87 protein-coding genes and 2 tRNA genes (2 of these 89 only partly in view) are annotated in these 115,343 nt (G+C 40.5%); 55 read left to right on the top strand and 34 right to left on the bottom strand.

Annotated features, from left to right (window positions below; all coding sequences use genetic code 11):
- The 13 genes from OQE68_RS02060 to OQE68_RS02000 all read left to right on the top strand — a co-directional run.
- Positions 1-1,275: the 3' portion of an XrtA system polysaccharide chain length determinant gene (locus OQE68_RS02060; protein ID WP_180569705.1), read on the top strand. It extends 264 nt beyond the left edge of the window; the window shows 1,275 of its 1,539 coding nt (coding positions 265-1,539); its start codon lies off the left edge, out of view; the stop codon is at positions 1,273-1,275.
- A gap of 10 nt (positions 1,276-1,285) precedes the next feature.
- Complete coding sequence (locus OQE68_RS02055; protein WP_180569704.1) at positions 1,286-2,200, top strand: XrtA-associated tyrosine autokinase; 915 nt, start codon at positions 1,286-1,288, stop codon at positions 2,198-2,200.
- Positions 2,172-3,680, top strand: coding sequence for a TIGR03016 family PEP-CTERM system-associated outer membrane protein (locus OQE68_RS02050; protein WP_180569703.1), 1,509 nt, complete (start codon positions 2,172-2,174; stop codon positions 3,678-3,680). Before OQE68_RS02055 ends, OQE68_RS02050 begins: the two co-directional genes overlap by 29 nt.
- 15 nt (positions 3,681-3,695) lie before the next feature.
- On the top strand, positions 3,696-4,766 hold the full coding sequence (locus OQE68_RS02045; protein ID WP_180569702.1) for an XrtA/PEP-CTERM system-associated ATPase: 1,071 nt from the start codon (positions 3,696-3,698) through the stop codon (positions 4,764-4,766).
- Positions 4,767-4,773: 7 nt separating this feature from the next.
- Complete coding sequence (gene wecB / locus OQE68_RS02040; protein ID WP_180569701.1) at positions 4,774-5,889, top strand: non-hydrolyzing UDP-N-acetylglucosamine 2-epimerase; 1,116 nt, start codon at positions 4,774-4,776, stop codon at positions 5,887-5,889.
- A gap of 19 nt (positions 5,890-5,908) precedes the next feature.
- Entirely contained in the window at positions 5,909-6,766 is an 858-nt protein-coding gene (locus tag OQE68_RS02035; RefSeq protein WP_180569700.1) for an XrtA system polysaccharide deacetylase, read from the top strand.
- Positions 6,759-7,799, top strand: a complete 1,041-nt coding sequence (locus tag OQE68_RS02030) for a FemAB family XrtA/PEP-CTERM system-associated protein (protein WP_219340105.1) — start codon at positions 6,759-6,761, stop codon at positions 7,797-7,799. The genes OQE68_RS02035 and OQE68_RS02030 overlap by 8 nt, the downstream gene beginning before the upstream one ends.
- 3 nt (positions 7,800-7,802) lie before the next feature.
- Positions 7,803-8,999 (top strand): TIGR03087 family PEP-CTERM/XrtA system glycosyltransferase, encoded by a 1,197-nt coding sequence (locus tag OQE68_RS02025; RefSeq protein ID WP_180569699.1) that lies wholly within the window; start codon positions 7,803-7,805, stop codon positions 8,997-8,999.
- A gap of 15 nt (positions 9,000-9,014) precedes the next feature.
- The gene (gene xrtA, locus OQE68_RS02020; RefSeq protein ID WP_180569698.1) at positions 9,015-10,520 is read left to right on the top strand and encodes an exosortase A; all 1,506 of its coding nucleotides are present in this window, start codon (positions 9,015-9,017) and stop codon (positions 10,518-10,520) included.
- A gap of 23 nt (positions 10,521-10,543) precedes the next feature.
- Positions 10,544-11,683 carry a TIGR03088 family PEP-CTERM/XrtA system glycosyltransferase gene (locus OQE68_RS02015; RefSeq protein WP_180569697.1) on the top strand — a complete coding sequence of 380 codons (1,140 nt, stop codon included), beginning with the start codon at positions 10,544-10,546 and terminating at the stop codon, positions 11,681-11,683.
- Between the two features lie 17 nt (positions 11,684-11,700).
- Positions 11,701-13,623: an XrtA/PEP-CTERM system amidotransferase gene (locus tag OQE68_RS02010; RefSeq protein ID WP_180569696.1), complete on the top strand. Its 1,923-nt coding sequence runs from the start codon at positions 11,701-11,703 to the stop codon at positions 13,621-13,623.
- Positions 13,624-13,625: 2 nt separating this feature from the next.
- Positions 13,626-14,840 carry a TIGR04063 family PEP-CTERM/XrtA system glycosyltransferase gene (locus OQE68_RS02005; RefSeq protein WP_180569695.1) on the top strand — a complete coding sequence of 405 codons (1,215 nt, stop codon included), beginning with the start codon at positions 13,626-13,628 and terminating at the stop codon, positions 14,838-14,840.
- 74 nt (positions 14,841-14,914) lie between these two features.
- Complete coding sequence (locus OQE68_RS02000) at positions 14,915-16,111, top strand: glycosyltransferase family 4 protein (RefSeq protein ID WP_180569694.1); 1,197 nt, start codon at positions 14,915-14,917, stop codon at positions 16,109-16,111.
- Between the two features lie 5 nt (positions 16,112-16,116).
- Here OQE68_RS02000 and OQE68_RS01995 read toward each other — a convergent pair whose 3' ends face one another.
- Both OQE68_RS01995 and OQE68_RS01990 read right to left on the bottom strand, forming a co-directional pair.
- Complete coding sequence (locus OQE68_RS01995) at positions 16,117-17,205, bottom strand: polysaccharide deacetylase family protein (RefSeq protein WP_180569693.1); 1,089 nt, start codon at positions 17,203-17,205, stop codon at positions 16,117-16,119.
- Positions 17,202-18,935 (bottom strand): GNAT family N-acetyltransferase, encoded by a 1,734-nt coding sequence (locus OQE68_RS01990; RefSeq protein ID WP_180569692.1) that lies wholly within the window; start codon positions 18,933-18,935, stop codon positions 17,202-17,204. Before OQE68_RS01990 ends, OQE68_RS01995 begins: the two co-directional genes overlap by 4 nt.
- A gap of 545 nt (positions 18,936-19,480) precedes the next feature.
- Between OQE68_RS01990 and OQE68_RS01985 the strand changes: the two genes are divergently transcribed.
- Together OQE68_RS01985 and OQE68_RS01980 are read left to right on the top strand one after the other, a co-directional pair.
- A complete protein-coding gene (locus tag OQE68_RS01985; RefSeq protein WP_180569691.1) occupies positions 19,481-20,830 on the top strand; it encodes a putative O-glycosylation ligase, exosortase A system-associated in 1,350 nt (449 codons plus the stop codon).
- A 4-nt stretch (positions 20,831-20,834) separates the two neighbouring features.
- On the top strand, positions 20,835-21,830 hold the full coding sequence (locus tag OQE68_RS01980; protein WP_219340104.1) for a polysaccharide deacetylase family protein: 996 nt from the start codon (positions 20,835-20,837) through the stop codon (positions 21,828-21,830).
- A gap of 7 nt (positions 21,831-21,837) precedes the next feature.
- Here OQE68_RS01980 and OQE68_RS01975 read toward each other — a convergent pair whose 3' ends face one another.
- The 4 genes from OQE68_RS01975 to OQE68_RS01960 form a co-directional block, all read right to left on the bottom strand.
- Positions 21,838-23,670 carry an asparagine synthetase B family protein gene (locus tag OQE68_RS01975; protein WP_180569690.1) on the bottom strand — a complete coding sequence of 611 codons (1,833 nt, stop codon included), beginning with the start codon at positions 23,668-23,670 and terminating at the stop codon, positions 21,838-21,840.
- 113 nt (positions 23,671-23,783) lie between these two features.
- Positions 23,784-24,392 carry a tetratricopeptide repeat protein gene (locus OQE68_RS01970; protein WP_180569689.1) on the bottom strand — a complete coding sequence of 203 codons (609 nt, stop codon included), beginning with the start codon at positions 24,390-24,392 and terminating at the stop codon, positions 23,784-23,786.
- A 291-nt stretch (positions 24,393-24,683) separates the two neighbouring features.
- Positions 24,684-26,405 carry an asparagine synthetase B family protein gene (locus tag OQE68_RS01965; protein WP_180569688.1) on the bottom strand — a complete coding sequence of 574 codons (1,722 nt, stop codon included), beginning with the start codon at positions 26,403-26,405 and terminating at the stop codon, positions 24,684-24,686.
- 18 nt (positions 26,406-26,423) lie between these two features.
- Positions 26,424-27,149 (bottom strand): GNAT family N-acetyltransferase, encoded by a 726-nt coding sequence (locus tag OQE68_RS01960; protein WP_180569687.1) that lies wholly within the window; start codon positions 27,147-27,149, stop codon positions 26,424-26,426.
- Between the two features lie 148 nt (positions 27,150-27,297).
- Here OQE68_RS01960 and OQE68_RS01955 point away from each other — a divergent pair, with 148 nt between their 5' ends.
- The 4 genes from OQE68_RS01955 (at position 27,298) to OQE68_RS01940 (ending at position 31,926) form a co-directional block, all read left to right on the top strand.
- The gene (locus OQE68_RS01955; RefSeq protein WP_180569731.1) at positions 27,298-27,543 is read left to right on the top strand and encodes an acyl carrier protein; all 246 of its coding nucleotides are present in this window, start codon (positions 27,298-27,300) and stop codon (positions 27,541-27,543) included.
- 9 nt (positions 27,544-27,552) lie between these two features.
- Positions 27,553-28,428 carry a hydrolase 2, exosortase A system-associated gene (locus OQE68_RS01950; protein ID WP_180569686.1) on the top strand — a complete coding sequence of 292 codons (876 nt, stop codon included), beginning with the start codon at positions 27,553-27,555 and terminating at the stop codon, positions 28,426-28,428.
- A gap of 32 nt (positions 28,429-28,460) precedes the next feature.
- Positions 28,461-29,345: a hydrolase 1, exosortase A system-associated gene (locus tag OQE68_RS01945; RefSeq protein WP_180569685.1), complete on the top strand. Its 885-nt coding sequence runs from the start codon at positions 28,461-28,463 to the stop codon at positions 29,343-29,345.
- Between the two features lie 67 nt (positions 29,346-29,412).
- Positions 29,413-31,926, top strand: a complete 2,514-nt coding sequence (locus OQE68_RS01940; protein WP_180569684.1) for a heparinase II/III family protein — start codon at positions 29,413-29,415, stop codon at positions 31,924-31,926.
- A 26-nt stretch (positions 31,927-31,952) separates the two neighbouring features.
- On the opposite strand, the gene OQE68_RS01935 is transcribed toward OQE68_RS01940, so the two are convergent.
- Together OQE68_RS01935 and OQE68_RS01930 are read right to left on the bottom strand one after the other, a co-directional pair.
- A complete protein-coding gene (locus OQE68_RS01935; protein ID WP_180569683.1) occupies positions 31,953-33,185 on the bottom strand; it encodes a pyridoxal-dependent decarboxylase, exosortase A system-associated in 1,233 nt (410 codons plus the stop codon).
- Positions 33,186-33,237: 52 nt separating this feature from the next.
- Complete coding sequence (locus tag OQE68_RS01930; protein WP_180569682.1) at positions 33,238-34,809, bottom strand: acyl-CoA ligase (AMP-forming), exosortase A system-associated; 1,572 nt, start codon at positions 34,807-34,809, stop codon at positions 33,238-33,240.
- Positions 34,810-34,996: 187 nt separating this feature from the next.
- Between OQE68_RS01930 and OQE68_RS01925 the strand changes: the two genes are divergently transcribed.
- Positions 34,997-35,743, top strand: a complete 747-nt coding sequence (locus tag OQE68_RS01925) for a S1C family serine protease (protein ID WP_180569681.1) — start codon at positions 34,997-34,999, stop codon at positions 35,741-35,743.
- Between the two features lie 39 nt (positions 35,744-35,782).
- Here OQE68_RS01925 and OQE68_RS01920 read toward each other — a convergent pair whose 3' ends face one another.
- Positions 35,783-36,031: a hypothetical protein gene (locus tag OQE68_RS01920; protein WP_180569680.1), complete on the bottom strand. Its 249-nt coding sequence runs from the start codon at positions 36,029-36,031 to the stop codon at positions 35,783-35,785.
- Between the two features lie 169 nt (positions 36,032-36,200).
- Between OQE68_RS01920 and OQE68_RS01915 the strand changes: the two genes are divergently transcribed.
- The gene (locus tag OQE68_RS01915; protein ID WP_180569679.1) at positions 36,201-36,536 is read left to right on the top strand and encodes a hypothetical protein; all 336 of its coding nucleotides are present in this window, start codon (positions 36,201-36,203) and stop codon (positions 36,534-36,536) included.
- Between the two features lie 63 nt (positions 36,537-36,599).
- On the opposite strand, the gene OQE68_RS01910 is transcribed toward OQE68_RS01915, so the two are convergent.
- The 4 genes from OQE68_RS01910 to OQE68_RS01895 form a co-directional block, all read right to left on the bottom strand.
- Positions 36,600-38,006, bottom strand: a complete 1,407-nt coding sequence (locus tag OQE68_RS01910; protein ID WP_180569678.1) for a TIGR03013 family XrtA/PEP-CTERM system glycosyltransferase — start codon at positions 38,004-38,006, stop codon at positions 36,600-36,602.
- Between the two features lie 175 nt (positions 38,007-38,181).
- Positions 38,182-39,102: a DMT family transporter gene (locus OQE68_RS01905; protein WP_180569677.1), complete on the bottom strand. Its 921-nt coding sequence runs from the start codon at positions 39,100-39,102 to the stop codon at positions 38,182-38,184.
- Between the two features lie 210 nt (positions 39,103-39,312).
- The gene (gene gspD / locus OQE68_RS01900) at positions 39,313-41,727 is read right to left on the bottom strand and encodes a type II secretion system secretin GspD (protein ID WP_180569676.1); all 2,415 of its coding nucleotides are present in this window, start codon (positions 41,725-41,727) and stop codon (positions 39,313-39,315) included.
- A gap of 6 nt (positions 41,728-41,733) precedes the next feature.
- Positions 41,734-42,384 (bottom strand): type II secretion system protein N, encoded by a 651-nt coding sequence (locus tag OQE68_RS01895; protein ID WP_180569675.1) that lies wholly within the window; start codon positions 42,382-42,384, stop codon positions 41,734-41,736.
- 858 nt (positions 42,385-43,242) lie between these two features.
- Here OQE68_RS01895 and gspE point away from each other — a divergent pair.
- The 13 genes from gspE to OQE68_RS01830 all read left to right on the top strand — a co-directional run bounded on the left by gspE (position 43,243) and on the right by OQE68_RS01830 (position 55,233).
- Positions 43,243-44,793, top strand: a complete 1,551-nt coding sequence (gspE, locus tag OQE68_RS01890) for a type II secretion system ATPase GspE (RefSeq protein WP_219340103.1) — start codon at positions 43,243-43,245, stop codon at positions 44,791-44,793.
- Positions 44,794-44,803: 10 nt separating this feature from the next.
- Entirely contained in the window at positions 44,804-46,027 is a 1,224-nt protein-coding gene (gspF, locus tag OQE68_RS01885) for a type II secretion system inner membrane protein GspF (protein ID WP_180569674.1), read from the top strand.
- Between the two features lie 27 nt (positions 46,028-46,054).
- Entirely contained in the window at positions 46,055-46,492 is a 438-nt protein-coding gene (gspG, locus tag OQE68_RS01880) for a type II secretion system major pseudopilin GspG (protein WP_274691308.1), read from the top strand.
- Positions 46,493-46,495: 3 nt separating this feature from the next.
- Positions 46,496-47,086: a type II secretion system minor pseudopilin GspH gene (gene gspH / locus OQE68_RS01875; protein WP_180569673.1), complete on the top strand. Its 591-nt coding sequence runs from the start codon at positions 46,496-46,498 to the stop codon at positions 47,084-47,086.
- Entirely contained in the window at positions 47,061-47,453 is a 393-nt protein-coding gene (gene gspI / locus OQE68_RS01870) for a type II secretion system minor pseudopilin GspI (RefSeq protein WP_180569672.1), read from the top strand. Before gspH ends, gspI begins: the two co-directional genes overlap by 26 nt.
- A complete protein-coding gene (gene gspJ, locus OQE68_RS01865; RefSeq protein WP_180569671.1) occupies positions 47,453-48,184 on the top strand; it encodes a type II secretion system minor pseudopilin GspJ in 732 nt (243 codons plus the stop codon). Before gspI ends, gspJ begins: the two co-directional genes overlap by 1 nt.
- 39 nt (positions 48,185-48,223) lie before the next feature.
- Positions 48,224-49,321 (top strand): type II secretion system minor pseudopilin GspK, encoded by a 1,098-nt coding sequence (gene gspK, locus OQE68_RS01860; protein WP_180569670.1) that lies wholly within the window; start codon positions 48,224-48,226, stop codon positions 49,319-49,321.
- A 21-nt stretch (positions 49,322-49,342) separates the two neighbouring features.
- Positions 49,343-50,680, top strand: coding sequence for a type II secretion system protein GspL (gene gspL / locus OQE68_RS01855; protein WP_180569669.1), 1,338 nt, complete (start codon positions 49,343-49,345; stop codon positions 50,678-50,680).
- Between the two features lie 6 nt (positions 50,681-50,686).
- The gene (locus OQE68_RS01850) at positions 50,687-51,205 is read left to right on the top strand and encodes a type II secretion system protein M (RefSeq protein ID WP_180569668.1); all 519 of its coding nucleotides are present in this window, start codon (positions 50,687-50,689) and stop codon (positions 51,203-51,205) included.
- 259 nt (positions 51,206-51,464) lie between these two features.
- Positions 51,465-51,540: transfer RNA gene (locus tag OQE68_RS01845), tRNA-Val, on the top strand.
- A gap of 95 nt (positions 51,541-51,635) precedes the next feature.
- Positions 51,636-51,712 (top strand) — tRNA-Asp (locus OQE68_RS01840).
- Between the two features lie 1,011 nt (positions 51,713-52,723).
- Positions 52,724-54,028 carry a hypothetical protein gene (locus OQE68_RS01835; protein WP_180571226.1) on the top strand — a complete coding sequence of 435 codons (1,305 nt, stop codon included), beginning with the start codon at positions 52,724-52,726 and terminating at the stop codon, positions 54,026-54,028.
- 227 nt (positions 54,029-54,255) lie between these two features.
- The gene (locus OQE68_RS01830; protein ID WP_180571227.1) at positions 54,256-55,233 is read left to right on the top strand and encodes a 1-aminocyclopropane-1-carboxylate deaminase/D-cysteine desulfhydrase; all 978 of its coding nucleotides are present in this window, start codon (positions 54,256-54,258) and stop codon (positions 55,231-55,233) included.
- Positions 55,234-55,288: 55 nt separating this feature from the next.
- Here OQE68_RS01830 and OQE68_RS01825 read toward each other — a convergent pair whose 3' ends face one another.
- Complete coding sequence (locus OQE68_RS01825) at positions 55,289-56,242, bottom strand: DUF1853 family protein (protein ID WP_180571228.1); 954 nt, start codon at positions 56,240-56,242, stop codon at positions 55,289-55,291.
- Positions 56,243-56,533: 291 nt separating this feature from the next.
- On the opposite strand from OQE68_RS01825, the gene OQE68_RS01820 reads away from it, so the two are divergent.
- The 4 genes from OQE68_RS01820 (at position 56,534) to OQE68_RS01805 (ending at position 59,647) form a co-directional block, all read left to right on the top strand.
- The gene (locus OQE68_RS01820) at positions 56,534-57,415 is read left to right on the top strand and encodes an NAD(+) kinase (protein ID WP_180571229.1); all 882 of its coding nucleotides are present in this window, start codon (positions 56,534-56,536) and stop codon (positions 57,413-57,415) included.
- A gap of 14 nt (positions 57,416-57,429) precedes the next feature.
- Positions 57,430-58,413 (top strand): metallophosphoesterase, encoded by a 984-nt coding sequence (locus tag OQE68_RS01815; RefSeq protein ID WP_180571239.1) that lies wholly within the window; start codon positions 57,430-57,432, stop codon positions 58,411-58,413.
- Between the two features lie 134 nt (positions 58,414-58,547).
- Complete coding sequence (locus tag OQE68_RS01810; RefSeq protein WP_180571230.1) at positions 58,548-58,793, top strand: YeaC family protein; 246 nt, start codon at positions 58,548-58,550, stop codon at positions 58,791-58,793.
- A gap of 14 nt (positions 58,794-58,807) precedes the next feature.
- Complete coding sequence (locus OQE68_RS01805) at positions 58,808-59,647, top strand: DUF2797 domain-containing protein (RefSeq protein ID WP_255491063.1); 840 nt, start codon at positions 58,808-58,810, stop codon at positions 59,645-59,647.
- Between the two features lie 177 nt (positions 59,648-59,824).
- Here the strand turns inward: OQE68_RS01805 and OQE68_RS01800 are convergent, their stop codons facing one another.
- Complete coding sequence (locus OQE68_RS01800) at positions 59,825-60,553, bottom strand: substrate-binding periplasmic protein (RefSeq protein WP_180571231.1); 729 nt, start codon at positions 60,551-60,553, stop codon at positions 59,825-59,827.
- 220 nt (positions 60,554-60,773) lie between these two features.
- Here OQE68_RS01800 and pepN point away from each other — a divergent pair, with 220 nt between their 5' ends.
- Positions 60,774-63,419 carry an aminopeptidase N gene (gene pepN / locus OQE68_RS01795; protein WP_180571232.1) on the top strand — a complete coding sequence of 882 codons (2,646 nt, stop codon included), beginning with the start codon at positions 60,774-60,776 and terminating at the stop codon, positions 63,417-63,419.
- 67 nt (positions 63,420-63,486) lie between these two features.
- On the opposite strand, the gene OQE68_RS01790 is transcribed toward pepN, so the two are convergent.
- From OQE68_RS01790 to OQE68_RS01755, 8 genes are all read right to left on the bottom strand, one after another.
- The gene (locus OQE68_RS01790; RefSeq protein ID WP_180571233.1) at positions 63,487-64,539 is read right to left on the bottom strand and encodes a hypothetical protein; all 1,053 of its coding nucleotides are present in this window, start codon (positions 64,537-64,539) and stop codon (positions 63,487-63,489) included.
- Between the two features lie 42 nt (positions 64,540-64,581).
- The gene (locus tag OQE68_RS01785; RefSeq protein ID WP_180571234.1) at positions 64,582-66,564 is read right to left on the bottom strand and encodes a hypothetical protein; all 1,983 of its coding nucleotides are present in this window, start codon (positions 66,562-66,564) and stop codon (positions 64,582-64,584) included.
- A 24-nt stretch (positions 66,565-66,588) separates the two neighbouring features.
- The gene (locus OQE68_RS01780) at positions 66,589-67,149 is read right to left on the bottom strand and encodes a hypothetical protein (protein ID WP_180571235.1); all 561 of its coding nucleotides are present in this window, start codon (positions 67,147-67,149) and stop codon (positions 66,589-66,591) included.
- A 93-nt stretch (positions 67,150-67,242) separates the two neighbouring features.
- Positions 67,243-68,226, bottom strand: coding sequence for a hypothetical protein (locus tag OQE68_RS01775; RefSeq protein ID WP_180571236.1), 984 nt, complete (start codon positions 68,224-68,226; stop codon positions 67,243-67,245).
- A gap of 433 nt (positions 68,227-68,659) precedes the next feature.
- Positions 68,660-69,697 (bottom strand): hypothetical protein, encoded by a 1,038-nt coding sequence (locus OQE68_RS01770; protein WP_180571237.1) that lies wholly within the window; start codon positions 69,695-69,697, stop codon positions 68,660-68,662.
- Positions 69,698-70,110: 413 nt separating this feature from the next.
- Positions 70,111-72,447, bottom strand: a complete 2,337-nt coding sequence (locus OQE68_RS01765) for a hypothetical protein (protein ID WP_266195439.1) — start codon at positions 72,445-72,447, stop codon at positions 70,111-70,113.
- Between the two features lie 815 nt (positions 72,448-73,262).
- The gene (locus OQE68_RS01760) at positions 73,263-75,644 is read right to left on the bottom strand and encodes a hypothetical protein (RefSeq protein ID WP_266195438.1); all 2,382 of its coding nucleotides are present in this window, start codon (positions 75,642-75,644) and stop codon (positions 73,263-73,265) included.
- A gap of 334 nt (positions 75,645-75,978) precedes the next feature.
- Positions 75,979-78,387, bottom strand: a complete 2,409-nt coding sequence (locus OQE68_RS01755; protein WP_266195437.1) for a hypothetical protein — start codon at positions 78,385-78,387, stop codon at positions 75,979-75,981.
- A gap of 474 nt (positions 78,388-78,861) precedes the next feature.
- Between OQE68_RS01755 and OQE68_RS01750 the strand changes: the two genes are divergently transcribed.
- Positions 78,862-79,089 (top strand): AbrB/MazE/SpoVT family DNA-binding domain-containing protein, encoded by a 228-nt coding sequence (locus tag OQE68_RS01750; protein WP_163834549.1) that lies wholly within the window; start codon positions 78,862-78,864, stop codon positions 79,087-79,089.
- Positions 79,089-79,496 carry a type II toxin-antitoxin system VapC family toxin gene (locus tag OQE68_RS01745; RefSeq protein ID WP_180571814.1) on the top strand — a complete coding sequence of 136 codons (408 nt, stop codon included), beginning with the start codon at positions 79,089-79,091 and terminating at the stop codon, positions 79,494-79,496. Before OQE68_RS01750 ends, OQE68_RS01745 begins: the two co-directional genes overlap by 1 nt.
- Positions 79,497-79,715: 219 nt before the next feature.
- On the opposite strand, the gene OQE68_RS01740 is transcribed toward OQE68_RS01745, so the two are convergent.
- The 4 genes from OQE68_RS01740 to OQE68_RS01725 form a co-directional block, all read right to left on the bottom strand.
- The gene (locus OQE68_RS01740; RefSeq protein WP_266195436.1) at positions 79,716-81,623 is read right to left on the bottom strand and encodes a hypothetical protein; all 1,908 of its coding nucleotides are present in this window, start codon (positions 81,621-81,623) and stop codon (positions 79,716-79,718) included.
- Positions 81,624-82,429: 806 nt separating this feature from the next.
- Complete coding sequence (locus OQE68_RS01735) at positions 82,430-84,391, bottom strand: hypothetical protein (protein WP_266195435.1); 1,962 nt, start codon at positions 84,389-84,391, stop codon at positions 82,430-82,432.
- Positions 84,392-85,093: 702 nt separating this feature from the next.
- The gene (locus OQE68_RS01730) at positions 85,094-87,439 is read right to left on the bottom strand and encodes a hypothetical protein (protein ID WP_266195434.1); all 2,346 of its coding nucleotides are present in this window, start codon (positions 87,437-87,439) and stop codon (positions 85,094-85,096) included.
- Positions 87,440-87,497: 58 nt separating this feature from the next.
- The gene (locus OQE68_RS01725; protein WP_266195433.1) at positions 87,498-89,870 is read right to left on the bottom strand and encodes a hypothetical protein; all 2,373 of its coding nucleotides are present in this window, start codon (positions 89,868-89,870) and stop codon (positions 87,498-87,500) included.
- Between the two features lie 1,003 nt (positions 89,871-90,873).
- On the opposite strand from OQE68_RS01725, the gene OQE68_RS01720 reads away from it, so the two are divergent.
- From OQE68_RS01720 to OQE68_RS01710, 3 genes are all read left to right on the top strand, one after another.
- A complete protein-coding gene (locus OQE68_RS01720) occupies positions 90,874-93,036 on the top strand; it encodes a DUF1302 domain-containing protein (RefSeq protein WP_219340207.1) in 2,163 nt (720 codons plus the stop codon).
- A 457-nt stretch (positions 93,037-93,493) separates the two neighbouring features.
- Positions 93,494-94,870: a DUF1329 domain-containing protein gene (locus OQE68_RS01715; RefSeq protein WP_180571176.1), complete on the top strand. Its 1,377-nt coding sequence runs from the start codon at positions 93,494-93,496 to the stop codon at positions 94,868-94,870.
- Between the two features lie 200 nt (positions 94,871-95,070).
- A complete protein-coding gene (locus tag OQE68_RS01710) occupies positions 95,071-95,433 on the top strand; it encodes an endonuclease domain-containing protein (protein ID WP_180571177.1) in 363 nt (120 codons plus the stop codon).
- Between the two features lie 351 nt (positions 95,434-95,784).
- On the opposite strand, the gene OQE68_RS01705 is transcribed toward OQE68_RS01710, so the two are convergent.
- From OQE68_RS01705 to OQE68_RS01695, 3 genes are all read right to left on the bottom strand, one after another.
- On the bottom strand, positions 95,785-97,083 hold the full coding sequence (locus OQE68_RS01705) for a type II toxin-antitoxin system HipA family toxin (RefSeq protein WP_180571178.1): 1,299 nt from the start codon (positions 97,081-97,083) through the stop codon (positions 95,785-95,787).
- A complete protein-coding gene (locus tag OQE68_RS01700; protein WP_219340208.1) occupies positions 97,073-97,462 on the bottom strand; it encodes a helix-turn-helix transcriptional regulator in 390 nt (129 codons plus the stop codon). Before OQE68_RS01700 ends, OQE68_RS01705 begins: the two co-directional genes overlap by 11 nt.
- Before the next feature lie 97 nt (positions 97,463-97,559).
- Complete coding sequence (locus OQE68_RS01695) at positions 97,560-97,769, bottom strand: type II toxin-antitoxin system VapC family toxin (protein WP_180571179.1); 210 nt, start codon at positions 97,767-97,769, stop codon at positions 97,560-97,562.
- 103 nt (positions 97,770-97,872) lie between these two features.
- Here OQE68_RS01695 and OQE68_RS01690 point away from each other — a divergent pair, with 103 nt between their 5' ends.
- The 3 genes from OQE68_RS01690 to OQE68_RS01680 all read left to right on the top strand — a co-directional run bounded on the left by OQE68_RS01690 (position 97,873) and on the right by OQE68_RS01680 (position 102,282).
- A complete protein-coding gene (locus tag OQE68_RS01690; RefSeq protein ID WP_180571180.1) occupies positions 97,873-98,913 on the top strand; it encodes a WD40/YVTN/BNR-like repeat-containing protein in 1,041 nt (346 codons plus the stop codon).
- 10 nt (positions 98,914-98,923) lie between these two features.
- Positions 98,924-101,383: an efflux RND transporter permease subunit gene (locus OQE68_RS01685; protein WP_180571181.1), complete on the top strand. Its 2,460-nt coding sequence runs from the start codon at positions 98,924-98,926 to the stop codon at positions 101,381-101,383.
- A 239-nt stretch (positions 101,384-101,622) separates the two neighbouring features.
- Positions 101,623-102,282, top strand: a complete 660-nt coding sequence (locus OQE68_RS01680) for a class I SAM-dependent methyltransferase (RefSeq protein ID WP_180571182.1) — start codon at positions 101,623-101,625, stop codon at positions 102,280-102,282.
- A 209-nt stretch (positions 102,283-102,491) separates the two neighbouring features.
- Here the strand turns inward: OQE68_RS01680 and OQE68_RS01675 are convergent, their stop codons facing one another.
- Positions 102,492-103,073 carry a YceI family protein gene (locus tag OQE68_RS01675; RefSeq protein WP_180571183.1) on the bottom strand — a complete coding sequence of 194 codons (582 nt, stop codon included), beginning with the start codon at positions 103,071-103,073 and terminating at the stop codon, positions 102,492-102,494.
- A 464-nt stretch (positions 103,074-103,537) separates the two neighbouring features.
- On the opposite strand from OQE68_RS01675, the gene OQE68_RS01670 reads away from it, so the two are divergent.
- From OQE68_RS01670 to OQE68_RS01645, 6 genes are all read left to right on the top strand, one after another.
- A complete protein-coding gene (locus tag OQE68_RS01670; protein ID WP_180571184.1) occupies positions 103,538-104,803 on the top strand; it encodes an alanine racemase in 1,266 nt (421 codons plus the stop codon).
- Positions 104,804-104,841: 38 nt separating this feature from the next.
- Positions 104,842-105,318: an acyl-CoA thioesterase gene (locus OQE68_RS01665; RefSeq protein ID WP_180571185.1), complete on the top strand. Its 477-nt coding sequence runs from the start codon at positions 104,842-104,844 to the stop codon at positions 105,316-105,318.
- 8 nt (positions 105,319-105,326) lie between these two features.
- The gene (locus OQE68_RS01660; protein WP_180571186.1) at positions 105,327-106,166 is read left to right on the top strand and encodes a hypothetical protein; all 840 of its coding nucleotides are present in this window, start codon (positions 105,327-105,329) and stop codon (positions 106,164-106,166) included.
- A 55-nt stretch (positions 106,167-106,221) separates the two neighbouring features.
- Positions 106,222-107,703 (top strand): glutamate-cysteine ligase family protein, encoded by a 1,482-nt coding sequence (locus OQE68_RS01655; RefSeq protein ID WP_180571187.1) that lies wholly within the window; start codon positions 106,222-106,224, stop codon positions 107,701-107,703.
- 4 nt (positions 107,704-107,707) lie between these two features.
- Complete coding sequence (locus tag OQE68_RS01650; protein ID WP_180571188.1) at positions 107,708-108,733, top strand: M14 family metallopeptidase; 1,026 nt, start codon at positions 107,708-107,710, stop codon at positions 108,731-108,733.
- Between the two features lie 78 nt (positions 108,734-108,811).
- On the top strand, positions 108,812-109,660 hold the full coding sequence (locus tag OQE68_RS01645) for an LTA synthase family protein (protein WP_180571189.1): 849 nt from the start codon (positions 108,812-108,814) through the stop codon (positions 109,658-109,660).
- Between the two features lie 238 nt (positions 109,661-109,898).
- On the opposite strand, the gene OQE68_RS01640 is transcribed toward OQE68_RS01645, so the two are convergent.
- On the bottom strand, positions 109,899-111,362 hold the full coding sequence (locus tag OQE68_RS01640; protein WP_266195432.1) for an ISNCY family transposase: 1,464 nt from the start codon (positions 111,360-111,362) through the stop codon (positions 109,899-109,901).
- Positions 111,363-111,707: 345 nt separating this feature from the next.
- Between OQE68_RS01640 and OQE68_RS01635 the strand changes: the two genes are divergently transcribed.
- The gene (locus OQE68_RS01635; protein ID WP_180568474.1) at positions 111,708-112,568 is read left to right on the top strand and encodes a hypothetical protein; all 861 of its coding nucleotides are present in this window, start codon (positions 111,708-111,710) and stop codon (positions 112,566-112,568) included.
- A gap of 27 nt (positions 112,569-112,595) precedes the next feature.
- The gene (locus OQE68_RS01630) at positions 112,596-113,033 is read left to right on the top strand and encodes a type III secretion system chaperone (RefSeq protein WP_180568475.1); all 438 of its coding nucleotides are present in this window, start codon (positions 112,596-112,598) and stop codon (positions 113,031-113,033) included.
- 114 nt (positions 113,034-113,147) lie between these two features.
- On the opposite strand, the gene OQE68_RS01625 is transcribed toward OQE68_RS01630, so the two are convergent.
- Positions 113,148-113,555 (bottom strand): hypothetical protein, encoded by a 408-nt coding sequence (locus OQE68_RS01625; protein WP_180568476.1) that lies wholly within the window; start codon positions 113,553-113,555, stop codon positions 113,148-113,150.
- Between the two features lie 104 nt (positions 113,556-113,659).
- Positions 113,660-115,343 carry the 3' portion of a PqiB family protein gene (locus OQE68_RS01620; protein WP_180568477.1) on the bottom strand. The gene runs 659 nt beyond the window's last position, so only the last 1,684 of its 2,343 coding nucleotides appear in the window; the start codon falls outside the window, past its right edge; it ends in the stop codon at positions 113,660-113,662.

Below are 115,343 nucleotides of genomic sequence, written 5' to 3'. Positions count from 1 at the left end.
AAAAAGATTGCCTTAATGGCTGACTTGGATTATGGGGTTGATGAAAGTAACCCTGAAGAGTTTGAAGCGTTGATGACCAGGTTGCGTAAGGACATCAAACTAAAAGGCTCTAAGCGGGAAAATGTCTATACAGTAGAATATACTAATGCAAACTCTGCAACCGCAAAAAATGTAGTGCAGTCAGTATTAACTGTATTAGTTGAAAGCTCGTTAGGCGAAAGTCGTGAAGAGACTGTCAGTGCTCAACGTTTTATCGATCAACAGCTTCGAGAGTATGAAAAGCGCCTTGAAGAAGATGAAAATAAACTCAAGGAATTCAAGCGTAAGCATGCGGGTATTATGCCTTCTTCTGAGGGGGACTATTACCAGAGGCTAGAGGCTGCAAGAGCTAAATATGATTCAGCTAAATTAGAGTTGATGGAGCTTGATAGAAAACACCAAGCATTGCAACGGCAGCTTAAAGGAGAAGAGCCGAGCTTTGGTTTTACTGAAAAGCCTGCTGTATCGTCAATATCAACCAGCTATGATTCACGAATAGCTAGTCTGGAAGAACAGTTGGATAGTTTATTATTGAAATACACAGCTCAACATCCAGATGTAAAAGCCACTCGTGAACAATTGGGGTTATTAAAACGCGCAAGAAATAAAGAATTAGCGCAGCTAAAGCAACAAAGCCCATCAAACTCCAGTAGTTTGGATCAAAATCCTGTCTATCAACAGTTGAAAGTCAACCTGAGTGAGGTGGAAGCTGAGAAGTCTTCAATGCAGGTTCGAGTGCAATCTTTTAAAGAGAAGGTTGATGAGCTTGAAAAAATGGTTAATACCATTCCAGAAATTGAAGCTCAGTTAATTGCATTGAATCGCGGCTATCAAGTGACCAAGCGAAAATATGAAGATTTACTGTCTAGGCGTGAGTCTGCACAAATTTCTCGTAAAGCTTCACAAGCAACTGATGATATTCAATTTAAAGTGATAGACCCTCCCCATGTGCCAAATGAACCTGTTGGTCCACACCGGCCACTGCTAATGTCTGTAGTGTTTATTTTCTCAATTATGTTGGGGTTAGGAGTTGCTTTGCTAATTGCGCTATTAAAACCAAGCTTTACCAGTAAAAAGATTCTTTCTGATGTCACTGGTTTGCCAGTGCTAGGGGCTGTTAATGCGGTAGTAAATGATCATTATCGGCATCGACAACGGTTGTTTAATCTAACTTTTACATTAACTTGTATCGCTTTTATTGCAAGTTATGCATCAGTTATGGTTCTGTTTCATTAAGGTGGCTGGTATGGACACCATAGAAAAAGCTCTGCAAAAACATCAGCAGAAATTTAATGAAGAATTTATTTCTCGTGATAAACAGTCAAGTGATGAATTACCAGCACCCGATCTCTCTGATATTGAAAAAGCACTTGCTGGTGATGTTGCTCCAGGCCAGATAATAGGCCCGGATCATGATGCCTCTTCTGAGGAAGATAGAGAAAGTCGGCGGGTTGAAATTCAGTTTGATCGATTAGCCAAGTTGGGCGTTATTGTTCCAAGTGAAGACCGTTCTTTAACAAAAGAACAGTTTCGCCAAATTAAGCGTCCATTACTGAATAAAGCATTTGGTAAGCATGCTGAAAAGGTGCCTAATGGTAACCTGATCATGGTAACGAGTAGCTCACCTGGTGAAGGTAAAACATATAATGCAGTGAATTTGGCGATGAGCATTGCCTTAGAAAAAGAGCGGAATGTGCTCTTGGTTGATGCTGATGTGCTTAATCCCTCTGTGAATAATTTATTAGGTATTAAAACGGAAGAAGGCTTAATTGATTATTTATCAGACGATATTAATGATGTCACTGATATCCTCTATAAGTCTAACATTGAAAATCTAAGTGTTATTCCCACCGGTAAACGACACCATTTAACCAATGAATTGTTAGCCAGTGATAATATGTCTAATTTAATGCATGAAATGGCTAACAGATATCAGGATAGGATCATTATAGTTGACACACCACCTTTACTTCATACGACAGAAGCTTCTATTCTAGCCAGGCTGGCTGGGCAAATTGTATTGATTGTTGAAGAGGGTAAAACGCATCAACAAACAGTTAAAGATGCTCTGTCGTTACTGGATCCTTCAATGCATATTGGCCTGGTTTTAAATAAGAGTAAGTATAATCAAGATGGCAACTATTATGGGTATTACGGATAATGGCCCCCGTAACCTCTTGCAAAGCAGATGTGTTCTTTCACTTTTTCTTATTAGCTCAGTAACTGCCTATGGAGCACAGTGGACAATTACTCCATCGGTTACTGCCAAAGATACCTACTCAGATAATATTAATTTATCAAATAATAATAAGCAAAGTGATCAAGTACTGGAAATAGTACCTGCAATTAGAATTCAAGGGGAAGGGCGGCGTTTACGATTAAATTTTGATTATAATGCACAGGGTTTACATTATTTTGAAAATACAAATGATGATGAAGTGAATCATCGCTTGCAATCAGGGTTAAGTAGTGAACTTATAGAAGATCATTTATTTTTAAACGCTACCGCAAATATTACACAACAGTTAATTGATGAACGCAGAGGTGGCTCAAATGATAATATTAGTGGCTCAGATAACCTCTCAGATGTTTTTACCTATGAAATAAATCCCTATTGGCAACAAAAGTTAGGTTCGGAAACCGAAACTGTGTTAGGGGTTCGTTATAATGAAGTGAATTATAGCGGTAATAATGGTAGTGGTACTGACAGTAGTGGTCAGTCTCTTTACTGGTCAGTTAATAGTGCCCCAGGGGTCGGGCCTGTTTTTTGGCGTTTTGATTATAATTATGATGAAGTAGACTATGAATCACAAAATGATACAGAGCGCCAATCAGAGTCTATCTTAGTAGGTTATCAATGGACTCCAAAGTTTAACACCTCATTAACAGTCGGTTATGAAAGTCAGGACAATGATATAGATAATATTCGTAATGACACTGATGGTGCCTTTTGGCTTGCAGGAATGGAGTGGGCATTAAGTCGAAAAACCTCTTTATCAGCCCAATATGGTAAGCGTTACTATGGGGATACTTATGGCTTTAACCTAAGCCATCAGCGTAAACGATCTGTTTTTACTTTAAGTTATAGTGAGCAGCAGCAAACTATTAGGGACCAAATATTAATTGGAAATTTTTGGGTATGTCCTGAAGGAGTACTGATTGGGCCAGGTTGTGGACAAGAACAGCTTAGGGTTGGTGACAACCCTGAATCAGGTAAAGAAATTGTTCTCCAGCTTCCAGGTGGAACTACAAGTCAAGTTGATGATTATTTTATTAGTAAAGATACAAACTTAGGTTGGTATCATGTCAGAAAGCGTGACTCGTTTAATGTAAATGCCTACCGACAGGAAAGAGAATTCCAAACCCGTAACAATAATGAGTTAGTTCATGGTATAAATGTGGGCTGGAACCGCCGTTTAAGTCGTAAAGTGACTTCAAATGTTAATTTAGGTTGGTCAACTAATGACTTTGAAGATAATTCCGATAGTAACACCTGGACGGCTACATTTCAGCTGCAACGACAGCTCAGTCGAGACATGAGTGGTGCTTTGGAGTTTGCAACCCAAAAGCGCACAAGTGATATAGAAACTAATGAATATACAGAAAATCGCATTAGTGTCAGTATAAGGAAAACTTTTTAGTAAATTGGTACAACGATGTACGAGACTTTCTATAACCTAACCGGTAAGCCTTTTCAGCTGAGTCCTGATCCACGTTTCTTTTTTAATAGTCGTGGCCATAGTCGGGCGATGTCCTATTTACGTTATGGTCTTGGCCAGTGTGAAGGTTTTATTATTATTACCGGTGATATTGGTACTGGTAAAACCACACTAATTCGCAATCTATTTGCTGAGCTAGATCAAACTCGTATCATCGCGGCTAATATTGTTACGACCCGGCTGGGGGCCGATGACTTAATTAAGATGATATCCTCTGCCTTTAATCTACCCTATGAGGGTATGAGTAAAACAGCTTTATTACGTCAGTTTGAAGAGTTCTTAAGGGAATGTGACCGGCGGGGTAAACGGGTATTACTGGTAGTGGATGAAGTACAGAACTTACCAGCTGCTTCTGTTGAAGAGCTGCGCATGCTTTCAAATTTTCAAATTAACAACCAGCCTTTATTGCAAAGCTTTTTATTAGGGCAACAGGAATTTAGACAAACTATCCAATCTCAAGGAATGGAGCAATTAAGGCAGCGGGTCATTGCTTCCTGTCATTTAAGTGGGCTGGATGAAAGTGAAACTCGGGAATATATTATTCATCGAATGAAGCATGTGGGATGGGATAACGACCCAATTATTCCTGAACAAAGCTTTATTGATATTCACCAGTTAACCGATGGTGTGCCCCGTCGAATTAATGTATTTTGTGACCGCTTGTTATTATTTGGCTATTTAGAAGAAACTCACGAATTAGCACCTGAGGTAGTTAAGTTAGTGGCAGAAGAAATGAAGGAAGAGGTTTCTTCGCCTTTTAACTCGGTGAAAGAAGTGCGTGCTTCAATGGAGCATGATATTGCTCAAGAAGTTCAAAAGTTACAACAAATCGCTCAACAGGTGACAAGCGCTTCGGAACAAAAGTCCACTGAGGTATATTCAGAAGGTTTGGAGGTAGCGGATCCAAACAAAATTCAAAATATTCGCTACACGATCGAGTCCTTAGAAATAGCTATTGCCAGTCGCCTTAATACCCTTAAACAGTTAGTTGATAGTATAGAAAAATAGAGATCCAATGACGGTAACAAAAACTTTAATCTGTGTGGTTGGAGCAAGACCAAATTTTATGAAAATTGCTCCAATTGTTAGGGCACTGAAAGCAAAAGCAACCAAACTGAATTTGGTACTGATTCATACTGGTCAACATTATGACCAAACGATGAAGGCTCAATTTTTTGATCAGCTCGGTATTCCAGAGCCTGATAAAGATTTAGAAGTAGGCGCTGGCTCTTTATCTGTACAAACAGCAGAAATTATGAAGCGATTTGAGCCCGAAGTCGACTACTATAAACCAGATGCTGTACTTGTAGTCGGTGATGTGAACTCAACAATTGCTTGTGCTTTAGTGTCTGCTCAGAAAAAAATTCGTGTCGTTCATGTTGAGGCTGGCTTAAGAAGCCGAGACCGAACCATGCCAGAAGAAATTAATCGAGTTTTAACGGATCAGCTTTCTGATAGGCTTTATACTACAGAAAAACTGGCTGAAGATAACTTGGCTGCAGAGGGTGTTTGCCGAGATAAAGTTGTTTTTGCAGGCAATGTGATGATTGATACATTGAGATATAATCTTGCTCAAGCAAAACATCCTTCTGAGTTATTGGCAGATAACTACTCTATTATTGAAAAAGCAGGGCACTACTCATTGTGGACACTACATCGTCCTTCAAATGTAGATAATCCTGAAATTTTACAGAAGCTGTTAACTTTTATTAAAGAAGCCGCAGATAAAATTCCAGTTGTTTTTCCTGTCCACCCTCGTACACAGAAAAATATTCAAAAATTTAAACTGTCGTCTTTTCTTGAGCATCCACAAATTATCACGTTGTCCCCTGTTGGTTACCTTGAAATGTTGGGCTTAATGAATAATGCAAGGCTAGTGTTAACTGACTCCGGTGGGATCCAAGAAGAAACGACAGCTTTGGGTATTCCCTGTTTGACATTAAGAGAAAATACCGAGCGACCTATTACTATCTCAGAAGGAACTAACACGATAGTGGGTTCTGATATTACGCTAATAAGAAAAGAGTTGGATCAGATTTTACAGACTGGCGGCAAGGCTGGCAGAGTCCCAACGTTATGGGACGGACATGCTGCCGAACGTATTGCTGATGACCTGTTAGCTTGGCTTTAATTAGAATTAGGTGGTCGTTATGCAGTCGATTGTCAATGCTATGAGTGTTGATGTAGAAGATTACTTTCAGGTCTCAGCCTTTGAAAAGACTATTCAACGTGTTGATTGGGATAATCTACCTAAACGAGTTGAGCTAAATACCCAACGTATTCTAGAATTATTTGCCCAACATCAAGTAAAAGCCACTTTTTTTACTTTAGGGTGGGTTGCTGAGCGTTTTCCTCAACTCATTCGTACTATTATTGCTGAAGGCCATGAACTAGCAAGTCATGGCTATGGGCATTTGCGTGCAACTAGCCAAACACCTGAAGAGTTTCGAGAAGATATTCGAAAAGCAAAGCAGCTATTGGAAGATATTGGCGGTAAAGCAGTTGTCGGTTATCGTGCTCCGAGTTACTCCATTAGTAAAGATAATTTATGGGTGCATGATGAGTTATTAGAGTCAGGCCACCAATACAGCTCCAGTATTTATCCAATTAACCATGACCTTTATGGTATACCTGATGCGCCTCGTTTTAAATACCAGTGCGATAATGGTTTATGGGAAATTCCTATTACGACAGTAAAAGTCAATCGAAAAAATTTACCATTTGGTGGTGGTGGGTATTTTCGTTTATATCCTTATTGGCTATCAAGGTGGGGCATAAAACAGTTGAATAAAAAAGAAGGTCAATCGGCTGTTTTTTATTTTCATCCTTGGGAAATTGATGTTAACCAGCCAAGGCAAAGCAATATCAGTTTTAAATCTAGATTTCGCCACTATCTTTGTTTAAATCGAATGGAGTTCAGGTTAACCAGTTTATTAAAAGATTTTAAATGGGATACTGTGCAAAACGTGTTTTTACCTCAAGCGACCACAGGCAATCATCGTGAATGATTTGTTGATTGAAACACTTTCAAATGAGAGTGATATAACAGCATGGAATGCTTATGTTGAGCAATCAGCACAAGCCACTTTTTTTCATCGTGCAGAGTGGCGAGATGTTATCAAGCAGTCATTTGGGCATAACAGTTATTATTTATTTGCCAAGCAAGGTAATCAAGTTGTAGGAATATTACCTCTAGGACATGTGTCAAGTTGGTTATTTGGCCATGCTTTAATTTCAGTGCCTTTTTGTGTTTATGGTGGTGTGGTTGCAGATAGTGAATTCATCCAGCATGCACTGATTAGTAAAGCAGTTGAGCTTGCTAAGCAGTTACAGGTAGATTACTTGGAGTTAAGAAACCAGCAGGCAATTGAGCTAGATGGCTGGGAAGAAAAGTCACTCTATGTCAATTTCTGTAAAATAATTAGTGATAATGAAGACGAAAATTTAAAGTCGATTCCGCGAAAACAACGGGCGATGGTAAGAAAAGGTATTAAGTCTGAGTTGACAACAACAGTTGAGCATTCTGTTGAAGATTTTTTTACAGCTTATTCTACCAGTGTCCGTAATTTAGGAACGCCAGTATTTCCTAAAAAATATTTTAAAGTATTAATGGAAACCTTTGCCGATGAGGCTGATATCATAACAATTAATGATAAAACTGGTAATTTAGTAGCGAGTGTATTGAGTTTTTACTTTAAAGACCAGGTCTTACCTTACTATGGAGGGGGAACTGAACTCGCTAGGCAATCGGCAGGTAACGACTTTATGTACTGGCAGTTAATGTGTCATGCAGTAAAAAAAGGCAAGCGTGTTTTTGATTTTGGCCGTAGCAAGCAGAATACAGGGGCTTATAGCTTTAAGAAAAACTGGGGCTTTACCGCTGAGCCTTTGAGTTATCAGTATTATTTAGTAAAAGCCAAATCATTACCAAATGTCAGCCCAACTAACCCTAAATATCAGCTATTTATCAAGTTATGGCAGAAATTGCCGCTTGCTATAAGTCAATTGTTAGGGCCAATGATTGCAAAGAATTTGGGATAAGTGATGACAGCAGTTTTATATTTAGCCCACCGACTTCCCTATCCTCCCAATAAGGGGGATAAGATCCGTTCATATCATTTATTAAAACATTTAGCTTCTCGTTATCAGGTTTTTCTCGGTACCTTTATTGATGACCCTCATGATTGGCAGTATGTAGAGCAGATTAAACCTTTGTGTACAGAAATTTTTATCAGACCAATCAACCCGCTATGGGCTAAATGTAAGGCATTGTCAGGTCTTGTTGTTGGCCAGCCGTTAACTCTGCCTTATTATAAAGATAGTAAAATGAAAAGCTGGGTAAGGACGGTACTGGCAAACCAAGGAATTAATAATGTATTAGTATTTTCTTCTGCAATGGGGCAATTTGTTGAGGGTAATGGGCACGCAGCTTTTCATAAAGTCATTGATTTTGTTGATGTAGACTCTGACAAGTGGCGTCAATATAGTGAAAAAAAATCTGGGTTAGCTGCTTGGGTTTATCGACGTGAAGCACGACAATTGCAAACCTATGAAAAACAGCTAGCTAGCACAGCTATTGCTTCGCTCTTTGTGTCTGAAGAAGAGGCGAAGTTATTTAGGCAGTTATCCGCTGATCAAACAAGTCAGGTCTATGCCATGCGCAATGGGGTGGACCTAAACTATTTTAACCCCCAAGCAGATTTTAACCCTGTTACTCAACTTTCAAGCTCTAATCGTATTGTTTTTACAGGGGCAATGGATTATTGGGCGAATGTTGAAGCTGTTAGCTGGTTTGCTAAAGAAGTTTTGCCATTATTAACGCAAGTACAACCTAACCTTCATTTTTATATTGTAGGAGGCAACCCTACGAATGAAGTACAACAGTTAGCTTCGCCACATGTGACTGTCACTGGTCGGGTGGAAGATGTCCGCCCTTATATAGATGCAGCCGATTTGGTGGTAGCACCGCTACGAATTGCCAGAGGGATTCAAAATAAAGTGCTTGAAGCAATGGCTATGGCAAAATGGGTAGTTGCTACTGAGCAAGCGATGGAGGGGATTAACCCACCCAATGAAATTGCCGACACTCTGCCTGCAACCCCGCAGCTAATGGCTGATACGATCCTGGCCAGACTCAACGCAACAGATAGGCAAACCAGCCACCAGGCCGCTCGCCAGTGGGTTGCTCAGCATTTCAGCTGGGAGTCTAGTCTACAACAGCTAAATCAATGGTTTGGCTAATCCTAGGGAAAGATCATGCAAGTCTCTGTTATGACAACATCAACAGACAGTAAACGTCCATTATATTGGCTAGTGGTAGCTTTGTTAGTTTGGTTGGCTGCTTATTTTTCTACCCTTCAAGCAATGGTGACCGTTTGGTTGAACTCTGAAACCTACGCCCATGGCTTGTTAATCGTACCTATGTCACTGTTTTTGTTGTGGCAAAAAAGAAAGCAGTTGAATTGGCAACTGATGTGCCCTAGCTGGTTACCGCTACTACCTTTATTGTTTCTTTCGGTTATTTGGTTTATTGCCAATGTTTCAGGTATTAATGTTATTCAACAGCTAGCGGTTGTATTGATGATTCCCTTTTTGGTTTGGACCTGTTTGGGCACAGCAATTACTCGTCAGATTGCATTCCCCTTAGGCTATCTATTATTTGCGGTACCTATGGGGTCTGGGATAGTCCCATATTTACAGGAAATTACAGCCTGGTTCTGTGTGTGGGGGCTAAAGTTAATTGGTATTCCAGTGTTTTGGGAAGGCTTATATATTTCTATTCCTTCAGGCGATTTTTTGGTTGCAGAAGCATGTAGTGGAATTCGGTATTTAATTGCATCAATGGCACTCGGTACTTTTTATGCATACATCAGTTACACCAGTTTAAGTAAACGACTTGCTGTATTTGGACTTAGTATCATTATTCCAATAGTGGCTAACGGCATTAGGGCATTTGGTATAATTTTAATTGCCTATTACTCCAATATGGAATATGCCACAGGTGCTGATCATTTACTTTATGGTTGGCTTTTCTTTGGTATTGTCATGATGTTGCTGTTTTGGTTAGGTTCTAAATTTGCTGATGATATGAGTAATACTAATGTGGCTGATCAGCAAACAGTAAAAAATGATACTGAAGTTGCCACAAAGCCTCTAACTATTTTGACAATATTAGCAGTGATGGCAGTGCTACCATTTTGGGCTGTAATCAAGCCAACACCCATAGCGCAACAAGTCTCATTAAAAGTAGATACCCCGGCTAATTGGCAATCAGTCAAGCCGAGCTCAACATGGACGCCTAGTTTTAGTACTCCTCAACAGTTAAGACAAGCCTGGCAGGAAGGTGAACAACAGGTAGAGCTATTTATTGCTCACTATCCAAAAGAGCAAGAAGGTAATGAACTGGTGAGTTTTGCCAATAAAGTATTTAATGAGGAAGCTTGGAAACTATTGAACACTAACTCAACTCAGCTTCAGCTGGGTGATATAACTATTTATGTCAAAGAATATCGGATGGAGTCTTTCCTGCAACAACGTCTTATTTGGAGTTGGTACTTTGTTAATAACACCACTCAAAGTGACCAATATCGAGCTAAATTTCAACAGACTTTAGAAAAAATATTAAATCGCCCAGCAGGGGGAAGCTTCGTTGCAGTATCTGCTGAGTATGAGTTTAAACCAGATGAAGCAAGAGCTGTTTTAACCAAGTTTTTACAGGCAACTTATCCATCTATTGTTGCAGCTGTTACGCCAAATCAGTGATTTTATATGTGGTTTAAATCAGTATGACCAAATCGTCGTATCAGCAACCTCCATTAATTGCTCACTTAATCTATAAGTTAGATGTAGGTGGATTGGAAAATGGCCTAGTAAACCTTATCAATCATATGCCAGCCCATGGTTTTCGCCATGTAATTATTTGTTTAACTGATTTTACAGATTTTGCTAAGCGGATTTCCAGGTCAGATGTTGAAATTATTGCTTTAAATAAGCAGCCAGGACAGGACTGGCGATGGTTTATTCGGCTATATACAATATTACGACAGTTACGTCCCTGCATATTTCATACTCGTAATTTGGCTACAATTGAAGGTCACTGGGTTGCCTGGTTGGCCGGGGTGCCGGTCAGAATTCATGGTGAACATGGATGGGATATGAGTGATCTGGGGGGCATTAATAAAAAATACCAGTGGCTAAGAAGGCTAACCCGCCCATTTGTGAAATTTTTTATTGCTTTATCTGAAGAAAGTAAAAGCTACTTAATTAATAAAATTAAAGTTAAACCAACAAATATCGCATTATTATGTAATGGTGTTGATACAAATCGATTTACACCGGGTTGTCAGCGATCTCTCTATCCGAAAGCATTTCAGGGGGATGATGCTTTTATTATCGGAACAGTAGGGCGTTTAACCCCAGTAAAAAGTCAGCTATGCCTATTACCTGTGTTAGCTGAACTCATTAAAAAGAATAACCATCATAAAATAAAGCTAGTCATTGTTGGAGATGGCCCAGAACGTGTTGCTCTTGAGCAGCAAGCAGCATTGCTCGGTGTAACTGAGCAACTATGGATTACAGGGGCGAGACAGGATGTACCAGAATTATTAAGTGGTTTTGATGTTTTTGTGTTGCCTTCACTAGCAGAAGGTATTTCTAATACAGTTTTAGAAGCAATGGCAGCTGGCAAGCCAGTGATAGCAACAAACGTTGGCGGTAATGTTGAGCTGGTTGTTGATCAGCAAACAGGTGTCTTAGTTCACCCAAAAAATCAGCAACAATTACAGGCTGCAATGCAGGACTATCTTGATGATCCAATATTATGTCGTCGTCATGGAGAAGCAGCCAGGCAGCGTGTAATGGATAAATTTAGCTTGGCAGTGATGGTGCAGCGGTATTTAGATATATACCAGCGGCTAACTGTCTAGTAATAGGTGATGTAACTATGTGTGGGATTGCAGGAATATTTAATGTTAGGGAGCCTGAGGCTGTTATCAGTGAAGCCTTGCTTCATCAGATGAATGAAACTCAGTTTCACCGAGGTCCTGACGAAGGAGGCCTGCATATTGAGCCTGGCCTTGGGCTTGCCCATCGACGGTTATCGATCATTGATATTTCTACTGGACAGCAGCCGTTGTTTAGCGAAGATGGCAATGTAGCTATTGTATTTAATGGTGAAATTTATAATTTTCAGTCGCTCAGAACAGAACTAATTGCAAAGGGGTATCACTTTAAAACGCATTCTGATACTGAAACGATAGTCTATGCTTGGATGGCTTGGGGGCCTGACTGTGTCAAACACTTGCGAGGTATGTTTGCATTTGCTGTTTGGGATCGCCGCCAGCAAAGCCTATTTTTAGCTCGTGATCGACTAGGCATTAAACCTTTATTTTATAGCACTTTAGCCAATGGTGAATTGATTTTTGGTTCTGAGTTAAAAGTATTACTTGCCCATCCACAGCTATCCCGCGCAATTTATACGCCTGCTCTTGAAGATTACTTTACATTTGGTTATGTACCAGAGCCGGCCACAATTTTTGAAGGTGTCTATAAATTACCTCCAGGACACACTCTGCTAATTAGCCGTAATAAGCCAAATGCAACACCTGTCCAGTATTGGGACGTCTCTTTTGACCCTTCAGCAATTATGTTGCCAGAAGATGTTAATGAACAACTGATTACAACATTGAAAGAAGCTGTCGATATTCGCATGATAGCTGAAGTCCCTTTAGGTGCCTTTTTATCGGGTGGTGTTGACTCCAGTGCAATAGTCGCAATGATGGCAGGGTTGCAAAAGGATCCTGTCCATACCTGTTCAATTGCTTTTAATGAAGCCAGTTATGATGAGTCTGCGTTTGCAAAGGAAGTTGCTAAGCGTTACAACACCGATCATTTTGAAAAAACCGTAGCCGTCGATGACTTTGAGCTGCTGGATGTGCTGGCTACTTTATACGATGAGCCCTATGCAGATAGCTCTGCCATGCCGACTTATCGGGTTTGTCAGCTGGCTAAAGAAAAAGTGACAGTGGTTCTCTCTGGAGATGGTGGTGATGAGGTATTTGCTGGTTATCGCCGTTATCGCTGGCACATGAATGAAGAAAAAGTCAGAAGCCGTTTTCCGTTAGGCTTTCGCAAGCATGTTTTTGGTTTATTAGGTGAGCTTTATCCTAAGGCTGATTGGGCGCCTCGGGTGTTAAGAGCAAAAACCACTTTTCAGTCGTTAGCGCGCACACCGCTAGAGGCGTATTTACACTCTGTTTCTCTGCTTAATCATCAACAACGCAGAGAGCTGTTTAGTAGTCACTTGAAGCGGGAGCTGCAGGGGTATCACTCACTTGAAGTATTTAAACGGCATGCGGCCAATTGCCAAACTGATGACATGCTGTCGTTAATCCAGTACCTGGATATGAAAACTTATTTAGTTGGGGATATATTAACAAAAGTTGACCGAGCCAGTATGGCGCATTCACTAGAGGTGAGGGTGCCTCTTCTTGATCATAAGCTAATTGAATGGTCTAGCCATCTTCCATCGTCTATTAAATTAAAAGGACAGGAAGGTAAATATATTCTGAAAAAAGCATTAGAGCCTCATTTGTCGGATAATATCCTATACCGGGACAAAAAAGGCTTTGCGGTACCCTTAGCCAAGTGGTTTAGAGGGCCTTTAAAAGATAAGCTTAAAAATGCGTTGTTGGGCGAACGAATTTTAGATAGTGGTTATTTTGATCCAGACTATTTAACCCGTTTAGTCAGCCAGCACCAAAGTGGATTACGTGATCATAGTGCATCATTATGGGCGTTACTCATGTTTGAAGCTTTTCTAAGGCAAGTAGTCGATGAGTCTAGGGCTGTGGCTCAGGTGGCATAGTGATGCGTGTATTACATATTCTTGATCATTCAATACCACTGCACAGTGGTTATACTTTCCGAACCCGCTCTATTTTATTACATCAGCGACAGTTAGGCTGGGAAACCTTTCATCTAACCAGCCCCAAGCAGGGGGCAGTGTCATTATTACAGGAGACAGTTGACGGGTTAGATTTTTATCGTACTCCACCATTATCTAGTTGGCTAAGTAAAATGCCTGTGGTCAATCAACTGGCAATTATTCCAATATTAGCTAAACAAATTCAACAGGTAGCGCAGGAAATAAAGCCAGACTTAATTCATGCCCATTCACCAGCGTTAAATGGTGCGGCAGCCTGGTTGGCAGGCAAAAAGTTAAATATTCCTGTCGTGTATGAAGTCAGAGCTTTCTGGGAAGATGCTGCGGTTGATCATGGTACTTCTGTTGAAGGTGGTTTGCGATATAAGTTGACTCGATCATTAGAAACATTTGTGTTAAAGCGGGTACAGGGGCTAACTACCATTTGTGAGGGGTTGAAGTTGGAAATGGCTGGACGAAGCCAGCACTTAGTGCCTGTTACAGTCATTCCCAATGCAGTGGATACCGAACGATTCCAACCATTACTCGAAAAACAGCAAGCTATTTTAACTAAACACCAATTGCAGGATAAGTTGGTATTAGGCTTTATTGGCTCTTTTTATGCTTATGAAGGCTTGGACACACTCATTAACGCTATGCCTGAACTAGTTGCAGCAATACCCAACAGTTGTCTGTTGTTGGTGGGAGGTGGCCCTGAAGAAGCAAAATTAAAGGCAATGGCTGCCAATAGTCCCGTAAAAGATAAAATTATTATGGTTGAACGAGTGCCCCATAGCCAGGTACAAGATTATTATAGTGTAGTGGATTTATTTGTTTACCCTCGTAAGTCAATGCGATTAACGGAGTTGGTGACACCTTTGAAGCCACTTGAAGCAATGGCTCAGCATAAGCTGGTAGTTGCATCTGATGTGGGGGGGCATCGTGAGTTGATTCAGCATGGCCATAATGGACTGTTGTTTAAAAAAGATGACACCAGTGATCTGGTTGCAAAAATTAAAGCGATTCAAACTAATCGAGAGCAATGGCAACAAATATTACAAAATGGGCGCCACTATGTAGAAACGGAGCGTACTTGGGAGCGTAGTGTTAGTCATTATCAGAGTGTTTATCAGCAAGCATTAGCTCAAATGGCTAATTAATATTATAAATGAAAGTATTAAATCAGCTGTTAATTCAACATTTACAAGACCAATAAGTTTTTACATCTGCTTATATGAGAGTACTCGTTTTTACTGCTCTGTATCCTAATGCTTTGCAGCATCGCCATGGGGTTTTTATTGAAAACCGTACTCGACAATATGTCGCTAACACAGGTAATCAAGCAACCGTAGTAGCTCCTGTGCCCTGGTTTCCTTTTTCTCACTCATGTTTTGGTCAGTACGCCGTTTACAACAAGATACCTACTGAAGAAAACCGCTATGGCATCCAGGTTTATCATCCTCGTTATGTCAATATACCGAAAATAGGCATGAATATGCAGCCTAAATTGATGTTTGAGGCAGCTAAGCGATTTATAAAACAATTAATAAGCAATGGTTTGCAGTTTGATGTCATTGATGGCCATTACTTTTATCCTGATGGTGTGGTGGCTGCCTGGCTAGGACAATATTTTAATAAACCGGTTGTTATTTCAGCCCGAGGCCAAGATATCAGTTTTATACCTCAATATGAGAAACCACGGAAGTTGATACAGCAGGCAGCGAAACAAGCTAGTCATTTAATTGCGGTGTGTGATGCACTGAAGCAACAGATGCTGTCGTTAGCAATTGACACACCCATTGATGTATTACTGAATGGTGTGGACTTACAATTATTTCAACTGTTGGAAAACCGCCAGCAGTTACGCCAGCAATTAGGGCTAAGGCAATTTACGTTACTTTCTGTGGGTAATATGATTGAACTGAAAGGTCATCACTTAGTGATAGAAGCTCTATCTCAGTTACCTGGTGTAGAGCTGGTGCTGATTGGTGATGGCCCTGAAAAAACCAAGTATCAAAAACTGGCTGAATCATTAGGGGTATCTGAGCGGATAAAATTCTTAGGTAATTTACAGCAGCGCCAGCTGGTGGATTATTATAATGCAGCTGATGTATTAACCTTAATTTCTCGAAGAGAAGGGTGTCCTAATGTGCTACTGGAATCGATGGCCTGTGGTAACCCTGTTATTGCCAATAATGTAGGGGGGGTGAGTGAGTTAGTAACAAGTTCAGTAGCAGGAACGCTATTAACAGAACGCTCTGTTGCGGCTATTGTTAAAGCAGTAAAAGACCAGCAACTATCCCCTGCGTCACGAGAGTCGGTGAGAGCTTACGCAGAGCAGTATAGCTGGCCTCAAGTGAGTGCAGCTCAACAGGCCATTTTTGAGCAGGTTGTTAATGCATTTGATCATAGCCAGGCACACTCCGTTTAACTTCATTATCTATTACTGATAGCCTCGTGGGCTATTGGTTGACGGCTATTTCTAAAATATTTGATGTTTTGGGTATAACTAGCCAGTTTTTTTATTTTTCTCGCCAGCTCACCGACACCATGTAACTCAGCTTCAAACTGGATTTCTGTTAAATTTTCGCCATCTAAAATACGGTCAAGTGCTAATAGTTGACTGCGGCTATTAACAAAGCCTGATTGGCAAGTTGTAGCGCTGGTAATGCCGGCTTGTTGCAGCCAAGACCAATGTTGCAGGTCCCATTCGCCGCTAGGATAACAAAAATGATTGAGGTGTCCCGATGTAATTCGAGTTAATACTTGTCTGTTCTCGTTTATTTCTTTTATGGTTTCTTCTTCTGACAGAGGGAGCTGGTGACGATGGGTATGTAGTTGTATATCAACTAAATCTTCAAGGGAATCGGAGAGCTGGTCATCGGTCATTAATGTAAATAACTTTTCGTCTCTTATGCTTTGGTAATCTTCTCCCAGCATATGACCAATTGCTTCAGCTAATGCTTCTCTAAACTCATTATGCTTAGCTTCATTACCTAGCTTAATTAGTTGCTGCATTAATTCATAACGGTTATTGCTAAAATTAATGGCGCTATCATTTACTAGACTTTTAATGACACTTAAATCAAGAGTAAGACGCTTGCTTCGCCAAAACATATACTGTATTGCTAATTGAAATACTGGTGTTTGTTTTGTTTGAAAGTAACTGGTGATATAAACAGTTACTGGTAACTTAAAAGTCTTTAATACGGGATAAGCAAGTTGGTAGACACTTTGAAAGCCATCATCAATAGTAATAACGGCATTTAAACCGCTGAGCCGATTAGCTTTTAGCTGGCTAATCGCTTCATCAAGTGGTAATACACGATAACCTGTTGATAGCAACATCTTCAGGCGTTTATGAAAAGTAGCCTGTTTTTGAAAAAGTGATGGGCGAAACTGACATTCATCCCTTAATTCAAAAGCATGGTAGCATAAAATTAACAGTTTATTTTTAGCGAATGGTTTTGTGAGCTGGAATGCACCCATACGCTTTAATGTTTGTAAATAATCTAGCTTGTTCATGAGCTGGCTACTGTTAAATAATCGGGTAGCTGTTGAGATTTTATTTCGTTACTAAAATGATGTTTGTAATGTAAAGAACCAACATACTCAAAGCTGTTTTTTTCAATTAATTGACAAAGAGAAAGGTTGTCTGCTCTTACTACAGCAAATAATTGTTTGGCATTATGTTCGGAAAAAGCATTATTAACCTGTTGTTGGATGCAATTGTGGTATAGGTCTTGAGCTTGAGTTGCAGGGGGAGTGTAGAAGCTATGTAATATAGCGCTATTTGCTGGAAAAGTGATTTTTTGTTTTACTTCATTGAAATAAGCTTGATTAGTATTGGGTGTTAACCATGCGCATGCCAGTAATTTATAGCTATTGACATAGCTATAGGGGATTTCCCCATCCTCTAGTCTTTGACTACATTCAGTTAAAAATTGTTGTCGACTTTGCCAGTCAAACTCTGGACTAAATTTAGTTAAATCGTGTAAGTTAAATGTATTAAAAGTAACTGTTGTATTATTATCAGGGCTTGCAGAGGGGGTTTTAGCGTTAACATTGGACTCATTTTTGAACTGGTAAACTCTTAGTTCTACATCACAATAATACTGTTCTACTATTGCCTTCAAGGCTTTAGTAGAAGTGATCTTATGCGGTAGCGATAAAATACTGTGATAACGTTCTGAAGTTAACCCAATTTGTGTGCTTGAACGTTTAATCGTTTCAGTTGTATGTTGGTTTTTTTCGTGTTTTTGCTTGTGTTTGATATTACTAAAATAAATAAGCTCCACCATATTGTCGTATTCATTAGTGAATTGCTTTTTCCATGGGGCGTTACCCGGGGTTAAATCCAGATATTGATAACCTTCTTGAAGTAATTGTTCTGCTAGCCATAACAGGTGAAGTTCACTGGGTGAGTACCGTGTGTATTGAGGCGCAAAGCATAAAATGCCTAAATGAAGCGTATTTTTACTAATAAAGCCAAGCTGAGCTGAGACTAAGTGTTCATCTAGCCAAAGCCCAGTTAAATGAAGCTGACTGGTTAGTGTTTGACAAAGTGTTGTGAAGAATTGAAATTTAGCTGTATCCTGGCTAAAAGGAAGAAAGTTATTTATTGCTCCTTGATAAAAATCATAAAGAGGGGCTAATTGTTTGAATAAGTGGATTTTTGCTTTAGGCTCAGTTATATGAGTAAATTTAAGTTCACCTAAGCTTTTTAATTGATTAATGTTATTTTTATTACTTTCTTTTGCTAGTGCTTGATCAATGTCACTTGCATTTAGCTTCATGAGAGGGCGTTGAAAATTATTGATGATAAGGTGTTCAGTAAGCCCACTATCTTTTTCTAGCGTGTGAATAAGTAGTGACTTTGGGAGGTATTTTAAATTTAACTGGCTGTCAGGGAATACCTGCTGTATGTCAGTAACCAGTGCAGATAAAAAGTCATACTGTTTTTCTGGGGTTGTTAACCAAGCATGATACTCTGCCTGATGATTGCCTGCTGCGGTAATTTGGTTGCCCCTGATACAAAGAGGCAAACAGGCTACCAGCTGATTGTTATGATACCCTAATGAAAAGGCTAAGTCATAATTATGATGATAAGCTTGCCACCAACTGTTCACATAAGGCTGTGATTGAAAAGAAAAAGCTATAGAGGACTGGTTATATAATTGTTGCCACTGGTTAATGAACTGCTCATTTGTCAGTAGTTGCTCTGCAGCTAGGCCAGTAACGAGCGATGTATCCATGATGATTAATTGCCTGATTTGTTATTTTAAGTGTTTTAATGTTTATATTTAGAGCTGTTTGATTGATGTTCAGTATCGGTTGGTTTTTATTTTCTATTGGTTTGGTTTGGTTTGGTTAGATATTTTAAGGTACTAAATACAGTATACTTCACGGTGAAATAAAAATCATAGTAGTCATCTGTTTTATGGTTTTCTGAAAATAGATTTTTAAGTGATTGCTTGCATTTTATTGTGGTTTTTATAGAGAGCTTTTAGCTGCTTGGTTGTGTGGCTTAGAAATCATAAGGGTAAGTAATCACATTGACCGGGTTTTAGTTTTTGTAATGTTTTTGAAAATAAATATTAATTGCAAAATAATGACTGGAAGCAGATTGGCATACCTAGAGTGAGTTTTTACAACGGCTAAAAGGGTTGATAATTAATGAGTTTAAAATAGCTTTCTACGCTATTATTAATTAGCAACCCCTGAAAGGACTATGAGAAGTAAGCAAGTCTAATGCATTATATTGTGCTTGTGTCAATGACAGTTAAAGATCGATTGTTTTATGCGTGACTTATTGGTTTCAGCTATTATATTTGCTGCCATCCCTTATATTCTCATGAACCCACATGTGGGTATTTATTTTTCAGCCTGGATTGGCTACATGAATCCACACCGGCTAGGGTGGGGCTTTGCTTATAATTTCCCATTTGCATTTGTTGTAGCAATTGTAACCATCCTTGCTTTTTTGTGTTCTAAAGAGAATAAGAAGTTACCATTAACTCCAGTGACAGTCGTATTAATTCTTTTTATTTTGTGGATGGGAGTTAGTACAGCGCTGTCCGTTTACCCTGATTTTGCGTGGAGAAGTTATACTGATGTATTAAAAATTCAATTCTTGATTTGTCTTTCCATGATTCTGATTCAAAGCAAAGAAAGAATTCAGACTCTGGTATGGATTATTGCATTTTCTATCGGTTTTTTTGGTATTAAAGGTGGCTTTTTTTCAATACTTACGGGTATGCAATATCGTGTGTGGGGGCCTCCTGGATCTGTAATTACCGGTAATAATGAATTAGGTGTTGCGCTGTTAATGGTCATCCCATTATTTGTATATCTCTTTTCTACCAGCAGTAATAAATGGGTAAAGCGGCTACTGCTGGGATCCATTCTACTTTGTATCGTATCAGTGATCAGTACTTTCTCCAGAGGTGCTTTCTTAGCCTCTCTATGTATGTTTGCATTCTTATGGACAAAAAGTAAATATAAGTTGCCAATCGCTATGGCTGGCTTGGTTGGATTATTAGTGATGGTACCACTGGTTCCAGATCACTGGGTTGAGCGGATGGGGTCAATTCCTTTCGTAGGGAAATATATTACCCAGTCAGAAGAAGAGGCCGAGATAGATGAGTCTGGCAAAGGGCGGCTCAGTGCTTGGACTATGGCCTATAATATTGCTAAAGCAAGGGTAACGGGAGGAGGTTTTAATTGCTGGACACCAGAGAACTTCCTTCTTTATTCAGACCCTACTCGGGTATTTGATGCCCATAGTATTTATTTTGAAGTGTTGGGAGAGCAAGGATTTCCAGGGCTATTTTTGTTCTTATTATTGTATTTGCTTGCCTGGCGAACAGGAAGTTGGATCATTCGTCACACTAATGATCAAACCAACATGCTATGGGCGAATCAGTTGGCTAAAATGATTCAAGTGAGCTTTGTGGCTTATGCAACGGGTGGTGCATTTTTAGGATTAGGCTATTTTGACTTACCCTACCATTTGGTTTGTTTGTTGGTAGTGACTCAACTGTGGGTTAAGAAAGAGTTGGCTAGGCCAGTTGAGGTGAACCAGGCATCAATAGCAAAGTTTTCCACGGAACCCCCTATATCATCACAAAAATGGCCTTGGGAAAAGTAGTTACATGAAGTTGAAATCGTCTCCAGTCATGCGCCGCTCCCTTCAGTGGGTAGCACAAGGGTTAAGTCAATTTGCCAGCCAGAAGCGGCTAGCGATCTTGATTTACCATCGGGTTTTAGCTGAACCTACAGGAAGAGGTGCAAGCATTATTGATGCGAGCACCTTTCGGTGGCAGATGGACTTAATCAGAGAACACTTTAATGTGCTGCCTTTTAGTGAGGCGTTAGAGCTGTTGCAGAATAATAGCCTACCACCCAGAGCTGTTGCGGTGACCTTTGATGATGGTTATGCAGATAATGCGACAGTAGCACTACCTATCTTGCAGGAGTTACAAATACCAGCCACTTTCTTTATTGCTACCGGTTTTCTGGATGGTGGTTGTATGTGGAATGATCAGGTTTCTGAATCTATTTATCATACAGATCAAAGGGATATCTCATTAACTGATTTAAGGCTGCAAAACCTCTCCCTACACTCAATGGCTGATCGAGATCAAGCCACTCATTATTTATTAAAGCAACTAAAGTATCGATCGTTTGAACAGCGTCAACAATTGGTGGCAGAAGTTGTAAAGCGGTCCGGTGTGTCGTTACCAAAAGACTTGATGATGACTTCAAGCCAGGTCAAACAATTACACCAGGCTGGCATGGAGGTGGGAGCACACACATGTAATCACCCGATACTTCAAAAGGTGAATAAACAACAAGCAGAAAAAGAGATTGCTGATAGTAAGCAACAGTTAGAGGCTATTATTGGTGAGCCTGTTACATTATTTGCCTACCCTAATGGCCGGCCCAAACAAGACTATGGCATTGATCATGTGAAAATGATGCGGCGACTAGGGTTTAAGGCGGCTGTAACGACCGCCTGGGGTGTGGCCACTGCCCACAGTGACATTTACCAGCTGCCTCGTTTTATGCCTTGGGATAAACAGCCTGATAAGTTTATGGCGAGGTTAGTCTTTCAATATCGCAGAACCCATCCAGAGCTAGCAGCTTAGCAGTTGCTTAATTTATATGGGTTTTTAACCAGCTGCCCAAGGTCATTAACAACCAAATCAGCTCACCATAATAAGCACTATGGCCTTGTTGATGCATAGCTTTAGCGTTAACTAAAAAGTCAGGGTTAAAATAGGGCTGATCTACCAGATAGTCGATGGCTTCATAGGCCATTGTTTGTAAGGGCTGATGATCTTTGGTCCACACTCCAAAAGGTAGGCCAAAGCCATGTTTAGATTTGTTGATAATCGCATCGGGTAAAAAGCCTTTAACCGCTTGCTTATAAATACCTCGCAGTTGGGTTAAGTTCACCTTAAGGCTTGAGGGAATAACACACGACAGATCTACCAGCTCGTCATCTAGCATGGGGTAGCGTACGTCGATACCTGCTAAATAGCACATACGATTGACTTTAGGCAAATCGTTATCAGCCAAAGTGCGTTTCCAATCTAAAAACAACATTCGACTGATATAGTCAGCTTTGTCTGGTTGCTGGTAGGTCTGTTGGATTTCGCGTAAAGGCAGCTGAACGTCAACGTCCTGTAAGAACATTGAACTAAATATTTCTACTGGGCTATGGCGGTGCAGAAAATTGTATGTTTCCAAACGGTCTGGTAATGGGGTATTGGCTTGGTCAATATAGCTGTAAGCTTTACCCCCTAGTGGTAGTTTACTAAACCAAGGCTGACGAACCACAGGCTCTAATGCCCGCTGACGAAGCAGGCCAGGAATATGGTGATATAGCTCAAAAATGATTTGTTTCTGGTAGCGAGTGTTACCAGCAAAAAGTTCGTCACCGCCATCACCTGCCAGCATTACATCAACTCCATGTTGCTTAGCCAGCTTGGCGCAAAAATAAGCCGGTAGAGCAGAAGAGTTACCAAATGGCTCATCAAAGCCAGTGATCACTTGTTGGTAATGACTAAGAATATCTTCTGGTTGAATAAAATATTCATGTTGCTCAGTGTTAAAGTGCTTTGCTGCAAGGCGGGCGTATTCAATTTCGTTATATTTTTCGACAGGAAAACCTATGGAAAAGGTTTTTGCAGGCAGGCTGCTTAACTCACTAAGTAAGCCTGATACTGTTGAACTATCCAAACCACCGCTTAGAAAACTGCCGACAGAGCCTTGTTGATTTGCACGGGAAACAGCACTTTTCAGGGTGCTAAGAATAAGCCCTGCAAGCTCGTTGTCGGTTAACTGACTTCTGTCTGTAAATGATGGAGACCAATAGTAACCTTTATTGAATTGCCCTGATTGATAACAAATATATTGCGCTGGCTCTAGCTTATATAAACTGTCGTAAATGGTTCCTGGGCTGGGAATCATATGAAAGTAAAGGTAGTTGTATATTGCCTGGTTACACAGTGCTGTATGGCTATCTGGGTGGTTTTTTATAACTGAAGCAAAACTACCAAAAAAAAGCTGATTGCTGTGTAACTGATAATAAACAGGCTGGGTTGCCATTCGGTCAGTGGCTAAGATAAACGTATCTTGTTGGTGATCATATAAAAACAGACTGAACTGGCCATGTAATTTGCTTAAACAGTTTAAACCAATAGCCTGATAAGCAGTGATTGCGGCAGCCGCTGGATTTTGCTTATTGCTGATGTGGTTGTAAGGTGCTTCCACCCACTGAGGGTAGCCATTAATCAATACGGTAATGCTATCTTGTTGAGCCAGGTGACTGGTGTGGTCAGCCGTGTTAATGAGAGCGAGATTAGTGTTAACAAACGTCTCTAGTGAGTGGTGTTTGGGACAAGGTAGTAAGGTTTTTAGTGTTTCAACAGCACTACCTTCATTAAGTGGATGAGGGGTTAGCCAACCACCAAATGGAATCATGGGACATCCTTTATGACAAGCAATAAGAGCATTAATTTTTTAAGCAAGCAAACCTGTCTAATGGCCAAGCATGTTAACTAGCCAGCATTATTCACTTGCTGACAGAGTAGGAGTTACCATACGCCAGCATCACTCAGTTTTTGCTTAAGTCCAGCAAGCGGGTATCCTTGTTGGTAAGCTTTTTGAGCGTGGTTCTTGGCTTCTTGCAGTTTCTTCATGTCAATATAAAGCAAGCCCAGATTATAATGAAGCTCAGCAAAATTAGGAGAGAGTTGTAGTCCTCTTTGGTATTTTTTTAGTGCTTCATCATGTTTTTGCTTTTTATGTAAGTAAATACCATACAACATGTGAACTACAGCATCATTCGGCTTGAACCGTAAAGCTCTATCAAAAAAGCACTCGGCTGACATATGTTCCTTGCTATATTCAGTATCCGGTCCAGTGTAATATCTGACAACTGCAAATAGGGCTCGATGGTGGTTAGGAAATGCGCGTAAAGTGTAAGTAATGTCGCCCAGTACATGACCAGTCATGCCTTTGTTTAAAGATTCGACGTCTCGGTTAAAGTGAAACTGTTCGACAATAGGCAGCCTGTTTTTAAAATGCTCTGGGTTGGTGTAGTCATATGGGCCATACTGGTTTGTTAAACTACCACACTCAAATTCACCTGCCCAGCTGTTAGTTAAAAAGAGTGCTGTAAATACTAACCATTTAGCTTGCATAAATAATCCCTCAAAGTGAATATCCACATAACCTTATGCAAAAAATTCTCCATGGTTATACCGTAAGAGTGGTTAACTCAATATTTTTAGTATTTAAGAGTTAGTATATAAGAAGTCGATTAACAGCTAAAGATGATAAATTATGAAAAAAGCTGGGCGTGAGCTGAGGATACAACAATTAATTTATATCTGGGCAATAATATTTTTAACAAACTAGAAAAAATAATAAATATAGTGCTGGGTATTATGTGGTTTGCATGGACTTATACGGTAGATGGTGAATAGTGTAAATCAGTTAATACTTACGTTATATCGCTGAAATAGTAACTCAAGTGTACACACTCGATTAAACTGTTTATTGTCTTTGACTTTATCAACTTTTACATAATGGGCAAGATAAGGAAACTCAACATTGAGAAGTTGGCTTAAATATTCTGAAGTTAAATAGTCAGGTCGTTGTAATGACAGGCGATGATGTTTTATTCGATATATCAGTTGTCTGAGTTTAGGGGGGCGCATAGTAATAAGTGAATCTTTAAGCTTGCGTTTTAATGGTGGTGGAGCAGCGAAATGATGACCATAATCTGACGGATAACCTGCTAATATGGGGTCAATGTTAAAAATCATTCTTGCCGCTAAAATACCATGGTTTTTCCACTTGATGGGAACATTAACAGCTGTTATTACACTGTTCATTTCCATAAACGGTGTAAGTGTTAACCCAAACCGATTGTTCAGACTGTTATTCCGACCAGCCCAAAACCGGCAACAAAAAGCAGGATATAAATACTCAATGGATGTGCGGTTTAACCGGTTACGGGTTTGATTGAGAGTTGCTTTTATTTTTTCCGCAAGCTGACGGTGATATTGCTGGGGCTGAAATGCTGGTTTGCACATGGCAGGATCAAACTGACTGAAAAAACTCCATAAAAACTGCTGAATGGTGTAGGGCCGATCAGATAGATAAAAGTAGTTACGGTAGATTTCACCACCATCACCATTGAGTGTTAATCTTCCCCCTTCGCTACGCTGCTTACGGGTAGCTAAGTCCTGACCATTGCCCCATACACCGTCAATAGGGTAGCCATCGAATAAATAAAATGCTTGACTGACCTGCTCAGCCAAATCTGCCGGTGAAAGTGGTGGTGACTGTTGCTTATCTATTTGTTGTAAGGGCAAACCTTCTTGTTCGCAAATTGCTCTCGCAATTTGAGTATGCACGTCTGTACTTTTTCCATAAACATACAGATGGGGGTTAGTGCCTTGTTCTCTTAGTAAGGCTAATATTAGTCGGGAGTCATAGCCCCCTGCTAAGGCAGTGTCAATTTTGTTACCAAAGCATTGATTAATCACAGAGAACTGTTCCCTAAGATTAGCAACACTATCTTCAACCAAAATATCCAGTGGCCCATAGGCTGCTTTAAATCGGGGGTGACAAGCCCGGTAGTCTGTTTTAGGGGTTGGTGTTAGCTGGTAAAGCCAGTGAGGTTCTAAGGTGGCTATTTGGTTGATAACTGTTTCTGTACCAAAGGTGGCGCCTTGAAAGATATATTCATATACCCCTTGTGTGTTAATGGTAGGTTGCTGGGTTGTGGTGAGAAGGGTTAGGAAAGAGGATGATAGGATAGATTGCTCTAAATTATGGTAGACCTTGTATAAACCAAGACTGTCAGTAAAACAAAATAACTGACCTGCCTTATAAATGAGTACACTGAAAGTGCCGTAAAAACGGTTATGAGGGATTGGACGCTTGTTGAAATCATCAAGCAATGTTTGTAATGCAGGCTCACCATGTAAGCCTTGGTACATAAGGGTACCAAGACCGACACAGAAACTCCCCTCACTATTTTCATAGTAATTGGTAACGGGGTTAACCTGCTTGGGGCAAATAATAAGCTCAAAACCCTTCCGGCTCAGTGATATTGGCTGTTGAAAACCTTGCTGCTGTAATGATTGTTTAATAGGCTCAATAAAATTAAAGGCTGACTCCTTTATCAAGGCAAAGGCACCCATATAGATTTCCCTTTCTGGCTAAGATGGCTGAACTGGCTCAACAGAGGATGCAATCGACTTGATTGGTAATAATAGTTGTGGAGTGTGCTTTTGTGTTATTGATAAGTGTATATAAGGCGCATGGCTGGCTAGCATTAATTGCCAAGAGCCAACACAAATGAATGTGGCAGCTCCCATACGAGTCGCTCCTAAACGTTGGTGAGACGCTAAGGAGCCGATGTTAAATGCTGAGATTCGGCATAGGGTCCACTTAACGCCTTGTAGAGCCAGGTACTCATTAACCGTTTGCCAAAGTTTAGGAAAAGTAAAGCCAAGCCGAGCAGCAGGGGTAATGTAAACATCATAATCCCAGGCCGTTTGTTCAGCTGGTCGTGGTGAAAATAAACACTTCACTTCGTCTTCTTGGTAGTCTACTTGACTAATCCAGATATAGCCTACAAAGTTATCTTTAAGATAAGCGGCAAAGCATTGACCTTGCTGGTCAAAGCGACGCTTAATTACTGTTAAAGGCCGAGGGAAGTCTGCAAAACAGGTGGTATCATTGGCAGTGATTGTTTTGATTTCTATCTGCTTGCCCCGATTAGGAGGGAGTAAAGGGGTTTCAGGGATAGGTTGATAATACAAATAGTACTTTATGATTCGGAAGTGTCCCCGAGTCAACTTGTTTAAACTGGTGTGTAACAGATAAAGTAAGCCGTTTAGCCAACCTAATTCCTGGGTTAGTTTGCGAAGCTTGGTGAGCATATATCTTCCCAGATGTAATTGCTGATAAGCTGATAAATAGTTAAAAAATATAGTTAAACATTATGTTTTTAAAATAATGTTGGTGCTAACATTCTAGCACTCAGTTTTTAATACCCTATAGCATATAAAAACCATGGAGTTATTGGTAATGGATGTGATTAATGATGTGAAACAAATTCTGGTTAGCCAGTTGCAGCTGGGAGATCAGTTGTCAGCAGCTAATGAAGAAACGCCGCTACTGGGTGCAATACCAGAGTTTGATTCGATGGCTGTCGTCACCGTTATCACTGCACTAGAAGAGCAATTTGGGTTTGTGGTTGATGATGATGAAATCAGTGCTGAGGTATTTGAGTCCTTAGGCAGCCTATGTGAATTTGTTCAAGCAAAAGCCTAGTTGATTGCCATGGATAGGCTGCAAATTTCACCTCACTTCCTCTCAACCCCAGCGGGGCACTTGTATGCGGTGCATTATGTACCGCCATCAGCAATCTCTACCAAAGGCTATATCGTTCATATTCCGGCATTTGCTGAAGAGATGAATAAATCCCGTCACATAATTAGTAAGCAAGCTAGGCTGATGGCGGAACAAGGCTGGCAGGTAGTCGTTTTTGACTTATCTGGGACTGGGGATAGCGAAGGACTGTTAGTTGATGTTGACTGGCCAACTTGGCTTAACAATATCCAGGCAGTTATGGATTGGCTAATGACTGAACCACTGCCCGTTGTACTATGGGGGTTGCGGTTAGGTGCTTGTTTAGCGGTTGATTATCTTAATCGCTTACCATCGCCGGAAAATACTCATTTATTGTTATGGCAACCCATCATTAAAGGTCAGCCATTTTTACAGCAATTTTTAAGAATGCGATTAGCCGCTGACTTATTAGACAAGCAAACCGGTGAAACGGTTAAATTATTACGTGAACAGCTGGTAAAAGAAGGCAGCTTAGAGGTAGCAGGTTATTTACTTCCTAATCAACTAACCAGTGCCATTGACCAAATAGACTTAACTCAACAGTTACTGCCGTTAACAGCTCAGGTGGTTTGGCTGGAAATGATTCGTGAAACGGGAGCATCTTTATCTTTACCCAGTCAAAAAACAATAGCTGCTTGGCAACAGAATCATAATAAATTACATCAAACGAATATTGTGACAGACCCTTTTTGGTCTACACAGGAGTTGACGACAGGTGATGGGTTTATTGAGCAGACCCTTCATTATCTACCTCAACTGTTGATTAAGTCTGCCCTAAAGCAATCCGTAGTCAGTATGGAAAGCTAGTTTACTGGTTTCAATGTTGAATCAATAATGCCATGAATGAACAACCTGTTATTTTCCCCTGTTTAAATGAAAGGCTTATAGGTGTAATTCACCAACCAACAGAGCCGGTTGATACTGGTGTATTAATCATAGTGGGTGGCCCTCAGATGAAATCAGGTAGTCATCGTCAGTTTGTCCTATTGGCTCGGGCGCTGGTCAAGCAGAGTATTGCCGTCATGCGCTTTGACTACCGGGGAATGGGAGACAGTACTGGTGAGTTGCAAGGGTTTGAAACCATTAATGATGATATTAAAGCGGCAGTAGATGAGTTTTTTAATCAACAACCCAAGCTACAACAGGTGGTGTTGTGGGGACTATGTGATGCTGCATCAGCAGCATTGTTTTACGGTTGGCGAGACTCTAGAGTAAAAGGCCTGGTATTAGCCAATCCTTGGGTTCGTTCAGAAGCAGGCTTGGCGCAGGTATATGTGAAAAATTATTACTGGTCGCGGCTATTTGATAAGCATTTCTGGCTCAAGGCGTTTCGAGGTCAGTTGAAAATAAAACAAGTGGCTTCTGATTTTTATCAAAATATCACCAAACTTATAGTTACTCGTAAAAAAATATTAAAAGGAAACGAGCAGGAAGTAACGGCTGATAAGCCTGTTGAACCCAGCCACTTTATAGATCGTATGCGTTATGGGTGGGATAAGTTTTCAGGAAAGACCTTATTACTATTAAGTGGAAATGATCTTACCGCTGCTGAGTTTGTTCAGCTTACTCAAAGCCATCCTCATTGGCGACAGTTGCTAAATAAATCGACAGTTACCCAATGGCACTGTGCAGAGGCTAATCATACTTTTTCGACAGGCAAATGGCGTAACCAGGTAGAGCAGCAAACAGTGGAATGGATTATTAACCATGTGGTTGGTGGTTAAAGTAGAGCAGGTGAGTTTGTCTGAGCAGCCCATCATCAATCAGTAAATTGCTGAAGAGGTATGGTAGTTGCCTTATAAAAAAGGTATTCCTTCAGGGCTAGAAAAACGTATGCACTTCTTTAGAGATAAGAAAAAGTTTGTTTTGGGGTTAGTATTACTGAGTTTGGCCGCCTATGGTGGGATACAGGTTGATAACCATCTCAGTACGCAAGATGAAAATAGTAAAGCGACAAGAGTTGTGACCAAACAACTTTCTGAATTTGCCACAAAGCAGCTAACCACTGATCTTGATAGTCATAAGCTTGATGGACAGCCTGTTACACAACATCCCCGCATTTTTTTAACTTTTTTACAAAACTGGCAAGGGAGGTCTGTACACCCTGTTTTTCAAGAACGCATGGCACTGTTTAAACAGCGCAAAACTGTTTCTGTCAATCCTTGTGTTTATAAGTCAGTATTAGCAAATGCCGGTTGTTGGGTAACCAAGCCTGAAAAGGAAATAGGCGAACAACTGGTTAAGAGTTTGTTTAATTTTTATTTAATGCCACCAAAATCCAGTGGTTATTATGGTAATGCATGGAAGTTGGCATTGGCTTATGATTTAGCCTGTACATACCCTGGATTTAGTCAAAAAGACCGTGCAGCTATAGAAAAACGGTTAGAAAAGCAACTTGAAGATTTGTTGGATGTGCTGGAAGAAGATGGGTTATCGATGTGGCATGGTCGTGCTTCAGTTGCGTCCCAAGCCTTTTTATTGGCCATGGTATTGGACCATAGTAGTGAGCGCCGGCAAGAATTATTAAAACGGAGTCAAGCTTACTTTTTGGACTTGATGGCAGCTCTGGATTTAACTGAAGCCTGGCCGGAGGGGTATAATTACTGGATTCAGAACCGAGCTATCCCTATAGCGTTGGCTGCAGCGGCCTATGTGAATGGTTTACGACATAGTCAGCAGGCAGAAAAAATTCGAGAAATTATTCGCCGAGCAGGTTATTGGGTAATTTACGCTACACGTCCAGATGATAAAATAGAGGGGCTTGGTGATGAGGGCTCTCGAATTGACTTAAAAGATATCTCGCGGCCTTATATTGATTTTATTGCCCAACTGACTCAGGACAGTGAACTAGCTGAGTTTTCTGAGTATTTGTATCAAGTCCATGAAGGGCAAAGCTACTATGATGGGTGGCGATGGGCTTTTCGCATATTTAATGATCCTCAACTTGTGAGGCAGCCAGTTAACTCAAAGCAACTGGTTTTCGCTCGTAATAATCTCCCTACTGCAGATATTTTTGGTAAAGGTGCATTTAATCAGGCATATATTCGTTCTGGCTGGTCAGATCAAGATACTTTAATTAGCTTCCGTGCTGGGCACCAATTCAGTCATCATGGTCACTATGATGCAGGTCACTTTACTATTCATAAGCAGCTGCCTTTAGCCATCAACAGTAGTACTTATGGTCGTTACGATGCCCCTCATCGTCTTAATTATGCAATTCGCTCTGTGGCTAAAAATACCTTGTTGATTATGCGCCCTGGGGAAAAGGTAAGACCAAATAAGTTTTTTCAAAATAATGTGGCAGATGGTGGGCAGCGGATTATTCAGCCGACTGGAAGTTCTATTCCTTCAGTGAGTCATTGGTATAAAAACCTTTATAAAGGGAAGCATTTAGAGGGAGGAACCATCGCTAGAGCAGACTTATCCCCAGCTTATAGTTACCTCTATGCAGACTTAACAGGTGCTTATAATAACAGTGAGTACGACGATAATGGTGATTTAGGTAAAGTCAACAAGGTTACTAGAGAGCTTTTTTATTTGCGGGAACAAGATCAATTGTTGATATATGACACGATTGCAGCAACCAGCCCTGCTTATATAAAAAAGTGGTTATTACATAGCGTTTATCAACCTGCAGTTAAGGGATTGAAGTTAATAAAAGGTAAAGCTCACAATGGTATTTCAACTTCAGATGCCTCAGAAGCTATTATCACCAATGGTAACAGCCGTTTATTTTTGAAAAAATTATTACCAGTTAATGGCAAGTTAAATGTGATTGGTGGGCCTAATTATCGTTATTATGTTGATATTGATGGCGATGGCCATACTTGGGATGGGATTAACTTTGATCAGGGAGCATCTGATAAAAAGTGGTTTGATTCTGGTTTCTGGCGTTTAGAGCTAACATCAACAGAGCCAAAAGAAGTAGAGCAGTTTTTGGTTGTTTTAACGCCTCGTATTGGTAAAAAAACGGTTAATCAAAGTGACATTAAGGTTCTGAAGGCAGAAAAAAACTATTATGCTGTGCAAATGAAGTCTTCTGTTGTCGTATTTTTGGCTGATTCTACGATTAATCAACTGGATTTAGACTGGAAGGCACCATTGAAAAAAATCTATCTAGTAGGGCTGGCACCGAAACAACAACTAGAGGTGAAAGGGCAGTCGTCCATTACTAATAGTGTACCTGTCCAGAAAGTTGTAGCTAATTTGCAAGGTACTGCGGTTATGACAATATCACCACAAACAACCCATGTACAAATTGGCCTGCTAAAAAAGTTAGCAACTAGTGCCCTATCCTATAAATAAAGCAACTAGCGTAGGGTTTTTAATCGTTAAAGTAATATTTCCTTTACAGGGGGGTGACTTAAAAATTCTGCAGGACTTGCTGTTGGCCCATACGCACCAGATTGAGTGATCACTATTAGATCGCCAGTATCAGCTTTAGGTAACATGACTTTATCACCTAGGGTATCCAAGGGCGTGCACAAAGGCCCAACGATTTGAACCGGCTCATAGTCAGCTTTGTTCATTTTGTTACCTAGATAAACGGGGTAGTTTTTGCGAATAACCTGGCCAAAGTTACCTGAATTAGCCAAGTGGTGATGGAGTCCGCCATTGGTGATTAAAAACGTCTGACCACGAGACTGCTTAATATCGATAATTTCTGCTACATAAACACCAGCTTCTCCTACTAAATAACGGCCTAGTTCAATAACTAATTCACAGTGACTTAATGTTGAGTGATATCGGCTAATAAGTTGAGAGAGGTTATGACAAATAGGAGTTAACTCTAAGTCTGTTTCACCTGGGAAGTAGGGGATGCCTAGCCCTCCACCAATATTGAGTTTAATTAATGGTACTGGAGAAACAGCGGCTAATTCGGTTGCTAAAGCAAATGTTTTGTTATGAGCTTCAATGAGAGCTTCTACTTTTAAATTTTGTGAACCTGAAAAAATATGAAAACCTTGCAGATTAATCAGGTCTGTATTCAGGCTGTTTAAGATATCAGGTAATTGCTCTGCATCTATGCCAAACTGCTTGGGGCCTCCCGACATTTTCATTCCAGAGGTTTTTAGTTCGTAGTTAGGGTTAACTCGAAAAGCAATGTTGGGCTTAAGCTTGAGCCGTTGGCCAATTGCTTCAATACGATGTAACTCGCCAGTAGACTCCACATTAATGGTAATGGCTGATGCAATGGCAGCAGTCAGCTCTTGGTTAGTTTTGCCTGGGCCTGCAAAACTGATATTACTACTATTCATTCCGCTGTTTAGTGCAGTATGTAATTCTTTGATGGAAGCTACATCTAATCCATCAACTAAGGTGGCCATATGGTCAACCACGGCCGGCATTGGATTTGCCTTGATGGCATAGTGAAGTTTAATTGGCTCAGGTAGTGCTTGTTTTAATTGGTTAACTCGCTGGCTAAGCAATTGCCGGTCATAGCAATAAAAAGGGGTGCTACCCACAATACTGGCTATTTGGGGAAGCGATTTACCGGCTATTTGTAAACAGTTGTCGGTTACCGTAAAACCTTTTAATGGTGTATGAACAGGTTTATTTTGCATAATTGACTCGTTGTATAATCTTAATCAGTACTAAAAAAAGCAGGTTATGCCCCTATCCATCATTCGATAACTCACTAATTAACGCCTTTCGATCGATTTTGCCATTGGGGTTTCTAGGTAGAGTTTGGAAACGGGCAATCTGTTGTGGAACCATAAACCCTGGTAGTTTCTGTTTACATATGTTGGTGATAGCAACTTCATCAATAGGGGTTGTATCTCGAGGTGTAACAGCCAGTACAATGGCTTGGCCTAATTGTGGGTGGGGCACCCCTAGAGCAGCGACTTCACCAACTAAGTTAGAGGCATAAACGACTTCCTCGACTTCTGTGGGGCTGACTCGATATCCTGAGGTTTTAATCATGTCGTCATTGCGACCTATAAAGTATAAGAAGCCTTCTTCATCTTTTTTGACAAGATCACCAGACCAAACAGCAATTTCTGTGATGGGAATACCGCTAATTGGGTTGGGTATGGGCTTGAAGCGTTCCTGTGTTCTGGCTTGATCACTCCAATAACCCAGAGCAACTAAGCTACCTCGATGGACTAGTTCTCCAGGCTCATTAGCTTCACACTCTTCCCCCGCTTCATTAATAACCAGGAGCTCTGCATTGGGGATGGCTTTGCCCATTGAAGTAGGGCGTTTAGCTAATTCATTGGGAGGTAAGTAACTAGAGCGAAAGGCCTCTGTTAAGCCATACATTAAATAAGGGGCAGTATTCGGCAGTTGTTGTTGTAACTTGGTAAGAGTTGCGGTGGGCATTGCCCCACCAGAGTTGGTGATATAACGCAAATGCTTGGTGGTAGCCTCTGGCCAGGATAAGTCAGCCAGCTGAACCCATAAGGGAGGCACTGCCGCTAAGCCGGTGATTTTGTATTTATTAACCGCCTTGATGACATCTCTAGGTAGTAAGTAGTCCATTAAATAACAGCAAGCCCCAACAGAAAAAGCGGTTGTTAATTGGCTTAACCCATAATCAAAACTAAACGGAAGGACTGCTAATATTTTGTCTTGAGGGGTGTTATCTAAATACTCTGCCACACTATGGGCGCCAGTTACCATATTACGATGCGATAACACGACACCTTTAGGGCGTCCAGTGCTGCCGGATGTATATAAAATGGCCGCCATGTCCATATCAATTGAATGAGTAGCAAGTCGTTGATGAGAGCTATCCAGTAGTGCTTGCCATGAGATTATTGGCAGAGTGTTGTTAGGCTCTATGGTCATCTCATCAATTAACACTACTTGCCTTAGGTCGTGGCACTGAGATAACTCTGAGGAGAGTTGCTTTAAGCGAGCCGCATTGGTGATTAATATTCTGACATTACAGTCTTGTAATATATAACGGACCTGCTCCGGTTTTAATATGGGGTTAACTGGAACAAATACACCTCCTGCCGCGGATGTGCCCATCATGCTAAAAACAGTTTCGGGTAGTTTAGGTAGGTAAATAGCCACTCTTTCGTGGCGGCTAAGCCCTTGTTTGGCCAGGCCATTGGCGACTTGCCAAATATTATCAACCACTTCCTGATATGTATAAACTTGTTCTTTATAACCTAGTGCTACAGCCTTAGGTGTTATAGCGCTTTGTTTGATTGCTAACTCATGTAAAAGTTGGCTCATTGAATAGCTCGTCCTTAAGTGGTTTGGCGGTTGCAATAATTATAAAAAACGTAAACAGTTATTGGTAATCTTAAGTTTTTAAATGCTCTGGATGATGACAATGGCTATTAATTAATATTATGATTTTTTTATTGTATTAACGAACGGAATCTTAATGGTGATGTGGGGTAATTCACGATCTTTTAATATGAGTAGTTGGTTCATCTTAGCCTTTGTTGTGACTGTGTCTGATGGTTTTGCTAAATCATTAGCGGATTCTATACAACAAATCAAGCCCAGTGTGGTGGGGGTGGCTACTTATTTACCTACTAGAAGCCCTCCTGTGAGTTTATTAGGCACAGGGTTTGTTGTGGATGATGGCTATCATGTGGTGACTAATGCTCATGTTATTCCTACTAAATTGAATCTAGAAAAAAAGGAACGTCTTGTCGTTTTATATGGGCAGGGTAATAAACCTTCTGTGAGAGAAGCAAGAGTTTTTAAGACAGATGAGCCCCATGATCTTGCGTTATTACGGCTAAAAGGATCTACCTTAAAACCATTAACGTTGGGGGATTCCAGTAAGGTGCGAGAAGGTAATCAAATTGCTTTTACTGGGTTTCCAATTGGGTTGGTGCTAGGGTTATATCCTGCAACCCATCATGGCATTGTAGCGAGCATTACGCCCGTTGCTATTCCTGTTATGTCTGCAAAAGAGTTGGATGTTCCTCATATCCAACGCTTACGAAGCCCTTATAATGTGTTTCAACTGGATGCAACTGCTTATCCTGGTAATAGTGGTAGCCCAGTATTTTTAGCTGCTACTGGTGAGGTGATTGGCATAGTAAACAAAGTATTTGTTAAGCAAACAAAAGAGTCTGTATTAGCAAAACCGAGTGGTATTACCTATGCTATTCCAATCAGTCATGTTAAAGCGTTAATTCAGCGAAAATAATAACTGTGGCAACGTAGTATAAAAAATAAGTAGTAAAAACTAGTAATAAGGGGTTAGCCTTCGCTCTTTATGGTTTCTTCTATCTGAGGTTACTAGGTTCCCTTCTGAATCAGTGAACGGATAGTAAATAGGTTTGCTATTTTTACGGCGATCGTAGTATTTATTACGTTGAAGGCAGTCAGTTACTTGCTTATTTGAAGCGTAACGTTTAGCCGCAGAGTTAAAAACTATAATTGCCATACAGCCAATAATGACAATGGTGATGAGTAGCAGCCATACACTTATCATTGGCACACCCCTCATTTTATATTTTAATGTTGAACATTTTTTGCAAAATGTGAGCCTTACCCGTCTAATTTATTGATTATCAAACGGTTATATTTATTATTAGCCCTCACGCTCATTAAGTTGTAATATTTTTTGACGCTTTTGTGACATTTATACAGTTGAGGGGCATATGCCTGGATGGATTGGGGTCGATTTAGATGGCACCTTGGCACGTTATGATAAGTGGCGAGGGCCTGAGCATATAGGTGAGCCGATCAAACCCATGCTGGATCGAGTAAAAAATTGGGTATTGCAAGGACAGGAAGTAAAAATATTTACGGCCAGGGCTTCTGTTCCTGAGTATCTTCCCTATGTAGAAAAGTGGCTAACTGAAAACGGTTTAGCTGGGTTAGAGATAACTAACGTGAAGGACTTCAGAATGATTGAACTATGGGATGATCGCTGTGTACAGGTTTGTACCAATAAGGGCAAACCACTAAGATTCAGTAAGCGACTGGGCTTTTGACTAGTTATACTTTTGAAGGCTAAGCCAGTCTAGTTGCTGGCTCAAACATAAAGGGGCTGGCTCTTAACGAGCCCCTTTACCAAATAAGATCACTTCAACGGTTTGAATTAAAATAAGAATATCTAGAAATAGACTATGATTCTTTACGTAGTAAAGATCATATTCAAGTTTATGTTTGGCATCGTTATCAGAAGCGCCATAAGGGTAGCAAAGCTGTGCCCAGCCTGCGATACCTGGTTTGATTCGATGGCGCTCATCATAATAAGAAATTTTTTCTTTCAGGTTAGCCACAAACTCTGGCCGTTCTGGCCTTGGTCCAACAAAGCCCATATCACCTTTTAATACATTCAGGATTTGGGGTAACTCATCAATTCGGTATTTTCTAATAATTCGGCCTGTTTGAGTGATTCGAGGGTCATTTTGGGTGGCCCACTGTGCCTGACCACTTTTTTCCGCATCAATTCTCATGCTACGGAATTTGAGGACATCAAAAACTTCTCCATTAAGACCAACTCGACGTTGGCGATAAAAAATAGGTGCTTTAAACCCTTCTTCTAGCCAAATACCTAGTATTGCAAAAGCCATTAAGGGCCAGGCAAAGCAAAGTAGGGTTAAGCTAGCGACAATATCAAATAAGCGTTCAGAATAGGTTCTCAGGTTACTTTGGCTAAAGCCATCAGAAAATACCATCCAACTTGGGTGAAGCAGTTCAAGTTCGATCTTGCCTGTTTCTCTTTCAAAAAAAGTCAGAATATCAACAACTTCAATGCCGCTTAGTTTGCAGTCTAATAGCTCATTAATTGGAAAGTTTTTTCTGCGATCATCAACGGCAACAACTATTTCATCAATCTTGTTATCAACGGCATATTCCAGTAATGAGCCTTGATGACTAATGATAAGTTCATTAGAAACAATATCGGCTTCGCTTGAGATATGCATAAAGCCAATAACACTAAAACCGCGACGATCACTTTTCCGACGTAATCGCTGACAAATGTTGTTTGCCCTTCTGCCGGCTCCTAACACTAACACGCGGCGCTTTAAGATTTTCTCGTCCACAAGTCTGGTGAAGCACCAGCGGATACAGACAATACTTAAGAAGGCAATAGTAATAGTGACAATAAAAACACCGCGGCCAATTAGTAATGTAGGGAAAAGGAAAAAGCAAAGAGAAAGAATGATGCTGCCAAGAAGAAAGCTAATAGCTGAGCGTATCAGCATACCAGTGAGTCCTTCTCTTAGTCGAGCCTGGTAGAGGCCCATTGCTATCATACTAATGATAAAGGCAGCACCAAGTACTAATGCCCGAATGATTAAAGGGCTGGCAGGGTCCTGGCCAGTAGGCTCAAGTGTTCCGAAGCGTATGAGGGCACCAATGTGGGTCGCAGCAATGAAGGCACAAAGCTCAAATAGCCCCAGTATTAAATAGGGTACTCTTATATGGTGTTTGAAAATACGAATACTGCTCACTGAAACTCCCTTTATCCTTAAATATGGCTATGGCTTCCCGTGTGCATATAGATAACTTCTGCTTCCGTGTAAAGGGGCACGTCCCCTAGAGCTAGCGCGCTAATTTATTATAAGAGGCTTTTAATGTCAGTTAATTACTTCAACATATTTAATGTTTTTTGAAACTTAACTGTTATTAGGTTAAATCAGTCTCTGGTTTGCGCTGAGCTTTAATTTGCCATTTCTGTTGACCAATAATAACACCGGTCAGAATTAATATGACTGCCACTAACTGTGTGGTTGTTAGCCATTCGTCTAAAATGATGGCGGCTAAAATAACTGTGAACACAGGGATTAGATTAACAAATGTTGATGCACTATTAGCAGACAACTGACTAACACCGTAGTTATAAAGCCCATAAGCACCACATGTAACAATACTACCCAGATAAATAATAGCTAGGGTTGGTTCTAATTCAATTTGTGTAGGTAAATCACTACTTAAAGCAAAAGGCAAGAAAAACAAGGTTCCTGCAACAGACTGAACAGCAGTCAATGTTATTGCGTTATAACGAAAAGCTAGTTTTTTCAGCGCTATGGTATAAAAAGCTGCCAGGACCATTGCAATTAATTCTAAAAAATTACCTAGCAGCGGATTTGGCGCATGTTCACTCTTTTCTGATAAAAAAGTTAACCAAAGTGCGCCTATAAATGCAATCACTAACCCTGTCAGCAAAAGTTTGGACGGCTTTTCTTTTAAGAATAACCAAGCACCTATAGTTACAAGTGCTGGATATAAAGCTGTAACTGCTCCTGCCTGAGCTGCACTGGTATGCTCTAAGGCGAGACTTTCAAAAATAAAATACAGGCATGGTTCACAAAGTACCATTATAAAAAATAGCTTAAGATCACCAGGTTGGTATTGGCGAAATGAAATGCGACGGAAACAGGCTAGAAAACAGAGGGTTGCAATTAGCATTCGAGCAAAAATAACCAGCCACATAGAATAGTGACTAAAGGCTATTTTTAAAGCAATAAAGGAACTACCCCAAAGCAGCATTGCTAAAACTAAAATGCTATACGCAAACCACGGTGTGCTTTGGCTGGTTGTATTCATGGGTAGATATGACTTAAGTATGTGACATAAATAAAGAGCTGCTATTAGATAGCTTTTAGCTAATAGAATCAACTTCTAGTTAGTTACAGGCCTTTGGTGATGATGGAATAGAGGATAGAAGAAAAGAAAGCAGTTGGCTGTTTGTTCTACAGCCAACACTGGAGTTTAGCTCATTTTTAAGTGCTTATTATTGTCATTGTTTTTTTAGCTTTATTGCCGGGTATCCAAGCAGCCTTGCTTGACAGCCTTTAGTTTGCGACAGATATCCATCGCTGTAGACTGCTTTTCAATGCCTGTAAATAGCACTCGATAATAGGTACCTCGTTTACCATAATTGGCTGACTTAACCTTGGGCTGTAGTCCATTTAATAGGCTTCCATGACGCTTCTGAATATTGCTTATTGCTTGGTCAGCAGCAGTTGCGGACTTATAAGAGGCTAACTGTACAGCCCAGCGAGCAGAACTAACTGGAGTTGCTGTTGATGTTCGGGCAACGTTGTTAGTAGGGCGTGTATAAGATGTTTGTACCGGCTGAGGTGTAACTGGTTTGCTATAGCTGTTTGGCTGACTATTACGGGAGCCGTAACTATCACTGGTATTGGTTGGAGCTTGGGCGCGAAGCGCTTTTTGTGCATTCGTATGAGTTGTTGCAGTAAATAACTTATTAGCATCATCAGGCCTGGCTCGCTCAATGTCGTATTTTTCTGTACGTTTGTCTACTGCGCTTTTGATTAGTTTGATGCTTGAGTATTTATCTCGAGTTAAGCCGTTCACTTCATTGGCATTACGGATAATAGTGGGCTTGATAAATACCATTAAATTCCGTTTTTTGTGCGAGTTGTTGTCATTTTCAAATAAACGACCCACTAAGGGAATGCGGCTCAAAATAGGAACAGATGATTCACCCTGGACAACATCATCTTGTAAAAGACCACCTAAAACAATGATTTTTGAGTCATCAACCAGAATGGTACTTTTAATTTGCCGTTTACTGGTTACCTGATTAAGGTTGTTGCTGCTTTCTGCAGACGTAATAACGTTGGAGATTTCTTGATCAATTTCGAGGCGCATGGTATCGCCTTCATTAATATGAGGAGTTACCTTTAGTTTTAAGCCGACATCTTTACGCTCTACAGTGGTAAAGGGGTTGTTGGCTCCATCTGAGCCTGTTGTATATTGGCCGGTTTGGAAGGGGACTTCTTGACCCACCAAAATCTCAGCTTCTTCATTATCCATTGTCATCAGGCTTGGGGTTGATAATAAGTTGCTATTACTTTGTTGGGTAATAGCATTGAGTAGTATGCCAAAGTTGCTATTGCGCAAGGCCAGCTGGCCGATGGGAATTTCTGTGTTTTTTATAGTGGCGCCAATGATGGAGCTTATACCAGAGCCATTTTTATCTCCTCCTGTTTTGGTATCTTTACCAGTAATACCCCACTGAATACCCAACTGTTCTGAAATATCTCCAGAAACCTCAACAATTGCAGACTCGATAAGTACCTGAGCTCGGCGGACATCCAGCTGTCGAACGATATTTTCCAGCTCTCTGATCATTTCTGGCTCGGCTGCAATGATCAAAGCATTTTGTGATTCATCTGCCTTAATAATCGACTGTTTTGCATCTTTTTTATCTTTGCCAGACTGTACAGTAAGAGATTTAGACAGTTCTGAAAGTGCTTCTGCAAGGTTTTTGGCATCGGCGTGACGTAGGTGGATTACTCGAGTTGAGGAGGCGCTGTCAGCTTCCACATCCATAGAGCGTGCCATTCGCTTCACTTTGTTACGAAAAGCGGGTTTCCCAGTAATAATTAATCGGTTGGTACGCTCGTCAGCAATAATCTGACCTGCGGGCTTACGTTGTTGTTGGCCACCTAAAAGTCCTTCTTTAATGACTTTAACGACATCTCCTACCCAGGCATGTTCAAGTTTAATCACATCATGGTCAGCATTTTCAGCTAAGTCCATTTCTCTGATGAGTTTTGCTAGACGTTTTACATTAGCACTGTGGTCGCTAATAATGATCGAATTACTGGAGGCGATAGCTGCAGCATGACCATATTGTGGTATTAAAGGGCGAATGACAGGAATCAGCTCTACTGCAGATAAGTTAACCAGGGGAACCACTTTAGTTATCATATGACCACTGCGAGGCCCTGATTTGCCATTAAAAATGGGAACATCACTCTTTGCTTTATTAGTGGGCACTATATTGATGGTTTTGCCATTGGGCACTGCAGTGAAACCATTGGCATGAAGCACGGATAGAAATACATCGTATATTTCTTCTTTTGATAGTGGGGAGGCTGATACGACGGTTACATTGTTTGGTCCTTTTATGCGAGGGTCAACAATGATAGTTTCACCTGTAATAGAAGCAACTTGGGCGATAAACTCTCTTATATCGGCATTTTTCTGGTTAATTGTCCAGCGTTTACCATCATCGGCATTGGTTTCTGCCAGTGTCACAGGTGTGACTGAAAAGCACAGACAAAGCACTGATGCATGAAAAAGTTTGGTCAATCTGGCCATAGTAAAGCGTTGTTGTTGGTAAGACATGTGATTATTATTCCAAGAATCCTGCTTATTATCCTGGTGAATGGCTGCTTGTTGTAGGGCGTTTTGCATTATTGGTTAGCCTCCTCCGGCGCCCTTGTCTAACTGCTTCATACGTGCTTGCAGCTCTTTCATTCGTTGCTGTGCTGATGCATTTTCTAATGGTTCTGGAGAAGTAACAGAAACAGGTTCGGGTGGTTTAGGTAATTGGTGAGGACCTTTATATTCTTCAATTCGGTTAGGGCTATTGGCTTCTGGAAAGTAGAGCGTCTCTAGGACTCCATTTCTTGAAATAATGACATGATCTTTTTTCACTTTATGTAAAGTTGCTTGGCCGGGTAAAGTGTCTCCGACTTGGTAGAGTATAGCCTGACGGTTGCTGCCTTCTATTATGGCGCTGGACAGCCTGTCATTTTGGTTAGCAAAGGCGCCTTTTAATACCAGTCTTAAGTTCGTTTTAGGAATATGCTTTTGTGCCACAGGCTGCTCACTTACTCCTTTGCCAAACAGTAAGGCAATACTTTGTGCATTGTATTGGGATCGGGGCTTAGTTTGTGCCACATCCCGGATAGCCTCTACCTGAGGTTTAGGCGCTGTCAATGCTTGGTAAAGTTGCATACCTTTGGTCGCTAAAGTCATACCTATAAGCACTAGGACAATAAGACAAAAAGCAGAGATATTTTTTTTATGCCCTAGTGTTAGATAAGGCGATAATGCTGTTGAGTTCATAAGATAATTGAAAGCTGCTTGTAAGCTATTCCTTATTGAATAAATGCCTAAAAAACTGAGCGAAAGTCCAACGTACCCTTGGCTAAACGTCGGCTGCCATAATAACAATTATTGCTTGAAATGGGTCAAGCAAATTGCCTTAAGAGTGTGAAATTTGTAAAAAAATACTGTAAAACTGATGCCTATTAATACAAGGCACCATCAAACTAATACATAGCACCATGTACATAGCACCATGAAAACGACAATTAACCTAAGTTTAAATTTCACACTTTATAACTCTAGGCTAAATTGGGCTTTTCGACAGTATGACTGTACTGTATCCAGTTGGTTCCAGATAGTTGCTCAGCTAATAAACAAAATGAGGATAAAGTAAGGGAACTAACGACCCAGAAACTAACTAATAGTTAAATGATCTTTGCCTTAAGTTTTTGTAGCTATATCAAGCATTGGCTTTGCAGAAATAAACATAAAATAGAGATTTTTACTTTCAGTAACATGTGTTGTTGAACAATATCTATTGAACGAAGCTATTAGGTGAATAATAGTTAATAAGTGGATTGTTACAGTAGATAATAGGTAGGTGTAGGTAGAGAATTACTTGGCGGCTTATAAGTGAATGTGCATAAATAAAACTTGCTAGAAGCATTCAAGTATTTACGAGAAGAAAACAGTTATAAACAAGTACTCTTATCCAAGAATACTGTTGTTTAAAAGCTGTGGCAACTGTGAAAAAACACGGTTGTTTGGGGAATATATGGCTTGAATGGTGGTTAAAAAGTATTTCGCATGAGTCAGTATAAGTGAAAGAAACTTTTTCTCTAACCAGTCTTTCAGCTGAAAAGAGGTAGCAGAACATTGAACGTGCCAGCGGTTGCAAATGGTGAAGCAGGAAGTACTAGTCCGCAGTCTGAGTCGCATATACATAAAGGCTCGCCTGCAGAGAAAAGGCTGCCATTTGCCTTTGCCAAGAAATATGGTGTGCTTATCTATCGGCAGAGCGATGGTAGTGCTAAGGTTTGTCATAAGCAAGGACTTACACCTGTTGTAGCGTCTGAAATCAGACGCTTTGCAGGCGGGGCGTTGCCTTATGAGTTAGTCGATGAAAGCCAGTTTTCGGAGCTGTTGTCAGAGACTTACCAAAATGATGGTTCTGAAGCATTTCAGGATGCCATTGGTATTAGTGATGATATGGACCTGGCCAGCCTGGCTGATGCAGTACCTGAGTCTGAAGACTTGCTTGAACAAGCTGATGATGCGCCTGTAATTCGTCTGATCAATGCCATTTTTACTGAAGGCATTAAGGAAAACACGTCAGATATTCATATTGAAACCTTTGAAAAAAACCTAGTAGTACGATTTCGGGTTGATGGTGTTCTGAGAGAAAAGTTAAGACTCAAACGACAGTTGGCTGCTTTGTTGATTTCTCGGATTAAAGTAATGTCTAAGCTGGATATTGCTGAAAAGCGGGTGCCTCAGGATGGTCGTATTTCCTTACGAGTAGCAGGTAAAGAAGTAGATGTACGGGTGTCGACATTACCCTCAACCAACAGTGAACGGGTGGTTATGCGACTCTTGGATAAAGCAGCGGGTCGCTTGGATCTGAATCACTTAGGTATGTCTATTGATGATACCAAGCTGCTTAAAGGTATCCTTCATAAACCTCATGGCATTATCCTTGTTACAGGGCCTACTGGCTCTGGTAAAACCACCAGTCTATATGCATCACTTGCTACCCTAAATGACCAAAGTCGTAACATTCTTACGGTCGAAGACCCTATTGAGTACAACCTGGAAGGTATTGGTCAAACCCAGGTAAACCCCAAGGTGGACATGACTTTTGCTCGAGGGCTGCGTGCTATCTTGCGGCAAGATCCGGATGTGGTGATGGTAGGGGAGATTCGAGATGTCGAAACCGCTCAAATAGCTGTCCAAGCCAGTTTAACGGGTCACTTGGTGTTATCAACCTTACACACCAATACTGCTGTCGGTGCAATTACCCGATTACAAGATATGGGGGTTGAACCTTTCTTACTTTCCTCCAGTCTAGTAGGGGTGTTAGCCCAGCGATTGGTACGTCGACTTTGTGATGACTGTAAAGAGCCTTACCGGCCAGATGAAGCAGAGTGTTTACGACTTCACTTAAACCCTGATGCGCCACCTGAAATTTATCATGCTAAAGGTTGTCCTAGCTGTAACCAACAGGGCTATCGAGGCCGGATGGGAATTTATGAAATTATTCCAATAGATAACGAGATGCGCAGATTGATTCATAATAATGCAGGAGAACAGGAAATTATTGAGTATATCCGTCTTGGCAGACCCAGTATTCGTGCTGATGGTCGTCGTAAGGTGCTAGCTGGGCAGACCACCCTTGAAGAAGTACTTAGAGTAACTCAGGATGATTAAGGGGTAAGTCGTGGCGGTTTACGAATTTGTAGCGCTTGATGCTAGGGGAAAACAGCAAAAAGGCACATTAGAAGCTGATAGTGCAAGGCAAGTACGGCAGATGTTGCGTGAAAAGCGCATGTCGCCTTTAGATGTGGAGCTGGTTGCACAAAAGCAGAAACAGGCAAACAGCAAAGCTGGGGGAGGGTTATTTTCTCGAAGTATTTCTACCAGCGACCTCTCAATGGTTATTCGCCAATTAGCGACTCTGATTCAGGCTTCGCTGCCTATTGAAGAAGCGCTACGAGCAGTTGCTGAGCAGCAAGAAAAACAAAAAATAAAGAAAATATTTCAAGCAGTGCGCTCTAAAGTGTTAGAGGGTTATACTCTGGCGCAAAGTATGGAAAGCTTTCCTGGTGTATTTCCTTCTATGTATTGTGCAACTGTTGCTGCAGGTGAACATGCAGGCTTTCTGGATAAAGTGCTTAACCAACTTGCCGATTATTCTGAGAACCGTCAGCAGTCACAGCAAAAAATTAAAATGGCACTAGTGTACCCAATTTTATTGGTAGTTGCTTCGATTGCTATTGTCAGCTTTTTATTAGGGTTTGTAGTGCCAGATATAGTTAAAGTCTTTATTGATAGTGGTCAGGAATTGCCCGCTTTAACTCAAGGCCTCATTGATTTAAGTAACTTATTTCAAAACTACTGGTATTTTATGTTGCTTGGGGTGATTGGGTTTATTTATATTACCCGCGTTTTGTTAAGCAAACCCCCAATCAAACTGCGGTTTCACCGAGGCCTGTTACGGGTGCCCTTAATTGGTCGATTTAATCGTCAGATGAATACGGCACGTTTCGCCAGTACCTTAAGTATTTTGACGCGCAGTGGTGTGCCGCTAGTAGAGGCCCTAAAGATAGCAACAGAAGTTGTCTCAAACCTTTATATAAAAGCCAGTGTGGGTGATGTTGCCCAGCAAGTAAGTGAAGGCTTGAGTTTAACTAAAGCGCTAGAACAAACGGGTCACTTCTCACCGATGATGATGCACATGATCGCAAGTGGTGAAGCCACCGGTGAGCTTGATGATATGTTAGAACGAACAGCCCTCAGTCAGGAAACTGATCTTGAGAATAGAATGTCAGTAATAGTGGGCTTATTTGAGCCGCTCACCCTGATGCTTATGGGGGGGATTGTGTTGGTGATTGTATTGGCAATTTTATTACCAATTTTAAACATGAACCAGCTATTGAATTAATGGTAAGTATTAAAAAGGAACGAAAGAGTGAAAAAGGTGATTGCTAAGTCAGCGCAGCAAGGGTTTACCTTAATAGAAATTATGGTTGTAGTGGTTATCTTAGGGATTCTAGGAGCACTAGTAGTACCTAATATCATGAGTAAGCCAGATCAGGCCAAAGTAACTGTTGCAAAAGGAGACGTACGAGCGATTGCATCGGCACTGGATATGTACAAATTAGATAACTTTAATTACCCCAGTACTGACCAGGGGTTAGATGCGCTAGTGAAAAAACCTAGTGGCTCGCCAGAACCGAAAGGGTGGAATAATCCTTACCTGAAAAAAGTCCCTGTTGATCCATGGGGTAATGCATATAAATACTTGTCTCCCGGTGTACATGGTCCGTTTGATTTATACTCCTACGGTGCTGATGGCAAGAAAGGTGGTGAAGGTTTCAACGCTGATATTACTAACTGGGAAGAGTAATTAATGCAGGTGTTGTCTCGTTTACCAAGACAACAGGGCTTTACACTCGTTGAGGTGCTGGTGGTGGTGGTCATCATGGGCGCCTTGATTGGTATAACAGTACTAAGCCCTCTACTTGGTGATAAAAGTAAGCGACTGGATGATGAGGCGCTACGTATAACCAAACTGTTTGAATTGGCAGTTGATCAAGCACTGGTCAAAGGTTATGAGCTAGGGTTTAAGGCTGAGCCTTCTGGCTATAGCTGGCTGCGATATGATCAAGTAGAAAACCAATGGCTAGAGCTAAAAGAAGGCTCATTTCGCCCTCACCAATTACCTGAGGGTTATAGCCTGATTTTAAGTGCAGAAGACGATAAATTTACCAAGTTTAAACTGTTTGATGAGGATGAAGACGACTTAACCAGCTTTAGCCTTGAAAGTGATAGCAATAAGGATAAAAAGCAGAAAAAGTCTAAGTTAAAACCTCAAGTTGTCATTTATACAGATACTCAAGTGACGCCTTTCGAACTCACGATTGATAGTGAGTACCATGACAAACCCAAAAAGCTAGTAGCAGACGGAATTAACCGTGTTGAAGTTAAAAAGCAAGACTAAAGGGTTTACCTTGCTAGAGGTAATGGTGGCGTTGGCTATTTTTGCCAGCGCAGCTGCTGTGTTAGTTATTTCTGATGGCAGTGCCATTAAGCAAACGATTTATTTAGAAGAAAAAATTCTTGCCAGTTGGATTGCCGAAAACCAGTTAGCGCGAATGCAATTAGAGGCTCAGTGGCCTGAGCTGGGTAAAAAAGAAGGTACTGTTAGTTTTGCCCAGCGTAATTGGAAGGTGGTAACTGAAGTATCAAAAACCTCTCAAGAAAATTTTAATAAAGTAGAGTTAACCATTTCACGACAAGAGCAAACTAAATCAGCGGAAGATAATGTATTGTTTACCTTAACGGGGTATTTAAGGAAACAGTCTTAATGAAGTGTACAGTCGTGCCTGGAAAATATTTTAAACAAAACGGCTTTACTCTATTAGAGTTGCTTATTGCCATTGCGCTATTTTCAATCGTGAGCATTGCCGCTTTTCGTTTATTTGATACAGTTGCCAATACTAAACAGGCTACAGAAAAAAGTTTAACGCGCATTAATCAATTGCAACGAGCACTACTAATTATTGAAAAAGACCTCAGTCAAATAACGCCTCGTCCTATTCGTAATGAATTGGGTGATAAACAGCCTGCATTTATTGCTAATAAAGATGGCTTTTTAATTGAGTTTAGCAAAGCAGGTTGGCGAAATCCTAGCTATGCTAAGCGAAGTAATATCCAACGGGTGGCTTATATTTTTGAAGCTTCTGATGGCCAGTTAATACGTCAGTATTGGTTAGCTTTAGACCGTCCAGGAGAAATCAAGCCAAAACAGCAAGTGTTAATTGAAAAGCTGCAAAATGTCTCTGTACGCTTTTTAGATCAAGACCGAAAATGGAAAACCGAATGGTCAACGCCTGCAAGTAGCCAGCAAGTTCAGGGCCTTCCTGGTGGTGGTCAGAAACAAGACCCTAATAAAAAGGTACCTTTAGGCATTGAGATTACCTTAACTGACCCACGTTATGGTCAGGTTAATAAAATTATTATGGGTATTACTATTCCACAGCCTGATCAGCAGGGAAGTAGTAATACCCAAGGGTTACCAAAACCGCCACAGACTTAATTAGCCTTGTTGATTAAAATAGCGAAGTAGATGAACTGGATGAGTTATAAACAGCTAAATAAACAAACAGGGGTAGCCCTTATTTTTATCATGGTGATTTTTAGTTTAGTCACTGTGTTAGCTGCAAAAATTGTCACCAATATCCGGTTAGAAACTGAGCGCACTAGCCACTTGCTGATGCGCCAGCAAGCAAAACAATATGCTTATTCTGCTGAGCAATTAGTTGCTGAGTTACTGCGAGCTGATAAGGAAAATGATGAGCGAAATAAAGCGGTTAAAGACCATTATTTTGAAGCCTGGCATTATCAGCAAGAAGAGTTGAAAATCGATACCGGTGATATTGGCAAAATAGAAATTGATGTATTTGATCTGCAAGGGTTTATTAACCTAAACAGCTTAGCTGCAACTGGCACAACTAATAATGGTCAGCCTCCAGGCGGTAACCCTCCAAATAATTCAGGAGGAAATAACCCGAGAGACAATACTAATAACAAGGGCGACTCTTTAGACAGTAAGGCTGTTCTTCAAAGGCTATTGAGCTTACAAGGTATAGAAGCTGATAAAGCTAGGCAAATTATCAGCCAAATTACAGACTGGGTTGACTCTAATCAGCAGGTTAGCGCTGGTGGTGCTGAAGATGATGATTATTTATTAGGTGACAACCCTTACCGCACTGCCAATGATCAAATGGCCTCTGTATCAGAGCTGATGCTACTGGCCAATATGGACTATAAAATTTATCGCAAACTGGCACCTTTTGTAACGGTTATCCCTGCTGTGTCAGGAGATACTAAAATTAATGTTAATACAGCTCCAGTTGAAGTGTTTCAGGCCATGATCAGTGGGCTTGATAAGCGCTCTGCAGAAGCCATTATTAAAGCTAGAGGTAAAGAGGGATTTAAAGAGGCTAAAGATTTTGAGGAGCTGGGTGTCTTAACTGGTAAGCAGATACCTAAAGGTAGTATCGACATCAAAAGTGATTATTTTAAGGCTGTCATAAAAACCAAGTTTGCCGATGCAGAATATTACTTAGTGAGTTATTTTCATCGGAGTCCTAAACAGGGTGTGAGTGTGATCTCACGGCAAGAAGGACAACCATTAATTCGATTGGCTAAACCCAAAGTAAAAAAAGACTAACGTAGGTAGGTCACTGTTGTTATGGAAGGGTATCTTTTTATCCGCGTTACAGATGTATCTGGCTCAGAGCCTGATCAGATAAGCGCTGAATGGCTTGGGTGCAATTCAGAAGGTGAGCTGCATTTTGGCCCTTCCCGGGGACAGTTGACTGCCCTTGAGAAAACATTAGCTGAGCAGGAAGGGGTCAATAAAGTAAAAGTGGTCGTGGTAGTGCCTGCTGACCATGTGCTCATGATAAATGTGCCAGTGAATACAGGCCAATTGAAGCACTTAAAGCAAGCCCTGCCCTTTATGTTGGAAGAGTATCTGATTAATGATATTGACGACATGCATATAGTGACCAACCGGCAGGTTGCCAATGAAATGTTACCTGTGGCGGCAGTTAATCATGAATATATAGCACCCCTCTATGAGGCTATTCATGCAATTGGTTTAGTACCAATGCTGTGTATTTCTGAGTCACAACTGGTTTCTACAAAAGATGACACTATTCAGGCCATTATCGATGGTGATCGCTCCTTGTTGGCGATTCCACCAAACTGCTTTTTTGGTCTGGATATGCATGCATTGCCATCAACGCTAATGACGGTTTTAGAAAATCCTTCTGAATATCGACAAATAGATGTGGAGGATGACCCAAGTGCAGCAATTGCTGCAGAATTTAAGCAAATCAAAGTAACAGTAGCTAAGCCTTTAACCACTGAGGTGAAAAAGTTACTGAAGCAGCTGGAAACTCAGCTGGCAAGCCACCAAATTAGCTTGGAATATTCGGCATTGAAAGGCACTATTTTTCACTACTTATGCCGTAGTTTTTTACAGCGAACGGATTATTCTGCTTTTATTAACTTGTTTCAAGAGCCCTATGGTGTTAGTTCTGACAGTACTGGATTGAGTATCTGGAAACCACTGGTTGGTTTAGTTGCTGGCTGGTTAGTACTGGCTGTCGGCTTAAATGTTGGTCAAGGGGTTTATTTTGATCTGCAAACCAACAAGCTGAAACAGCAAAGCATTTCTCTTTATCAGGGTGTATATCCCAATGATGATGCAGAAGAAGAGTTGCAAGAAAGGATGGTTAGCCGCTTAAAGGCAGCTGGTGGTGGCAAACAGGAAAGTCCATTTATGGATATGCTGGTGAATGTTTCCTCTGTAACCCAGCAACTGGGAGGGCAACAAATCAAACCGAAGAGTTTGGATTTTAACCAGTCAGCAGGCTCGCTCACTATCGAAGTGCATGCAAAAAGTTATGAAATTTTGGATAACTATGTACAAAAGCTAAAGGGTAGTGGCCTTTCAGCTAATTTGGAAACAGCTAACCAAGAGAAAGCTAGCGTTCTGGCGCGTATCAGTATCAAGGTTTAGTAAAATATGAAAGCGTTATCTGAGCAGTTACAGCAGTCAGGGGCATTTAAGCAACTCCACAACAAATATCAGGCATTAAATGAGCGTGATCGAAAAGCGCTGCTATTAATGATTGGCTTTTTAACTTGTGTACTGTTTTATGTCATGGTTTGGAAACCGTTAGCACAATGGGCAAATGATTCTCAGTCTGGTTATTTTCGTGAGCAAGAAACCTTGGCCTGGCTAGAGGTGAATGCACCTATTGCTAAGCAGGTGCAAGCCAGTCAGTCTAGAGGGCAGCAGTTTAGTAAAGATAAAATTTCGGCCGTTGTTACCAGCGCTGCTCGGCGTAGTGGTATTAAGCTGAGCCGAGTGCAGCCTGGTAGTCAGGGAGTTACTGTTTGGGCTGAAAAAGTGCCTTATCAGAAACTCTTAGAGTGGCTAGTCTATTTGCGTAATCAATATCAACTGTCAGTTGATAAGATTCGTATTGATGCTCAAGATGAACCTGGTGTTGTTCGGGTTTATGTGAGTGTGACAGCGTAAATTAGGGATAGAGTGCTTACTAGAATATAAGCGCCCTGTACTGTGCTATTAAACCATAGGAATGCCCTAACTCAGTGCATTAATGAAGTGTAATATTTTGGGCGCAGTTTTTATTACCGAAGCATAGAAGCTAGTTGACAGAATGATGGTTATCAATAGTAACTGTCTACATTATCGTCAGTGTGGAAATAGTTTATATCATCGTATTTGAAAAAACTTGACAGCTTACGGATTATCATTAGAATACGCTTCAACTGTCGGGCAGATAGCTCAGCTGGGAGAGCATCGCCCTTACAAGGCGAGGGTCGGGGGTTCGAACCCCTCTCTGCCCACCATTATCGACAGTTAGCAGTTTAAAGCTACAAATAAGAGTTAGTGATGCTAGCTAGAGTAGTAGCTCAATTATTGATTGCTTGATAAGTAGTCAAATGGAGCGGTAGTTCAGTTGGTTAGAATACCGGCCTGTCACGCCGGGGGTCGCGGGTTCGAGTCCCGTCCGCTCCGCCAACTCCCTTCTTGATATCCCTATCATTCTTTAATTCATTGAATATACATCAGTTTGGTATATTATTTGCCTTGTGTAGTCTTAATAAAAATCAATAAAGCTAGGAGTGTAATCTATGGAAGACTATTTAGAAGAGCTGTTGGAGTCAAATGAGCCTGTTGAGTTTGATGATGATGATATTGATGATGCATTTGAGCTGTAAAGAATAACAACACTATCGAAATTTTAACTCACTGGAAAGCAAGTGAGTTTATTAATTGACCTGTTTTATGGCTGTTCCTAAAGCAGCAGAGCTAGTCGGTTTTTCTGTATTAAAATTCTTTCTTGGTTATCCCTCCTAATCTAACTTCAGTTCTGTTATTGCTTGCGGTATAGTTGGTTTTGTTTAAAAAATGTACGTTTTGTCTGTTCTTACATCCTGTATTCATAGTTATTTGCTAAAAATCACATCGTCTTTAGATAGTTTTTATTACTGGGTTTTCACAAACTGTGATTGATTCAGCGAGATTGGTTTGAGGTACTCGCAAGTAAAACGTTGATGTATTTTTTAATGCGCGAAGGAATTTATCTATGATCGAATTTTGATCTAGCTAATGGTGATTCCTTCACATTAGAGGGGATGGCAATTCAATAAAATATATGTCGAATGCAAGGTGTGCTTTTTTTGATCGGTTATAGCCGCTATAAAAGCTAGCAGTAACTTAGTAACTGCTATTAATAAACAGTGAATAATAAAACCGACAGATTGAGAGCCTCGTTCATCTATGAAAAGTTGGTGTTTTATTTTTTATAAATAGACACAACTGAAGCAGCTTGAGTTTTCAGCTTGTTTTCAGATAAGTTGATAACAAAATTAAAGATTCGATCACTCTCCCAGTAGTTTAATGAGAGCATCGAATAGCTGCGCTGACAGTATTGGGGGGAGATGACAATAGATCAACCACTTTCTATTGATCATATTTTCAGCATAAACGACACTTAGTTACCTTGTTGTAAGGTAAAAGGAGTAGACCTTGGGACACAAATCCTTTGAAGAAGCCATCATGTTCTTTAATAGTCATGGGCTCTGTAAGCAAATGCTGTATTCAGAGTTTGATGCTATTTTGGATGGTATCGTGTTAGTGCAGGAGTTTGCTTCACAAACGGTTAAAGGCGCTTATGTCAGAGTAGCCCCTTCGTTAACTATTCAGTCCGTTGTGCTGTTTTACTTAACCTTCAATGAAGAAGGTCGAGCTGATTGTAAATGGAATATTCCAGTTCAGCATATGGCAGAAGTAGCTGGAAGAGGTCCTGACTTGGGGGATGGACATATCCGCATTGCTTGTCGTACTCAGTGTCCAGTGAGTTGGCATCAGCGATTATTATGGGACCCAAAGCCATCAGCTATTAATGAGTTGGTATTAATTAAAGCTGCTCTTAAAAGAAATAAGCTTCGGTTCTATGAAGACTATGTAGAGCCATCGCCCCCTCAGCAACCACAACAAAAACCAGCAGCTAAGCAGCTGTCATCAGTGCAAGGTTATCAACAGCAATTGCAAGCATTACGTGATCAATTGGATCAACGTATTGAAAACCAACAGCTTAAGCATGAAAATAGTGTAGCGAAGCTTGACTTAGAGTTAATGGAATTAAAATCGCAACTAAAAAAAGCTGAGCATGAAGCGAAGCAGTATCGGCAGCAGTTGGTTCAAAAGAATCAAGAATATCAAACCAGCAGAAAAGAAATGACACGGCTACTCCAAGATATTGAGGCGCAAAACCAAAATCGTTTGGCAGACCTGAAAGAGTCGATCACAAAAAAAGTAGAGGCTAAGTATCGTAGTCAACTTAATGAGCTACGTGACTTAGTCAAAGCAAAAGATGTTGAAATCAGCTATTTAGAAGATATTGATAAGCAGCAGCAGTTAGAGCTTGAAAGGTTACAGCAAGAAAATAAACAACTAAAAATCACCCATCCTGGTGATGTATTAGCTCAACTGGCAGCTAAAGGTGTTATGTTTATGGCCTATCATCCTGGGGTGGGTCATGTGACCATTCCAGTTAAAGATGTTGATGAGTATTTAGCAGATAATATTGCTTATGTAGCCAAACGCTGTTTTGTATCGAAAGAGCATTATTTGAGTTGGCGCAGGCATTATGAAAATGCAACTTGTGATGCAACAGTTAGTGGCAAGCGTTGTGGTCAACCCATTGCTAGGGTTGAGGTACCTAGAGAGTTTGAGGCAGACAAGTCAAATATGTGTGTTGATCACCAGAAAGCTGAAAAAGCTGAGCAGGTGGAAAGTGGGCAACCTCCACAGCTAAAAGTATCGCGATAATCTGAATAAATCTTAAAATTTATTAATACTTCTGGTATTAATAAAATATCAAATGGTGAAAGTAGTGAATTCACAAAGTGCTTTCACCATTTTTTTGCTTGAGCTAACCTTTTTACAGGCTTATAAGCTTCCTCCAGACAGCATTAACGCTATTCAACTACTACAGTTTACAAGTATAAAATACCACTATTGGTGTGTATGCATTACTTATTAAAACTGGGGTATTTATGAATGATCGATGGCAGGCACTGAGTACAGCAGTCGCTAGACCACAACTACAAACTGTTAATTACCCATTATTTGAGCAAATGAATGTACAGGCTAGCATATTAAGACTAGATGTAGTGCATTCATTATTGTCTGGGAATAAATGGTATAAATTAAAGAATAATTTACAGATAGCTTTGCAGCAGGGCTGCCAATCATTGGCGAGTTTTGGTGGTGCTCACTCTAATCATATTCATGCTCTAGCGGCAGCAGGTAAACTACTAAATATAGAAACAGTAGGTTTTATTCGTGGATATGCCAGTCAGCCACTTACCCCAACCTTACTTGATGCTTCTGAGTGGGGGATGCAACTCCATTACTTAAATCGGCTCGACTATCAACGCCGTGATGAGCAGGAATATTGGCAAGAGTTAAAGGAGCATTTTTCATTGGCTAAGCCTGTGTATTGGATTCCTGAAGGTGGCTCGAATTTACCTGGTGTGCAAGGTTGCCAGGATATATTGCTTGAAGTGCCAAACTATCAGCAGTTTGACACGATTGTAGCTGCTTGTGGTACAGGGGCGACATTAGCAGGGATGATTTCAGTTGCTAAACCACACCAGCAGGTGCTTGGAGTACCAGTATTAAAAGCAGAGCAATGGTTACAGCAAACCATTCAAGATTGGTTGGCCAAGTTGGATTGCCAGGGTGCTCAGTGGAAATTGCTTAGCAATTTTCATGAGGGTGGCTATGCGAAATTATCAGCAGCGCTAGTGGCATTCATGGATGATTTTTTTAAAATCACTAATATTCCTTTAGATCCTATTTATACAGCCAAAATGATGAAAGCGGTGGTAGAGCAAGTTAAGAATAAAAAAATAGCCAGTGGTAGTCGTGTTTTAGTGGTGCATACAGGGGGCTTACAAGGTTGCCGAGGAATGGAGCGGCAGCTAGCCCGACTACTTCATCAGGTCTCGGGGCATTTTCATACGTCCTAGTGTAATATTCGGGCTAGCTAAGATTTGGGCCTAGTTATATTCAGGGTTAACTAAGTTATGGAATAGTTTTTTTGGCTTTCTCTAACCAGTCATCAGGTACTAGAAAAAAGCGGAGTGTCTCTTGCCAAAATTGATGATTGCTTGAACCACTGGCAATCAACAAGGGGTAGGGGTAAGCGCTGGTGGTAAAGTGCTGGGTGGCATAGTGATTAAGTGCTGCTGAAGAAAACAGCCGATGTTGTATGGCACTTGTCGTGTTGCTAAAAGCTGATAGCCACTCATGTTTAGCTAGCAGCACAAACTCATCTGTTAATTGGTTATGCTCAATAAATTCTGCCAGCTGAGAAGTGGTTAGCCAATAACCCGTTAAATGATCTATACAAGCATGCTGAGGAGCAGGGCAGTGAGCTGCAAAAGGATAAAATAGGTAGCCTTGTAATAAAATCTCAGCAGTGACTGGAAATAACTGGTGTTGTTGTAGTAAGGCTTGTCCTTCAATTGATTGGCTTAGGCGCCCTTGTTTATTTATTAATTTATTGACTTTTAAATCCAGCCGATCTTTTAATCCTGGCCCAACCCAGTAAGACCAAGGAGAATGAGCTTCACTAGAATCGCAGGGTAACCCCAAATAATACTTAACGGCAAGTTCACGGTGAAATGGCTGTTCTGATGAGCTAGCTTGATAAATTAAATCAAATTCACCCAATGTGCCTTGGTTGGATTTAACCTGTAAATTGGTTGTTTGTAGTTTACAATTCAGCTTTGCGGCTAATAAATAATGCCATAGGGTTTCATAATAAATCCCCAATAAGTGACTTTTTCTAGAAGCTAAACAATCAGTTACTTTTTTTAAGTCATACTGATCGACAGCAAATTGAGCATATTGATGGAGTGGGCTGGTTAGCCAGTAACCTGCAGGTAAATAGTTTAAATTAAGCATAACAGGACTATTTGCTATCCAGAGCAGGTCTCGATGTAACTGATCAAGGGTTAATGGCAGGCTTGTCATAAAACATTCAGTTAGTAGTTTACAGTTAGCTGTTGGCGGTCAGAATGCACTGCCGGTTATATCATCATACCGAATGAAAATCTGGTAAACCCGCACTTAGAGTTGTTACTTTTCAACAGGTCTCCAGCATCTTTTCAAACCAACGTCTTGATTGCGAATTTACCAAAACGCAGAGAGTGTCAACAATTATTAGAGGTGCCCTAAAGATATTGGTTATAATAGGGCTTGGTCTGACATACATTTTATGTCTAGCTCTTCATTCAGCTACCATTATTAAGTTTATTTTATACTATGGAGCAATTTAGAAACATTGGGGTCATCGGTCGCTTGGGGTCTGCTAAGGTTGTTGATACCTTAAAGCAGCTTAAACGCTTTTTATTAAGCCGTGGCTGTCATGTCATCCTAGATCAAGAACTGTCAGAAGTGTTGCCAGGGCATCGGTTACAAACCTGTACACCCAGAATGATGGGAGAGATCTGCGATCTGGTGATTGTAATTGGTGGTGATGGCAGTTTATTGGGTGCGGCTCGGGCACTGGCTAAATCACAGGTGCCTGTGGTAGGGGTTAATCGTGGCAGACTCGGCTTTCTAACTGATATTTCACCAGATGAAATTGAAGCCCGAATGGGGGAAGTGTTAGACGGCAAGTATATTATTGAAAGTCGGTTCTTGTTGGAAGCAGTTGTTAAGCGCGATGGTGTGCCTATTGGACAAGCTGATGCGCTAAATGATGTGGTGCTACATCCAGGTAAAGCAACTCGAATGATTGAGTTTGAGCTATACATTGAAGGACAGTTTGTATATAGCCAGCGTTCTGATGGATTAATTATTGCCACTCCAACAGGATCGACAGCTTACTCTTTGTCGGGTGGTGGACCAATTATGCACCCCAAGCTTGATGCGATTGTATTAGTGCCCATGTTTCCTCACACTCTCAGCAGTCGACCGGTAGTTATTGATGGTAATAGTGAGATTAAAATCATTGTGAGTAGCCAAATTGGCACTTACCCGCAAATTAGTTGTGATGGGCAGGTGAATATTCCTGCTGCACCTGGTGATACGGTTACCATTTATAAAAAGCCGCAAAAGCTCAAGCTTATTCATCCGTTAAATCATAATTATTACGAAGTCTGCCGCAACAAGCTGGGTTGGGGTAATCGGTTAGATCAATGAGAGCGAAGTAAGTGATGTTACCTCAGCAAGGTTATGATGTAATTGGCGATGTGCATGGGTGTGCAATTGCACTAAAAATGCTACTTGAGCGGCTAGGCTACACGAAAAAGCGTGGAGTTTGGCAGCATAAAAGCCGACAAGCGGTGTTTGTCGGGGATATTGTTGATCGCGGTCCTAGAATACGTGAGTCATTACATATTGTGCATGATATGGTAGACCGTGCGGGTGCACAGATTGTAATGGGTAATCACGAGTTTAATGCGTTGAGTTATTTCACTCCCATGCCAGCACATTCAGGTAGAAGCTATTTGCGTGAGCGAACGGCTCGTCATACTCGTATTATTCAAGAAACCCTCGATCAGTTTGCTAATCACCCGCAAGATTGGCAAGATTTTTTAGCCTGGTTTAAAGCCATGCCACTATTCCTGGAGCTTGAAAGCTTTCGTGTGGTTCATGCTTGCTGGGATCAGTCACTGATTGATGACTATTTGAAAGAATATGGCCACAATCAATTAACTGATGAAGGTTTGCTTCAAACGATGGATCGCCACGCGTTACCGGGGCGTATGATTAACCGACTGATGCGGGGTATTAATTTACCATTGCCTGATGGCATCATTATGCGTGCTAAAGATGGTTATGAACGACATCTGTTTCGGGCAGACTTTTGGACTAAATCACCCACCTACTATCAGGATGTGGTGTTTCAACCAGACCCATTACCACCAGAAGTAGCCACCCGAAAACTACCTGCCGAGCAAAAAGCCAAGCTCTGTTACTACAGCTCTAAAGAAAAGCCTCTATTTATTGGGCATTACTGGCGAATGGGTGACCCAAAACCTATCAAACCCAATATTGCCTGCTTGGATTACAGTGCAGTCAAGTACGGGAAATTAGTCGCCTATCGCTTCAATGGTGAGCAACAGTTGCAGGCCAAAAATTTTGTTTGGGTGAATGTTGAGCAAAAAGCGCCATTTACTACCACACTCAATTTTTAGTCGTAGAAAAATTAACCACTTTGCTGCGACTAAGCATTTCTATAACTAACCAACAGGCTAAACGATGTCTCCAGAATAGGTTATGATTAGCAACATAATAAGTGACATTAGCCTAGATGTGATGTGATTAGCCCATGCAGTTTGAAAAATTAATTAGCCAGATTACCCCTGATATTTATCAAAACCTTAAACAAGCGGTAGAAATTGGTCGCTGGCCTAATGGGCAGAGCTTGACCAGTGAGCAGCGTGAGCTGTCATTGCAGGCAGTTATCGCGTATGAAGCCAAGCACTTACCTGAAGATCAACGGACGGGGTTTATGCCTGTCGCGTGCAAAAGCCAGCAATTGACAAGTGCTGACACGATTAAAATCACCCAGTAAGGTATCATAGCCAAATGAGTTATCAGTTTGAGCACTCAATGGTGGGTGACTTACGAAAAATGCATGCCCAGCTGGTAGAGCCAGTCAGTTATCAGCTGCCGATTGGCGAGCAAATGGTTGAGTTAAATCACTTAATTAACCAACCGATTCAGCTGGAGTATTTGGGTGAAATCCACTGTATCCACTGTGGTCGTCGTTCCAAAAAAAGCTTTAGCCAGGGGTATTGCTACCCTTGTTTTAAAAAGCTGCCTCAGTGCGACACCTGTATTATGAGCCCAGAAAAATGCCATTATCACGAAGGGACTTGTCGAGACAGCCAATGGGCTGATCAATTTTGTATGGCGGATCATATCGTCTATCTGGCTAATTCCACAGGCTTGAAAGTAGGGATTACTCGGGTAAATCAAATACCCACCCGCTGGTTAGATCAAGGAGCTGTCCAAGCCTTACCGATTGTAAAAGTATCCACACGGCAACAATCAGGGTTATTAGAAAAGGCATTAAAGCAACAGCTAAACGATAAAACGAACTGGCGTGCACTTTTAAAAGGCAATGCTGAGCTAATAGACTTACAACAAGAGCGGGATAAACTAGCACCATTACTTGACCAAGCAATTGCTGAGTTACAGGAAAAATTTGGTATTCAAGCAGTACAACCCTTGACGAATAGTGAAGTGGTATCAATCGGTTACCCAGTTAATGCGTATCCCAGCAAAATCACCACCCATAATTTTGACAAAAATCCGCTGGTAAATGGCAAATTGATGGGAATTAAAGGACAGTATTTAATCCTGGATACGGGTGTATTAAATATCCGAAAGTTTACGGCTTATAATGTAAAAATGAGCTGGTAAAACTGTCGTAAAAGTTGGGGGCTGAAGTCAACCTCCCCCCTTTGAAGGGTGTTGCAAAACTTAGTGGATATGGCTCAAAAACTCCAGTTACTTTCAATCCCCCCTAGCCCTCCCTTTTTTAAAGAGGGGAATCAGCTTTTGCGGCAGCCTGTTAGGAGGGAAGGTTAGGGTAAGGGACTACTTCAGCTTATGCTTTTGTAAGATCTTATCAAAAGTACCATCTTCCTTAATTGCTTTTAATCCCTTATTAAATGCGTCAATAATAGCTTTGTGTTTTTTATTCTTTAAGCCAGAGGTTACATGAAGCTTGTTAATAGATAAGGCATTGTTTGTAAATTCTATTTGTTCAATTAGCTTGGGTTCTTTGTCCGCAATTAAGGCTCTTGCAACGATTTCATCTTCTAGTGTTATATCAATACGTTTGGCTACTAGTTTTTTTAGGTTTTTTATTAAGTCACTGGTTTCAGGGCGGCTAAAGTTGGTTGCACTTAAGAACTCATCTCCATACCCATAACCTCTAATAATACCTACTTTTTTACCATCTAAGCTTGCTAACCCATTAAACTCAAAATCGTCTCCTTTGCGCTTAATAAACTTGATCTGATTTTCCAAGTAAGAGTCACTGTAATGTAAAAATTTAGTGCGCTCTTCTGTCCACCAGGTGCCAACTAATACGTCATAGCTACCTTTTTTTACGCCATCAATCGCCCTTGCCCAAGGTACAAAATTCATGTCTAGCTCATAACCTTCTCGTTTAAAGGCTTCGGTAACAATTTCCAAAGCGACACCTTGGCCGGGTAAGTCAGGAGAGAGGAAGGGAGGCCAGGGATCACCTGCCCCGGTTATTTTTTCACCGTAACAAATGCTTGCCAGCAGCCAAAGCCAAATGGACAAAAGCTGTTTCATAGTCATTACCCCTTCTATTACTGCATGATTGTGACAAGTTGGTTTCAGTATAGCCACAGGGCAGGTTATCTGCTGCGAAAAATAAGCTTGCGACAACTTTGACGAAGTGAGGTGAGGGGGGACTGATTTATATTGGGAGGATATGCTATAAAGATTGTTTATAAATGTATATATGACCAGACAATTCTTACTAGCCTACAACTCACGAGTAACTAATTGAATGAAAGACGCACAACCAAAAACAATCTACTTAAAAGACTATCAAGAGCCTGACTACTGGATCGACAATACCGAACTGAGCTTTGACTTAGGCGAAGAGATAACTGTCGTGCAGTCAAAGCTGTCGCTGCGTTTGAATGAAAACAAAACCCATAACAACTTACCTCCTTTGGTGTTAGATGGCACTGATCAGGTACTTAAGCAGGTACTGGTTGATGGTAAAACAATAGAACCAGGCCAATATAAACTGACTGATGAAACCCTAGCGCTTCCTGTTACTCAGAAGACATTTATCGTAGAAGTAACTACCGAAATTAAACCACAGGAAAATACCTCGCTAGAAGGGCTGTATAAGTCAAATGGTATGTTTTGTACCCAGTGTGAGGCGGAAGGCTTTCGTAAAATAACCTATTATCTGGACCGGCCAGATGTCATGGCCAAATTTAAAACCACCATTATTGCAGATCCTAAACAATACCCTGTGATGTTATCTAATGGTAATGATATTGCCAAAGGGGAGCGAGAAGATGGTAAACAGTGGGTTACCTGGGAAGACCCATTTAAAAAGCCCAGTTACTTATTTGCTTTAGTGGCAGGTGATTTATCCAACATTACTGATAAATACACCACCTGTTCCGGTCGGGAAATTACCTTAAAAATATTTACTGAACATAAAAATATTGATAAATGTGATCATGCCATGACTTCGTTGAAAAAATCGATGAAATGGGATGAAGACGTCTATGGCCGAGAATATGACCTGGATATTTTTATGATAGTGGCTGTTGATCACTTTAATATGGGGGCAATGGAAAATAAAGGGCTGAATATTTTTAATTCATCCTGTGTGTTAGCCAAGCCTGATACTGCAACGGATAATGCCTATCAACGGATTGAAGCGATTGTGGGGCATGAGTATTTTCATAATTGGTCAGGAAACCGAGTAACTTGTCGTGATTGGTTTCAACTCAGTCTAAAAGAAGGCTTTACCGTGTTTCGTGATGCAGAATTTTCTGCTGATATGAATTCGCGACCAGTCAAGCGTATTGAAGATGCCAATTTTTTACGTACCGCGCAATTTGCTGAAGATGCAGGCCCAACTGCTCACCCCATTCGCCCAGATTCTTATATAGAAATATCTAACTTTTATACCCTGACGGTGTATGAAAAAGGGGCCGAAGTCGTCCGAATGATCCACAACATTGTGGGTAAAGAAGGCTTTAGAAAAGGTAGTGATTTATACTTTGAGCGTCATGATGGCCAGGCTGTCACCACCGAAGAATTTGTAAAAGCCATGGAAGATGCTAATCAGGTTGACTTAATCCAATTTCGACGTTGGTATAGCCAGGCAGGTACCCCGGTAATTACTGTCACGGATCAATACGACAACAATAATCAGCAATATCAGTTAACGGTTAAACAACATTGCCCAGCAACGCCAGGCCAAACTGATAAAAAACCTTTTCATATTCCAGTAGCGATTGGTCTGTTAGATCCAGAGGGACATGATATTGCGCTTAATAACGCTGGAGACACAACCCAAGTATTGGATGTCACCGAACAGCAGCAAACCTTTACCTTTAAAAATATTGCTCAACAACCATTACCGTCATTATTAAGGGGCTTTTCAGCGCCAGTGAAAGTAAAATATCCCTATAGTCGGGATCAATTGTTATTTTTAGCATCTCATGACAGTGATGGTTTTAATCGCTGGGAGGCGGGCCAGCAATTAGCTGTGGATATCTTGGAAGAATTAGCCGAAAAAGCACGAAAAAATCAGTCATTAACCTTAGATGACCGATTAATTCAAGCCTATCGAGCAGTATTACAAGATGAACAACTAGACCCGGCAGTAGCAGCTAAAATGCTAGCATTACCTTCTGAAGGTTATTTAGCAGAGCAAGCAGAAACTATATATCCCTTGGCTATTCATCAAGCGAGAGAGTTTGCCAAACAACAATTGGCAGAAGCGCTGTCAGAAGATTGGTTGGCCGTTTATCAACGACTCCAGTCGGATAAAGCCTATCAGCCTACGGCAGCAGATATAGCAGAACGAAGCCTGAAAAACACCTGTTTAAGTTATTTATCCCAATTAGGCGAACAACAGCTGGCGCTATTAGAAAAGCAATATCAAACCGCTACCAATATGACGGATAAATACGCAGCCTTAAGTTGCTTAGTCAACGCTCCAGCAGAGCCTGCTAAACCAATAGCGAAAACAGCCTTAGCTGATTTTTATCAACGTTGGCAAGAGGATGTACAGGTAATGGAACAGTGGTTGGCAGTACAAGCCAATTGTAGTTTACCTGGAGCCTTTGAACACATACTCAGCTTACAGGAGCATGAAGCATTTGATATTACAAACCCTAACAAAATTCGTTCTTTAATAGGCCAGTTTGCCATGAATAATGCCGTACACTTTCATCAGGAAACAGGAGTAGGGTATAAACTATTGGCAGACTATGTGATTAAACTCAATATCGTGAACCCACAAATAGCCTCCCGTTTATTAACCCCACTAACTCGCTGGAAACGCTATGGCGAACCCCATCAAGCGCAAATGAAAGCTGAGCTAGTCAGGATAAGAAAACAGCCAGAGCTATCGAAGGATGTGTACGAAATAGTGGAAAAGAGTTTGAAGGCTTAGTTGCACTTACCTATTTATTCTCCCCCTTAGCCCCTTTTTTTGAAAAGGGGCTAAGGGGAAAAGAACCTTACACCTGCTTTTTTCTCACCGACCAAATAAACCCATCATACCAAAAATGTAAAATCGAAATTAAAATCAGTAGGGCATAAATATAATCACTGTCTGCTAACGTAAATTCAGCCCAAGTACCATAAGCAAAAGCTAATCCTAAAAATATAATTAATGTAAAAAGCTTTGGTAGTGGCAAATTCTGTACTCTAAATAAGCGACTCATATTATGCTTTTCATTGTGCCAGACAATAGCAAAATACTGGATGGCATGGAAAAAATTCATAATGAAAAAGGCTTCACCAAAACTATTAAACCCCCAACTATAAATAGAACATAAACCGGTTGAGACTAATAACATGACCTTTTGTGGCGAAACAGCATAGCCTTGTTTGGTATAACGCCAGTAAGCATATAAATAATAGATAAAGAAGGGTATACCAGTACCAACAACAAAGTATAAAAGGTAGCGTTGATAGTGCATCGTATAGGCAGGAACTGCAGTAAAAAATATACTGCCAACAGCTTGGAACTCCTCAAAGTCTTCAATATGATCAATTAATGTGATCCCCGCTAAAATAGGGCCAGCGTAAAGATATAAATTTAAAAAATAATCTAACCTGCGTCCAACAGTGGCTTTGTTGCCAATCTTAGCATCATAGATACGGCCTAAACCAAAAGTTTGTAATCCCGAATGATAAACATCCCACCAGGTTGCTAACACGCTCATACATACCAACACCCATAAAGAAGACACCATACTGATATATAAAATAACAGGAATCAGAAAAAATCGAACAGGAAATTGTTTCACAATGCTGTTGTTGCCATGGCTTCTAAAAAACACAATCACTAAATGAGCCATGATTAAACTGCCAATAAAAGTGTTAGTGAAAGAGCGTTCTTCCCCTTCATAGATAAAAGTAATATCACCCCAGCCAGTTTTGTAGATCAAATAGCCAAGTGTTAATGCAATAAGGGGTGAAAAGATAAAGAAAAATGAGTCATAAATTGGGTTGACGATAAAAGAATTATCAATATGACTAGTTTTAGATACTACAGTTGTATTCATAACACACCAAAAAGGCAGCCATGAGGCTGCCTATATATCATTTTATTGCTCAAGTTTAGGGGCAAAACTGACAGTTTTTACTCTATCAATAAACGATACACCCTTAATATCTTCTTTCAAATTTACATCTAAGGTTTCTTTGAAGTAAACTTTGGTTGAAGATGAAGCAAAAGTATCAATAAAAATAGCTGCAGCAGCTGCACCAGCAGCAGCGTAATAATTACCTGAGGCTAATGCTGAAGCTGCAGTTTTAGCAAGCTCTCCTGCTACTTCACCAGCTGCTTCGTTGTTATTTCCAGCTGCAGTGTTAGGAGGTGTGTTTTCAGCATCTTGACAGGCTAATTCATAGCCAGCTTTATTCTTTTCACTAATTGAATCGGGTGTGGTTTCTGAGTTATTTGTTGTTGAGGTTTCACCAGAGGGCGTTGCTACCAGTTCAGCAGTACCATTTGTTGTAGTTTCAGGTGTTGTTTCTTCTGTTTTATCTTTTGGCTCGCTCCCTTTGAATTTACAGTTTTTAGCTAAGGTTTGTGCAAAAACGCCTGCACCTGTGATGGTAGTTTCTTGCAGCTCGGGAACCATCTTACGAATATCGACAAAAGTGGCAATATGTTTTACAGCCCGATTTATTAGTGTGCTTTTTACTTCTGAGGCAATACGCGCTTGCTCCTCTGGTGTGTAATTGAATTCACCTCCATCAGCTAAAAATTCTATGGTAAAACCTTCTTCAACAATTTTGTTTTCATATCCTTTAGTTTTTTTCTTGTGCCTGATAAAACCACCGCCTTTTGTTTTGGTTTTCATGTATTTTTCATACATTCTGTATAAGTTATACTCAGCTTTATAGCCTCTGTTAACTTTTACCTCATATTCTAAAACTGCATTGGGCATTAAATAGCTATGTAGTTCTTTGCTTGCATTCTCTTTTATATTACCTTCATCATCAAGTAGAGGACATGCTCCCATCAAACTTAATCTTACTTGCCCAGAAATAGAGTCAGTAAAGGGTATATTTTTATCAGACTGATCACCGAGTTTTTGTGGAGCTTCTAAAGTATTTGGCTCCACAAATAAACCACTGTGTTTACCCGCAACACTCACTGACAAAGCACCTGGTAGTTCCCTAAAAGCTGTTTCTAAGGAACTTGCTTGTAAGGTGTTAAACTTAAAGCTACTGTCTTTGATAGGTATTGCCTGGAAGTTAATGCCAGGGTTTAGTCGTTGATATTCGTTAACTAACTCATTCCAGGGTAATGCATAAGTGATACCTGCTGTCATTCCTTCTTTCAAGGCAAACTCTTTATAGGTATCCATTATTATTTTACGTAAAGAGTTTATTTCAGCTAAAGACTTAACTGAGGTGGATTTTAATTGATCAGCTTTATCCTGTTCAGCTTGCATCTTTTTAGTGAGAGTTTTAATTTGTAATGAAATATCATAGCTTTCATTAATTAATGTCGTTTCTTTACGCCTAACATCTCTTAGTTTGCTACGTTCTTCTTTAAAAATAGCTAACTCTTCTTTACACTCTGTTGCGGCATCTACACTAGACTCCTTACAGTCTATATATTCTGTTTTTGCCGTTCTTATCGCCTTCAATATTTCGGTGCGTAGTTTTTCTTGCTCTTCAAGCTTACTAGTAATAATCTCATTTTGAGCTTCTAGTGGTGCTAACTCTTTAGCAATTACGAACATTTTTTCATGAACTATTTTTTCTATTTCATTTTGATTTTCTTTATAATTTTTTACCTCATCTTCAATATAACTGACAAGAATTTTATTGCTTTCAGTTAAGCTGTCTATGCTATTACAAAACTCAAGGTTTGCATTAGGAGCAACAGAGGTTACAGTAACGTCTCCTATCGCAGGTGGAAGCACATATGCATGGTCACAGGAGTTTCCAAAAAGCACCCCAGTCCCCAGCTCCGGTGCTTTGATTTTAGTATCGCAAGTTTTAAATGTTGGTACTGCCATTGCTGTTTGTGTGGCGGCAGCAACTAATGTGGCTAAAGCTAATTTTTTCATTGTTTAGTATATTTCCCCAAAAAGTTATATTTCTTCGTACTCACCTAGAGGACTATTTTTATATCGCTCCAGTCTTTCTTTATGTTCTTGTTCGTACTTTGCCATTTTTTTCTCAAAATCTTTTACTAATATTTTAAGTTCTGCTGAACGCAGGCTGGTTAATCGCTTAAATAGTTCACCTGCTTGTGTTCGTTCCTCCTCTATCGCTAATCCATTGTTAAGTCGATTGATTAAATTGCTATCAGCAACAATTTTCTCTAAATCTTCAATTTCAGAACGAAGCTCTGTGACTGTCATGTTAGAAGCTGGGGTAGAAATATCGTAATCAAAAACTATATGCTCAGTTTTTTTCTGTTGTTTTTTTTCAACTGTCTCAGATTTGGATCTCTGGTCAGTAATAGCTTCTTGAGTTTGTTTTACTTGGTTTAGGCTTTCTTTGGTGTTTTGCAGTTTTATGGTAGTTGATGCTTGCGTCTTATAGGAAGCAAGCGGCTTTTCTTTTTGTTCTGATAGTTCTGTATATGCTATAACACCTACTGCAATACTTACTGAAAGAACACCAAAACTAGTGAAAAATTTATTCATAATAAACCTGTAAACTACCTGTCTTTCAAATGCAGGCTGCTTTTGAAAGACAGTCTCTGATACATAAAGTATAGGGTGTCTATAAAAGTGGTTTTATTTTATATATTTTAATAAGGATTCACCTTGATAAGGTTGTGCAGGCACTTTCTTGGTAATACCATTAGCCAATAAATCCTCATTATCTAGGTCTAAAGTTTGCGTTTCCTGGCTGACTAGTTTGTTAAAAATAATGGTGGTGTCAGCCTTGTTTGATAATGTGATTGCCGCATTTTCAAATGCTCGGCCTAATTGAAAATATGACTTAGCTTTATTGTCTTTAATGCCTTCAATTGGGTGACTTTCAATATAGCTTTTAATAGAGTATATATCTGCTGAGCTAAGAATAGTTTCTTTTAAGTTAGGATTACTCTCATAACCTTTCAGTTCAATTGATACCTTGACTTTCTCATTGAATATATCGCAAGCCAAGTCCAGAGCATTTAACTCTGTTGCACTGGTTCCACCAAACAATATGTTATCATTAATGCTGGCTGAAAATGAGTTTAGAGTAGCTTCCTCATTACCTAGTCGTTTAATATTTGCATCATCTGCAATATCAAAAGATACATCATAATGATTGAAACTAATATTATTTTGTATATGGTAGCTTGATCTTATTATGCCGGCATTAACAGCAGCCTGACTAGCTGTTTTATGTAATTTAGGGTCAGTTAAGAATGGCGCTGCTGTTACATGAAGTAATAGTGTATTGTTGTTTCTGATATTATTCAAAATATTCTTTTGAAGCATAGGAACACTTGAGTAGTGCTCATATACGTCTATTTTTTCTGCTACATCAGCACAGGTTTCAGCGTTAAGCTTTCCCTTGGTAAATAAAGGGGAATTAATTACCTTATACTCAAGTTTACCTATGAATTCAGTAGGGTAATTGAGCAAAGAGATATTGCCATAGCTGTCAACATTAGCTTTTATAGGTTGGTAAAAGCCTTCGTAAGAAAAAGATATCTCATCAGCAGAACCTATTGTGCTGTGGGTTGCTAAAACTGCTAGAGTAAGTGGTGCTAACAATTTTTTCATAAATAGTTTCCTTGATGCATTTAATGGTTTTAAAGTTGTTTTTTAGTAAGAAAAAAATAATACTATGACAATCATTTTTTCTTAAATGGTAGTTGATGATTAATGAGTGAAAATAATCAAATCATCCCCTTCAGTACAATTCCTATAATCATAATTGCCCATATTGCACTAACACTGCTTATACACAAATAAAAAATATCTCTGGTTTTCTTGTTAATGAATAAAGAGACGGTTGATAGTATTAAAGCACAAGGAGCTCCTATTATGATTATACCAAAGATAATCATTTCTTGTTTATTATTAAGGGCAATAAAATTTACCACTTCATCTGCAAAATAAGTGATCGTGGCTAGTATTACTGAGAGACAAATAATATCAGTTATCCAGCGTAAAGTGACTATTCTAAAATTATTGTCTCTCATAGTGCTTATCACTATAGTTTTTTCATGTAATTAAAAAGATCTTTATCAACAGAGTTCCATAGTGTGTCGGCAAGCCAAACGTTGGGACCACCATAAGCACCAGTTCCTTCGCCATAAGTATTAGTTGTAGTTACATTACTAGCATTGGTTACCCACCGTTTGACAATACCTGGGTAAAGGTCATGGTTTTTAAGTGTAACATTAATAACAGTTTCACCTTGGTTATATACTTCATGCCGTACTGAACCTATTGTATAACCAAGAGATTTTACAACAGAAACTTGTTCGTCTCTAATAGGTGAACCATTACCACCTGGAGCGGGAAAGCGCAACAAACCTTGCTTTGCATTCCTATAATTACACCAGGAACTGCTATTATCACAGAAATTTGATAAAAAATAATGATGGAAATCAGGGTGTGTTTCATCAAAAGAAGGCACGCCATCGGCGTTGACAGAAATGATACCATCATCATTATTCGCAGATAGATTATTATCTGAAATAGAACGTCGAACGCGTGAATTAAAAGATGATAAACCAGTTTTTGTCACAATGTTCTGATGAATTCTTTTAGTTACCTTCTCAAGTGAGCCATCTGCTTTATATGAATATGCAGATGAATATTGATTACCTCGAACTGAGCAAAGTTGACCGTCACCATATTTGCACTCATCATAGGTATATTTATATACAAGTAAGCCATTTTCAAGCCGGCTGGTGACTCGACCTAAATTATCATATTGATACTCTATAGTGCGATCGGTACCAATCTTTTTCTCGGTTCTTAACCCTTCTGTATTGTATTTGAAAGATACAATACCCTTTTTGGAATTAGTGATAGAGCTAACTTGATTTAATTCATTATATTGGATAGAAACTTCTTCATCATATTCATTTGTGTAAAACTGAACTCGGCCATTTGAATCATAGACGCATTGAGTAAAATTTTGCTCACAATAGGTTGGTATGTCAGGCTGATTATTTGTAGTCGATACAGCGTATGATTGCTGGATACTTAGAGCAATTACAGATGCGATAAGCTTATTCATTCCATAAAATCCTTCTAATTAATTCTTGTCTTACTAGCTCAATTAAAAAAGTTATACATCAGGTAAACTCAAATAATATTATTTGTAGTGCTAGAAGTTTTGCTGCGGCAAATAAAACGAGGAGTATTGATAATATACAACAAGAAGCTTCCTTACCATTATTAAACACCTTTGGTCACAACAAAGCTAGTTCGCCATTATAATACATATGATGGCTAATGGGTAGGGTTATTTTAAACTGAGTGTAATAAGTTGTTAGGGAGTAAGGTGAAAGTAAGTAATAACTCTCGGTGTTTTTTCATTCCTATTTGATTTTTTAAATAACTCATTATACATGATCGGCCAGCATTTCATTATCAATGAACTTCCCCCTTTTTCAAAGGGGGGAATAGAGCTGTGGCTAGTGTTTTACACTATCTAAACCCCACCCAACCTGTCTTAGGTCGATAACGAATACCATACACGACTTCTTCCACCCATTTGGAATTCCCTTGTTTAAATTGTTGGATGGCTTTAGTGTCGTCGTTATTACCCGTTAACTGACCTAGCCAATAGCCATAGCTGCAATCTTTATTTTGCTGGCATTGGCTATTATCCGCATATAAAGCCCCAATGGCGGTATTGACTCGCCTGACTAAATCAGACTTTACTTCGCGGGTAATTTGATCCTGTTCAGCAGGGGAGTAGGCATATTCACCGCTGGTAGCGTCGAAGTTGATATCAAACCAATCTTTGGTGATGACTTTGCGCTCGATATAGGTTTTTTTCTTCTTTTTAAACCATTTTTTCTTTTTCTTGGTGCGAACAATGGTTTTGACGAAGGTATCCAGTTTATATTTAGCCGTATAGCCCCGTTTAATCTGTTCTTCGTATTCATACTGAATGTGTGGGGTTAAATGGGCGGCTAAGTTTTCTACCGGTTGTGGTTGATTGGCACTAGGCGCAAAAGGACAATAACCCGCCAAGCTCAAACCAATAGTGCCGTTGATTTTACTCGGCAAACTAATCGGGGTGGAGGGCGCTTTGCGTAAAGTGCTGGTTATTACTGTATCGCCTTTAGGCATGAGAGTGGTTTCATAACCATTGATTTGTACATCATTATTTTGCTGATTAATGCTGGTATACAAGACGGCAGGTAGGGTAATGGATTTATCCCCGAGAGGGGTTTCAGGTTTTTCCTGTAGTTCCGCCAGTATTTTTGCACTAGTCACCGGTAAGGGCTGCCACTGCATTTTTAATGGCTGGTTTAATTGCTTATAACGATTAACCTGCTCAGCCCAATCCCATTGATATTGAATCTGCGCGGTAGCACCTTCCAACCCAGCAAATTCTCGATAAAGCGCTAACTCCTTATCTTGTAGGGCTTTAAACTCTTCAATTAAATCGGCAAGTTCAGTATCCACGGTTAAATAGTTATCTAAAGCTTCGCCATAGGCATCAAACGCTTGGTCATACAACTGTTGTTTAACTAGCCGGGCTTCAACGGCCGCATCTAATTCAGTTAATAGCTGGATTAATGTTTGTTGGGCGGCAGTTAATTGGTTTTGCGCGGTATTACAATCCGTGCCTAATAATGCACAATCTTCTACGTCTAATTCCAGCTGACCTATAGTCCGCCGTTGCGATAACACCGTTTTACGTACCGCGGCTTCCGCTTGTTCGGCGGCGACTAAATCATTAAAAGCCTGCTCTCGTTTAGCTTCATATGTCATTAGCTGATCATCGTGAGGCAGGCTACCCATAATGGTTTTAAACTTGGTGTTGGCTTGCCCTAGTTCTTTTAGGAGTTCCGTTTGATTGGTTTGAGCCGTTGCTAATTTAGGGCAAAAGGCGGCATTATCAGGGTTAGGGGTTAATGCCGTCACTTCGGTGGTGCCCGTGGCGGGTGGGCTCACATAAGCTGTACGACAGACATCATCAAATAACACGGTTGAAGGGTTTTGCTCTGGGTGCTGGGTTAACAAGGCGCGGTTACAAAAGCGGCTTTTATATAGAGAAGGGCCGTTGTATTTGCCTATGCCAGTGTCGACTTCGGCTTTAGGGAAACTACCATCGGGGGCAGCAAAGGCGATTAAGTCTGGGGCACCAGGGCGGGTGATTAGTAGGTCGTCACGGCCGTCTTTGTTGCGATCTTGGATGGTGATGTTGGCGTTTTGCCAGCCGGAGGGAACAATTGAGGAAATATCATGGAAATAGGTAAACTTAGGTACGGGGACAAACCAAGCTTTACTGGGTACTATTTCTGTATATTTTAGATTATTTACTTTAAAACTATTAAATACATAAATTTTGTTTTTTAGTGCTGAATGTTGTGGTTTAAACAACATATCCTGAAATTCATCGCCATTAAAATCACCAAACATCACTTTGTTTAGTGAGTTTGTTACTTCTTTAATATCTCCCAAACAGTGAGTGTTTTTTGTAATTCCTACAGTAATATTTGCATTTGGCTGTATTTTATCATAATAATCTGTTGTGTTTTTAATAAAGAAAGGAGTGCTAGATGGTTTAAATGGGCCATCAAACCAAGCACCAAACCGATAAATATGGCTATCAGTTCTCTTGATAAACTGAACTATTGTATTCTCGCTAGCGAATGAGGTACAACGATCTCTAAAGAGTGAAGAGTATGTTTTTTCGTATAAAAATGATATTTCTAGTTTTTCTGTATTATAGTCAAAAATCACCTCTTGTGCATAAATAGAAAATGAGTTGAGGCAAGCAATAATTAATAGAAGCTTCCTTACCATAGGTAAACACCTTTTATTACAACTAAAATTGGCGGGCCATTATAAGACAAATGCCTTTTAGTGAATAGGTGAATTTTTGTTAGTAATTTTACGTAGAATTAATTCGCTAAAAAACAAGTGAGTGGTAACTTTGTGGTTTTTTGTTCCTATTTTGGTTTTTTAAATAACTTATTACATATGATCAGCCAGTATTTTTCACCAATCAACATCCCCCTTTAATGAAAGGGGGACTGAGGGGGATTTCATGAAGTTTACTCAGAGTATCTAAGAAAATCCCCCCTAACCCCCCTTTGAAAAAGGGGGGAATAGTGCTGTGGTTCAATCCAGTTTCAACGGGGGAATAGAATTGTGGCTAGCGCTATCCCCTCATCCTCCCCGGCTAGCGTTTTTTGCAATTAATGCTGCTATCGCTCATTATGTAGTAGTTAATGAGCCTCTCTCTGAGGTAGAGGTGATTTTCATTGAGCAATATGTTAAATGTTTAAACTGTATTATACATGCTGCACAATCCAACCTCCCCCTTTAATAAAAGGGGGATTGAGGGGGATTTCATGAAGCCTACTCAAAGTATCTAAGAAAATCCCCCCTAGCCCCCCTTTTTCAAAGGGGGGAATAGAATTGTGGCTAGCGCTACCCCCTCATCCTAGCCTTCTCTCCCAGGGGGGGGCGAAGGGACTTGTCCGTGCAATATGCAAGTCATGGTAAAAGGCTCTATCATAAACACACTATATTAAATATTTAAACTGTATTATACATGCTGCACTTAGCAGTTCCCTCTCCCAAAATTGGGAGAGGGGTAGGGTGAGGGTTTTACACTACCTAAACCCCACCCAACCTGTTTTAGGTCGATAACGAATCCCATACACGATTTCTTCCACCCATTTGGAATTACCTTGTTTAAATTGTTGGATGGCTTTAGTGTCGTCATTGTTGCCAGTAAGTTGACCTAACCAATAGCCATAACTGCAATCTTTATTTTGTTGGCACTGGCTGTTATCAGCATATAGGGCACCAATAGCCGTATTGACTCGCCTGACTAAATCAGACTTTACCTCGCGAGTAATTTGATCCTGTTCAGCGGGGGAATAAGCGTACTCACCACTGGTAGCGTCGAAGTTGATATCAAACCAATCTTTGGTGATGACTTTGCGTTCGATATAGGTTTTTTTCTTCTTTTTAAACCATTTTTTCTTTTTCTTAGTACGCACAATGGTTTTGACGAAGGTATCCAGTTTATATTTAGCTGTATAACCCCGTTTAATTTGCTCTTCGTATTCATACTGAATGTGTGGGGTTAAATGGGCGGCTAAATTTTCTACCGGCTGGGGTTGATTGGCACTAGGTGCAAACGGACAATAACCCGCTAAGCTCAAACCAACAGTGCCGTTAATTTTACTGGGTAAACTAATCGGGTTGGATGGCTCTTTGCGTAAAGTGCTGGTTATTACTGCATCGCCTTTAGGCATTAACGCTGTTTCATAACCATTAATTTTTACGTTAGCCGCTTGGTCATCAATGCTGGTATACAAGACGGCCGGTAGGGTAATGGCTTTATCACCTAGAGGGGTTTCGGGTTTTTCCTGCAATTCGGCGAGGATTTTAGCCCCGGTCACTGGCAAGGGTTGCCATTGCATTTTTAATTGTTGGTTGACTTGCTTATAACGATTAACCTGCTCAGTCCAATCCCATTGATATTGAATTTGCGCGGTGGCGCCTTCCAAGCCCGCAAATTCTCGATAAAGCGCTAACTCCTTATCTTGCAGGGTTTTAAATTCCTCAATTAAGGCGGCTAACTCCGTATCTACTGTTAAATAATTATCCAAGGCTTCGCCATAGGCATCATAGGCTTGGTCATACAATTGTTGTTTAACTAGCCGGGCTTCGACAGCGGCATCTAATTCAGTTAATAACTGAGTTAAGGCTTGTTGGGCTGCATTGAGTTGATTTTGCGCCGTATTACAATCAGTGCCTAATAAGGCGCAATCTTCCACATCCAATTCCAACTGGCCAATAGTTCGTCGCTGAGATAATACCGTTTTTCGCACCGCCGCTTCGGCTTGTTCGGCGGCGACTAAATCATTAAAAGCCTGCTCTCGTTTAGCTTCATACGTCATTAGCTGGTCATCGTGAGGCAAGCTACCCATAATGGTTTTAAATTTCGTATTAGCTTGACCTAGCTCTTTTAGTAGTTCCGTTTGATTGGTTTGAGCCGTTGCTAATTTAGGGCAAAAGGTGGCATTGTCAGGATCAGGGGTTAATGTTGTCACTTCAGTCGTGCCCGTTGCCGGTGGGCTCACATAAGCCGTACGACAGACATCATCAAATAACACCGTTGACGGATTTTCGTCTGGGTGCTGGGTTAACAAGGCGCGGTTACAAAAGCGGCTTTTGTCTAGAGAAGGGCCGTTGTATTTACCAATACCGGTATCGACTTCGGCTTTAGGGAAACTACCGTCGGGGGCAGCAAAGGCGATTAAATCGGGAGCGCCAGGGCGGGTGATTAAAAGGTCGTCACGGCCGTCTTTGTTGCGGTCTTGTACTTTAATCGTTACGTTTTTTAATGATATTCCATCTATGGTTTCTAGTGCTTTTGCAAATGGGTATTTGCCATATTTTGCTGGACCTACTCCAAGAAGATTAGTTGTTTTGATTTCACTTTGAGTACCATAAAATATAAGTAATGAGTAAGGGGAATAATCATATTTTATTTGGTATATGACATCTCCTAGGCCATCATTATTAAAATCACCAAAAAAACCCTCTGAGTTAGACTGCTCGAATGTGTACCCATCACAGAATAGCTCTGGAGTATTTGGATAGAGCTCTTTATGCTCTTTTTCTGTCATATAATTGCGAGTAACTTTAAATAAGTGGGCTAGTGGGGTTATTCGCGAATTAGAATTCAATATTTCACCGATTCTAAATCTTTTCTCCTTTACTGGAAGCAGTTCCAGATCATAACTAACGATAGTATAAGGACGAACTCCCATGCTCAACATACCACTTTCTTTTAAGCCTAAAACACACTCTTCATATGCAGATAGACTACTCAAAGGATCTTTCATTCGACCCTTAAAATAAGAAGAAGTAAATTTTTGATTTCCAGGCAAAAACTCAATGACATCATCTGTGTTTGCTATAATTTGAGAAGAGAAAAATAAGGTTGCACTAAACAATACAACAAGCTTCCTTAGCATAGGTAAACACCTTTTATTATTACGTCTAAAATTATCGTTCCATTATAAGACAAATGCCTTTTAGTGAATAGGTGGGTTTTTGTTAGTAATTTTACGTAGAATTAATTCGTTAGAAATAAAGTGAGTGATAACTTTGTGATTTTTTTGTTCCTATTATTTCTATTTAGCCTTTTTAATAACTCAATACATATAATCAGTTGGCATTTTTCAGCAATCAACTTCCCCCTTTAATGAAAGGGGGGGATTTCATGAAGCCTACTCAAAGTATCTAAGAAAATCCCCCCTAACCCCCCTTTTTCAAAGGGGGGAATAGCATTGTAGTGAGAGTTTTACACTACCTAAACCCCACCCAACCGGTCTTAGGTCGATACCGTATGCCATACACGGTTTCTTCCACCCATTTGGAGTTGCCTTGTTTAAATTGTTGGATGGCTTTAGTGTCGTCGTTATTACCCGTTAACTGACCTAGCCAATAACCATAGCTACAGTCTTTATTTGCTTGGCATTGGCTGTTATCCGCATATAAGGCACCAATCGCGGTATTCACTCGTCTGACTAGATCCGATTTCACTTCTCGCGTAATTTGATCCTGTTCAGCAGGGGAGTAGGCGTATTCACCACTGGTGGCGTCGAAGTTGATATCGAACCAATCTTTGGTGATGACTTTGCGTTCGATATAGGTTTTTTTCTTCTTTTTAAACCATTTTTTCTTTTTCTTAGTGCGGACAATGGTTTTGACGAAAGTATCGAGTTTATATTTGGCGGTATAACCCCGTTTAATTTGTTCTTCGTATTCATACTGAATGTGTGGGGTTAAGTGAGCAGCTAGGTTTTCTAGTGGCTGGGGTTGAACGGCTGATGGTGCAAAAGGGCAATAACCGGCTAAGCTCAGGCCAATAGTGCCGTTGATTTTACTCGGCAAACTAATCGGGGTGGAGGGCGCTTTGCGTAAAGTGCTGGTTATTATTGCATCGCCTTTAGGCATGAGAGTGGTTTCATAACCATTGATTTGTACATCATTATTTTGCTGATTAATGCTGGTATACAAGACGGCAGGTAGGGTAATGGATTTATCCCCGAGAGGGGTTTCAGGTTTTTCCTGTAGTTCCGCCAGTATTTTTGCACTAGTCACCGGTAAGGGCTGCCACTGCATTTTTAATGGCTGGTTTAATTGCTTATAACGATTAACCTGCTCAGCCCAATCCCATTGATATTGAATCTGCGCGGTAGCACCTTCCAACCCCGCAAATTCTCGATAAAGCGCTAACTCCTTATCTTGCAGGGTTTTAAATTCCTCAATTAAGGCAGCTAACTCCGTATCCACCGTTAAATAGTTATCTAAGGCTTCGCCATAGGCATCATAGGCTTGGTCATACAATTGTTGTTTAACTAGCCGGGCTTCGACAGCGGCATCTAATTCAGTTAATAACTGAGTTAAGGCTTGTTGGGCTGCATTGAGTTGATTTTGTGCCGTATTACAATCAGTGCCTAATAAGGCGCAATCTTCCACATCCAATTCCAACTGGCCAATAGTTCGTCGCTGAGATAATACCGTTTTTCGCACCGCCGCTTCGGCTTGCTCAGCAGCTAATAAATCATTAAAAGCCTGTTCCCGCTTAGTAGCATACGTCACCAGTTGGGTATCGTGAGGCAGGCTACCCATAATAGTTTTAAATTTAGTATTGGCTTGGCCCAGTTCTTTTAATAATTCCGTTTGATTGGTTTGAGCCGTTGCTAATTTAGGGCAAAAGGCGGCATTATCAGGATTAGGGGTTAAGGTTGTGACGTTGGTGGTGCCGGTGGCAGGCGGGCTCACATAAGCCGTACGACAGACATCATCAAATAACACGGTTGAAGGGTTTTGCTCTGGGTGCTGGGTTAACAAGGCGCGGTTACAAAAGCGGCTTTTATATAGAGAAGGGCCGTTGTATTTGCCTATGCCAGTGTCGACTTCGGCTTTAGGGAAACTACCATCGGGGGCAGCAAAGGCAATTAAATCAGGAGCGCCAGGGCGGGTGATTAATAGGTCATCGCGGCCGTCTTTGTTGCGATCTATGATATTAATAGTAACATTTGACCAATCAGTTATTAATTTAGAAATATCAAGTACTACAGGACCTTGGTAGTTTCTCTTAACATTTTCATGATGCTGGTGTCCTATAGAGATAAAACTATGCCCAGCAGGAAACTTTTTTAACTCTATGTTATTAAGTTTTTGGCTATAAAAAGTCAGTGCTTTTTGGTGGTGTGAGCTATGTTTCGTTATGTATAGGAGATCTGTTATGTTATCTCCATTAAAGTCGGCATAGTATGACTTGCCTGGATTTTTTTTGACTTCATCTATATCCCCATTGCATTTCTCATTATATATGGTTCCAGTATTATTTATCTTCCAAAGCTTCAAGCTTTCATTAAAATAAGTGTTGCCTTCAAAAATATAAAATGAATAATATCCACTCAATAAATTTCCAGGCGGTCCCATAGAAGTTGTTTGTATTACATAGTTGAAGTTTGTATTTTCTTGTGTGATATAAATATTAGAATATGTACCCCAGTGTTCTGGGTTATTCATGCATGGCCCTGGGCTACCAGAAAGAGGAGAAGTGTACCAGTAACTCAGTTTATATCTTTCATAAATATTAATTGAAGATGGTTGGAAATCAATAATATGATCTGTACTAGCAGCGGTTTTAGAAGAGAAAAATAAAGTCAAACTAAGTAATACAACAAGCTTCCTTACCATAGGTAAACACCTTTTATTACAACTAAAATTGGCGGGCCATTATAAGACATTTGGATTGTATTGAGTAGGGTGAAGTCTGACTGAGTATTTTATAGGGAATAAAAGGGATGAAAATAAAGTGAGTAGTAACTTTGTTGATTATTTATTCTTGCCTTATCTATTTTTTTGATTAACTCACTGCATGAGCCCCCCCATATTCTCCCCGGTTAGCATTTTTTACCAATCAACCTCTCCCTTTAAGAGGGTGTTGCAAAAGGTCAGGAGCGCAGCAAAGACAAGGCAAAAATCGGTGAAAAGGCGGACTAAGGGGGATTTAATGAACAGCTACTCAAGGATATAGTCGTTTTGTCTATCGCTGTAATGCTGTGAAAGAAGTGGCAGCTTAGGCCATATCAAGGACTTCGACACTGTTACTTGCTACAGCTACATAAAAGTATTACTCTTACCAGTATGAGTAATACCAAGGAGCAGCACATGAAAGTTACGACTAAGGGGCAAGTCACTATTCCCCAAGCCATTCGAGACAAAAAAGGCATTACGGCTGACACTGAAATCGAGTTCATTGAAAGCCCGGATGGTCGCATTTATATAGAAGTGATTAAGCCAGCGACTAAGAAAAGCCGCTTTCGAACAGCCCATAAAGTAGCTAGTGTCATGATGTCAACTGATGAAATTATGGCACTGACGAGAGGCGATAATTAATGTCGGTTGCTTTAGTTGATAGCAATATTTTACTTGATTTAGCCAAACCAGACTCTGATTGGTATGAGTGGTCAGCAAGCACCTTAGAAAAATTAGATGAACACTATACATTGGCAATTAACTCAACTGTTTATGCGGAAGTGTCCATTGGTTTTAATAAAATTGAAGAATACGAGGAGTTTATCAGCCACTGCCAATTTGAAATACTGGAAGTTCCTCGCGAGGCGTTGTTTTTAGCTGGTAAAGCTTTTCTACAATATCGTCGCAAAGGTGGCAATAAAAGTAATGTATTACCTGATTTTTTTATTGGTGCACATGCAGCAGTGAAAGGCTATTCGCTAATTTCCAGAGATAAGGGGCGATTTACAACTTACTTTCCTACCGTGAGTTTAATTACGCCAGTATAGACTTGTTTTGTAAGCCCCTCAGTCTAGCCTTTTCCCGAAGGGAGAGGGGACTGTTTGTGTAGTATGGGTTAAAATCTTAGCATTTTGTTACTATGCTAAGATTAATTACCGATATTTGCATATTGCACAAATAAGTTCCTTCTCCACCCTGTGGGGGGAGAAGGGTAGGATGAGGGGGGCTAGTCTGCTACTGAAAGACTAGTAATAGCATTAAAAAAATTATCTAAACCCCACCCAACCGGTCTTGGGACGATAACGAATCCCATACACGATTTCTTCCATCCATTTGGAATTACCTTGTTTAAATTGTTGGATGGCTTTAGTGTCGTCGTTATTACCCGTTAACTGACCTAGCCAATAACCATAGCTACAGTCTTTATTTGCTTGGCATTGGCTGTTATCGGCATATAAGGCGCCAATAGCCGTATTGACTCGACGCACTAAATCAGACTTTACTTCACGCGTAATTTGATCCTGTTCAGCGGGGGAATAGGCGTATTCACCACTGGTAGCGTCGAAGTTGATATCAAACCAATCTTTGGTAATGACTTTCCGTTCAATATAGGTTTTTTTCTTCTTTTTAAACCATTTTTTCTTTTTCTTGGTGCGTACAATGGTTTTGACGAAGGTATCCAGTTTATATTTCGCGGTATAACCTCGTTTAATTTGCTCTTCGTATTCATACTGAATGTGTGGGGTTAAGTGAGCCGCTAAGTTTTCGACCGGTTGGGGCTGATTAGCACTGGGCGCAAAAGGGCAATAACCCGCTAAGCTCAAACCAACAGTGCCGTTAATTTTGTTAGGCAAACTAATCGGGTTGGATGGCTCCTTGCGTAAAGTGCTGGTTATTATTGCATCGCCTTTAGGCATTAATGCCGTTTCATAGCCGTTGATTTGTACATCATTTTGCTGATTAATGCTGGTATACAAGACGGCCGGTAAGGTAATGGCTTTATCCCCTAATGGGGTTTCGGACTTTTCCTGTAATTCCGCCAGTATTTTAGCACCAGTCACTGGTAAGGGTTGCCATTGCATTTTTAATGGCTGGTTTAAAGCTTGATAGCGATTAACCTGGTTAGCCCAATCCCATTGATAGTGAATTTGCGCGGTGGCGCCTTCTAAACCAGCAAATTCCCGATAAAGCGCTAATTCTTTATCTTGTAGGGCTTTAAACTCCTCAATTAACGCAGCTAATTTAGTATCTACGGTTAAGTAGTTATCCAAGGCTTCGCCATAAGCATCAAACGCTTGGTCATACAATTTTTGTTTAACTAGCCGGGCTTCGACAGCGGCATCTAATTCAGTTAATAATTGGGTTAAGGTTTGTTGGGCTGTGGTTAATTGACTCTGTGCTGTATTACAGTTGGTGCCTAATAACGCACAATCTTCCACGTCTAATTCCAGCTGGCCAATAGTTCGTCGTTGAGATAACACCGTTTTGCGCACCGCTGCTTCGGCTTGCTCGGCGGCGACTAAATCATTAAAAGTCTGCTCTCGTTTAGCTTCATACGTCATTAGCTGGTCATCGTGAGGCAAGCTACCCATAATGGTTTTAAATTTCGTATTAGCTTGACCTAGCTCTTTTAGTAGTTCCGTTTGATTGGTTTGAGCCGTTGCTAATTTAGGGCAAAAGGTGGCATTGTCAGGATCAGGGGTTAATGTTGTCACTTCAGTCGTGCCCGTTGCCGGTGGGCTCACATAAGCGGTTTGGCAAATATCATCAAATAATACCGTGGATGGGTTTTCATTGGGGTGCTGGGTTAAGAAGGCACGGTTACAAAAGCGGCTTTTATACAAGGACGGGCCGTTGTATTTACCAATACCGGTATCCACTTCGGCTTTGGGGAAACTACCATCAGGGGCGGCAAAGGCGATTAAATCGGGAGCACCTGGTCGGGTGATTAATAGGTCGTCACGGCCGTCTTTGTTGCGGTCTTGGATGGTGATGTTGTAATTAGTAGCCCCAGCACTAAACAAGTCTGTTATCTCATAGAAGTTATTTAACTCGTTATAAACGAAACTACCTTCAGATAAAGGATGAGGTTTGTAGCTTATATGACTGGGGTTAAACCCCAAATAAACATAAGCTCTATTTTTTATAAATTTATCGTCATAAACTACTATCATATCTCCAAGATTATCTCCATTAAAATTCCCAAAATATTGCTTAAATCCGTGTGTTTGCTCCGTGTACTTGCTTTTGTCGCATCTGAATAGTAATTTCTTATATGAATAAATTAGTCCTGATTTCAACCAATCACTCTCATTCCATAAACTTTCGTTAACAATTTTTCTAATTGTAAGAGCGTTGTTTATAACTGGAGATGTTTTTTTGAAAGGATTAAATGCATGAGTAAGCTTGAATTTTTTAATATCTTTGCCAATAGCTATTTCAGAGAGCTTAACAGCAGGAAAGCTATAGCATCCTCTCCCTATAATTGTTTCATAAAATTCGATATACCTGAAGCTAAGGTTAAACTTTCCTGGCTTAAAGTCAAAAATTATCTCTTGGGAAAAAACAGAAAATGAGTTAAAGCAGGCAATGATTAATAGAAGCTTCCTTACCATGAATAAACACCTTTTATTACGACAAAATTGGCGGGCCATTATAAGACAATTGCCTTTTAGTGAATAGTCGAATTTTTATTAGTAATTTTACGTAGAATTAATTCGCTAGAAAATAAGTAAGTGGTAACTTTGTAGGTTGTTTGCTATTATTTTAGCGGTTTGTGCTTTTTTATAGATTAACTCATGATATATGAGCAGCCAGCTAATAACCTCCCCCTTTAATAAAAGGGGGATTGAGGGGGATTTCATGAAGCTTACTCAAAGTACCAAAAATCCCCCCTAACCCCCCTTTTTCAAAGGGGGGAATAGTGCTGTGGTTCAATCCAATTTCAACGGGGGAATAGCATTGTAGTGAGGGTTTTACACTACCTAAACCCTACCCAACCTGTTTTAGGTCGATAACGAATGCCGTATACGACTTCTTCTACCCATTTGGAATTCCCTTGTTTAAATTGTTGGATGGCTATAGTGTCGTCATTGTTGCCAGTAAGTTGACCTAACCAGTAACCATAACTACAGTCTGTATTTTGCTGGCATTGGCTGTTATCGGCATATAAGGCGCCAATAGCGGTATTCACTCGTCTGACTAGATCCGATTTCACTTCGCGGGTAATTTGATCCTGTTCAGCAGGGGAGTAGGCGTATTCACCGCTGGTAGCGTCGAAGTTGATATCAAACCAATCCTTGGTAATGACCTTCCGTTCGATATAGGTTTTTTTCTTCTTTTTAAACCATTTTTTCTTTTTCTTGGTGCGGACAATGGTTTTGACGAAGGTATCCAGTTTATATTTCGCGGTATAACCTCGTTTAATTTGCTCTTCGTATTCATACTGAATGTGTGGGGTTAAGTGTGCGGCTAGGTTTTCTACCGGTTGAGGTTGATTAGCACTGGGCGCAAAAGGACAATAACCCGCCAAACTCAAACCAATAGTGCCGTTAATTTTACTGGGTAAACTAATCGGGCTGGATGGCTCTTTGCGTAAAGTGCTGGTTATTACTGCATCGCCTTTAGGCATTAATGCCGTTTCATAGCCATTGATTTGTACATCATTATTTTGCTGATCAATGCTGGTATACAAGACGGCCGGTAGGGTAATGGCTTTATCCCCTAATGGGGTTTCGGGCTTTTCCTGTAATTCTGCCAGTATTTTAGCACCAGTCACTGGTAAGGGTTGCCATTGCATTTTTAACTGTTGGTTTAAAGCTTGATAAAGACTAACTTGTTCAGCCCAATCCCATTGATAGTGAATCTGTGCGGTAGCGCCTTCTAAGCCCGCAAATTCTCGATATAACGCTAATTCTTTATCTTGTAGGGCTTTAAACTCCTCAATTAACGCAGCTAACTCTGTATCAACAGTTAAATAGTTATCTAAGGCTTCGCCATAGGCATCATAGGCTTGGTCATACAATTGCTGTTTAACTAGCCGGGCTTCGACAGCGGCATCTAATTCGGTTAATAACTGGGTTAGGGTTTGTTTGGCAGCATTAAGTTGATCTTGCGCCGTATTACAATCAGTGCCTAATAACGCACAATCTTCTACGTCTAATTCCAGCTGGCCAATAGTTCGTCGTTGGGATAATACGGTTTTACGTATCGCTGCTTCGGCTTGCTCAGCGGCGACTAAATCATTAAAAGCTTGTTCTCGTTTATCGGCATACGCCACTAGTTGGGTATCATGGGGTAGACTACCCATAATGGTTTTAAATTTAGTGTTGGCTTGCCCTAGTTCTTTTAGTAGTTCCGTTTGATTGGTTTGAGCTGATGCTAACTTAGGGCAAAAGACGGCATTATCAGGGTTAGGGGTTAATGCCGTCACTTCGGTGGTGCCCGTGGCGGGTGGGCTCACATAAGCCGTACGACAAACATCATCAAATAACACCGTTGACGGGTTTTCGTCTGGGTGCTGGGTTAACAAAGCACGGTTGCAAAAGCGGCTTTTATATAAGGACGGACCGTTGTATTTGCCAATACCAGTATCGACTTCAGCTTTAGGGAAACTACCGTCGGGGGCGGCAAAGGCGATTAAGCCTGGTGCGCCAGGGCGGGTGATTAGTAGGTCATCGCGGCCGTCTTTGTTGCGGTCTTGGATGGTGATGTTGGTAAATCTATCAAATTTTGTTATCCCTGAAATATCTATAGGTATGTTATTTAATGTGTAGTTGTCTGATGCAATTGATGAAGTAACTAGTTTATGTCTATTTAACTCAAAACTAGGAAAAACTAAAGCTCGCCCTAGAAAGGATGGGTGTGTAACAATTACTACTAAGTCAGTTAAGTTATCACCATTAAAGTCTCCTTTTTTTATAAGAAAACTATCAATTTTCATAGATATGTCTTTGTTGCAATGCTTTTTCTCTGATAGAAAATTTAAATTGTTGTATGTGTTTTTTATTTTATTATATTCATTTAAATTCTTTATTTTTTGCATATTAGTGAAACTAAATATAAATGCTTTAGGTTTACTATCCATTAATGTGAGTTCAAAGTCTCCATGCTTTTTTATTGAGATTCCTAGCAATTCAAAAACTGGCCCTCCAGTTCCTCCACAGCCACCATCGCCCATCCAACTGAATAGATTATGTGCTTTTACATATTCAATCTTGAGATTTAGATTTTCACTACCAAAGTCAATAAGATTACTTGCTATAGTATTGCAGCAAAGTAAACATAAAGAAAAAAAAGAAACCAATGAACTATAAAGTTTATAATTCGTTTGTTTTAGCATAATTGAATCAGCCTGAACTTTATTGATTAATATAATGTTATTTCGTAACCGGCTTGTAGCTAGCGCTACCCCCTCACCCTGAGGTAGAGGGTATTTGCATTGAGCTATATGTGAGTAGTGCTCATTAATTTGAGCACAGTAGCAGTATGTTAAATATTTGCACTGAACCATTCCTGCTGCACAATCCAGCTTCCCCCTTTAATAAAGGGGATTGAGGGGGGGCATGAAGCTTACTCAAAGTAAAAAATCCCCCCTAACCCCCTTTGTCAAAGGGGGGGATAGCATTGTAGTTAGGGCTTTACACTACCTAAACCCCACCCAACCGGTCTTGGGACGATAACGAATGCCGTATACGACTTCTTCGACCCATTTGGAATTACCCTGTTTAAATTGTTGGATGGCTTTAGTGTCGTCGTTATTACCCGTTAACTGACCTAACCAATAACCATAACTGCAATCTTTATTTGCTTGGCATTGGCTGTTGTCGGCATATAAGGCGCCAATAGCGGTATTCACTCGTCTGACTAGATCCGATTTGACTTCCCGCGTAATTTGATCCTGTTCAGCGGGGGAGTAGGCGTATTCACCACTGGTTGCGTCGAAGTTGATATCAAACCAATCCTTGGTAATGACCTTCCGCTCGATATACGTTTTTTTCTTCTTTTTAAACCATTTTTTCTTTTTCTTAGTGCGGACAATGGTTTTGACGAAGGTATCGAGTTTATATTTCGCGGTATAGCCCCGTTTAATTTGTTCTTCGTATTCATACTGAATGTGTGGGGTTAAGTGAGCTGCTAAGTTTTCTACCGGTTGAGGCTGATTAGCGCTGGGTGCAAAGGGGCAATAACCGGCTAAGCTCAGGCCAATAGTACCGTTAATTTTACTGGGTAAACTAATCGAGTTGGATGGCTCCTTGCGTAAAGTGCTGGTTATTATTGCATCGCCTTTAGGCATTAATGCCGTTTCATAGCCGTTGATTTGTACATCATTTTGCTGATTAATGCTGGTATACAAGACGGCCGGTAAGGTAATGGCTTTATCCCCTAATGGGGTTTCGGACTTTTCCTGTAATTCCGCCAGTATTTTAGCACCAGTCACTGGTAAGGGCTGCCACTGCATTTTTAATGACTGGTTTAATTGCTTATAACGATTAACCTGTTCGGCCCAATCCCATTGATAGTGAATTTGCGCGGTGGCACCCTCCAATCCTGCAAATTCACGATAAAGGGCTAATTCTTTATCTTGTAGGACTTTAAACTCTTCAATTAAGGCGGCTAACTCAGTATCCACGGTTAGGTAGTTATCCAGGGCTTCGCCATAGGCATCATAGGCTTGGTCATAGAGTTTTTGTTTAACTAGCCGGGCTTCGACAGCGGCATCTAATTCAGTTAATAACTGGGTTAAGGTTTGTTGGGCGGCAGTTAAGTCACTTTTCGACGTATTACAGTCGGTGCCTAATAACGCACAATCCTCCACGTCTAATTCCAGCTGGCCAATGGTGCGCCGTTGGGATAACACCGTTTTACGTACCGCTGCTTCGGCCTGTTCGGTCGCTAATAAATCATTAAAAGCCTGTTCCCGCTTAGTCGCATACGCCACCAGTTGGGTATCGTGTGACAGGCTACCCATAATGGTTTTGAATTTGGCATTGGCTTGGCCTAGCTCTTTTAATAATGCCGTTTGATCCGTTTGAGCCGTTGCTAATTTAGGGCAAAAGGCGGCATTGTTAAGGTTAGGGGTTAATGCCGTCACTTCAGTCGTGCCCGTTGCTGGAGGACTCACATAAGCTGTACGACAGACATCATCAAATAACACGGTTGAAGGGTTTTCATTGGGGTGTTGGGTTAACAAGGCGCGGTTACAAAAGCGGCTTTTGTATAAAGAAGGGCCATTATATTTGCCTATGCCGGTATCGACTTCGGCTTTAGGGAAACTGCCGTCTTCAGCTGCGAAGGCGATTAAGTCTGGGGCCCCGGGGCGGGTGATTAATAGGTCATCGCGGCCGTCTTTGTTGCGATCTTGGATAGTTATATTTGCATCATATAAGCCTTTTATAGTATTAGAAATAAATATTTTGAAATTAGTGATTTTTACTTTTTTGCTATTTAATACTCCTAGTGGAATTTCGTAAAATTTATTAGAGTTTAGAGTCTGTGATAAAACTACTAATAGTTTGTCTCTAACATTATGTTTTCCAAATACTACAAGTAAATCACTACTTCCATCAGCATTAAAATCGCCATAATATGGTCTTAAGTAGCTAGATAAATCCTCTACCTTAGTAGGGCATCTATGGCCTTTTTTATTCATTATCGTATGATGGTTTTTTTCAGCAAATAACTTATTAATTTCTTTATCTATATACATAAATGCTGTACCAATAAGCCCTTTTATAAAATTATTATTTGAGTTAGGGGTAGTATCCAAGAAAACTCTGATATCAATCCCATCTTGAAAGTTGTATATATCAATAGTGCTAAGACTAGTTACTTTATGAGGGTTATGACATAAGCCTCTAAGTACATCGGTACTTTTATAGTGTTTAAGAAGATTGATTTTTGATCTTGATAAATCAATCTTCTTATCACCAGTGGACGAGAAACATAAGCCTGAAAATAAAGCTAAAGTCAAAATAATAAATTTTTTCATAGGTTTTTTTAGATTATTAATTCTAAGTATAAAATAAAGGGAATAAGTGAGTATAGTTTCACCTAAACCCCACCCAACCGGTCTTAGGTCGATAGCGAATCCCATATACTACTTCTTCCACCCACTTGGAATTACCCTGTTTAAATTGTTGGATGGCTTTAGTGTCGTCATTGTTGCCAGTAAGTTGGCCTAACCAGTAACCATAACTACAGTCTGTATTTTGCTGGCATTGGCTGTTATCGGCATATAAGGCGCCAATAGCCGTATTGACTCGACGCACTAAATCAGACTTTACTTCGCGGGTAATTTGATCCTGTTCAGCAGGAGAGTAGGCATATTCACCGCTGGTAGCGTCGAAGTTGATATCAAACCAATCTTTGGTGATGACTTTGCGCTCGATATAGGTTTTTTTCTTCTTTTTAAACCATTTTTTCTTTTTCTTAGTGCGGACAATGGTTTTGACGAAAGTATCCAGTTTATATTTGGCGGTATAACCCCGTTTAATTTGTTCTTCGTATTCATACTGAATGTGTGGGGTTAAGTGAGCAGCTAGGTTTTCTAGTGGCTGGGGTTGAACGGCTGATGGTGCAAAAGGGCAATAACCGGCTAAGCTCAGGCCAATAGTGCCGTTGATTTTACTCGGCAAACTAATCGGGGTGGAGGGCGCTTTGCGTAAGGTGCTGGTTATTACTGTATCGCCTTTAGGCATGAGGGCTGTTTCATAGCCGTTGATTTGTACATCATTATTTTGCTGATTAATGCTGGTATACAAGACGGCCGGTAGGGTAATGGCTTTATCGCCCAGTGGGGTTTCGGGTTTTTCTTGCAATTCCGCCAGTATTTTTGCACCCGTCACTGGTAAGGGTTGCCATTGCATTTTTAACTGTTGGTTTAATTGCTTATAACGGTTAACCTGCTCAGCCCAATCCCATTGATAGTGAATTTGTGCGGTGGCACCTTCCAGCCCAGCAAATTCTCGATATAACGCTAACTCCTTATCTTGTAGGGCTTTAAATTCCTCAATTAACGCAGCTAATTCAGTATCTACGGTTAAGTAGTTATCTAAGGCTTCGCCATAGGCATCAAAGGCTTGATCATACAACTGTTGTTTAACTAACCGAGCTTCGACGGCCGCATCTAATTCGGTTAATAACTGGGTTAGGGTTTGTTTGGCAGTATTAAGTTGATCTTGCGCCGTATTACAGTTGGTACCTAATAATGCACAATCTTCCAGGTCTAATTCCAGCTGACCTATAGTCCGCCGTTGCGATAACACCGTTTTGCGCACCGCCGCTTCGGCTTGTTCGGCGGCGACTAAATCATTAAAAGCCTGCTCTCGTTTAGCTTCATATGTCATTAGTTGGTCATCATGGGGCAGGCTACCCATAATGGTTTTAAACTTGGTGTTGGCTTGCCCTAGTTCTTTTAGGAGTTCCGTTTGATTGGTTTGAGCCGTTGCTAATTTAGGGCAAAAGGCGGCATTGTCAGGGTTAGGAGTTAATGCCGTCACTTCAGTCGTGCCCGTTGCTGGAGGACTCACATAAGCGGTACGACAGACATCATCAAATAACACCGTTGATGGGTTTTGATCCGGGTGTTGGGTTAACAAGGCGCGGTTGCAAAAGCGGCTTTTATATAACGACGGGCCGTTGTATTTGCCAATACCTGTATCCACTTCAGCTTTAGGGAAACTGCCATCTTCAGCAGCAAAGGCGATTAAGTCAGGAGCACCAGGGCGGGTGATTAATAGATCATCGCGGCCATCTTTGTTGCGGTCTTGGATGGTGATGCTGGCGTTTTGCCAGTCAGTGGTTAAATGGGAGATATTACGGACAGTTGGTCCTATATAATTATGGCTTCTAAGTGTAATGTTATTTTCTCTTATTGAATTTGGTATCAACCAGTTACCATCCTTTATAAAGCTTAAAGAGTGAAAACTGAGTTCGTTTGGCTTTTGTTCAAAATTAAATTGGGTTTTTATTCCATAAAATGCTAATGCCTTAGCCTTATAGTTACTGGAGTTAACTAAAAAGATAACATCACTTAATGAGTCATTATTAAAGTCTCCAAAATAGTACTTACTTAGTTGATTTTTAGTGCTAGTTATATTATTGCATTTTAAACTTATAGGTATTTTTGTTTGAAAGGCACTCAGTGCAACTAATCCTCCTACAATATTATTTTCCAATACAGCGCCTATGCTATAAAAAATATTATTTTGTTGAATGACGCTAATGACACCTCCAGATATATAAAAACTGAAGCATATATTAGGATTAGAATTCGCTATGGGTGACCAGTTATCGCTTTCATCTGGAATGAAAAAATTGGTGTTTTTTGGCAGAAATTCAATTACATGATCAGTATTTGCAATACATTGAGAAGAAAAAAATAAAATTGAACTAAGTGATACAACAAGCTTCCTTACCATAGGTAAACACCTTTTATTATTACGACTAAAATTGGCGGGCCATTATAAGACAAATGCCTTTTACTTAATAGGAGAGTTTTTGTTAGTAATTTTACGTAGAATTAATTCGTTAGAGATAAAGTGAGTGGTAACTTTGCGGATTGTTTGTTCTTTTTCCCAGTTTGTGCTTTTTTATAGATTAACTCATTATGTATGAGCAGCCAGCTAATAACCTCCCCCTTTAATGAAAGGGGGATTGAGGGGGATTTCATGAAGTTTACTCAAAGTAAAAAAATCCCCCCTAACCCCCCTTTTTCAAAGGGGGGAATAGTGCTGTGATTTAATCCAATTCCAACGGGGGAACAGAATTGTGGTTTAACTCATTCTTTCCTTTTAAATTTGCTATCTAAAAATAATATTAAAATCCATTCGACTAATGTCTACTTTCATTATTTAATAGCTTGCTTGTAAATCAATCGAGCTGGATATAAAACGACAGTCTTTTGATCCTTATACATCAATTAGAATCCAATATATTAGCTACCATTCAAAAACAAATTCCGACCAGTTAGTCAAAAATAATTGAAAGCCACGTCCTTTCAATAAGTTGTGTTTAGGTAACGGTGAGTAAAGATACATAAACCGGTTGTTTTAGCCTCAATCGAGCGTTTGATTAATTCTTACAAGATTGTTATCGTGCTGTTTGGTGAGATCCGTAATGTATACCCTCACCCCAGCCCTCTCCCAGAGGGAGAGGGAGCTAAAAATGCCTTTTGCGGCAGTTTGTCAGGGAGAGTGGGTTGATAATTAGAATTAACGAAATATAGGTACCAAGTAGAACAAAAAACAGTCAGGCGTAAAATATAAAACACAAGCTTAGTGACTATTCAAAAACAAAACGACTATTGATCTTAACAATAAAAAAAGTTACAAGACGCAACACTTATAACAATACATAAAAGCAGCTACGCCATTAATAAAGCAAGTGTAGTCTGCGGGGTTGATTTGTTCCACGGAGTCAGACATGGAAACCATACGTAACATGAGTAGTTCCAATGAAAGTCATTTTTTAGTGAGAGCAAGGCAGCGGTGCACGATAAACCGGAGTGTACAAAAAGTACATGAGGCTTTGAGTACGGCGCTAACACAGCTATCGCTGAAAAAGGGAGTTATTGGGACTGCTCAATTAGCATTGCGCCTGGCCCCTGCGAAAGCAGGTTTTGTCCTGGCCGGTGCTTTAGCTGTGCTGCCAGCGGCCCATGGGGTTGAGTTTGAATTAATGGATGGCGATGTCACTGGCTCGCTTGATACCACCTTATCCTACGGTGCTATGTGGCGGGTAGAAGGGCGAGATACCCGAAAATATGCAGGTGCTGATAAGCCTACCCATGATGATGTGAATACTAACGATGGTAACCGTAATTATGATACGGGCCTGGTTTCCAATACTTATAAGATAACCTCTGAGTTAGAAATTAATTACGCTAATCCCACTGAAAGCATCTCCAATGTAGGGGCTTTTGTAAGGGGTCGGGCTTTTTATGACTCTGTAGTGATGGATCAGTCTACCGATTGGCTCCATGCTAATGATCGGTTTACTGGTCGTGGCTATCCTGACCAAACGGGTACTTATCCTAATGGGGATGGTTTTAGTGGTGATGTTGAAAACCTAATCGGTAAAGATGCCTCGTTATTAGATGCTTATGTATACACCAGTTTTGATGTGTATGATAAACCTGTGGATATTCGTTTTGGCCAACAAGTACTTAACTGGGGGGAGGGGTTATTTTACCGGGGGGGGATTAATACCATAAACCCTATAGATGCTGCCCAGTTTTCGCTACCGGGTTCTGAGGTAAAAGACCTATTAATCCCGCAAATGGCTTTGGCATTTAATGTGGGGCTGACTGATAGCCTTTCCATGGAAGCCTTTTATATGTTGGAATGGGATGAGACGATTGTCCCCCCCCGTGGTTCTTATTTTAGTAATAATGATATTTTTTCTGAGGGGGCAGATAAGGGGTATAATGAACTGTCTGGAACTCTTGAAAGAGCCGCAAGTCTAGGTCTTCCACTCTCAAGTGCTGATATAGAAATACTCAAAAGTAAAGGTGTAAATATTGATGGCGATTATTTAGTAGTCGCGGATACGACTAGAAAGGAAAATGCTAGAGACAGTGGGCAATGGGGTATTAACTTTAAGTATTTTGCAGAAGAGTTAAATGATACTGAGTTTGGCTTTTATTTTGTGAATTACCATTCTCAGGCACCTTTTGTTCAAGCTACGATTCCTGAGAACTATATGGCAGATTTTCTAAGTTTTAGAAGTTCAATTGTCGCAGAAAGATTTCCTACATTGAGAGAGCTGGCGCTTACAACAGTAGGGGGGATGATGCATGTTATGTCAAACAATGTTTTGGCACGAAGAGTTTTTCCCGAAGATATCAGAATGTTTGGCTTGAGCTTTAATACAACAGTTGGTGATACTTCTATTGCGGGTGAATTAACTTATCGGCCTAATATGCCAATATGGATTGATCATCCAGATGACTTAGTTTCAGGGATTTCGTCAAATCTTATTCCATTGCTGAATGGTGTTCAATGTACAGGCTCAGAAGCTACAGGTACCCATTTATCTCAAGGACGACCAGAGAATATCGCGTGTGTCGGTGATTGGTATAGCAACTACGAACGGGTTGAGTTATGGACTGGTTCATTGGTTTTTATTCATAACTTTGGCCCAACTCTAGGCTTTGATGGCTTTATGGGGTTAATTGAACCTCACTTTGAAATGATTTCTGGTTTAGGTGGTGACTATGATCGATTTTTATCCACAGGCTCAGGACCCTATGATCAAAGAAATTTTAGTGGCGATTACACCCCGGCCCATGAAAGACTAGATCGCTTTAGTTGGGGTTATACGTTGGTGGCTTCTGGGGTATGGAACGATGTATTTGCTGGGGTGAATTTAAACCCGGTTTTCCGTTTTAAACATGATGTGGAAGGTAACTCCCGCCGGACAGGTAGCTTTATGGAAGACCGCAAAGCAGCCACTATTGCACTAAATGCTAATTATTTAGGCACCATGTCGGCGGGTATTAGTTATACCAATTTCTTTGGGGCTGAGCGACGGAATAAGTTGAATGATAGGGATAATATAGCGGTTAATTTTAAATACGCTTTTTAAAGCACTATTTATTAGGCTTTTGATTAGCGATAACGGCGTTGTCCATGTACTCAACTTATCATGTATTATTTATACACTCAAAGTTTCCGTGCATGGACGCCTTGTCCTCACTAACCAAAATTCCTGCTAAGCAGCACTTTGCTTTGAGAGTAGAAAGTTGAAGGTTTTATTCTGAAAAAGCTATTGCGCTTGGTTTTTTTGAAAAGAGAGATTAATAGCACCTCTGTTCTATTCCCCCCTTTGAAAAAGGGGGGTAGGGGGGGATTTTTTTAAGGAGCTTTGTGTAGGTTTCATGAAATCCCCCTCAATTCCCCTTTGTTTAAAGGGGGAGGTGAAAAGATAAAACAGCCTTGCATAAGTGGTATACCCCGCAAGATAGGAACGCAAAAGGTTACGAATACAGTTATTTTGCGATACCCTGAGCGTGGTGGGTAAATAAGTAAAAAGAGATAACCTCATGCTAAAAAAACAAACAATTATTGGTGGGTTGACGGCGTTAGCCCTGGCAACGCAGATGGCTGTTGCAGCCGTGTCGCCAAAAGAAGCGGAGCGGTTAAAAAAAGATTTAACCCCAATTGGTGCTGAAAAGGCCGGTAATAAAGCAGGTACCATTCCTGCCTGGACTGGTGGTTTACAAAAAAGTGATATCCCAAAAAGTTATACAACCAGAGGGCAGCATTATCCTAATCCTTACCCAGGGGACAAGCCGCAATTTGTGATTACGGCGGATAACTTGAGTAAATATCAAGCTAATTTAACCCCTGGGCAAATTGCGTTATTTAAGGCTTACCCGAAGACCTTTAAAATTCCAGTATATAAAACCCGGCGATCGGGTTCGTTACCTCAGTTTGTGTATGATAATACGATTAAACATGCAACCACCGCTAAGCTGAATAATGGCGGTAATGGTTTTACTGGGGCTTACGCGGGCTTTCCATTCCCTATTCCAAAAGACGGTTTAGAAGCACTGTGGAACCATATTGTGCGTTACCGTGGAGAATATGGTGTGCGTAAAGCAGCAGGTGTGCCGGTGCATCGTAACGGTAATTACACGCCAGTTATTACCCAACAAGAGGCGTTTTTTAAGTATTATGATCCTAATGGCAGTGAATCCACATTAGATAATATTATTATTTATTATCTGGCTTTTACTACTAGCCCTGCTCGGTTAGCCGGTGGTTCAGTATTAGTGCATGAAACTTTGGATCAGGTTAAACAACCTCGTCAGGCATGGGGTTATAATGCAGGACAGCGCCGAGTGCGTCGAGCGCCTAATTTAGCCTATGACACGCCAATTTCTGCTGCTGATGGATTAATTGTGGCGGATGATACCGATATGTATAACGGTGCGCCAGATCGGTATAACTGGAAATTAGTGGGTAAAAAAGAAATTTATATCCCCTACAATAACTATGAGCTGATAAGCCCCAAACTTAAAAACGAAGATATCTTAAAAGTTGGTCATGTTAATCCAGACCATACCCGTTATGAACTACACCGGGTGTGGGTAGTGGAAGGTACTTTGAAGCCAGGCGAACGCCATATTTATTCAAAGCGGGTGCTGTATTTGGATGAAGACAGCTGGGGTGCAGCCGTTGTTGATCAATACGACGGACGTGGTGAATTATGGCGAGTAAGCATGGCTTATTTGTTAAATAACTATGATTTACCAACCACCTGGACCGGTTTGGATGTATTCCATGATCTACAGGCACGCCGTTATTATGTACAAGGTTTAGCTAATGAAGAAAGCACCTATGTAGACTTTTCAAAAGCCATACCTGATGATAAGTACTTTAAGCCAGCAGCGTTGAGACGGAGAGGGCGCCGGTAGTAGTTGGTGTTATTTAAATCCCCCCTAGCCCCCCTTTGTTAAAGGGGGGGAGCAGTTTTTGTAATTATGTTCTAAAATCTCCCTAACCTCCAATTTTCTAAAGGAAAGAAGACTGCTACACAGCCCTGTTTCAGTTGAGGTATTGATTGGTAGCACAATCTAGCTTCCCCCTTTGGCAAAGGGGGACTGAGGGGGATTTCATGAAAACCTACTTGAAGCACCTTAAACAACCGGGTCGACTATTACGAGCAAATATGACTGAGGCAGAGCAAAGGCTCTGGCAGCTTGTTCGTCGAAAACAAATACATGGCAAACAGTTTTATCGGCAAAAACCTCTGCTCGATTATATTGTGGATTTTTATTGTCCTGCTGCAAAGCTGGTAATTGAGCTGGATGGTGGCCAGCATTATGATGCTGATCATCAAGAGCAAGATAGAATTCGCGATCAAGCATTAACGGAGTTGGGTTTAACCGTTTTGCGATTTGATAACCGACAGGTGCTAACAGAAACAAATACTGTACTAGAGGTAATTGAGCAGTCAGTGAGAAAGGCGTGTTTTTAAATCCCCCCTAACCCCCCTTTTTCAAAGGGGGGAATGAATGGCGCAAGACCCTATTTCATAGAAGAGAAAGAGTTTCAATCTGGGGTATAGTATTGTGGTTCAGTCTAATTTCAGGGCAGGAGGTGAACAATTGTGCAGTTAATTTTATGAGGGGATAGAATAATAGCACAATTTAGCTTCCCCCTTTGAAAAAGGGGGATTAAGGGGGATTTTTCTTTACCTAAACGATGAGGCTATTAGCCACTCATTTACGCCCTTCCTGCCTTAACTCCCTCAGTGTTTCATCTGAAATAATAGGCTTCTTCATTTTTTTAATATTGGCGATTGCCTGTTTGGTTTTTTTCATAACTCTTAATCTAATTGCGATATTAGCTCCAAAATACGACCATCGCTTTTCGTTAAATTTTCAAAGGCGTAGGGGTTAAGAAATTGGCGACGCCAAAGTAGTTGTTGGTCTGTTTCGCTTAGCTCTGCAGTGTCGCAAACATTGGACCAGTTTTCGATAATGGCTTGGATTTGTTTTTCTATAATAATGATGGCTTCTTCTCGGGTAAGTAAGAAGTGCTGTGCAGCTGCAAGACACACAGATATTTGGCTCATTCGATTATTGCCAGTTATTAGCATGGCTTGTGAAGCTTCGTTGCCTGAACGGCCTTGTGGGCATATATCATAGGCGGGGGTGAGTGATAGCATGTTGCCATCCCAAAACGCGGCATGGTTGCGAGCATGGTCATCGGTATTGCCGGTTAATATATTAAAAGTAATTCGGGAAAATAATTCCTTTAGGGTTAATGATGCATTAGTAAACTTGTGACGAATAATTTCTGCCAGTTCTTCATAGCTGGCATAACGAGCCATCATTTCATCCAAGTTAAACAAGGTTAAGGCTGATACCATTAACTTGCGTTGCCATCCTTGGGGTGATTGAACACGGTCAAACCGTTCAATTAATAATACATCTTTGTGTGCTGCTTGAGTTAATGACACTGGCGCAACATTCAGGTCGGCCATTTCAGCTAAGCGCATGGAGATAAATTCGGCTTTTACTACGCTAAATAAATCAGAAGTGGCCGAAAACTTGGCAACATATTTTTTGTTTTTATCTTCAATGAGTGCTTTAGGGCGTGCACCGCCAATAGAGGTGCCATGATGCAATGCTTGGTCTAACTCTGGGGTTAAGGGCACTCCTTTCTCTACTAAATCAACTGCTGCTGATAATTCATCAAGTGGTACATTGACAGCCGCGCGCGGTTCATAAGCAGTGGGCGAGAGCTGAAAATCCAAAGCACCAATGCGGTCAGAGCCGGACTCAAGCAAATAAGTGAGCTCATCCAGCTGGGTGGTATCAGCAGAGCCTTTTAGTCCTAATAAACTATTAATAATAACCCGTCTACCCCAGGCATCCGGTGCGCTGTCACGAATACAGCCTGGTATGGTTAACCCTTTTTGTGGGGGAATAAACCCTGGCCTTAAAGGAAGTTCTGCATCATAAATAGGAATGGCGTTATCCCGGGCTAAATAGCTTTTACCATAGTTAAAAATAAGGGTTTGCCCTTCAGCAGTTAATTTACCAGCAACAACTGGCGTGGTTTCTTCTGGCAGCCAGGCCCATACATAAGCTTCATTGTAACGCTGGAATTTAGAAGTCATCGTCTACATCTTTTTGCTTAATATGAACACTTTTTGGGAGCAGGGCAATTTTGCTATCAGCTAATTCAATACGCAGGTTAAGTGTATCTTGGTCAGAATCAAATAGTTTTATACCCACTAGCGTGGCTACTTCAAAGACTATCCCTATTTCACATCTAAGGTCGCCTTTTTCAATTTTTTGCAGGGTACCTTTAGATATACCAGCCCGATCAGCTAAATCTTGCATAGTGAGCTGGCGTGCTTTTCTGCCAAGCTTAATTTGCTTGCCTAACAGTTCAGCAGCACTCTTGGTATAGCGGGAGTATGTTCTTGTGTTTGGTAGCGTCATGGTTGTTATTTTAGGTGTGAGGCTTGATGGCGTCAAATATAAAAAGGTCACTATAGTAATCCTATCGATAGGATATGACTACTATAGTGATATTTTGTTTTATCTAATATATACCATTCGCTTTGACTATAGATTAAACAAAGATGCGTTAAGCCGTAGGATTGAGCGTTTTAATATTGTATTGGGGAATAAACCCATCTTGAGTGACTAGCTCTAACCCTTCCGCTTGCGCCTGGGCAATTAACATTCTATCGAATGGGTCTTTATGAATATCAGGTAATTCCCCTGCTTTTTCTGCATGAAACAAGCTAATAGCGAGTTTTTCGAAGCCTTCGTCTTCAACAAAGATGTAGATCAACTATAAAAATGACTGCCAAGTCAGTAATAATTACACCGTCTGTGAGCAAAATTAGATAAAACAACAGTTTGAAATGCAACGATAACGATAAGGGAGTAGGCGCATGCGATTTGCCGCTCGGCAACGACGATTCGCTCGATTTAACCGGTGGCCAGCTCTCAATGCACTGCTTAAAGCTGGCCTGTTGATTTTGCTGCTAACCAATACGTTTAAACTATATGCTGATAATAAAATAACTGATCCTCCTGCCGTTTTAAGTGACAAAGCAGCCCAAGCGCTTTTGCTGGATATCACCATACCACCTGGTAGCCAACGACTAGTAGCGGTGGGTGAGCGTGGCCATATTGTCTATTCCGATAACCAAGGGCAGCAATGGCAACAGGCGAAAGTGCCTACCAGCCAATTAATCACAGCAATTCATTTTGTCGATCAACACTATGGCTGGGCTGTGGGGCATGATTCCATTATTTTAGCCACTACTGATGGTGGTACCAGTTGGCAACGTCAGTATGATGATTTAGCGATGGAAGCTCCCTTATTAGATGTGTGGTTTATTAATCGGCAAGCAGGTTTTGCCGTGGGGGCTTATGGGCAGATTTTACATACGACAGATGGCGGGAGCAGCTGGGTGGATTGGTCTCATACCATCGAAAATGAAGAGGAGTTCCACTATAACAGCATTACCGCTATTGATAATGAGCGGCTAATTATTGTGGGGGAAGCAGGGTTACTCTATCGCTCGACAAATAAAGGCAAAACCTGGGAATTATTGGAAAGCCCTTATGAAGGTTCTTTATTTGGGGCTGTAGCGACTGGCTCAGTTGATAGTGCGCTGATTTTTGGTTTACGAGGCCATATCTTTCGTACCAATGATTTTGGTAATAGCTGGCAGCAGGTAAAGGTGAATACTGAGCAGGGATTATATGGTGGACAGTTGTCGTCTGATCAGAAAATTACTTTAGTGGGCAATGCCGGAGTGGTATTAGTCAGTAAAGATGCTGGGCTGAGTTTTCAGGTGGTACAACGGCCTGACCGGAAAGCGCTGAGCAATGTGGCCAGTTTAGCTGATCAAAAGTTGGTATTAGTGGGTGAGGGTGGTGTTAAACTCGCTTCTCCCCTGGGTAAGCCGTTAGAGTCTAATTAAGGGGGGATATATGGCTAAATTTCATCACCCAAGTGAAACTGAACCCTTGCTTGAACGGATTTGTTTTAACCATCGGCTGTTTTTATTGCTGGTGTTTGCAGTGTGTACCTTAGTGTTGGGTTATCAGCTAACCAAGTTGAAACCCGAAACCAGTTTTATGAAAATGATTCCGGTGGAGCATCCTTTTATTCAAAACTGGTTAAAGCATCAGGATGAGCTTGAAAACTTAGGCAATTCAATTCGTATTGCTGTGGTCGCCAAAGAAGGCGATATTTTCGCTGCAGATTATATGGAAACCCTAAAGCAAATGACTGATGAGGTGTTTTATTTGCGTGGGGTTGATCGGGCAGGATTAAAATCCCTTTGGACTGCCAGTGTGCGCTGGATGGAAGTGACCGAAGATGGTTTTGTGGGTGGGCCGGTTATTCCTAAAGGATACGATGGCTCAGCGGCTGCATTGGAAGAGTTACGTAATAATATTTTACGCTCGGGGCAAATTGGCCGACTGGTGTCGAATGATTTTAAGTCGTCAATTATTTATGTGCCCTTATTTGAAAGAGATCCTGAAACGGGCGAAGCGTTAGATTACCAAGCACTTTCTCAAGCGATTGAAGATAAAGTACGCAACCAGTTTGCAGGCCAAGGGGTTGAAATTAAAATAATTGGCTTTGCCAAAAAAGTAGGCGATTTAATTGAGGGTATTGGTTCCATTGCTTACTTCTTTGCGATTGCGATTGGTATTACCTTGCTCTTGTTGTATGTTTATTCCCGGTGTGGGTTCAGCACCATTATCCCCGTTATTTGCTCCATTGTGGCAGTGATTTGGCAGCTAGGTTTATTAGCCACTTTTGGTTATGGTCTAGACCCTTATTCAGTATTAGTACCCTTTTTGGTGTTTGCGATTGGGGTTAGCCATGGGGTGCAAATTATTAATGCCATTGGTTTAGAAGCAGCTACGGGGGCAGACCCTTGTACAGCCGCACGCCGAGCATTTCGTTCGTTATATATTCCAGGCATGCTCGCCTTAATCAGCGATGCCATTGGCTTTTTAACCTTATATGTGATTGATATAGCGGTTATTCGTGACTTGGCCGTAGCAGCTTGTATTGGGGTGGCAGTGATTATTTTAACTAACTTGCTACTGCTACCTGTTATCATGTCTTATTTAGGGGTGGGCAATGTTTTTCGCGAGCGAGTTAAAGCCGGTAATGCCACTCGCTCTAAAGTGTGGGATCGGCTATCGAATTTTGCTCACCCGGTGGTAGCCCCAATTTCTATAGTAATTGCCTTGGTAGGATTTGGCTGGGGGTGGTATCAAAGCCAGGATTTAAAAATAGGTGACTTAGATCCAGGTGCGCCAGAGTTACATCCAGACTCTCGTTATAATCTGGATAATGCCTATATTACCCAACATTATTCCACCAGTGCTGATGTGCTAGTGACCATGGTAGAAACAGCAAAAGAAACCTGTTCAACCTACCCAGTCATGTCAGCTATCGATCGTTATATGTGGGCGATGGAAAATGTAAAGGGAGTGCAAACCGCTGTTTCATTAGTATCAGTTTCTAAGCTGTATATTAAAGGCACTAACGAGGGTAACTTAAAATGGCAAACGTTATCCCGTAACCAACATGTTCTTAATAGCTCGATTCGGAGTGCCAGTGGTTTATATAACCCTGACTGTAGTATGGCGCCTGTCTTATTATTTTTAAATGACCATAAAGCAGAAACCCTGGCAAGGGTTGTTGAGGCCACTCAAGCGTTTGCTGCGGAAAATAATACTGATCAGCTTAAGTTTTTATTAGCCTCTGGTAATGCAGGTATAGAAGCAGCGACGAATGAGGTAATTGAAGACGCTCAATATGAAATGCTGGTGTTTGTTTATGGCGTAGTCAGTATTTTATGTTTAATTACCTTCCGGTCACTGCGGGCAGTCTGTTGTATTATTATCCCATTAGCGCTTACCTCTTTATTATGTCAGGCATTAATGGCCATGTTGGGCATAGGAATCAAAGTCGCAACCTTACCGGTGATTGCGTTAGGGGTTGGCATAGGTGTCGACTATGGTATTTATATCTATAGCCGATTAGAAAGCTTTTTACGCCAGGGAATGGATTTACAAGAAGCTTACTACAACACTTTACGTACAACTGGTAAGGCGGTGAGTTTTACTGGGGTAACCCTGGCAATTGGCGTAGGCACCTGGATTTGGTCGCCGATTAAATTCCAGGCGGATATGGGCATTTTATTAACTTTCATGTTCTTGTGGAATATGGTAGGTGCACTATGGTTGTTACCTGCATTAGCTCGGTTCTTTATGCGGCCAGAACGAATGGTAGCAAGCCCAGTTTCTCAGCAGAGAACAGAAACAGCCAACGAAGATAAAAGCAATGAGGCGGCTACATCATCAAACTCATCAGAAAAATCCATCAATTCTATGGATAAATCAATGTCTAGTAGTTTGACGTAGAAACACTAAAGAAGTCATATAATAAAAAACCCACCAAATGGTGGGTTTTTTATTAGCAATTCACTTTAGAATAAACCTGTTTAAAAAGTTGATTGATGAAATCAAATATTTAAAACTCATTCTTTGAAATTTAAGAGAAAATAACAAACTACTGGAATATAACTTAAACTAATACACCAATAGTGCTTTAGTTTTTATGGAAGACAGTAGTAATCGAATATAAACAGAGGATTTGTGATATGAGTCGATCAACACTAAACATGACAGATGTTATTGAAAACTATATCTGGCAAGTAGGCGTGCGGGAAACAGCTATAATGCAGCAGTGCCGTGAAGAGACGGCAGCTATGCCTAATGCTAATATGCAAATTGCTCCTGAACAGGGGCAGTTTTTAGCCCTGTTAGCTCAATTAACTGGTGCAAGACGGATTATTGAGGTGGGGACTTTTACTGGTTATAGTGCATTATGGATGGCATCAGTGTTACCAGGTGATGGTAAGTTAATTGCCTGTGACATCAGTGATGAATATACATCAAAAGCCAAACAATATTGGCAGCAAGCAGGAATCACCAACAAGATAGACTTGAAAATTAAGCCAGCTACGGAGTCTCTTGCGGAATTACTAGCAGCTGGTGGAGCAGGTCAGGTTGATATGTTATTTATTGATGCCGATAAAATTGGTTACCAGGATTATTACGAACAAGGTTTACAACTACTCCGGCAGGGTGGATTAATGGCGTTTGATAATACCTTATGGAGTGGCTCGGTGGCAGAGCTTAGTGATGATCCAGATACCCTTGCCTTACAAAAATTTAATCGTCATGTACACAGCGATCAACGGGTGGATATGGGGCTGTTGCCGATAGGGGATGGGTTAACGTTGGTTAGGAAGAAATAGCGTTATATTAATAGTGCATTTTTTAACTCACTCTCCCAGGGTGTTGCAAAAGGGTACTGAAGGGATTTAATTTGAAGCGCTTTTGCGACAGTTTTAGAAAGAGTGAGCTAGGGAGGGTTAGAACTATAGCACAATCTAATTTCCCCCTTTATCAAAGGGGGGAGAGCAGCCTTTACAATAGCTTCAGAAGGAGAGGGGACTAAGCTTCGCTACGCTTTTTCAAACACTAACTTAAAAGTGACTGGTACAGCAAAGCTAATGCTGTTTAAACCAGCCAGTTCTTTTAATTTATCAATTCCTGGTGTCATGCCGTATTTTGAAGCATCAATTAATATGGGTTTGAGGCTGCTTACTAATAAGGTGTTGTCTTGTAATTTTGATACGGATAAATCCACTTCTAAAGGATGGGTTTGACCATGCAGGTTAAGATTGAGTTTAACGGTTTCTTTGCAGCTGGCGCCAACATCTAACTTAACGGCTTTATTAATATTGATTTTACCTGTGATAACCGCATTGGGGTGTTTGCTGGTTTCAAATAAATATTGACGCATCCGTTCGTTACGAATATCGATATTGGTTTCAACGGAATCGAGCTTTACAACAACGTTTACTTGTCCTACTGCATCAACCCCGCCTTGTACATCAGTGAAAAAATGAGATTCTGCAACATGTTCTTTTTTTACTGAGACAAAGTTTAAGCGAGATAACTCATAACTCAGTTTCCAATCGGCAGTAGCGGTAGCTGCACTAGAGGCTAATACCAGGGGTAGCAACAAGTGACGTAGTTTCATAGAAGTAATTCTCGTTGGTCATAAACAGTTATTAGAGGTGCCCTCAATAGAGAATAATGACCAAAAACAACTGACTCTGGCAAGTTATAGTTTGTCAATATTGGGAGAATTATTGGTCATTTTTGAACGAAGTTGGATGAGGGAGGGAAAAAGTAGACAGTAACGGCGAATAAGTAAATAAACTGCAATCAATATTTAATGAATATTCGTAAAATAAATGAAGTATATTAGCAATCATATGCTTGCATCTCAATAAAGGAGGATGCTACATCAATGCTTGTCAAAAATGAGTCCTGCAAACTCGGCAAGCTCATAAACATGCTAAAGACCCTGATATCACTGGTCTACATAGCATTTTTCTGTGGTTTGATGAAATATTCGGGCTAGAATAAGCCCGTTGAATATGGCTAAATAAAGTTGCTAATTATATAGTCAAAGCGACGAGTATAAATGGAACTTATAAAATGATAGCATTTATTGGGATTGCGATTTTAGTATGGATTATTTACCGGCTAACGCGAGACACCAGCCAACCACATAATTATTATTTTCAGCGGCTCAATCATGTTTTGCGAGAAGTTGGGCCTGCCAGGCCATTGCAATTTATCGACATGGATCGTTTGGCAGATAATGCAGCTGTGATTAAACGGCATTATCCCTATCCTAAGCAGTTACGCTTTGTTGTTAAGTCATTGCCCTGTGTGCCTTTATTAAAATGGTTATTAGCCACTTTTCAAAATGATAAATTAATGATATTTGACTGGCATTTTTTGGCTAAGCTATTACCCCAATTTCCAGGAGTCGATTTTTTATTTGGCAAACCCATGCCTGTGCAGGCTTTACGTCAGGCGATTCAGCAAATACAAGACAGCTCAACAGATGCACTTGCTCAAGTGCAATGGCTGGTGGATTCTCATCAACGGTTGTTGCAATACCTGGCAATAGCAGAGGAACACTCGGTACGTTTACGTATTAGCATTGAAATAGATGTTGGCATGCACCGTGGGGGTATTAATAGCCTTGCTAATTTTCGACAATTGTTGTCGACTATTCAACAGTATTCGGCCTATTTACAGTTAAGTGGCTTGATGGGGTATGATGCCCATGTAGCAAAAGTACCACATTTGTGGCCTGTTTCTGCTGAGGCTGCAATGGATAAAGCTCACCAAAAAATGTTGAGTCAATACCGACAGTATGTCCATGTGCTACAAGTTGAGTTTGCTTCACTGTTTCATTCGACACTTTGTTTTAACAGTGGTGGTAGCCCAACTTATAGTTTACACAAGGGTAACCAGGTGGTGAATGATGTAAGCTTAGGTTCTTGCTTGCTGCAACCTACTGACTTTGACTTACCCCATTTAGGAGCCCACCAACCCGCTTGGTTTATCGCTACCCCTGTGTTAAAAAAAATGTCGGGGTTGCATATTCCCTTTGTAGAGCAGTTATCTAACCTTATTGCTCGTTATTTACCCCGTTGGCAGCATACTTATTTTATTTATGGTGGTTACTGGCGAGCACAGCCTTGTTCACCACAGGGGTTGTATTTTAATCAACTATATGGGCGTAGTTCCAATCAGGAAATTTTAACGGGATCTGCTAGAACTGCATTGGAAATTGATGATTATATCTTTTTACGCCCCAGCCAAAGTGAGGCGGTGATGTTAGAATTCCCGGAAGTCTATGTGGTGCGTGATAGTAAGGTGGTAGAACAGTGGCCAATTCTAAAATAAGATGCCTCTAAAAATGTATTGTCTAGAGACGCCTTATAATGAATGATGATTTGAAATTGAGTCAAAATCAGCCTGTGTGGGATTTGCCTGCACCTTTTATTTTAGATTTAACGGTGGATGCATCGGTTATTGATCATTATGGTCATGTGAATAATGCAGCCTATGTTAGTTGGTTGCAGGATGCTAGTTGGGCACACTCAAATAGTATAGGCTTGGCAATTGATCAGTATCGGGAATTAAACCGTGCTATGGTAGTGCATCGCCATGAGATCAATTATTTGGCCCCTGCTTTTTCTCAGGATCAACTACAAATTGCTACCTGGGTTGTTATGTTGGAGAACAAACTAACCCTTACCCGACAGTTTCAAATCTTTAGGCTTGAAGACCAGCGTTGTATTTTGCGGGCTAACACCAAATTTGTTTGTGTGGAACTATCTTCAGGTAAGCCCCGTCGAATGCCCGAGTTGTTTATTAAAGGGTATAGTCAACTTTTAGTTAATAATTACTCTGATTAGAGAAGTACATGAGTAAAAAGAATTATTTTATTGTAGTAACACTATTTTTTATTGCAGTAGCTGCTGCGTATTTTTTTTTGCACTGGCATCGTGAGCAGCAACAGCCTGCTACTTCGTTATGGGTGTCGAATGTGTTGAAAAGTCAGCGCCATGATTTTGGGCATTTCGCATTAGCTTGGGATGCTTCAGCTGTGCAATGGCAGCTAACTTACCAAGGTGAACTAAATTGGCAGTCAATACCACAGCAAGCTTTTATTCAGGCAACCATTCAAGACAATGATCAGCTAATTAATTGTACTCAACAAAGTATTCAGCAGCTATTTACTCAAACGGGTTTAATCCAATTGGGTGGGCAACTGGCTTGTGGCAAGCAACTAATACCTTATCAAATGGAGTGGCGATCGATTTCCAGTGAGGTGATTAAAGTAAAGTTGATGGTACTGCATAATCAGGTCGATCAGGTTAACTGGTGGCTGGGTGTGGTGGAGCCTCCAAGCCATCAGTTATCAGGTGATAAAGTGGCGCTTTGGAAAAATAACCAACAGAACACACAAGTTAATATGGAAAATAGTTGTCCCTTACCTGGTAGGCTGATAGAGAGTTGTTTGCCGGCTAAAACAGGTGGGTTTTATTGGCCATCAGGGTTGACTATTTGGCGATTGCACCCAGCTAGTCAAGCACGATTGGCATCAGCCGCTAGTGATAATAAGCTGAATAACAATAAAACAGGTTGGTGGTGGCAACAAAAGAGTAATGAGTTGGCGCTATTATTGATTAGTCAGCCTTCTCCAGAAGCTAGTTTTCAGTTATTACACAAACTGGCTCGTCATCCTGCTTTGCAGCTTTAGAAGTACTGTCTAAGCTTAAAGTGTTTTTAAGTACTGGTTCCCTTAGGATGCTATTATGGGTGAAACAGTAACACAGTATCACTTTGATCCTGATGACTACGAGAAATTCTCCCAGCGGTTACATCAAAGCTTGGCTATTTTACAGCAACTGATTAAACGGCCTGGTTTTGGTGATGGGCCGGCATTATTAGGTGCTGAGTTAGAGCTTTATATTACTGATAAACACTGTAATGCACTGCCGATTAATCAACGGCTGGTGGATGAGTTTAAAGATAAAAAGCTTACCCATGAGTTAAATCGTTATAATCTGGAATATAATTTATCGCCAGTCAGCATTAAACCTGCTCCTTTTGCAGAAATGGCAGAAGAACTCAATCAGCTCATTAATAGCCTGCAACAACTTGCCAGTAAGTATGAAGGGCGAGTGCTACCTATTGGCATTTTACCTACCTTGACGGAAGATGATATTGACCCAGCGATGATGACGGATATTCCCCGTTATCATGCTTTAACCAAAGGGGTTAAAGCATTGGGGAATGGCCACTTTATGATTAATATTGATGGTAAAACTCCGTTACAGTTTTGTACGGATGAAGTCACCATGGAAGGTGCCAATACCTCTTTCCAGTTGCATTATCAGGTAAAACCAGAGCGGTTTGCTGAGGTATTTAATGCCATTCAACTAGCAACACCTGTAGTATTGGCGTTGGCTGCTAATTCACCGACTATTTTTGGTCATGAGTTATGGCATGAATCTAGAATTGCGTTGTTTAAGCGTACAGCAGAAACCCATCAACCTCACGCCCACTGGCATCAACCTGCTCGGGCCAACTTTGGACATGGCTGGGTACGTCATGGTAGTGAAGAGTTAATGGCGGAAGCGATTTGTTTGCATCCTCCATTATTGCCTATTTGTACGGATACTGATTATCAACAGCAAATGGCGGATGGTTTAACTCCTAGTTTAGATGAATTACGTTTGCACTTAGGGTCGGTCTGGTCGTGGAATCGCCCAGTTTATGATCCAGCTGATGCTGGTCACTTACGAATTGAAATGCGCTCGTTACCGGCTGGCCCTAGTGTAAAAGATATGATGGCAAACGCTGCGTTACTCATTGGTTTGGCTGAAGGATTGGCTGACCAGATGAAATATCTATTGCCTGCAATACCCTTTAGCTATGTAAAAGGTAATTTTTATGAGGCGGCGAAGCGAGGCCTTAATGCAAAGTTAATCTGGCCCAGTTTGACTAGTCATCAACTGGCTGAACAACCGATAACGAAGTTGGTAGATATACTGCTGCCCATTGCTTGTAAAGGGTTGGCTAAACTAGGTATTAGTAGTGAAGAAATTGAAACTCACAGCCAAGTGATTAAAGATAGGGTTCACGCTAAGCAAAATGGAGCGATTTGGCAGCAAATTATGCTCAATAAACTAAAATATCATTACCCACTACCGGAAGCATTGCATCAGTTAACCGAAAAGTATTTTCAAAACTTTATCTCTGGTAAGCCGGTAGCACAGTGGGCAAGAGAGTAGTGTAATGACTAAGGCAGTATTAAAAACTTGGTATGATCCCAAGCCCGATGAAATTGCTGATCGGCATGGAGCCTTTTTACAACAGCTTGGCCAACCTACCTGCTTATTTATTCCTGGTAAAGATACCTCTAAGGTAAGAGCGATTACTACGCTGTTGCATGGTAATGAACCATCAGGTTTAATTGCTGTTCACCAATGGTTGAAAAGCCATTATGAGTCACCAGAGGTGAATATTTTAATTATTATTGCTTCAGTAAAAACTGCACTAACAGAGCCCCTTTATAGCTATCGCCATTTACCGGATGAACGGGATTTAAATCGTTGTTTTAATCCGCCTTATAATGACAAGCAAGGTGAAGTAGCAGAAGCTATTTTAAATTGTTTGGCAGAATATCAGCCAGAAGCCTTATTAGATATTCATAATACGTCAGGCAATGGACCGGATTTTGCGGTAACCATTAATGACTCTAAACCCCATCAGTGGCTAACTTCTTTATTTACCGGATTAATGATAAAAACCGATCTTCGTTTAGGCGCATTGATGGAAGTGGTAGATAATATTTATCCGACAGTTACGATAGAGTGTGGTGGTGCTAAAACGGGTCAATCTCATCGTACTGCTTTTCAAGGGATACAACGTTATTTGCATACCCCAGAATTATTTATGGCTAATTCATTTAACCAGGTACAAATCCTGTATAATCCTGTACGACTGGAGTTAGATAATAATATTAATTTAGATTTTTGCGATCAACCTGTAGTAGGGATGGATTTAACGTTACGCAAAGACATTGAACGGTTTAACTTCGGCGTTGTAGATGGCACGGTGCACTTAGGCTGGTTAAATAACGGAAGTGACCGGCTGTTAAAAATGAGTGATTTAACCGGTAACGATATTTTTCATGATTACTTTGATATAAAAGGTAACACAATCTACCCATCCTTTCCTATTCAGTTGTTTATGATTACCTCGAACCCTGTTATCGCAGTTGATGATTGCTTGTTTTATGCGGTAAGGGCGAGGCATTAGAAATCCATATAATAAACTCTTGATATAATTTTTTATAAAAACCACTTTCCATTTTCATAATAATGCAGTGGTTGTTACTTGATAGATGAGGCTGTTGTGGGTGACAAAAAACCTTCAGATGACGAAAATGATATTGAGTTCATGTATCCAGCTTCTGCTGTGTTTGAAGCGATTGATAATTTTTTATCAAATGAAAAGGCAAAGAAGACAACCGAAAAATATATTTTATTAGTGTTAAGAGTATGGTTTTATGTGCTAGTAGCAACAGGAGTTTACGCATTTATAATTCCAGGTGGGTTTGAAGTTGTTATATATTTTATAGCATTTTCATTTCTTGTTCCTATTGGAACTATGTTGTTTTTCGTCTTGCTGGGAGTGTTGGTGAGTGCTTTTTTTGCAAAAAAAGATTATATTAGACTTTTTGCTCAGCTAGCCTTAAATGCTATTTTAAATACTGTACTCGTTATAGATGTCGTTGATGACAACCTCTATTTTTTGACTCTTTCTCGTTCTACAGAAGCCACTTTCTTTACAGTGGCTTCTGTAGCTATCATTGCTGGTTCACTTTTTTTAGCGTTTTGGCTACCTGAAACCCGTTATTGCAAAAAGGCTGTAAGGGTAACAACGATACTATTCCCTTTGTTAACAGTAGGTTTGATTTTTGAGTTGTCATTACCAGATAAAAACTATTATCCCTTAGAGAATTTTCGTCGAGGAAACTGTGGTTCTGAAGTGGTGTCGAGTGGTAGTGGTCCAAGTAGAGTAAATTTTTGTGATTATTGGTTTGAAGTTAATGGTAAAAATTACTTTTTTAACGAGTATCCTGGTGATGATCCTAATAATATTTTTACCAAAGGGAAAGAGTATACTCATTTAGAGATTAGGAGTGGTCTATGGAATCACTATCAGTTGGTTACGTTGCCATAAGGGTATTTCTAATAATTAGTGCCTGACAGAAAAGTAGTCTAGTTTGCCAGTTGAAGGGGCAACTATTTTGGTCTTATAAGTTAATATTACTCATTTATGACTGTTTTTGACTTGGGTATATAAAATAAGGTTGTTTTTTGATCAAGCTTCTTTAGAATCGTCTTTTCACAGACAGCCAAACCTAGCCAGTTAGGCAAAGGCTCACTGGAAAATTATTTTAAATCTCAGTTAAGGACTATTAAGCTGCTTTTTTACGTATTCTTTTGGCTTGACGGTATTGCTCCTCTTTTTCTTGTTTATACAATAAGGCACCTAACTTTTGGATATTTCGTGCTAATACAGCAAATGAAACGTAACGCCTGAAGCCATTAATACCGCTATCTGGACATCGGTCAAGGCCATGTACTTCAAGCGCATTAATAGCAGACTCAACCGCTGAGTGCTGCTTTCTTGCTTTTTTGAAAGCCTCATCGTTTTCACGTTCTGTTTCCTTTTTTGATAAACGTCCTTTTTTAGGCAGCACTACCCGATTTAATTCTTCGGCCAACTTCAACTGATTCTCAGGTGAATGAAACCCTTTATCAAAACTGCACTGGTTGAGCTCAGGGAATTTAGCTTTGGTTGCTCTGATCATGACGATGGCAACATCAACATCTTGCTCTTTTTCCATCACACGATGGTGAAGAATAAAGCCATGCTGACATTCCATAACACACACTTTAATACCTAATTCCACTGGTACCCCTGCTTTCCCTTTGCTCACCCACTCAGTGTGAGGTTGAAATATTGAGTAAACTTTTTCATCAGCTGGGACTTTTTCATCTTCGACTACTCGCCTGTGAATTTGCGACACCTGCCGTTTAGCATGAGAAAGATTGTTGGCAATATTTCGTAATAACCAAATCGGGGCTGCTATGGCTTTAAGCTTATCCAATGTGAGTTCAGCTTTATCAATAAACCATTGCGCTTTATTCAGATAGTTGATATGTGTCTCACGTTTCTTGTCATCGGCATTTTTTGCTTTTGATTGGTTGCTTTGCCTTGCCTGATTAAAGCATTTTTTAAGTGACTTCAGATTGTGCCTATGTTGTCGCCAATCACTTAAATGGTAGTTTTCGCCCATATCAGCTAGTTGATTAATCACTTTTCTCATTGCATCCCATAATAAACTGATATCAGTGGGATAATGAACAGCTGTTTCTACCACAAATGAGTCACAACGCCCTTCAAGGCTTGCTTCTTCGTTTTTTTTTAACAGTTTATGCCCTGTCTCGACGACAACTGTGTTAATTTTGTCCAGAATTTCTGGGGTCAAAAGAGAGACGTTATCTTTTATGGTCTGCAAGTGATATTCTGTCAGATCTTCCCAATTGACACCATGCCCTAACATCGCTCGAATAGTTCGATGCTGATTCACTAATTCATGCAAACGATCATAGTCACAATTTAAGTTGATGCGCAAAACCCCCATCACCAGTATTTTCCAAAGTTCCATGCCTGGCCTTCCAAGTCTTGGATTCGTTTTACCCACTATAGACTCCTCTAAAATAGTGAATACCTGCTCTCTAACTTCGGGTGTAATATAAATGTACTGTAATCCCTTTAACAATTGAGGCACATCATCTCTAGACTTCGGGTCAAACTTGATCTCGGTAATATCTGTTTGGCCGAATTGAAGTTGTGGGTTTTGGACTTGCCTCATATCGTATTCTCCGCGAAGTTTGGCTGGTTTTAACTAAAAACCTAGGCCGATTCATTTTTATGAGGACTTAATATAGCAATCTTCGATGACGGATTTATGATGAATTATCTTATTTATCAATCAGTTATGATTTTTCGGTCAAGCACTAATTATTTATTGTCTTTGGTCTTCTAGGGAATGGCTGAACAATTAGGTTTTCGTTATAAAATACACTTCACATGTCAATATACGACCTGTTATTGATAGGTATTGATGATTTAACGTTAAAAGTTAGCGACAATAGTACCTATAAAGGTAGATAAAAAATAGCCTACTGAAAAAATAAGCTAATCAACAGGAAATGTTATGTCTGCTTCTGTTTCAATATCATCAATTGCCAGCCCGCTAGCGAGTTTAACATCAACACAAATAAAAAAGTTAGAGTCTACTACGGGGTTTAACTTTAAAGGTCATACGGTAAAAGTGTTTGATCATACCATAGATAACTTAAAGCTTGCCCAAAAAGCGATTTGGGCAGCTAAAGCGTTATTACCTTATGGCGCTGGTAATCAGATTGTGGATGTTTACAAAACCCAAGGGGAAAGTGCAGCTCGGGTAGAGTTTATGCGTAAAGAAGAAAAAAAGCTAAGTGTGCCAGGCCATGCGCAACAAGCGATGAGAGTGGGTGCAGGTAATTGTGGTGAGCACTCAGCAATGACCTTTTCGTTATTAGCGGCTGAGCCGCATAAGGCACCAATTAGCTGGGTGTCTGAGCGAGGCATTGATCATGCCTATGTGGTTATTGGTGATCCTCGTGACCCTGATTATGGTGAAAAGAATACAGTTGTCGCGGATGCGTGGCCAACGTTTGGTGTGGCACATACCTTAGCTGAAGGACTGTTTAAAACGCCTGAAGTAAAAGAGACACAGCCTCCAGGCTCTGGTGATAAAGACTATCAGTTAAAAAGTCGGTCACCCCTTGGTAGCACTATTATTAATCGAGAGCTGCCTGCTGGAAAACCCTTATTGATGTATTTAGCACAAGCACATCAGGAAAAAGATATTTTATACCAACAATGGTTCTCTGCTACAGACCCAACTACGCAGTATCAAAATGAAAACGCAACAGATAAAAAAGTATTTAATCAGCAACCCCATGGGTGGGTAGAGCAAAAGTTAAACCAATATGAAAAGGCGGAAAAAGAAGGCTTTCCTGATTCATATTAATTAGATAATGAGTTTGTGTAGTAGCGTATGAATGGATTACCTTATTTTTCTGAGTTGGTTAGAAAGTGGCTTGCTTATCATGGCATGGGCTCTTTAGATGTTGATGAAAATACCACTGTTTATCATCTAACCATTGATAATGTAGGTGATGTTCATATTGGTTATCTGACTGTAGACAATAGTATTGTATTATTTTCAAGCTTGGGTAGTTTAAACGAACTGCCCGACAATATTTTAAAGCAGTGCTTAGTCAAACAACATTTTAAAGAACTACCTCATGTCAATTTTGGTTTAGATGAAACCTCAGAGCAACTGATTGTATGGCTAAAAACTCAGCTTGATCAGGCGACTGTTGAAGTGTTAGATCAACAGCTAGCACAGCTACTTGAAGAAGGGTTAATTGCTTTTAAACAACAGTTAACTGCTAACACTAGTGCACCAATAACGCCTGGCGTTATTGTGTGACGGTGATGGCATAAAAAAGGGGGCGTTAAAATTTGTATTTAGCGCCCCAGAAATTAGAGAAAGCAAGTGCCCATCACGATTCATTTTTAGGTGTGAAAAATAAAGCAGTATAAATTAATCGCAACGTGGGTCTCGGTAATGATCTGTAATAGAGCATGGATCTCGATACAGGGTACGGTAACCTTCTGCAAATGTCTTATTACCATTTAGGTCTTCTACTTGAAAAACATACCAGCCGTCACCATTGGTTTTGGCTGGTTGAGGCACATAACCTGCTTTACATTGACTTTCCAGAAGGTCATATTCGTACTGTTTAATTCTCTGGTAATGAAAATATTGGTGGGGTGGTTTAGGTTGTCTATCCATATAACCAAACACAGTAGCATATTCTCCATTAGGTTGTTTTAACCAGTCCCAATCACTACCATCAGGTTTTGCACAATAAACATACATACTCACCCAGCCTGCGTGGCTTAGCGATGCAACAAAGAGTAATGGAACTGTGACAAAATACTTGAGCATGGCTACCTTCCCCAAAAAAGCTAGGAAAATAACCAAAATTTACTTATTAGAAAATACTGATAGTTACTTATTCTCCACAGGTAACCTACATATATCTTCACCTGCTACTTAATCTCAATCTCTGGTCGCCATTCTAGCCACTTAGGATCAGCCTCATCGTGTAAGGTAAAATACTGTTTCGGGCTGGCGAGTTTGCCCATTTCATTATTATTCGGGGTGGCGAAGGCGATGCCGCCTGCGATGATCGATTCTAAGGTGCCGGCTTTGATTTTAGCGCCACCAAATAAACTAAAATCAACGCCAATTCCGCTGACGTTCCAGAATTTACTATTAGCTCGTATCAGTGGGGCGTAGTTATATTTGATGGTGAGTGCTATATAAACCTCATTGGCTTTTGGGCTTAATTGATAGCCGGTGACTTTTCCTACCTGCACATCACGATAAAATACTGGGTTGCCTATTTGGATTGCACCCAGACGTTTAGCCGCCAACATTACTTTGAAGCCTACTAATGGCGTAGTGGCTTGTTGAGGAGCTTCATCTAAACCTTTAAAAGCCCTTACTCTTGGAGGGTTGCCTTTGGCCGGAGCGGCTTCGATATACTTACCGGTTACCAAAGTATCCAGGTGAGCGGTTTTTGCTAAGCCTAGTTCAGGCTTTACTACCCAGAATTTTGTACCTTTGCGGGCTAACCGTTCAGCTTCTGGATTTAGCATGACTCTTACTTGTACTTTAGATAGCTGGTCGATGAGCTTAACCTTGGTAATTTTACCCACCTGAATACCTTGATATTTAATGACGGTGCCTTCCGATAAACCATCGCCATGTTTAAATGTAATGGTAATGGGGTAACCAATTTGATGGGCTGAGTCATAGTCTTCATATATTTTAAAAGAGGCTCCGTTTTTAACTGCTTTGGGCCGACGAACTGGCGGTGTATAAAAAGAAATACCCCCGGCGAAAATAGCAGTCATTGACTCGGTGCGCACTTTTAAACCAGATAAACCACCGCTGATTTCAATACCGCTGCTGTGCCAGAAACGGCTGTGGCTTTGCACTAAATGTTGATACTCAGGTTTGATGTGAATATTGATTTCTACCTGTTGTTTTTCTTTTGCAAGCTGGTAATTTTTGACGGTACCCACGGGGATTTTTTTATAATAAATGGTGCTGCCAATATCAATGGAATCCAGCTCATCACTGAACAGAGTTAAATGTAATCCTGGGGTGTCCAATGGTAATGGCGGTGGGGCATTAAGGGCGGTAAATTCCCGTTTAGGCTCATTAGCATTTGGGTCACCAATGCGCATGGCGATATAATTCCCTTTAATTAACGCATCTAATCCGGTAATACCGGCAATCCCGATTTTGGGTTTTACCAGCCAAAACTGAGTGCTTTCATTGAGTGCTGGTTCGGCTCGGGGATCAAACAGGATATCGGCATAAACCCCTTGTAAGTCAGGCATGATGGATACATCTTTAACGACACCGGCAGTGAGTCCTTCAAAAATAACTTTGGTTTTACCAATAATCAAATCGCGACCGGTTTTAAAGCGGATGCGGGCTAGAATGCCGGCTTCGGCTGCTTCAAAATCGTCGTATAAAACAAATTCATCCAGGTTGTTAACTGGACTATGTTGGGGCTCAGTATCGGGGGTGTAAAATGCAATACCTCCGGCAATTAAACTGGCCAGTGATTCGGTACGAAATTTAAAGCCGGATAAATCGCCTTTAAAACTGATGCCGCTAGCATTCCAAAACCGACTATTTTTCTTAACTAAATGACGG

This window comes from Spartinivicinus marinus (genome assembly GCF_026309355.1).
Lineage (GTDB): Bacteria > Pseudomonadota > Gammaproteobacteria > Pseudomonadales > Zooshikellaceae > Spartinivicinus > Spartinivicinus marinus.
The sequence above is the reverse complement of the archived record's forward strand: the minus strand, read 5'-3'. Positions and strand labels throughout refer to the sequence as shown.

Excerpts from the sequence above, each read along its gene's own strand:
- OQE68_RS02055 (WP_180569704.1), top strand. The coding sequence starts at position 1,286 with ATGGACACCATAGAAAAAGCTCTGCAAAAACATCAGCAGAAATTTAAT.
- OQE68_RS02050 (WP_180569703.1), top strand. The coding sequence starts at position 2,172 with ATGGCAACTATTATGGGTATTACGGATAATGGCCCCCGTAACCTCTTG.
- OQE68_RS02045 (WP_180569702.1), top strand. The coding sequence starts at position 3,696 with ATGTACGAGACTTTCTATAACCTAACCGGTAAGCCTTTTCAGCTGAGT.
- wecB (WP_180569701.1), top strand. The coding sequence starts at position 4,774 with ATGACGGTAACAAAAACTTTAATCTGTGTGGTTGGAGCAAGACCAAAT.
- OQE68_RS02035 (WP_180569700.1), top strand. The coding sequence starts at position 5,909 with ATGCAGTCGATTGTCAATGCTATGAGTGTTGATGTAGAAGATTACTTT.
- OQE68_RS02025 (WP_180569699.1), top strand. The coding sequence starts at position 7,803 with ATGACAGCAGTTTTATATTTAGCCCACCGACTTCCCTATCCTCCCAAT.
- xrtA (WP_180569698.1), top strand. The coding sequence starts at position 9,015 with ATGCAAGTCTCTGTTATGACAACATCAACAGACAGTAAACGTCCATTA.
- OQE68_RS02015 (WP_180569697.1), top strand. The coding sequence starts at position 10,544 with ATGACCAAATCGTCGTATCAGCAACCTCCATTAATTGCTCACTTAATC.
- OQE68_RS02010 (WP_180569696.1), top strand. The coding sequence starts at position 11,701 with ATGTGTGGGATTGCAGGAATATTTAATGTTAGGGAGCCTGAGGCTGTT.
- OQE68_RS02005 (WP_180569695.1), top strand. The coding sequence starts at position 13,626 with ATGCGTGTATTACATATTCTTGATCATTCAATACCACTGCACAGTGGT.
- OQE68_RS02000 (WP_180569694.1), top strand. The coding sequence starts at position 14,915 with ATGAGAGTACTCGTTTTTACTGCTCTGTATCCTAATGCTTTGCAGCAT.
- OQE68_RS01995 (WP_180569693.1), bottom strand. The coding sequence starts at position 17,205 with ATGAACAAGCTAGATTATTTACAAACATTAAAGCGTATGGGTGCATTC.
- OQE68_RS01990 (WP_180569692.1), bottom strand. The coding sequence starts at position 18,935 with ATGGATACATCGCTCGTTACTGGCCTAGCTGCAGAGCAACTACTGACA.
- OQE68_RS01985 (WP_180569691.1), top strand. The coding sequence starts at position 19,481 with ATGCGTGACTTATTGGTTTCAGCTATTATATTTGCTGCCATCCCTTAT.
- OQE68_RS01980 (WP_219340104.1), top strand. The coding sequence starts at position 20,835 with ATGAAGTTGAAATCGTCTCCAGTCATGCGCCGCTCCCTTCAGTGGGTA.
- OQE68_RS01975 (WP_180569690.1), bottom strand. The coding sequence starts at position 23,670 with ATGATTCCATTTGGTGGTTGGCTAACCCCTCATCCACTTAATGAAGGT.
- OQE68_RS01970 (WP_180569689.1), bottom strand. The coding sequence starts at position 24,392 with ATGCAAGCTAAATGGTTAGTATTTACAGCACTCTTTTTAACTAACAGC.
- OQE68_RS01965 (WP_180569688.1), bottom strand. The coding sequence starts at position 26,405 with ATGGGTGCCTTTGCCTTGATAAAGGAGTCAGCCTTTAATTTTATTGAG.
- OQE68_RS01960 (WP_180569687.1), bottom strand. The coding sequence starts at position 27,149 with ATGCTCACCAAGCTTCGCAAACTAACCCAGGAATTAGGTTGGCTAAAC.
- OQE68_RS01955 (WP_180569731.1), top strand. The coding sequence starts at position 27,298 with ATGGATGTGATTAATGATGTGAAACAAATTCTGGTTAGCCAGTTGCAG.
- OQE68_RS01950 (WP_180569686.1), top strand. The coding sequence starts at position 27,553 with ATGGATAGGCTGCAAATTTCACCTCACTTCCTCTCAACCCCAGCGGGG.
- OQE68_RS01945 (WP_180569685.1), top strand. The coding sequence starts at position 28,461 with ATGAATGAACAACCTGTTATTTTCCCCTGTTTAAATGAAAGGCTTATA.
- OQE68_RS01935 (WP_180569683.1), bottom strand. The coding sequence starts at position 33,185 with ATGCAAAATAAACCTGTTCATACACCATTAAAAGGTTTTACGGTAACC.
- OQE68_RS01930 (WP_180569682.1), bottom strand. The coding sequence starts at position 34,809 with ATGAGCCAACTTTTACATGAGTTAGCAATCAAACAAAGCGCTATAACA.
- OQE68_RS01925 (WP_180569681.1), top strand. The coding sequence starts at position 34,997 with ATGAGTAGTTGGTTCATCTTAGCCTTTGTTGTGACTGTGTCTGATGGT.
- OQE68_RS01920 (WP_180569680.1), bottom strand. The coding sequence starts at position 36,031 with ATGATAAGTGTATGGCTGCTACTCATCACCATTGTCATTATTGGCTGT.
- OQE68_RS01915 (WP_180569679.1), top strand. The coding sequence starts at position 36,201 with ATGCCTGGATGGATTGGGGTCGATTTAGATGGCACCTTGGCACGTTAT.
- OQE68_RS01905 (WP_180569677.1), bottom strand. The coding sequence starts at position 39,102 with ATGAATACAACCAGCCAAAGCACACCGTGGTTTGCGTATAGCATTTTA.
- gspD (WP_180569676.1), bottom strand. The coding sequence starts at position 41,727 with ATGCAAAACGCCCTACAACAAGCAGCCATTCACCAGGATAATAAGCAG.
- OQE68_RS01895 (WP_180569675.1), bottom strand. The coding sequence starts at position 42,384 with ATGAACTCAACAGCATTATCGCCTTATCTAACACTAGGGCATAAAAAA.
- gspH (WP_180569673.1), top strand. The coding sequence starts at position 46,496 with ATGCAGGTGTTGTCTCGTTTACCAAGACAACAGGGCTTTACACTCGTT.
- gspJ (WP_180569671.1), top strand. The coding sequence starts at position 47,453 with ATGAAGTGTACAGTCGTGCCTGGAAAATATTTTAAACAAAACGGCTTT.
- gspK (WP_180569670.1), top strand. The coding sequence starts at position 48,224 with ATGAGTTATAAACAGCTAAATAAACAAACAGGGGTAGCCCTTATTTTT.
- gspL (WP_180569669.1), top strand. The coding sequence starts at position 49,343 with ATGGAAGGGTATCTTTTTATCCGCGTTACAGATGTATCTGGCTCAGAG.
- OQE68_RS01850 (WP_180569668.1), top strand. The coding sequence starts at position 50,687 with ATGAAAGCGTTATCTGAGCAGTTACAGCAGTCAGGGGCATTTAAGCAA.
- OQE68_RS01830 (WP_180571227.1), top strand. The coding sequence starts at position 54,256 with ATGAATGATCGATGGCAGGCACTGAGTACAGCAGTCGCTAGACCACAA.
- OQE68_RS01825 (WP_180571228.1), bottom strand. The coding sequence starts at position 56,242 with ATGACAAGCCTGCCATTAACCCTTGATCAGTTACATCGAGACCTGCTC.
- OQE68_RS01820 (WP_180571229.1), top strand. The coding sequence starts at position 56,534 with ATGGAGCAATTTAGAAACATTGGGGTCATCGGTCGCTTGGGGTCTGCT.
- OQE68_RS01815 (WP_180571239.1), top strand. The coding sequence starts at position 57,430 with ATGTTACCTCAGCAAGGTTATGATGTAATTGGCGATGTGCATGGGTGT.
- OQE68_RS01810 (WP_180571230.1), top strand. The coding sequence starts at position 58,548 with ATGCAGTTTGAAAAATTAATTAGCCAGATTACCCCTGATATTTATCAA.
- OQE68_RS01805 (WP_255491063.1), top strand. The coding sequence starts at position 58,808 with ATGAGTTATCAGTTTGAGCACTCAATGGTGGGTGACTTACGAAAAATG.
- OQE68_RS01800 (WP_180571231.1), bottom strand. The coding sequence starts at position 60,553 with ATGAAACAGCTTTTGTCCATTTGGCTTTGGCTGCTGGCAAGCATTTGT.
- pepN (WP_180571232.1), top strand. The coding sequence starts at position 60,774 with ATGAAAGACGCACAACCAAAAACAATCTACTTAAAAGACTATCAAGAG.
- OQE68_RS01790 (WP_180571233.1), bottom strand. The coding sequence starts at position 64,539 with ATGAATACAACTGTAGTATCTAAAACTAGTCATATTGATAATTCTTTT.
- OQE68_RS01785 (WP_180571234.1), bottom strand. The coding sequence starts at position 66,564 with ATGAAAAAATTAGCTTTAGCCACATTAGTTGCTGCCGCCACACAAACA.
- OQE68_RS01780 (WP_180571235.1), bottom strand. The coding sequence starts at position 67,149 with ATGAATAAATTTTTCACTAGTTTTGGTGTTCTTTCAGTAAGTATTGCA.
- OQE68_RS01775 (WP_180571236.1), bottom strand. The coding sequence starts at position 68,226 with ATGAAAAAATTGTTAGCACCACTTACTCTAGCAGTTTTAGCAACCCAC.
- OQE68_RS01770 (WP_180571237.1), bottom strand. The coding sequence starts at position 69,697 with ATGAATAAGCTTATCGCATCTGTAATTGCTCTAAGTATCCAGCAATCA.
- OQE68_RS01765 (WP_266195439.1), bottom strand. The coding sequence starts at position 72,447 with ATGGTAAGGAAGCTTCTATTAATTATTGCTTGCCTCAACTCATTTTCT.
- OQE68_RS01760 (WP_266195438.1), bottom strand. The coding sequence starts at position 75,644 with ATGCTAAGGAAGCTTGTTGTATTGTTTAGTGCAACCTTATTTTTCTCT.
- OQE68_RS01755 (WP_266195437.1), bottom strand. The coding sequence starts at position 78,387 with ATGGTAAGGAAGCTTGTTGTATTACTTAGTTTGACTTTATTTTTCTCT.
- OQE68_RS01750 (WP_163834549.1), top strand. The coding sequence starts at position 78,862 with ATGAAAGTTACGACTAAGGGGCAAGTCACTATTCCCCAAGCCATTCGA.
- OQE68_RS01745 (WP_180571814.1), top strand. The coding sequence starts at position 79,089 with ATGTCGGTTGCTTTAGTTGATAGCAATATTTTACTTGATTTAGCCAAA.
- OQE68_RS01740 (WP_266195436.1), bottom strand. The coding sequence starts at position 81,623 with ATGATAGTAGTTTATGACGATAAATTTATAAAAAATAGAGCTTATGTT.
- OQE68_RS01735 (WP_266195435.1), bottom strand. The coding sequence starts at position 84,391 with ATGAAAATTGATAGTTTTCTTATAAAAAAAGGAGACTTTAATGGTGAT.
- OQE68_RS01730 (WP_266195434.1), bottom strand. The coding sequence starts at position 87,439 with ATGAAAAAATTTATTATTTTGACTTTAGCTTTATTTTCAGGCTTATGT.
- OQE68_RS01725 (WP_266195433.1), bottom strand. The coding sequence starts at position 89,870 with ATGGTAAGGAAGCTTGTTGTATCACTTAGTTCAATTTTATTTTTTTCT.
- OQE68_RS01720 (WP_219340207.1), top strand. The coding sequence starts at position 90,874 with ATGGAAACCATACGTAACATGAGTAGTTCCAATGAAAGTCATTTTTTA.
- OQE68_RS01715 (WP_180571176.1), top strand. The coding sequence starts at position 93,494 with ATGCTAAAAAAACAAACAATTATTGGTGGGTTGACGGCGTTAGCCCTG.
- OQE68_RS01710 (WP_180571177.1), top strand. The coding sequence starts at position 95,071 with ATGAAAACCTACTTGAAGCACCTTAAACAACCGGGTCGACTATTACGA.
- OQE68_RS01705 (WP_180571178.1), bottom strand. The coding sequence starts at position 97,083 with ATGACTTCTAAATTCCAGCGTTACAATGAAGCTTATGTATGGGCCTGG.
- OQE68_RS01690 (WP_180571180.1), top strand. The coding sequence starts at position 97,873 with ATGCGATTTGCCGCTCGGCAACGACGATTCGCTCGATTTAACCGGTGG.
- OQE68_RS01685 (WP_180571181.1), top strand. The coding sequence starts at position 98,924 with ATGGCTAAATTTCATCACCCAAGTGAAACTGAACCCTTGCTTGAACGG.
- OQE68_RS01680 (WP_180571182.1), top strand. The coding sequence starts at position 101,623 with ATGAGTCGATCAACACTAAACATGACAGATGTTATTGAAAACTATATC.
- OQE68_RS01675 (WP_180571183.1), bottom strand. The coding sequence starts at position 103,073 with ATGAAACTACGTCACTTGTTGCTACCCCTGGTATTAGCCTCTAGTGCA.
- OQE68_RS01670 (WP_180571184.1), top strand. The coding sequence starts at position 103,538 with ATGATAGCATTTATTGGGATTGCGATTTTAGTATGGATTATTTACCGG.
- OQE68_RS01665 (WP_180571185.1), top strand. The coding sequence starts at position 104,842 with ATGAATGATGATTTGAAATTGAGTCAAAATCAGCCTGTGTGGGATTTG.
- OQE68_RS01660 (WP_180571186.1), top strand. The coding sequence starts at position 105,327 with ATGAGTAAAAAGAATTATTTTATTGTAGTAACACTATTTTTTATTGCA.
- OQE68_RS01655 (WP_180571187.1), top strand. The coding sequence starts at position 106,222 with ATGGGTGAAACAGTAACACAGTATCACTTTGATCCTGATGACTACGAG.
- OQE68_RS01650 (WP_180571188.1), top strand. The coding sequence starts at position 107,708 with ATGACTAAGGCAGTATTAAAAACTTGGTATGATCCCAAGCCCGATGAA.
- OQE68_RS01640 (WP_266195432.1), bottom strand. The coding sequence starts at position 111,362 with ATGAGGCAAGTCCAAAACCCACAACTTCAATTCGGCCAAACAGATATT.
- OQE68_RS01635 (WP_180568474.1), top strand. The coding sequence starts at position 111,708 with ATGTCTGCTTCTGTTTCAATATCATCAATTGCCAGCCCGCTAGCGAGT.
- OQE68_RS01630 (WP_180568475.1), top strand. The coding sequence starts at position 112,596 with ATGAATGGATTACCTTATTTTTCTGAGTTGGTTAGAAAGTGGCTTGCT.
- OQE68_RS01625 (WP_180568476.1), bottom strand. The coding sequence starts at position 113,555 with ATGCTCAAGTATTTTGTCACAGTTCCATTACTCTTTGTTGCATCGCTA.